Genomic DNA, 110,436 nt, shown 5'->3' on the forward strand with positions numbered 1-110,436 from the left:
CACCCTTGGTTACTTGGGGTGCTTTTCCAAGTAACTCGCCGAAGGCGAAACAGTCTGCCCCCAGGCAGACGCCCTTGATCTTAAAAACAAAAAACCCCGCCGAAGCGGGGTTTTCTCAACACGGTCTCAGCTGTTAAGCCTGAACAACCGGAATATTAGCGTTCGCTGCAGCCTCACGGAACTCCGCGATCTGATCGAAGCTCAAGTAGCGATAAACATCGGCAGCCATGCTGTCGATCTTGCCCGCGTACTCCATATACTCCTCGACCGTCGGCAGACGACCCAGAATCGACGCCACAGACGCCAACTCAGCCGACGCCAGATACACGTTCGCCCCATCACCCAGACGGTTCGGGAAGTTACGGGTCGACGTCGACACCACCGTCGAATTCGGCTCTACACGTGCCTGGTTACCCATGCACAGCGAGCAGCCCGGCATTTCCATGCGCGCGCCAGCCTTGCCGTAGATCCCGTAGTAGCCTTCCTCGGTCAATTGATGAGCGTCCATCTTGGTCGGCGGCGACAGCCACAGACGCGTTGGAAGCTGACCCTTGACCTGGTCCAGCAACTTGCCCGCCGCGCGGAAGTGGCCGATGTTGGTCATGCACGAACCGATGAACACTTCGTCGATCTTCTCGCCAGCAACGCTGGACAGCAGACGCGCGTCGTCCGGATCGTTTGGCGCGCAGAGCACAGGCTCTTTGATGTCGGCCAGATCGATCTCGATGATTTCTTCGTATTCGGCATCAGCGTCCGCAACCATGAGCTCCGGATTGGCCACCCAGGCTTCCATCGCCTGAGCACGACGCTCCAGCGTGCGCGGATCGCCGTAACCCTGTTCGATCATCCAGCGCAGCAGCGTGATGTTCGAGTTCAGGTATTCGGTGATCGACTCTTTCGACAGCTTGATCGTGCAACCTGCGGCAGAACGCTCGGCCGAGGCATCGGACAGCTCGAATGCCTGCTCGATGCTCAGGTTGTCCAGGCCTTCGATTTCCAGGATGCGGCCCGAGAATGCGTTTTTCTTGCCTTTCTTCTCGACGGTCAGCAAACCGTTCTGGATCGCGAAGTAAGGGATCGCATGCACCAGGTCACGCAGGGTGATGCCCGGTTGCATCTCGCCCTTGAAGCGGACCAGGATCGACTCCGGCATGTCCAGCGGCATGACGCCGGTGGCCGCGGCAAACGCCACCAGACCCGAACCGGCCGGGAACGAGATGCCCATCGGGAAGCGGGTGTGCGAGTCACCGCCGGTACCGACGGTGTCCGGCAGCAGCATGCGGTTCAGCCAGCTGTGGATGATGCCATCGCCCGGACGCAGGGAAACGCCGCCGCGGGTCATGATGAAGTCAGGCAGCGTGTGGTGCGTGGTCACGTCGATCGGCTTCGGATACGCCGCGGTGTGGCAGAACGACTGCATGACCAGATCGGTCGAGAAGCCCAGACACGCCAGGTCTTTCAGTTCATCACGGGTCATGGGACCTGTGGTGTCCTGAGAACCGACGGTGGTCATCTTCGGTTCGCAGTAGGTGCCAGGACGCACACCTTTGCCTTCCGGCAGACCGCATGCCTTGCCCACCATTTTCTGCGCCAGGGTGAAACCTTTGCCGGTGTCGACAGGGGCTTCAGGCAGCTTGAACAGGTCGGTCGGACCCAGGCCCAGCTCGGCGCGCGCCTTGTCGGTCAGGCCACGGCCGATGATCAGCGGGATACGACCGCCAGCACGGACTTCGTCGAGCAGCACCGGGGTCTTCAGTTCGAAGGTGGTGATGACTTCTTCGCTGTCATGCTTGCAGACTTTGCCCGCGTACGGGTAGACGTCGATCACGTCGCCCATGTTGATGTTCGAGACATCGAATTCGATTGGCAGAGCGCCGGCATCTTCCATGGTGTTGTAGAAGATCGGGGCAATCTTGGTGCCGAAGCAGAAACCGCCAGCGCGCTTGTTCGGGACGTTCGGGACGTCGTCGCCGAAGAACCACAGCACCGAGTTGGTCGCCGACTTTCGCGAAGAACCGGTGCCGACCACGTCGCCAACGTAGGCGATAGGGAAGCCCTGACCGCGCATTTCTTCGATCTGCTTCATCGGGCCGATGGAGCCTTGAACGTCAGGCACGATCCCTTCACGGGCCATTTTCAACATGGCGAGGGCGTGCAGCGGGATGTCCGGACGCGACCAGGCATCAGGTGCAGGCGACAGATCGTCGGTGTTGGTTTCGCCGGTGACCTTGAAGACGCGCAGGCTGATCTTCTCGGCCAGGGTCGGACGCTTCTGGAACCACTCGCCGTCAGCCCAGGACTGCATCACGCCCTTGGCGTGTGCGTTGCCGTTCTTCGCTTTTTCAGCGACGTCGTGGAAGGCGTCGAACATCAGCAGTGTGTGCTTCAGTTGCTGTGCGGCGACCGGTGCCAGCTCGGCATCGTCGAGCAGGTCAACCATGGTCACGATGTTGTAGCCGCCCTGCATGGTGCCGAGCAGTTCGACGGCGCGCTTCTTGTCCAGCAGAGGGGATTGAACTTCGCCCTTGGCCAGGGCAGAGAGGAAACCGGCTTTGACGTAGGCAGCTTCGTCAACGCCCGGTGGAACGCGATTGGTGATCAGGTCAAGCAGGAAAGCTTCTTCGCCAGCCGGTGGGTTTTTCAGCAGCTCGACCAGGCCTGCAGTTTGTTCGGCGTTAAGCGGCTGGGGCACGATACCCTGGGCGGCACGCTCTTCGATGTGTTTACGGTAGGCTTCAAGCACAGTATTACCCTCATCAGTGGTCCCAAATGGGTGTCCGGGACGCTCATCCAGAGAAGGTCCGCATCGGCGCTCTCGAACTTTTTAAAGTTTCTTGGCAGGAAGCTGACGATCTCCAACAGAAGCTGTTTTCAAAGTTTTACGCCTGCATGATCGGTCGAGGAGGGGACGCAAGCGAACTCGCGTCGGACCGGACTGCGGGGCGGGCTTTGTGCGACAAGTGGCTGGCCGACTCATCGTAAAAAGCCCTGACTGTGCTCGTGACGCTTTGAAAACAGCTTCCAACGGACATTGGCGCCTTAAAAGGCCCGGTGATTCTACGGTAAAAAACCGCTGAAGGTAAGTTAGCCCCTACAGGTTGAAGGGTGTACCTCGTTAGACAAAGGGCTAACATGCCGGCTTGTTTCGTTCGCCGCCGTGTTGTTCCGTCATGCCCAATCAAATCATCAAAACGCCCTGCGTGGGCCTGTGCTCCACTGTCTACGGCGACCTCGTGTGCCGCGGATGCAAGCGCTTCCACCACGAAGTGATCCACTGGAACGGCTACGACGAAGACGCGAAGCGCGCTGTCTGGCTGCGCCTGGAACAGCTGCTGGTGCAAGTGATGGCCGGGAAAGTCGAGGTGTTCGACCCGGCCAGGTTGCGGGCGCAACTGGAGCAACGCAAAATCCGTTTCGTCCCGCATCAGTCGGAATATTGCTGGGCGTACCAGTTGATTGCCCGGGGCGCGCGGGTGATCAACCAGCTGGACGCCTATGGCATGGTGCTGCTGCCGGAGTTTCGCGACTGGTCGCTGCCTGAACTGCGCGATGCCATTGATCGGGAATTCTTCCTGCTGTCCGAAGCGCATTACGAGCGCTACATCGCGCCCGGCTTCCTCAAGGATGCAATGGGTGCGGTCTGACAGTGGCGTGACCCTTACCCGCTGGCAGTAAATCCTGGGCTTTTCATCTGCGCAGGCTGGCTCTGTCCGTCAGGCTCCGTATAATGCTGCGCCTTGCCCAGCCAGCCATCCGTGAACCCATGCAGATTTATCCAGAGATCGACGCCTTCCTGCTTTGCCCCACGCCCGACAGTTGGGTTCAGGCCGCTTTGCAGAATCTGGATATCCTGCTGATCGATCACGCCAACAATGAAAAGAAGGCCGCCGGTGCGGCGTTTCAGTTCATGTTCCAGTACAACGACAAGTTCGACCTGCTGGCCAAGATGTCCCGGCTGGCGCGCGAAGAGCTGCGTCACTTCGAGCAAGTGATCGGCATCATCAAGAAGCGCAACATCCCGATGGCCAACATCAGTTCGGCGCGCTATGCCGGGTCGCTGCGCAAACTCGTTCGCACCCACAACCCCTATCGCCTGACCGACGCGCTGGTCGTCGGCGCCATCGTTGAAGCGCGTTCCTGCGAACGCTTCGCAGCACTGGTGCCGCATCTGGACGAAGACCTGTCGAAGTTCTACGCCAGCCTGCTCAAGTCCGAAGCCCGGCATTTTCAGGATTACCTGAAGCTTGCCTACACCTACGGCAACGAAGCAGACGTCGACGCCAAGATCGAAGAAATCCGCCTGGCCGAGCGCGAGCTGATCCTTAGCCCGGACGAAGATTTCCGCTTCCACAGCGGTGTGCCGGCGCTCTAAGCCCACTGTAGAAACCTACCCATTCAGCAGGCGAACCACGTTCGTCTGAATTCGCGCGCCTTAAAATTTGTTTCATTGTGTGTTTGCTGCCTAGGCAGTAAGATCCGCCCCATTCACTGCCTAAGCAGATAATGGGTGGCTATCAATGGCACATTTCACTCCTGAAAACTTTCACGACAGTCTGTTGGGCATGCTGCTGGGCCGGACTGAGCAGCTGAAAAACCGCATCCTCGACCGACATCTCGAGCCCCACGGCGTCACCGCGCAGCAGTTCAAAGTGCTGGTGATGATCGCGCGTTTCTGCGCCGAGACCCCGGCTGACATCTGCCGCATGTTGAACCTCGACAGCGGTTCGATGACCCGCATGCTCGATCGTCTTGAGCAGAAAAACCTGCTGTCCCGCGCGCGCTCGGAATCCGATCGGCGTCAGGTGCAACTGGTGCTCACCGATGAAGGCAAGGCGCTCTCCGATCTGCTCCCGGAAATCGGGGCCCACGCGATGAACGAGATGGTCGGCGTGCTGGAAGACAGCGAGCTGCTGGCACTGGAAAAAATTCTGACGAAAATTCTGGTTGCCTCGGGCGACCCCATCACGATTGCCCGGATCGCCGAACGATGAGCACTCACATTCAGCGGGGCTCGACCCTGCGCACGTCCTTGAGCGTGATAGTCGTGGCACTGATGCTGGCCGGTTGCGCCAGTTCCAAAGGCCTGAAAGCCGAAGCCGTCGGCATCGATGCCAACAGCCTGCAGACCGCCCAGAGCCTCAACGGCATCACTCTGTCACCGGCGGCCTGGCCGAAGCGCGACTGGTGGACCAGCCTGGGCGATCCACAGCTCAACAGCTTGATCACTGAAGCGCTGCGCGACAGCCCGGACATGCAGATCGCCGCGGCCCGTACCCATCAGGCCAGTGCCCAGGCCTATGCCGCCGACGCCGAACGCATGCCGACCGTCGATGCCGATGCCGGCGTCAGCCGTTCCCGTCTGGCCCGCGACCAGGACCCGACCGGGGCAGGCGGGCGCTACAGCACTTTGCGCAGCCTGAGCGCCGGCTTCAATTACAACTTCGATCTGTGGGGCGGCCAGCGCGCTGCCTGGGAAGCGGCACTGGGCCAGGCCCGTGCCAGCGAAGTCGATCAGCAAGCGGCGCAACTGACCCTGGCGGCCGACGTCGCCCGCGCCTACAGCGACCTGGGCCAGGCCTACATCGTCCGCGACCTGGCGGCCGAAGACCTCAAGCGCACGAGTCAACTGCTGGACCTGGGCGCGCGGCGTTTCAAGTCGGGCATCGACAGCGAGTACCAGTACGAGCAGACCCAGAGCCTTGAAGCCAACTCCCGCGAATCGCTTGCGGACGCGGACAAGAGCCTGCGCAGCGCCAAAATCCAGCTGGCCGTGCTGATGGGCAAAGGCCCGGACCGCGGCGAACAGTTGAGCCGGCCGGCCGTGCTGCAACCTGCCGTCGTGGCCCTGCCTTCGGTTGTGCCCGCTGAGTTGCTGGGCCGTCGCCCCGATCTGGTGGCGGCGCGGTGGCGGGTTGAAGCGGCGAGCAAAAACATCGACGTCAGCAAGACCAACTTCTACCCGAACCTCAACCTGAGTGCGTCGGCGGGAGTTGAGTCGCTGTTGGGCGACGCGATGTTCGGCTCGGCCAGTCGCTTTTTCAACGTCGCGCCGACGGTGTCGCTGCCGATCTTCGACGGTGGCCGTCGCCGTGCCGACCTTGATGCGCGGGACGCCGACTACGACCTCGCCGCGGCGCAGTACAACAAGACGCTGGTCCGGGCGCTGGGGGATGTCAGCGATGGCATTGGCCAGTTGCGCGACATCCGCCGCCAGATCGAGGCGCGCCAGCAGGCGACCGACGTGATTCAGAAATCCTACGACACCGTCGTTCAGCGCTACTCATCCGGCATCGGCAATTACCTGGACGTGCTGAGCGTCGAGCAACAACTGCTGCAATCGCAACGCCAACAGGCTGATCTCAACGCGGAACGAATCGATCTTTCGATCCAGTTGATGCAGGCCCTCGGGGGAGGCTTCGAAGACAGCAAACCCGGCGAAAACGCCGCCCCGGTCGTCCCGTCAACTGCTTCGCTGACTCATTAAGGTAATCGTCATGGCCACTGCCACTACCGACAACAACCCTGCAAACGAACAAAAGGACGCCAACGCATCGGCGCCCGACAACAGCGCTGACAAAGGCGGCGACAAAGGCGCCGAGCAGACCAAACCGGCCAAGAACCCGCGCAAGCGCAAGCTGCTGTTCCTTGGCCTACTGCTGGTCGTGGTGCTCGGTGCGGTGGGTGTCTGGGCCTGGTACGAAATGTACGGCCGCTGGAGCGAGAGCACCGACGATGCCTACGTCAACGGCAACGTCGTGGAGATCACCCCGCAAGTCACCGGCACCGTGGTGAGCATCGGCGCCGACGACGGCGATCTGGTCCGCGAAGGTCAGGTGCTGGTGCAGTTCGACCCGAATGACGCCGAAGTGGCGCTGCAAAGTGCCGAAGCCAATCTGGCAAAAGTAGTGCGTCAGGTGCGCGGTCTGTACAGCAACGTCGACGGCATGAAAGCGCAACTGGCGGCCCAGCGCGCCGAAGTGCAGAGAGCCCAGGACAACTACAACCGTCGTCGCAGTCTGGCGGCGGGCGGGGCAATTTCTCAGGAAGAGCTGTCCCACGCCAAGGATGACCTGACCACCGCACAGAACGCGTTGACCAACATCCAGCAGCAACTGGCAACCAGCAGCGCGCTGGTGGATGACACCCAGGTCTCTTCGCACCCGGACGTCAAATCGGCTGCCGCGCAACTGCGTCAGGCCTACCTGAGCAACGCGCGCAGCACGCTGATCGCCCCGGTCACCGGTTACGTTGCCAAGCGCACCGTGCAACTGGGCCAGCGGGTTCAGCCGGGTACTGCGCTGATGGCCGTGATTCCCCTCGACCAGCTGTGGATCGATGCCAACTTCAAGGAAACCCAGCTCGGCCAGATGCGCATCGGCCAGCCGGTGGACATCGAAGCCGACCTGTATGGTGGCGACGTCAAGTATAGCGGCACCGTGGACAGCGTCGGCGCCGGCACCGGCAGTGCGTTTGCCTTGCTGCCTGCGCAAAACGCCACCGGTAACTGGATCAAGATCGTCCAGCGTGTGCCGGTGCGGGTTCGCATCAACGCCGATGAACTGGCCAGGCACCCGCTGCGCATCGGTCTGTCGACCACCGTTGACGTGAACCTGCATGACCAGAGCGGTCCGGTGCTGGCGCAGCAACCGCCGAAGCAGCCGCTGTTCACCACCGATGTCTACGCCAAGCAACTGGCCGATGCCGACACGATGATTGCCCGCGTGATCCACGAGAACAGCGCGCCAACCAGCGGCAAGACGGCCCAGCGCTGATTCGCCAATCCATCTGCCCCGGCCCGCTTCAGCCGGCCGGGGTGATCTTCGAGTGTCAAAGGATTCGCGATGAGTACTAACGCTCCCGCTTCTTTTACGCCGCCAAGCCTGTTGCTGACCACCATCGGCCTGTCGCTGGCGACTTTCATGCAAGTGCTCGACACGACCATCGCCAACGTGGCCTTGCCGACCATCTCCGGCAACCTCGGCGTGAGTTCGGAGCAGGGCACGTGGGTCATCACCTCGTTCGCGGTCAGTAACGCCATCGCGCTGCCGCTGACCGGCTGGCTCAGTCGACGCTTCGGTGAAGTGAAGCTGTTTCTGTGGGCCACGCTGCTCTTCGTGATGGCGTCGTTCCTTTGCGGCATATCCACGTCGATGCCCGAACTGGTGGGCTTTCGGGTCGTGCAGGGCATGGTCGCCGGACCGTTGTACCCGATGACCCAGACCCTGCTGATCGCGGTATATCCCCCGGCGAAACGGGGGATGGCGCTGGCACTGCTGGCGATGGTCACCGTTGTGGCGCCGATCGCCGGCCCGATTCTCGGCGGCTGGATCACCGACAGTTATAGCTGGCCGTGGATCTTCTTCATCAACGTGCCGATCGGTCTGTTCGCGGCGTTCGTGGTGCGTCAGCAAATGGCCACACGTCCGGTCAGCACCAGTCGCCAGCCCATGGATTATGTGGGCTTGATCACGTTGATCATTGGTGTGGGTGCGCTGCAGATCGTGCTCGACAAAGGCAATGACCTGGACTGGTTCGAGTCGAACTTCATCATCATTGGCTCGGTGATTTCAGCCATTGGCCTGGTGGCGTTCGTGATCTGGGAAATGACCGATGACCATCCGGTCGTCAATCTTCGGCTGTTTGCGTTCCGCAACTTTCGCTTTGGGACGATCTGCCTGGTGGGCGGTTATGCGGGGTTTTTCGGTATCAACCTGATTCTGCCGCAATGGCTGCAAACGCAGATGGGCTATACGGCCACCTATGCCGGGCTGGCAGTAGCACCGCTCGGGGTGCTGCCGGTGTTGATGTCGCCCTTTGTCGGTCGCTACGCGCATAAGTTCGACTTGCGTCTGTTGGCCGGTCTGGCGTTTCTGGCGATCGGCCTGAGCTGCTTCATGCGTGCGGATTTCACCAGTCAGGTGGATTTCACCCACATCGCTCTGGTGCAGTTGTTCATGGGGGCAGGGGTGGCGCTGTTCTTCATGCCGACCTTGAGCATTCTGCTGTCGGACCTGCCGCCGTCGCAGATTGCCGACGGCTCGGGGCTGGCGACGTTCCTGCGTAACCTTGGCGGCAGCTTCGCGGCGTCATTGACCACCTGGATCTGGATCCGCCGCGCCAATCAGCATCATGCGTATCTGAGCGAAAACGTGAACGCTTACGAGCCGACAACTCGGCATGCGCTGGAGACCTTGGGCGGGGCGAGCAATCAGGCCTACGCGCAGCTTGATTCGATGGTCACCAGTCAGGCCTACATGATGTCGACGGTGGACTATTTCTACATGATGGGCTGGATCTTCCTGTCGCTGATCCTGATCATCTGGCTGGCCAAGCCACCGTTTACCGCGAAGGCTGCGCCCGGGGGAGGGCATTGATCACAGCTATCGGGCGCAGACTGTAGGAGCGTGGCTTGTCCCGCGATCGGCCGGGAACCGGTCGTAAAACTGCGAATGCGGTGTATCAGGTGCATCGCGTTTTACCGGTTCACTGCCGCTGCGCGCCAGATCGCGGGACAAGCCACGCTCCTACAGGTCTAGTGCCCGGCAACGAGGCTGCGTTTAGGGCCGCAGGTCGCCCTGCTCATTCGCCAAACCCGGCTCTGGCTCAAACGCAAACGACTCCAGATGAAAGCCCGATTCATCGATCTGCAGCAACCACCCCTCGCGGTCCCAATCCCCCAGCACAATGCGCTGCGCCGTGGCCTCACCCAGTTGCACGTCGTGAACCGCAGGCCGGTGGGTGTGGCCGTGAATCAGCGTCTTCACGCCAGACTCGGTCATCACCCGCGGCACTTCGTGCGGCGTCACATCGACAATGTCGTTGGCCTTCATTCGTGTCTGCGCACGGCTTTCGCTGCGCAGCTTGCGCGCCAGCTTGTGCCGGGTGCTCAACGGTAGATGACGAAGCACCCACAGCGTCAGCGGATGGCGCAGGTAACGGCGCATACGCATGTAGGCTTCGTCCCGGGTGCACAGGCTGTCGCCGTGCATCAACAGCACCGGCTCTCCGTTGAAATGTACGACGCTTGGGTCCTTGAGCAGCGTGCAGCCCGCCGCTTTGCAGAACGCCTTGCCGATCATGAAGTCGCGGTTGCCGTGCATCAGGAACACCCGGGTGCCGCTGTCGCTTAACGCGCGCAGCGCCTGGCAGATCGAGCGCTGAAAGGGCGACATGGCGTCATCGCCGATCCAGGCCTCGAAAAAATCCCCAAGGATGTACAGCGACTCAGCGTTGCGCGCGCGGCCGTTCAGCAGGCCGAGAAACGCCTGGGTAATGTCCGGGCGTCCTTCTTCCAAGTGCAAATCGGAGATCAGCAATATCACTCAACGATCTCGGCTTTCTCGATGATCACGTCGTCAGCCGGCACGTCTTGATGACCCGCCTTGGACGTGGTGGCGACGCCTTTGATCTTGTCGACCACCTCAGTGCCTTCGACCACCTCGGCGAACACGGCGTAACCCCAGCCCTGTACGGTCTTGGCGCTGTGGTTGAGGAAGTCGTTGTCGGCGACGTTGATGAAGAATTGCGCCGAGGCTGAATGGGGCTCCATGGTGCGGGCCATGGACACCGAATACTTCTTGTTCGGCAGACCGTTGTCGGCTTCGTTCTGGATGCTCGGGCGCTTGTCTTTCTTCTCTTTCATGCCCGGTTCGAAGCCGCCGCCCTGGATCATGAAATTACCGATCACGCGGTGAAACACGGTGTTTTCGTAGTGGCCGGCTTTGACGTATTCGATGAAGTTGGCGACGGTCAGCGGCGCCTTTTCTGCGTTCAGTTGCAGAACGATTTCACCGTGGTTGGTGGTCAGCTTTACTTTCGACATGGTCAGCTCGCTCTTTGAAGTCGTGGTGAGAGGCAGTGATCGCGGCAGTCGGCCATCGCGATGCGAAGCCAGTACCGCTGATGCACACCAGGCGCGCAGTTTACAGAGGGTAGCCGCTGCTCGGGTAGTTGCGATTGCGCCGGCGGTTCTCGCTGAGCGCAGGCCCATCTCGGCAGTTTTGTCACAGCGCGCTGTCAGGGGCTTGACAGCTTCGGCTATGATAGGCGCTTTGATTTAACCGGCCTTCCTGGCCGCGACCCGTACAAGGATCCTATGAGCAAGCCCACTCAAGATGCCGCTGCGAATTCCAAGGCAGGCCCTGCAATTCCAACCAACTTCCTGCGCCCGATCGTGCAGGCTGACCTGGACTCGGGCAAGCACACCCAGATCGTGACCCGCTTCCCGCCGGAGCCCAACGGCTACCTGCACATCGGTCATGCCAAGTCGATCTGCGTCAACTTCGGTCTGGCTCAGGAATTCGGTGGCGTTACGCATCTGCGCTTTGACGACACCAACCCGGCGAAGGAAGACCAGGAATACATCGACGCCATTGAAAGCGACGTCAAATGGCTGGGCTTCGAGTGGTCCGGCGAAGTGCGTTATGCCTCGCAGTACTTCGACCAGCTGTACGCCTGGGCGGTCCATCTCATCGAAACGGGCAAGGCCTACGTCGATGACCTGACCCCCGAACAAGCTCGCGAATACCGCGGCACCCTGACCGAGCCGGGCAAGAACAGCCCGTTCCGCGATCGCAGCGTCGAGGAAAACCTTGACCTGTTCGGCCGCATGAAAGCCGGCGAGTTCGAAGACGGCGCCCGCGTCCTGCGTGCCAAGATCGACATGGCTTCGCCGAACATGAACCTGCGCGATCCGATCCTCTACCGCATTCGTCACGCGCACCACCATCAGACCGGTGACAAGTGGTGCATCTACCCGATCTACGATTTCACCCACGGCCAGTCTGACGCCATCGAAGGCATCACCCATTCGATCTGCACCCTCGAATTCGAGAGCCATCGCCCGCTCTACGAGTGGTTCCTCGACAATCTGCCGGTGCCGTGCAAGCCGCGTCAGTACGAGTTCTCGCGCCTGAACCTGAACTACACCATCACCAGCAAGCGCAAGCTCAAACAACTGGTCGATGAAAAGCACGTGCAAGGCTGGGACGATCCGCGCATGTCGACGCTGTCAGGCTTCCGCCGCCGCGGTTACACCCCGGTGTCGATCCGCAATTTCTGCGAAATGATCGGCACCAACCGCTCCGACGGCGTGGTCGATTTCGGCATGCTGGAATTCAGCATCCGTCAGGATCTGGACCACAACGCTCCGCGCGCCATGTGCGTGCTGCGTCCGTTGAAAGTCGTGATCACCAATTACCCGGAAGGCCAGGTCGACCACCTCGAACTGCCGCGCCATCCGCAGAAGGAAGAACTCGGCGTGCGCAAGCTGCCATTCTCCCGCGAGATCTACATCGACCGTGACGACTTCATGGAAGAGCCGCCGAAGGGCTACAAGCGCCTGGAACCGAACGGCGAAGTGCGCCTGCGTGGCAGCTACGTGATTCGCGCCGACGAAGCGATCAAGGACGCCGACGGCAACATCGTCGAGCTGCGCTGCTCCTACGACCCGGAAACCCTGGGCAAGAACCCTGAAGGCCGCAAGGTCAAAGGCGTTGTGCACTGGGTGCCGGCAGCGGAAAGCATCGAGTGCGAAGTGCGTCTGTACGACCGTCTGTTCCTGTCGGCAAACCCTGAGAAAGCAGAAGAGGGCAAGACCTTCCTGGACAACATCAACCCAGGCTCCTTGCAGGTCCTGACCGGTTGTCGCGCTGAACCGTCGCTGGCTGACGCTCAGCCGGAAGACCGTTTCCAGTTCGAACGCGAAGGCTATTTCAGCGCGGATCTGAAGGACTCGAAACCCGGTCATCCGGTCTTTAACCGGACTGTGACGCTCCGCGATTCGTGGAGCTAAGGTAGGCAACGTGCTTTCTATCTACAACACGCTCAGCAAGAGCAAAGAAGTCTTCAAGCCGCTGGATGGCAACAAGGTGCGCATGTACGTCTGCGGGATGACCGTGTACGACTACTGCCACCTGGGCCACGGCCGCAGCATGGTGGCGTTCGACGTCGTCACCCGCTGGCTGCGTTTCAGCGGCTACGACCTGACCTACGTGCGCAACATCACCGACATCGACGACAAGATCATCAACCGCGCCCGTGAAAACGGCGAGGCGTTCGATGCCCTGACCGCGCGCATGATTGACGCGATGCACGAGGACGAAGCGCGCCTGAACATCCTCAAGCCGGACATGGAACCACGCGCGACCGATTACATCGGCGGCATGCACGACATGATCCAGCGCCTGATCGACAAGGGCTATGCCTACGCACCGGGCAATGGCGACGTGTACTACCGCGTTGGCAAATTCCTGGGCTACGGCAAGCTGTCGCGCAAGAAGATCGAAGACCTGCGCATCGGCGCTCGCATCGAAGTCGACGAAGCCAAGGACGACCCGCTGGATTTCGTGCTGTGGAAAGGCGTCAAGCCGGGCGAGCCTAGCTGGGAATCGCCGTGGGGTGCAGGACGTCCGGGCTGGCACATCGAGTGCTCGGTGATGTCCACCTGCTGCCTGGGTGAGACCTTCGACATCCATGGCGGCGGCAGCGATCTGGAATTCCCGCACCACGAAAACGAGATTGCCCAGAGCGAAGCCGCGACCGGCAAGACCTACGCAAACGCCTGGTTGCACTGCGGCATGATCCGCATCAATGGCGAGAAAATGTCCAAGTCCTTGAACAACTTTTTCACCATCCGCGACGTGCTGGATAAATACCACCCGGAAGTGGTGCGTTACCTGCTGGTGTCGAGCCACTACCGCAGCGCGATCAACTATTCCGAAGACAGCCTGAAAGAATCGAAAGGCGCGCTGGAGCGGTTCTACCACGCGCTCAAAGGCCTGCCGGTCGCCGAGCCTGCGGGGGGCGAGGCGTACGTCGAGCGTTTTTCGACTGCCATGAACGACGACTTCGGGACCCCGGAAGCGTGCGCCGTGCTGTTCGAGATGGTTCGCGAGATCAACCGCCTGCGCGACAGCGATGTCAACGCAGCGGCAGGCTTGGCGGCACGTTTGAAGGAGCTGGCCAGCGTGTTGGGCGTGTTGCAGCTGGAAGCCGATGACTTCCTGCGCGCCGGCGCCGAAGGGCGGGTGGATGCTGCCGAAGTCGAAGCCTTGATCGCCGCACGCCTGCAGGCACGCGCCGACAAGAATTGGGCTGAGTCCGACCGCATCCGCGATCAGCTCACCGCCATGGGCGTGGTGCTGGAAGACAGCAAAGGCAGCACCACCTGGCGTTTGGCGGATTGATCGGCAACCCTCGGTAAACGCCTATCCTTGATCGTTCCTACGCTCCGCGTGGGAATGCCTCGCCGGACGCTCCGCGTCTTCGTTGACGCGGAGCGTCTTGGGCGGGGTTACCACGCGGAGCGTGGGAACGATCAGCGTCCCGAAGGTCGTTTGGCAAATTGTTGATTTCTACTGGCCTGCTGCCGTTCGCGCTTGGGCGCCTCAAGCCAGCACTGCGAGCGACGTGTACTTAGCAACCATCGCGTCTGACGTAATTAGCTTCATCGGTTCAGTGATGGCGGCAGCAACGATTAGCCTATCGAATGGGTCGCGATGATGGTGTTCCAGATCTTTGACTGCGATTGCATGTTCAACGCTGACAGGGAGCTCGATAAAGCCGCTGTCTCGGCAGTATTCGCGAATCTCCTCAAGATCAGCCGTTAGTTTCCCCAAGCCAATCTTTATCGACATCTCCCAAAACGTGGCGGCGCTGATGTAAACCTCAGTAGCGGTTTCGATCAGTTTTTTTGCTTTGGGAGAAAGCTTCGGGTCGTCAGTCAGAGCCCACAGAAGAATATGAGTATCCAGCAGTATCCTCATGGGCGACTGCCTTCGAAATCATCCAGCACAGAGTCAGAAAGCGGCGCATCGAAGTCGTCCGGTAGTTGAAGAATACCTTTCATAGCACCGATGCGTTTACCGGTGGGCCGCCCGATCGGGACGAGGCGCGCCATTGCGCGACCATGTTTGGCGATCGTGATAGTCTGGCCCGCCGCAGCGTCATCTACCAGTTTTGACAGATTGTCCTTGGCCTCACCGAGAGGGACGATAATCATGACGTATGCTCGCATTCGGAAATATTGGCCAAATATAGCCATATAATTCTTCTTGCCCAAGCCACCGTTACAATTCTGTGCTGATTGCGGTGCCCCCCCCGCGTGGGAATACCTCGTCTGACGCTCCGCGTCTAATTTGGCGCGGAGCGTCATCGGCGGGTTGCCACGCGGAGCGTGGGAACCATCTAAGCCTTCAAAACCCCTGTTCCCTCAGCCGCTTGTACAGCGTGTTCCGGCTCACCCCCAGGCGTTTCGCCAACTGCGAGATATTCCCGCCGGCCGCCTGCAACAACTCACTCAGCTCTTCCGGCGTGTCCAGCGCTGCCTTGCGGTTGAACACTGTCTCGGGTTCGACGCGCTCGCAGCCCATCGCCAGGTCGGCAAAAAAGTCTTCCGGCAGATGCTCCGTGGAAATGGGTTGATCATCTGCCAGCGCCAACGCCACCTGAATCACGTTGCTCAACTGCCGCAGGTTGCCCGGCCACGGGTGCCGTTCGAACAACTCCATCACCTGTGGCTCAAAGCCTGCTGTCTGCTGCGGTTCGCGGTGCTGTTCCCAGATGGCACGGACCAGCGCGGGCTTGTCGCTGCGATCGCGCAACGGCGGCAACTCCAGGTTCAGGCCGCTGATGCGGTAGTACAAATCCTGACGAAACCGTCCGTTCTGCACATGTTCGCGCAATGAGCAGTGAGTGGCGGAAATCACCCGGATGTCCACCGGATACAACTCGCTGCTGCCCACTGGCTGCACGCATCGTTCCTGCAACACCCGCAGCAAACGCGCCTGAACCGGCAGCGGCATGTCGCCGATCTCGTCGAGAAACAACGTGCCTTTGTCCGCCTTGCGGATCAGCCCGATGCTGCCTTTATGGTGAGCGCCGGTGAACGCGCCTTTTTCATAGCCAAACAATTCGGCCTCGACCAGCTCCGACGGGATGGCCGCGCAGTTCACGGCAATCATGGGCTGATCGGCGCGGGAGCTGGCGCGGTGCAGGGCCTTGACGAACACTTCCTTGCCCACACCCGTCTCGCCAAGAATCAACAGCGGGACGTTCTTCTCCAGCAATCGCTGACCCTGACGCGCGGCTTTCTCGACCCGCTCGTCCCCCATGCCGGGCTCAATGACACCGACCGCGAGTGGGCGGGACAGCATCGGCACCTGCACCTGCACCTGCACCTGCACCTGCACAGGCACCGTTCTGAGCTTGAGCACCGGTGCTTTCGGCCGCTTCAGCACGCAATGGAAACGGTTGTGGCCCGACGCCTGGAGCGGGAAGGGCTGGCCTTCCATTTGGTCAAGCAGATCGGTGATGGGTGCCTTGAACAGGTTTTCGATGTTGGCGTTGAGCAGGCTGACGCCCAGCAGGGTGTCGGCGCGGCGGTTGGCGCAGAGCACACGGCCGCTTTCATCGAACACCAGCAGGCCGGCCCACTGGCTGTCGAGGTTGTTCAGGCCGGTGTTGAACACCAGTTGAAAATGGCTGTGCTGGAACTGGTCGAGGATCAGCCGGTTTTCGATGGTCTGGCTCATCATCTTGACCATCCCAAGGGTGTGGGAAGGCGGCAGGAAGCTGTCGCTGGACACATCGAGCACCGCGATCATCCGCCGCGACGCATCGAAAATCGGCGCCGCCGACCCGGTCATGAAACGGTTGGCCTTGAGAAAGTGTTCATCGTGTTCAATGTGAACAGCCTGTTCACAGGCCAGCGCAGTGCCGATGGCATTGGTGCCGGCGCTTTGCTCCAGCCAGCTGGCGCCGGCGACGAAACCCGGCTGTTGATCCGGCTCGACGAAGCGCTTGTTGCCCCAGGAATTGAGCACCTGGCCCTGCTGATCGGCGAGCAGGATCAGGCAATTGGAATTGCTCAGGATGTTCTCGTAGAAGGGCAGCACCTGCTGATGGGTAGTCTGCACCAGGGAATGATGGCGCTCGAGCAGCTGCGAAACCTGCTGATCGGGCAGGCGACCGAAGGACGGGCGTGACTGGTGGTCGAGGCCGAACTCGCGGCAACGGGCCCAGGAGTCCTGAATGATCATGTCGTGGCTGGGGGATGCGCCTGCTGTGGCCATGAAATGGCTCCGTCCGAGTACTTTTATTTGTTGTTGTCGAGATGCCGCTAGGCAGAGCATCCCTGCTCGAAAACGTCCACCCATTGTTGTTCAGTATTGTTCAAAGTCAATGTTCATTTTGTTCAGGTGTTCAGCCTTTCCTGTTCATTTATGTTCATCAACGAATGCCAATCTGTGCGGCAAATTGTCGCAACCGCTCTAGTCCGCGTATCTCGGCCGGAAAGCTCTTACGCTGGCCGGTTGGCACGATTGTCGCTATCCAACAATCGGTCAGCACAATCGGTCAACGGATGTCACGACCTGCCATACGGCATACACGCAACACCCCGAACAAAACAAATAAAAAGGGCACGCCATGTCTCTCACGCTTGAGCACGTCAGCCGCGCCGTCGACGGTCAGATCTGGATCGACGATGCTTCGCTGAGCTTTGAACCCGGCTCATTCAACGTATTGCTGGGGCGCACCTTATCAGGCAAAACCAGCCTGATGCGCTTGATGGCCGGTCTGGATAAGCCAGACAGCGGCCGGATACTGATGAATGGCAAAGATGTCACCCAGGTCGCTGTGCGTCATCGCAACGTCTCGATGGTTTATCAGCAGTTCATCAACTATCCGAGCATGACCGTCTACGACAACATCGCCTCGCCGCTGCGCCAGGCCAAGATGTCGAAAGACGAAATCGACCGACGCGTCCGCGAAACCGCGAAGATGCTGCGCATCGAGAAATTCCTCAGCCGTCACCCCCTCGAATTGTCCGGCGGTCAGCAGCAGCGCACGGCCATGGCGCGAGCGCTGGTCAAAGACGCCGAGCTGATTCTGTTCGATGAGCCGTTGGTCAACCTCGACTACAAGCTCCGCGAAGAGCTGCGTCAGGAAATGCGCCAGCTGTTCGAAACGCGCAACACCATCGCCATTTACGCCACCACCGAGCCGAACGAAGCGCTGGCGCTGGGCGGGACCACCACGATTCTGCACGAAGGCCGCGTGATCCAGAGCGGCCGCACGCCCGAGGTGTATCACCAGCCGAAAACCGTGCTGGCCGCCGAATTGTTCTCCGAGCCGCCGATCAACCTGATGCCCGGCCGTATCGAAGGCAACGAAGTCAGCTTCGCCAATTTCGTGCACTTCCCGCTGAACGTTGACCTGCGCAGCATCGGTGACGGCGAGTACCGCTTTGGTGTGCGGCCGAGCCACCTGAGCCTGGTGCCGTCCAACGACGACGATCTTGAGCTGGCGGTCACCGTCGAACTCGCCGAGATCAGCGGTTCGGAAACCTTCCTGCACGTGCGCAACGAGCATTTCTCGCTGGTGCTGCATCTGCCGGGCGTCCACGAGTACGACGTGGACACGCCGATTCGCGTGTACATCCCGACTCACAAACTGTTCGTATTCGATCAGCAGGGCGGCCTGATTCAGGCGCCGGGCCTGCGCATGGCGAGGGTTGCCTGATGGCCGAGATCCGCTTGCAAAAACTCGCGCACAGCTACAGCGCCAATCCGACCGGCCCTGAAGACTATGCCATCCGGGAAATGACCCACATCTGGGAGCAGGGCGGCGCGTATGCCTTGCTCGGCCCGTCCGGCTGCGGCAAATCGACCCTGCTCAATATCATCTCCGGCCTGCTCAGCCCGTCTGAAGGCAAGGTCATGTTCGACACCACGGTGGTCAACGACATGTCGCCGGAGGAGCGCAACATCGCTCAGGTTTTCCAGTTTCCGGTGGTCTACGACACCATGACGGTGTACGACAACCTCGCGTTTCCGCTGCGCAATCAGGGCATGCCGGAAGCGAAAGTGAAGATCAAGGTGCAGGAAATCGCCGACGTGCTGGATCTGCAGCCGTTGTTGAGCAAGAAAGCCAAAGGCCTCACCGCTGACGAAAAACAGAAAGTCTCCATGGGCCGCGGACTGGTCCGCGATGACGTGTCGGCGATTCTGTTCGACGAACCGCTGACCGTGATCGACCCGCACCTGAAGTGGAAACTGCGCCGCAAGCTCAAGCAGATTCACGAGCAGTTCAACATCACCATGGTTTACGTCACCCACGATCAGTTGGAGGCCTCCACCTTCGCCGACAAGATCGCGGTGATGTACGGCGGCCAGATCGTGCAGTTCGGCACCCCGCGTGAACTGTTTGAAAAGCCGCACCACACCTTCGTCGGCTACTTCATCGGCAGCCCCGGCATGAACCTCATCGAGGTCAAGCCTGAAGCCGGCGGCGTGGGCTTTGGCGGCATTCACCTGCCGTTGCCCGATGCCCTGCAGCAGCGCCTTGCATCGACTCAGTGGAGCACGCTGAAAGTCGGGATTCGCCCCGAGTTCGTACACGTCTGGGACAGCCCCAACGACGACGCCATGCAGGCCGAGGTGACCTACGTCGAGGACTTGGGGACCTACAAGATCATCACCGTCAACCTGGCCGGCCAGTCGCTGAAAGTGCGCCTGCAGGAAGACAAGCCGGTGCCCCAGGGCCAGGCCTGGATCAGTTTCCCGGCGCAATGGCTGATGCTCTACGCCGATGAATTTCTGCTGGAGGCCGCCACGAACACACTGCCGGCCAGCGAGGTGTCCCATGACTAAAGTGCAAAACAACAAGGCCTGGTGGCTGGTGCTGCCGGTGTTCCTGCTGGTGGCGTTCAGCGCCATCATTCCGATGATGACCGTGGTCAACTATTCGGTGCAGGACATCTTCGACCAGTCCAGCCGCTACTTCGTCGGCGCCGACTGGTTCCGGCAAGTGCTGCAGGACCCGCGTCTGCATGACTCGCTGCTGCGCCAGTTCATTTACTCCGCCTGTGTGCTGCTGATCGAAATCCCACTGGGCATCGGCATCGCCCTGACCATGCCGACCAAGGGTCGCTGGTCGTCGCTGTGCCTGATTGTCATGACCATCCCGCTGCTGATCCCCTTCAACGTGGTCGGCACCATCTGGCAGATCTTCGGCCGTGGCGACATCGGCTTGCTGGGCTGGGTCCTCAACGACGTGCTGGGCATCAGCTACAACTACGCGGCCAATGCGTCGGATGCCTGGGTGACCGTGCTGGTCATCGACGTCTGGCACTGGACCTCACTGGTGGCGTTGCTGTGCTATTCGGGGCTGCGCGCCATTCCGGACGTGTACTACCAGGCGGCACGAATCGATCGGGCGTCCAACTGGGCCGTGTTCCGACACATCCAGCTGCCGAAGATGAAAAGCGTGCTGCTCATCGCCGTGATGCTGCGCTTCATGGACAGCTTCATGATCTACACCGAGCCGTTCGTGCTTACCGGTGGCGGTCCGGGCAACTCCACGACCTTCCTCAGCCAGACCCTGACGACCATGGCCCTCGGCCAGTTCGACCTGGGCCCTGCGGCGGCATTCTCGCTGGTGTATTTCCTGATCATTCTGTTGGTGTCGTGGGTGTTCTACACCGCCATGACCCACAGCGAAAAGAACTGAGGAGCGCCCATGAACAAGCGCGAGAAAGTGTCGTTCAAAAAGCTCATACCGCTGTGGATCTACCTGCTGTTTCTGCTGGTGCCGATCTACTGGCTGGTCAACATGTCGTTCAAGACCAACACCGAAATCCTCGGCGGTCTGACCCTGTTCCCACAGGACTTCACGCTGGCGAACTACAAGGTGATCTTCACCGACGAAAGCTGGTACAGCGGCTACATCAACTCGCTGTACTACGTCAGCCTGAATATGGTGATATCGCTGAGCGTCGCATTGCCTGCGGCCTACGCGTTTTCACGCTATCGTTTCCTCGGCGACAAACACCTGTTCTTCTGGCTCCTGACCAACCGGATGGCGCCACCGGCGGTTTTCCTGCTGCCATTCTTCCAGCTGTACTCGTCCATCGGCCTGTTCGACACGCACATTGCGGTAGCGTTGGCGCATTGTTTGTTCAACGTGCCGCTGGCGGTGTGGATTCTGGAAGGGTTCATGTCCGGGGTTCCCAAGGAGATTGACGAAACGGCTTACATCGATGGCTACAGCTTTCCCAAGTTCTTCGGCAAGATTTTCATCCCGCTGATCGGCTCGGGCATCGGTGTCACGGCGTTCTTCTGCTTCATGTTCTCCTGGGTCGAATTGTTGCTGGCGCGCACGCTCACCTCGGTCAATGCCAAGCCGATCGCGGCGGTCATGACCCGTACCGTTTCAGCGTCGGGGATCGATTGGGGGGTGCTGGCAGCGGCGGGGGTGTTGACCATTCTGCCGGGCATGCTGGTGATCTGGTTCGTTCGTAATCACGTGGTCAAGGGCTTTGCTCTTGGTCGTGTCTGAGGAGTCGAAAAATGGAGTGGATGTCCTGGACCCTGCCAACTGCTATTTTCTTTGCGTCCATCGCCGCGATTCTGGTGGCGATGACGGCCTGGGAACTGCGTTCGGCGAGTATTGAGCGTCGCGGTTTTCTGCCGATTGCCACCACGCGCGGCGATCGTCTGTTCATCGGCCTGCTCGGAAGCGCTTACCTGCATCTGCTGGTCATCGGCGCGACGAGCTGGGATATCTGGGTGGCCTCCGGGTTGTCCCTGGTCTGGCTGTTGGTGGTGATGCGTTGGGGTTGAAAGGTTTTGACGGTGCAAGCGCAGACGCGCTTGTGCCGCGAACGAATGACGAAGGTTGAAACGCGGGATCACATAAGAATCAACACAAGAGGTGTCTATGTTCAATAAGAAAAACAAGCTGCGACATAGTGTGACGGTAGCGACGATGGTAATGCTCAGTGGCTTGAGCGTGTCGGCTTGGGCCGATCAGTACGAGGATGCGGCGAAGAAATGGGCCGACAGCGAGTTCAAGCCGAGCACGCTCTCCGATGCCGAGAAGCTCAAGGAACTGGAGTGGTTCATCAAGGCCGCCGAGCCGTTCCGCGGCATGGACATCAAGGTGGTGTCCGAAACCTTGACCACCCATGAATACGAATCCAAAACCCTGGCCAAGGCGTTCACCGAAATCACCGGCATCAAGGTCACCCACGACCTGCTGCAGGAAGGCGACGTGATCGAGAAACTGCAGACCGCCATGCAGTCCAACCAGAGTATCTATGACGGCTGGGTGAACGACTCCGACCTGATCGGTACGCACTTCCGCTACGGCAAGGCGATGTCTCTGACAGACCTGATGGCCAGCCCGGAAGGGGCGAAAGTCACTTCTCCGACCCTCGACCTCAAGGACTTCATCGGCACCTCGTTCACCACGTCGCCAGAAGTCAAAGACGCGTCCGGCAAAGTCGTTACGCCGGCCAAGCTCTATCAGCTGCCTGACCAGCAGTTTGCCAACCTTTACTGGTTCCGCGCCGACTGGTTCGAGCGTCCTGACCTGAAAGAGAAATTCAAGGCCAAATACGGCTACGAGCTGGGCGTTCCGGTGAACTGGTCGGCCTATGAAGACATTGCCAAGTTCTTCAGCGAAGACGTCAAGGAACTCGACGGCAAGAAAGTCTACGGTCACATGGACTACGGCAAGAAAGACCCGTCCCTGGGCTGGCGCTTCACCGATGCCTGGTTCTCCATGGCCGGCAGCGGCGACAAAGGCTTGCCGAACGGTCTTCCGGTCGACGAGTGGGGTATCCGCGTAGAGGACTGCCACCCGGTCGGTTCGAGCATTACCCGCGGCGGCGACACCAACGGCCCGGCCGCTGTGTACGCCACTCAGAAGTACATCGACTGGCTCAAGGCCTATGCGCCGCCTGAAGCGGCAGGCATGACGTTCTCCGAGTCCGGCCCGGTGCCGTCCCAGGGTAACGTTGCTCAGCAGATCTTCTGGTACACCGCTTTCACCGCCGACATGACCAAGCCGGGTCTGCCGGTCATGAATGCCGACGGCACGCCGAAATGGCGCATGGCTCCATCGCCAAAAGGTCCTTACTGGAAAGAGGGCATGAAGCTGGGTTACCAAGACGTGGGCTCCTGGACCTTCCTCAAGTCCACCGAGGAGAAGAAACGCCTGGCCGCCTGGCTTTACGCGCAGTTCGTGACGTCGAAATCCGTCTCGCTGAAGAAAACCATCGTGGGCCTGACGCCGATTCGTGAATCGGACATCAACTCCAAAGAGATGACCGCCCTGGCGCCGAAACTCGGTGGTCTGGTCGAGTTCTATCGCAGCCCGGCCCGCGTGCAATGGTCGCCAACCGGCACCAACGTTCCGGACTATCCGAAGCTGGCACAGCTGTGGTGGAGTCATGTGGCTGAAGCCGTTACCGGCGAGAAAACCGCGCAGGCGGCCCTCGACGGTCTGGCCAAGGATCAGGATGCAATCATGACCCGCATCGAGCGCTCCAAGGTTCAGGAACCAAGCGGTTGCGCGCCGAAGATGAACCCGGAAACCTCGGCGGAAGAGTGGTACACCAAAGCCGAGAAGAGCAACGGTGCCTTCCTCGCACCGCAGCGCAAACTGGCCAACGAGAAGCCGAAGGGCGAAACCATCGCTTACTCCGACCTCTTGAAGAGCTGGGAAGCGGCCAAGAAGTAAGCTGCACGCTTCTACGTTTGGTCCATAAAAAAACGGCACCCTCGGGTGCCGTTTTCGTGTGCGCGTCTTGATGCGCCGGCTTGAATGATCAGCCGTGCAGCGTTTCTGCCGCGTACAGTGTGTTTTCCAGCAGGCAGGCGCGGGTCATAGGGCCAACGCCGCCTGGCACTGGCGTGATCCAGCCGGCACGTGGCAGGGCGGTCTCGTACACCACATCACCCACCAGCTTGCCGTCATCCTGACGGTTGATGCCGACGTCGATAACGATCGCGCCTTCCTTGATCCACTCGCCCTTGACCAGGCCGGGCTTGCCCGCCGCCACGACCACCAGATCGGCACGGCCCACGTGTCCGGCCAGGTCCTGAGTGAAGCGATGGGTCACGGTCACGGTGCAGCCCGCCAGCAGCAGCTCCATCGCCATCGGACGACCGACGATGTTGGAAGCGCCCACCACGACCGCGTCCTTGCCGTACAGGTTGACACCGGTGCTTTCCAGCAGGGTCATGATGCCCTTGGGGGTGCAGGGCCGCAGCAGTGGAATGCGCTGGGCCAGTCGCCCTACGTTGTAGGGGTGGAAGCCATCGACGTCTTTATCCGGGCGGATGCGCTCCAGGAGGCTGGAAGATTCCAGATGCTCGGGCAGCGGCAGTTGCAGCAGGATGCCGTCGATGGCCGGGTCGTCGTTGAGACGATCGATCAGATCGGTCAGTTCGGTCTGGGTGGTTTCACTGGGCAGGTCATAGGCCTGGGAGATGAAGCCGACCTCTTCGCAGTCTTTGCGTTTGTGCGAGACGTAAACCTGAGAGGCGGGGTCGCTGCCGACCAGAATCACCGCGAGGCCCGGCGTGCGCAGGCCTTGCTCGCGACGCTGGGCGACTCGTTGGGCGATCTGCTGGCGCAGGTTGGCTGCGATCGCTTTGCCGTCTATTAGTTTTGCAGTCATTACGCGTGATTAACCATCGGAAGGGGAGGGAAAAAGAGCGCGCATTCTCGCATGACCTGACCCAAGGGCAAAGACGGTTGGTCCGCTTAATAACCTAACCCCTTTAATTAACTGAATTTTTTTGAAAAAAGTGTTGACGACCTTTTGGGCCGTCTATAAGATTCGTCGCACTTGTCGGGCACAACCCCACACAGGATTAGCCGGAAGCGGCAAATCAGGTCGAAAGGTTGAATAAGTCAGGTAGAGTTAAGATCTGCTCAGCGTGATTGAAAGCTCTTAATTTGCAGTCTTACGAAGGCAAATGAAATAAGTGCCCGTAGCTCAGCTGGATAGAGCATCCGCCTTCTAAGCGGATGGTCGCAGGTTCGAGTCCTGCCGGGTGCGCCATTAGGCAGCTTTGGCACAAGTAGCATTCAAGTTGAATGCGTCGGTTACAACGCAATATGGTGGGCGTAGCTCAGTTGGTAGAGCACGGGATTGTGACTCCCGTTGTCGAGGGTTCGATCCCCTTCGTCCACCCCATATTCGAAAAGGCGCCAGATTCATAATCTGGCGCCTTTGCTTTAAGCGCTTTAAAACGCGGATGTGGTGGAATTGGTAGACACACTGGATTTAGGTTCCAGCGCCGAAAGGTGTGAGAGTTCGAGTCTCTCCGTCCGCACCAGTTACAGGTCTCGCAACACCTCGGGTGTTGAGGGATGAAAGAAGGCCGCCTTGTGCGGCTTTTTTTGTTTCAGCGTACTGCTTTTTAACGCGGTGCGAGCTTGATGGGTCCAGGACACGGGGCTCGTCCGGTGTGCTTCCAGGGACTGGATCATGTTTCGGTCGTCCTTTTGCTTCCTTTATATAGGGGCGTATCAGGTGCGTTCCAGACACCTCGCGCGGGCTGAAACATTCGTCTGCGATTCCCGGGCTGCATGCCACTTTATTTACCCTTGTTCAGTAGGGTGACTTCTTGAGTTTGACCCACTAGAATGCTTGCCCTTGATTCTGGGGTCGGAAACGGCCGGCTAACGTCTGTGCAACGAGGAATATCCATGCAAGTTTCTGTTGAAAACACTTCCGCTCTCGAGCGCCGCATGACCATTGGCGTGCCCGCTGAGCGCATCGAGACTGAAGTCAACAAGCGTCTGCAGCAGACCGCACGTAAAGCCAAGATCCCGGGCTTCCGCCCAGGCAAAGTGCCTATGAGCGTGATCCGCCAGCGTTACGAAGACGGTGCTCGTCAAGACGCACTGGGCGACCTGATCCAGGCGACCTTCTACGAAGCCGTCGTCGAGCAAAAGCTGAACCCGGCTGGCGCACCTTCCGTCGAGCCGAAAACCTTCGAAAAGGGCAAGGACCTCGAATACATCGCTACTTTCGAAGTGTTCCCTGAATTCACCGTTGCCGGTTTCGACTCCATTTCCGTCGAGCGTCTGTCGGCTGACGTCGCTGATTCCGATCTGGACAACATGCTGGAAATCCTGCGCAAGCAGAATGTCAGCTTCGAAGTAGCCGACCGCGCTGCGCAAAACGAAGACCAGCTGAACATCGACTTCGTTGGCAAGATCGACGGTGAAGCGTTCGCTGGCGGTTCGGCCACCGGTACTCAGCTGGTGCTGGGTTCGGGTCGCATGATCCCGGGTTTCGAAGACGGTCTGGTTGGCGCTAAAGCCGGCGAAGAGCGCGTTCTGAACCTGACCTTCCCAGAGGATTATCAGAATCTGGAGCTGGCTGGCAAAACCGCCGAGTTCACCGTCACTGTCAACACTGTGTCGGCACCGACCCTGCCTGAGCTGAACGAAACGTTCTTCAAGCAGTTCGGCATCAAGGAAACCAACATCGAAGGCTTCCGCACCGAAGTTCGCAAGAACATGGAGCGCGAGCTGCGTCAGGCCATCAAGTCCAAGGTCAAGAATCAGGTAATGGACGGTCTGCTGGCCGCCAACCCGATCGAAGTGCCTAAAGCGCTGCTGGAAAACGAAGTGAACCGCCTGCGCGTCCAGGCTGTTCAGCAGTTCGGCGGCAACATCAAGCCTGACCAACTGCCGGCAGAGCTGTTCGAAGAGCAGGCCAAGCGCCGCGTTGAACTGGGTCTGATCGTGGCTGAAGTCGTCAAGCAGTTCGACCTCAAGCCTGACGACACCCGCGTTCGCGAGCTGATTCAGGAAATGGCTTCCGCTTACCAGGAGCCAGAGCAGGTTGTGGCCTGGTACTACAAGAACGAACAGCAAATGAACGAAGTTCGTTCGGTTGTGCTGGAAGAACAAGTTGTGGATACTGTTTTGCAGAAAGCGAGCGTGACCGATAAAGCGGTCTCGTACGAAGAGGCAGTCAAGCCGGTTGAAGCTCCACAAGCCGACTGATTTCCTTCTCTCGTTCGAAAACACCATAAGCCAGCCTTCGCGCTGGCTTATGCGTATTCAAGACATGACTATTTGGGAGTGAATGCGAGACATGTCCCGCAATTCTTATATTCAGCAGAACTCTGACATCCAGGCCGCTGGCGGCCTGGTCCCGATGGTTATCGAGCAGTCCGCCCGTGGCGAGCGCGCCTATGACATCTACTCCCGCCTGCTCAAGGAACGCGTCATCTTCCTGGTCGGTCCGGTTGAAGACTACATGGCCAACCTCATCTCGGCGCAGCTGCTGTTCCTTGAAGCGGAAAACCCGGACAAGGACATCCATCTTTACATCAACTCCCCAGGCGGTTCGGTGACTGCGGGCATGGCGATCTACGACACCATGCAGTTCATCAAGCCTGACGTTTCCACGACCGTCATGGGCCAGGCCTGCAGCATGGGCGCTTTCCTGTTGGCCGGTGGCGCCAAGGGCAAGCGTTTCGCACTGCCGAACTCCCGGGTCATGATTCACCAGCCGTTGGGCGGTTTTCAGGGCCAGGCGTCGGACATCGACATCCACGCACGGGAAATCCTGTTCATCCGTCAACGTCTGAACGAACTGCTGGCACATCACACCGGCCAGTCGCTCGAAACGATCGAACGCGACACCAACCGCGACAATTTCATGAGCGCAGAACGCGCTGCCGAATACGGTCTGGTGGACTCGGTCATCGATCGGCGTCAAATGACCAAATGACTGCGTGAAGGGCAATGATCCCGGGCGGTCGGTACTTCCGTGCCGCCTGCGGACTTGAAAAATCGAGCAATTGCCTTCATCTTGTGTTGCAAGCCTACCGGATTGGATCGATCGAATGACTGACACCCGCAACGGCGAGGACAACGGCAAACTGCTTTATTGCTCCTTCTGCGGCAAAAGCCAGCATGAAGTGCGCAAGTTGATTGCCGGCCCCTCGGTATTTGTTTGTGACGAGTGCGTCGACCTGTGCAACGACATCATCCGCGAGGAGGTGCAGGAAGCACAGGCCGAAAGCAGCGCGCATAAATTGCCATCGCCTAAAGAAATCAGCGGCATCCTTGACCAGTACGTCATTGGTCAGGAGCGTGCCAAAAAGGTTCTCGCAGTAGCGGTGTACAACCACTACAAGCGACTGAACCAGCGCGACAAGAAAAACGACGACGTTGAACTGGGCAAGAGCAACATCCTGCTGATCGGCCCGACGGGCTCCGGCAAGACCCTGCTGGCGGAAACGCTGGCTCGTTTGCTCAACGTTCCTTTTACCATCGCCGACGCCACCACCCTGACCGAAGCTGGTTATGTGGGTGAGGACGTCGAGAACATCATTCAGAAGCTGTTGCAGAAGTGCGATTACGATGTCGAGAAGGCCCAGATGGGTATCGTCTACATCGACGAGATCGACAAGATTTCGCGCAAGTCCGACAACCCTTCCATCACCCGTGATGTGTCGGGCGAGGGCGTGCAGCAGGCCTTGCTGAAGCTGATTGAAGGCACCGTGGCTTCCGTTCCGCCTCAAGGTGGTCGCAAGCACCCACAACAGGAATTCCTGCAGGTGGACACGCGCAATATCCTCTTCATCTGCGGCGGTGCGTTCTCTGGCCTGGAAAAGGTCATCCAGAATCGCTCCACCAAAGGCGGCATCGGCTTCAACGCCGAAGTGCGCAGCAAGGAAGAGGGCAAGAAGGTCGGCGAATCCCTGCGTGAAGTCGAGCCTGACGATCTGGTCAAGTTCGGTCTGATCCCGGAGTTCGTGGGTCGTCTGCCTGTACTGGCGACGCTGGACGAACTGGACGAAGCTGCGCTGATGCAGATTCTGACCGAACCGAAGAACGCGCTGACCAAGCAATACGGCAAATTGTTCGAAATGGAAGGCGTGGACCTCGAGTTCCGCCCGGATGCGTTGAAATCGGTTGCCCGTCGTGCGCTTGAGCGCAAGACCGGTGCTCGCGGTCTGCGCTCCATCCTCGAGGGCGTTCTGCTCGACACCATGTACGAGATCCCGTCGCAATCCGACGTGAGCAAGGTGGTGATCGATGAGAGCGTGATCGAGGGCACCTCCAAGCCGCTGTTGATTTATGAAAACAGCGAGCCACCTGCCAAGGCGGCACCGGACGCGTAGCCTGCTGGCAACGCACCGGGCGACTGGAAACGAAAAGGGCCCTCGGGCCCTTTTCGCGTTTCCCTCAAGTCCGGCCCGCGTTTCAGGGTCCTTTCGCTTTAACTCAAAGCGGCGCTTGTTTTTTTAAGGTTCAACCCCCATCTTGATTTTCAGCTTATTTATATCTGTCCATGGCCTGAAGGCCGCCGTAGAGGCGAAATCATGAAGACGACCATTGAACTGCCTCTCTTGCCACTGCGCGATGTTGTGGTTTACCCGCATATGGTTATCCCGCTGTTCGTGGGGCGCGAGAAGTCGATCGAGGCCCTTGAAGCGGCCATGACCGGCGACAAGCAAATCCTGCTGCTGGCGCAACGGAACCCGGCCGACGACGATCCTGGTGAAGACGCGCTGTACAACGTTGGCACCGTCGCCACCGTGTTGCAGCTGCTGAAGCTGCCGGATGGCACTGTGAAGGTTCTGGTTGAAGGCGAGCAGCGTGGCTCGGTCGAGCGCTTCATCGAGGTCGACGGCCATTGCCGCGCCGAAGTCGCGCTGATCGATGAAGTGGACGCGCCGGATCGTGAATCCGAGGTCTTCGTCCGCAGCCTGCTGGCTCAGTTCGAACAATACGTCCAACTGGGCAAAAAAGTCCCGGCGGAAGTGCTTTCCTCCCTCAACAGCATCGATGAGCCGGGTCGTCTGGTCGACACCATGGCTGCCCACATGGCGCTGAAGATCGAACAGAAGCAGGAAATCCTCGAGATCATTGACCTGTCGGCCCGTGTCGAACACGTGCTGGCGTTGCTGGATGCCGAAATTGACTTGCTGCAGGTCGAGAAGCGCATCCGCGGTCGCGTGAAAAAACAGATGGAGCGCAGTCAGCGCGAGTACTACCTGAATGAGCAGATGAAGGCCATTCAGAAGGAGCTCGGCGACAGCGAAGAGGGCCACAACGAAATCGAAGAGCTGAAAAAGCGCATCGATGCCGCCGGTCTGCCCAAAGACGCGATGACCAAGGCCACCGCAGAGCTGAACAAGCTCAAGCAGATGTCGCCGATGTCTGCTGAGGCTACTGTTGTTCGTTCCTACATCGACTGGCTCGTTCAGGTGCCGTGGAAGGCTCAGAGCAAGGTCCGTCTGGACCTCGCCCGCGCCGAGGACATTCTCGACGCCGACCACTACGGCCTGGACGAAGTCAAAGAGCGGATCCTCGAATACCTCGCCGTGCAAAAGCGCGTGAAGAAGATTCGTGGCCCGGTGTTGTGCCTGGTCGGGCCTCCTGGCGTGGGTAAAACCTCGCTGGCCGAGTCGATCGCCCACGCCACCAACCGCAAGTTCGTCCGTATGGCGCTGGGCGGCGTGCGCGATGAAGCTGAAATTCGTGGCCACCGTCGCACCTACATCGGTTCCATGCCTGGTCGTCTGATCCAGAAAATGACCAAGGTTGGTGTGCGCAACCCGTTGTTCCTGCTCGATGAAATCGACAAGATGGGCAGTGACATGCGCGGTGACCCGGCGTCGGCATTGCTGGAAGTGCTCGACCCCGAGCAGAACCACAACTTCAACGACCATTACCTGGAAGTCGACTACGACCTGTCCGACGTAATGTTCCTGTGCACCGCCAACTCGATGAACATTCCACCGGCGCTTCTTGACCGTATGGAAGTGATTCGTCTGCCCGGTTACACCGAAGACGAGAAGATCAACATCGCCACCAAGTACCTCTCGCCCAAGCAGATCGCTGCCAACGGCTTGAAGAAAGGCGAGGTCGAGTTCGAGGTCGAGGCGATTCGCGACATCATCCGTTACTACACCCGTGAAGCGGGCGTACGTAGCCTCGAGCGTCAGATCGCCAAGGTGTGCCGTAAAGCGGTCAAGGAACACGCCCACGAGAAGCGTTTCTCCGTGACCGTGACCGCGGACATGCTCGAGAACTTCCTGGGTGTGCGCAAATTCCGTTATGGCCTCGCCGAGCAGCAGGATCAGGTCGGTCAGGTGACCGGTCTGGCGTGGACGCAGGTGGGTGGCGAGCTGCTGACCATCGAAGCGGCGGTCGTTCCGGGCAAGGGTCAACTGATCAAGACCGGTTCGCTGGGCGATGTGATGGTCGAGTCGATCACTGCCGCGCTGACCGTTGTGCGCAGCCGTGCGAAGAGCCTGGGCATCCCTCTGGACTTCCACGAGAAGCGCGACACGCACATCCATATGCCGGAAGGTGCGACGCCAAAAGACGGCCCGAGCGCAGGCGTAGGCATGTGCACGGCGCTGGTGTCCGCCCTGACCGGGATTCCGGTTCGCGCCGACGTGGCCATGACGGGTGAAATCACCCTCCGTGGACAGGTGCTGGCAATCGGCGGTCTCAAGGAGAAATTGCTGGCTGCTCACCGTGGTGGCATCAAGACAGTGATCATCCCCGAGGAGAACGTTCGCGATCTGAAGGAGATCCCTGACAACATCAAGGCCGACCTGCAGATCAAACCGGTTAAATGGATTGACGAGGTCTTGCAAATTGCGCTGCAATACGCGCCAGAGCCCTTGCCGGACGTGGCTCCCGAGATGGTTGCCAAGGATGAAAAGCGCGAGTCTGACGCCAAGGAGAGGATCAGCACGCATTAGTCTGGGAGGCCTTCCTTGACAGGTTTTTGGAGCCCTTGCTATAAAGCGGCTCTTCAAGCCTGTTCAGGCCGCTCAGTGTTCGTTTGGTTACACCAAAAAAAACTTAGAAATACTCAAATACATAAGGGGACTTAGAGTGAACAAGTCGGAACTGATTGATGCCATCGCCGCATCCGCTGACATCCCGAAAGCTGCTGCCGGCCGTGCGCTGGACGCTGTAATCGAATCCGTCACTGGCGCTCTCAAGGGTGGCGACTCTGTTGTACTGGTAGGCTTCGGCACGTTCTCTGTCACTGATCGTCCTGCCCGTACCGGCCGTAACCCTCAGACCGGTAAAACCCTGGAAATTCCAGCGGCCAAGAAACCAGGTTTCAAAGCCGGTAAAGCTCTGAAAGAAGCCGTCAACTAAGTTTCTTTTTACTTTGCCCGCCCAGGACAGCGTTATCTCTGTTCAGGGCGTGAAGCGGCAAGTGCGGTTGGTCAAGCGCTGGACTGTCACTCGGGGAACGCACATCGAACCCCGTCCGCTTTGCAAGTTACGAGAAGGCGCATCCTCCGATGCGCCTTTCTTCTATCCGGATTCAACCCACGCTCCGCGTTACCGTGTGCAGCAGCCTGGTGAGTCGAGTACAACCCTCTGGGGGATACATGCTGCAGAATATCAGGGACAATTCACAGGGCTGGATTGCCAAAACCATCATCGGGGTCATCATCGCTCTGATGGCCCTGACCGGGTTCGATGCCATCTTCCGCGCAACCAGCCACTCGCAGGATGCTGCGAAGGTGAATGGCGAAGAAGTCACCCAGGCTGAACTGGGTCAAGCGGTTGAAATGCAACGCCGTCAGCTGATGCAACAGCTGGGCAAGGATTTCGATCCTGCAATGCTCAACGAAAAGATGTTGCGTGACTCGGCCCTCAAGGGCTTGATCGACCGCAAGCTGCTGTTGCAGGGCGCCGCTGATTCCAAGTTCGGTTTCTCCGAAGCTGCGCTGGACCAGCAGATGCTGCTGACCCCTGAATTTCAGGTCGACGGTAAATTCAGTGCTGATCGCTTCGATCAGGTCATTCGCCAGCTCGGCTATTCCCGTCTGCAGTTCCGCCAGATCCTGGGCCAGGAAATGCTGATAGGCCAGATTCGTGCCGGTATTGGCGGCAGTGCATTCGTCACTGACGCCCAAGTCGACGCATTCGCCCGTCTGGAAAAACAGACCCGGGATTTCGCGACGCTGACCCTGCCGGCCGATCCGTCGAGCGTGAAAGTCACCGACGACGAGATCAAGGCGCACTACGATCAGCACGCCAAAGAGTTTCTGAGTCCTGAGCAAGTGGTCCTCGACTACATCGAACTGAAGAAGTCCTCCTTCTTCGACAAAGTGTCGGTGAAGGACGAAGACCTGCAGGCGGCGTATCAGAAAGAGATCGCCAACCTGGCCGAGCAGCGCCGTGCGGCCCACATCCTGATCGAAGTCAACGACAAGACCACAGACGCTCAGGCGAAAGCCAAGATTGAGGAAATCCAGCAGCGTGTGGCCAAGGGCGAAGATTTCGCTGCGCTGGCCAAGGAGTTCTCCCAGGATCCGGGCTCGTCGACCAAGGGCGGTGACTTGGGCTACGCCGGCAAGGGGGTCTATGACCCGGCCTTCGAAGACGCGCTGTACGCGCTGAACAAGGATCAGGTGTCCGCACCTGTTCGCAGTCAATTCGGCTGGCACTTGATCAAGCTGCTGGGCGTTGAAGCACCGTCGGTGCCGACGTTCGCCAGCCTGAAAGAGAAGCTGACCCACGACCTGAAGTCTCAGCAGGTCGAGCAGAAGTTTGTCGATGCGAGCAAGAAACTGGAAGACGCGGCGTTCGAAGCGTCTGATCTGTCGCAGCCTGCTCAGGATCTGGGACTGAAAGTGCAGACCACTGCGCCGTTCGGTCGCGAGGGTGGCGAAGGCGTTGCAGCCAACCGTGCGGTGATTCAGGCGGCTTTCAGCCCGGAAGTGATGGAAGAGGGTTCCAACAGTTCCGCGCTGGAGCTGGATCCCGAGACCGTGGTGGTGGTGCATGTCAAAGAGCACCGTCAGCCTGAGCAGTTGCCGTTGGAAGCGGTATCGGCGCCGATTCGTGCGCAACTGGCGAAGGAACATGCCAGCGATGCGGTGAAGACCAAGGGCGAGGCGCTGCTGGGAGGCCTGCGTGACGGTAAGGTGCCGTATGCGGCGACTAAGCAGGAAGGTCAGAGCTGGAAGGTCGTGGAAGCGGCCTCACGCAGCCAGGAGGGTGTCGATCCTCAGGTGCTGCAGGCTGTATTCCGTATGCCGAAGCCGGAAGGCAAGGACAAGCCGGTTTATGGCAGCCTGACGGCGGCGGATGGCAGCTTTGTGATTGTGCGTCTGAATGGCGTGAATCAGGCGGCGCCGGCGTCGGATGAGGAGAAGAGCCAGTACCGTCGTTTCCTGTCGTCCCGTGAGGGTCAGCAGGATTTCGCGGCCTACCGTAAGCAGTTGGAAGCAGCGGCGAAGATCGAGAAGTATTGATCGACGCATAACGCTGTTAACAGAAAGCCCCGACTCGCGAGAGTTGGGGCTTTTTTGTGGCCGGTGTTCGGAGCACGCGGTCCGGGTGGTGAAAGGGGACTGATTTGTTTACAACGCTTCACCGTAACGGTGAAAGGGGACTGATTTATTTACAACGCTTCACCGTAAATTAAATTGTCCCCGGGTCTGCGGCGCGGCTGACTGTACCAAGATCAAGAGCGTCTGCCTCACGGCAGACATTTCGCCTTCGGCGAGTTACTTGGAAAAGCACCCCAAGTAACCAAGGGTGCCTGCTCCTGGTTAGGCCCTTCCTTCGTCAGGGTTCCTTCACTCCGGTCTCGCTCCGTGGGCCCGCGCCGAACGGACATCCATGTCCTGACGGCGCTCTCGCCGCATCCATGCGGCTCGGCCCACTCCGCGAGACCTGCGTTCAGCCTGCACCCAAGTCGCGATTGGCGGTGATTGAGCTTTGTGTGTATGAAGATCAAAAGCAGAGCTAAAGCAGATCAACAGCTTCCCGGCTAAAGCCGGTCCTACAGTCGGCGCCAGTCCCACTGGATGCATGCGATTTCTTGGTAGGACCGGCTTTAGCCGGGAAGCTTTTGCTGTTGATCTTGATCTTATACGCGGTAGCCCGGACACCCCGGAACCCGACGAAGTCGGGCCAAACCGGGAGCAGGCACTTTTTGTGAAAGGGTGTGAAAGGGGACTGATTTATTTACAACGTGTGAAAGGGGACTGATTTATTTACAACGCTTCACCGTAAATTAATCTGTCCCCGGGTCTGCGGCGCGGCTGACTGTACCAAGATCAAGAGCGTCTGCCTCACGGCAGACATTTCGCCTTCGGCGAGTTACTTGGAAAAGCACCCCAAGTAACCAAGGGTGCCTGCTCCTGGTTTGGCCCCTCCTTCGTCAGGGTTCCTTCACTCCGGTCTCGCTCCGTGGGCCCGCCGCCATCCGCCATCTATGGCGGGGGGCGGCTCTCGCCGCATCCATGCGGCTCGGCCCACTGCGCGAAACCTGCGTTCAGCCTGCACCCAAGTCGCGTTCTGCGGTGTCTGAGCTTTCTGTGTTCAAAGATCAAAAGCAGGTCAACAGCTTCCCGGCTGAAGCCGGTCCTACTGTGGGTCCGCGGTGCTTTAAGTGGGACCGGCTTTAGCCGGGAAGCTGTTGCTGTTGATCTAGATCTTGATCTTCAAGCACATAACGCCCAGACGACACCTATCGCGACTTGGGTGCAGGCCGAACGCAGACGACGCGCAGTGGGCCGAGCGGCGTCGGAGTGAGGGAATTCCGACGTAGGAGGAACCTAGCCAGGAGCAAGCACCCTTGGTTACTTGGGGATGGTGCGACTTTCGACTTTTCCAAGTAACTCGCCGAAGGCGAAACAGTTCTGCCTCTGGCAGAACCCTGTCAGCGCCACCCGCGGCCTGGAATTATCACGCTACTCCAGGGCCGATCTCACCAAAGAAACCCAAGGCGAAAAAAAACGGCAGATCATCCAGCCACAGGGCCGTCTGATCCACCGCTTTCGCCAGCTAGCCGGCGCTTACAGGTCGTGCGCCAGGCTTCAGAGCGTCATCACTCTGAAAAGGGGCAAGCAACCCTCAACCTTCCAGATCACCCATCGCCGTGGTATTGAAACCACCGTCGACGTACATGATCTCGCCACTGACACCGGACGCCAGGTCAGAGCACAAGAAAGCGCCAGCGTTACCCACTTCTTCAATGGTCACGTTGCGACGCAATGGAGTCTGCGCCTCGTTGGCCGCCAGCATCTTGCGGAAGTTGGAGATACCCGAAGCGGCGAGTGTACGAATCGGACCAGCCGATACCGCGTTGACGCGGGTACCGTCCGGGCCGAGGCTGCGGGCCAGGTAACGGACGCCGGCTTCAAGGCTGGCCTTGGCCATGCCCATCACGTTGTAGTTCGGCATGGTGCGCTCGGCACCCAGGTACGACAGGGTCAGCAGGCTGCCGTTGCGGCCCTTCATCAGGTCGCGGCCGGCTTTGGCCAGGGCCACGAAGCTGTAGGCGCTGATGTCGTGAGCGATACGGAAACCTTCACGTGTAGTGGCTTGGGTGAAGTCACCGTCCAGCTGGTCGCCCGGCGCGAAGCCAACGGAGTGCACGATGCAGTCCAGGCCGTCCCACTTTTTGCTCAGTTCTTCGAAGACCTTGGCGATTTCTTCGTCGCTGGCGACGTCGCAAGGGAAGCACAGGTCGGCGTTCGAACCCCAACCCTCGGCGAATTCCTCGACGCGCTTCTTGAGTTTTTCGTTCTGATAGGTGAAAGCAAGCTCAGCGCCTTCACGGTGCATGGCGGCAGCGATACCGGATGCGATGGACAATTTGCTGGCGACACCGACGATCAGGACGCGCTTACCGGCGAGAAAACCCATTGTTTTGTTCCTCTTCAGGTTAATCGACAGCTGCCGGCGCCAAGAAGGCGGCCTCCAGCAGCTGCTGTGTATAAGGATGTTGCGGTGCGGCGAAGATGTCTTCTGCCACACCCTGTTCGACCACTTGGCCTTGCTTGACCACCATCAGTTGGTGGCTTAACGCCTTGACCACCGCCAAGTCATGGCTGATGAACAAATACGTCAGGTTGTACTTGGTTTGCAGGGAGCGTAACAGCTCCACCACTTGACGCTGAACGGTGCGGTCGAGGGCCGATGTCGGCTCGTCCAGCAAAATCAGCGCCGGTTTTAACACTAATGCCCGGGCAATGGCGATCCTTTGCCGCTGTCCCCCTGAAAACTCGTGGGGGTAGCGGTGCCGGGTGGCCGGATCCAGGCCCACTTCCTTGAGCGCTTCAACCACCGCGGCTTCCTGTTCCACCGGGGTTCCCATCTTATGAATCCGCAGGCCTTCGCCGACGATATCGCACACCGACATGCGCGGGCTGAGGCTGCCGAACGGGTCCTGAAACACCACCTGCATCTGCCGCCGCAGCGGTCTGACCTGATGCTGATTCATCCCGCTAAGCGATTGCCCGTGAAAGCGTATCTCGCCTTCGCTGCGAATCAACCGTAGGATCGCCAGGCCCAGCGTCGATTTGCCCGAGCCGCTCTCGCCGACAATCCCCAGCGTCTGGCCCTTGGGCAGACTGAAATGGATGCCGTCGACCGCCTTGACGTGATCCACCGTGCGCTTGAACACGCCTTTCTTGATCGGAAACCAGACCCTCAGGTCTTCAACTTCCAGCATCGGCGCGCCCGGCGGGTTGTTCGCCGGCCCGCCTTTGGGCTCGGCGCTGAGCAGTTCACGGGTGTACGGATGCTGCGGCGCGCGAAACAGCTCTTCGCACGATGCCTGTTCGACGATGCAACCGCGCTGCATGACACATACTCGGTTGGCAATTTGCCTGACGACGTTCAAATCATGGCTGATCAGCAGCAAGGCCATGCCCAGCCGGGCCTGCAATTCCTTGAGCAGCTCGAGGATTTTCAGCTGCACCGTGACGTCCAGCGCAGTGGTCGGCTCATCGGCGATCAACAATTCGGGCTCGTTGGCCAGGGCCATCGCAATCATCACCCGCTGGCGCTGGCCGCCGGACAGTTCATGGGGCAGGGCTTTCAAGCGCTTGGCCGGTTCCGGAATGCCCACCAGATCGAGCAGCTCCAGCGTCCGTCGCGTCGCGGCTTTGCCGGTCAGGCCCTTGTGCAGGCCGAGCACTTCGTTGATCTGCTTTTCGATGGACTGCAGCGGGTTCAGCGACGTCATCGGCTCCTGGAAGATCATCGCGATGCGGTTGCCGCGAATACCGCGCAGGCGCTTCTCACTGACTGTCAGCAGGTCATCACCGGCGTAGCGAATCGTCCCGGTCGGATGACGCGCGAGCGGGTAGGGCAGCAGCCGCAGGATCGAGTGTGCGGTGACTGACTTGCCCGATCCGCTTTCTCCGACCAGCGCCAGGGTTTCGCCCTTGCGGATGTCGAAGCTGATGCCCTCGACCACCCGCTGCACGTTGGTGCCGTTCACGAATTCGACGGAGAGGTCGCGGATTTCGACCAGATTGTCCTGATTCATCTCATTTCCTCGGGTCGAATGCGTCGCGGGCGGATTCGCCGATGAACACCAGCAGGCTCAGCATGATCGCCAGCACGGCAAAGGCGCTGATGCCCAGCCACGGCGCCTGCAGGTTGGATTTGCCTTGCGCCACCAGTTCGCCCAGCGAAGGCGAACCGGCGGGCAGGCCGAAGCCGAGGAAATCCAGCGCGGTCAGCGTGCCGATCGCGCCGGTGAGGATGAACGGCATGAAGGTCATGGTTGAGACCATCGCGTTGGGCAGGATGTGGCGGAACATGATCGCGCCGTTTTCCATGCCCAGCGCCCGGGCTGCGCGAACGTATTCCAGGTTGCGGCCACGCAGAAACTCGGCGCGCACCACATCCACCAGGCTCATCCACGAGAACAGCAGCATGATGCCCAGCAGCCACCAGAAGTTGGGCTGCACGAAGCTGGCGAGGATGATCAACAGGTACAGCACCGGCAGCCCGGACCAGATTTCCAGAAAGCGCTGGCCGATCAGATCGACCCAGCCGCCGTAGAAACCCTGCAGCGCCCCGGCGATCACGCCGATGATGGAGCTCAGGATCGTCAGCGTCATGGCGAACAGCACCGACACCCGGAAGCCGTAGATCACCCGCGCCAGCACGTCGCGGCCCTGATCGTCGGTGCCCAGCAGGTTCTCTCGCGACGGTGGGGCAGGGGCCGGGACTTTCAGGTCGTAGTTGATGCTCTGGTAACTGAACGGAATCGGCGCCCACAGCGTCCAGCCGTCTTTGGCCGCCAGCAGCTCCTTGATGTACGGGCTCTTGTAGTTGGCCTCCAGCGGGAATTCGCCGCCGAAGGTGGTTTCCGGGTATCGCTTGAACACCGGGAAGTACCACTCGCCGTCGTAGCGCACGGCCAGGGGTTTGTCGTTGGCGATGAGCTCGGCGCCCAGGCTGGCGCCGAACAGGATCAGAAACAGCCACAACGACCACCAGCCACGCTTGTTGGCCTTGAAGCGTTCGAAACGGCGTCGATTGAGGGGGGACAACGTCATATCAATGATCCCTGCGGTCGAAGTCGATGCGTGGGTCGACCAGCGTGTAGGTCAGGTCGCCAATCAGTTTCACCACCAGCCCCAGCAGGGTGAAGATGAACAGCGTGCCGAACACCACCGGGTAATCACGGTTGATCGCGGCTTCGAAGCTCATCAGGCCAAGGCCGTCGAGGGAGAAGATCACTTCCACCAGCAGGGAGCCGGTGAAGAAGATGCCAATGAACGCCGACGGGAAACCGGCGATCACCAGCAGCATGGCGTTACGGAACACGTGGCCGTAGAGCACCCGGCGCTGGGTCAGGCCCTTGGCCTTGGCCGTGATCACGTACTGCTTGCCGATCTCGTCGAGAAAGCTGTTTTTCGTCAGCAGGGTCATGGTGGCGAAGTGGCCGATGACCAGCGCGGTGATCGGCAGCACCAGGTGCCAGAAGTAATCGCCCACTTTGCCCAGCCAGCTCATCTCATCGAAGTTGCTCGACGTCAGCCCGCGCAACGGGAACCAGTCGAAGTAACTGCCGCCGGCGAACACCACGATCAGCAGGATGGCAAACAGGAACGCCGGAATGGCGTAGCCGACGATGATCGCCGAGCTGGTCCACACGTCGAAATGGCTGCCATGGCGCGTGGCTTTGGCGATCCCCAGGGGGATCGACACCAGGTACATGATCAGCGTGCTCCACAGCCCGAGGGAGATCGACACCGGCATCTTCTCGACGATCAGGTCGATGACCTTGGCGTCGCGGAAGAAACTGTCACCGAAATCCAGATGGGCGTAGTTCTTGACCATGATCCACAAGCGTTCCGGCGCCGATTTGTCGAAGCCGTACATGTGCTCGATTTCCTTGATCAGGCTCGGGTCCAGACCCTGCGCGCCGCGATAGGTCGAGCCGGCCACCGAGACTTCCGCGCCGCCGCCGGCGATGCGGCTGGTGGCGCCTTCGAAGCCTTCGAGCTTGGCGATCATCTGCTCCACCGGACCGCCCGGCGCGGCCTGGATGATGACGAAGTTGATCAGCAGAATGCCGAACAGGGTCGGAATGATCAGCAGCAGACGCCGCAGAATGTAGGCCAGCATGTTATCGCTCCGTGCCTTTGGCTGACTCGGCGTCGGCCGGCATCTGATCTGGCGCGGCCTGCACGGGAATCGCCGGCGTCGCGTCGGGTTTGACCCACCAGGTCACGGTGCCGATGTCGTAGAGCGGGGTTTTGCCCGGGTGGCCCAGGTGATCCCAGTACGCCACGCGCCAGGTCTTGATGTGCCAGTTCGGGATCACGTAGTACCCCCACAGCAGCGCGCGGTCGAGGGCGCGGGTGTGGTCGATCAGGCTCTGGCGCGAGTCGGCGTTGATCAAGCCGTTGACCAGCGTGTCGACCGCCGGGTCCTTGAGGCCGATCACGTTGTAGCTCCCCGGCTTGTCGGCGGCGGAGGAATCCCAGTATTCGCGCTGCTCGTTACCCGGCGAGCTCGACTGCGGGAAACTGCCGACGATCATGTCGTAGTCCCGTGAACGGCGGCGGGTGATGTACTGGGAGACATCGACCCGGCGGATTTCCAGATCAATGCCGATGTCGGCCAGGTTGCGCTTGTACGGCAGCAGCACGCGCTCGAATTCGGTCTGGGCGAGCAGAAACTCGATGGTGACCGGCTTGTTTTCGGTGTCGACCATCTTGTCGCCGACGATCTTCCAGCCGGCGTCCTTGAGCAGCTGGAACGCCTTGCGCTGTTGCTCGCGGATGATGCCGCTGCCATCGGTGACCGGCAGCTTGAATGCCTCGGTGAACACCGATTCCGGCAGCTTGCCGCGCAGGGGCTCGAGGATCTTCAGCTCGGCAGGCGTCGGCAGGCCTTCGGCGCCCATGTCGGAATTGTCGAAATAGCTTTTGGTGCGGGTGTAGCTGCCGAAGAACAGCTGCTTATTGGTCCACTCGAAGTCGAGCAACAGGCTGAGGGCCTGACGCACGCGCACGTCCTGGAACATCGGCTTGCGCAGATTGAAGATAAAGCCCTGCATGCCCTGGGGATTGCCGTTGGGGATTTCCTCCTTGATCAGGCGACCCTCTCTCACAGCCGGAACGTCATAGGCCGTCGCCCAGTTCTTCGCCGCCATCTCCTGCCAGAAGTCGAAAGCACCGGCTTTTAAAGCTTCGAGGGCCACCGTGTTGTCGCGGTAGTAGTCGGTGGACAGCCGATCAAAGTTGTAGAAGCCCTTGTTGATTGGCAGGTCCTTGCCCCAGTAATCCTTGACCCGCTCGTAGCGAACCGAGCGTCCGGCTTTGACTTCGACCACCTTGTACGGCCCGCTGCCCAGCGGGATTTCCAGGTTGCCCTTGCTGAAGTCGCGGGTGGCCCACCAGTGCTTGGGCAGCACTGGCAGCTGGCCGAGGATCAGCGGCAGTTCGCGGTTGTCGTTGTGCTTGAACTTGAACAGCACTGTGGTCGGGTTTTCGGCGACGGCCTGATCAACGTCCGCATAGTAACTGCGGTACAGCGGCGAGCCGTCCTTGATCAGGGTTTCGAAGCTGAACACCACGTCTTCGGCGCGGACCGGGTGGCCGTCATTGAATTTCGCTTCGGGCCGCAGGTAGAAACGCACCCAGCTGTTGTCCGGGGCTTTTTCGATCTTGCCGGCGATCAGGCCATATTCGGTGAAAGGCTCGTCCAGGCCCTGGCGGGCAAGGGTGTCGTAGATCAGGCCGATGTCGTCGGCAGGCACGCCTTTGCTGATGAACGGGTTGAGGCTGTCGAAGCCGCCAAACCCGGCGCTGCGCAGAATCCCGCCCTTGGGCGCGTCCGGGTTCACGTAATCGAAATGCTTGAAGTCCGCCGGGTATTTCGGCGCTTCGTTGTACAGGGTGATGGCGTGTTGCGGAGCCGCCTGGGTTGCACAGGTTACGCCCAGCAGCAGCGGGGCCAGCACGAACGGGCTCAGAAACAGGCCGCCGGCGCGGGTCAGGGAGCGCAGGGCAGTCATTGGGTTTTCTCCGAAGGCTTGAGCCACCACGCACGCAGGCCCAGGGTATAGGGCGGGGTGGTGACCATGGCGAACCGGTTGCGGTACGCCAGACGGTGATTATTGAGGTACCAGTTGGGGATCATGTAGTGCTGCCACAGCAACACGCGATCCAGTGCACGGGTCGCCGCCACCTGATCATCCCGGGTCTTCGCCGCCAACAGCTGGTTGAGCAGGTTGTCGACCACCGGGTTGGCGACGCCGGCGTAGTTTTTGCTGCCTTTGATGGTGGCCTGGCTGGAATGGAAGTACTGCCATTGCTCGAGCCCCGGGCTGAGGGTCTGGTTCAGGGTCATCAGAATCATGTCGAAATCGAACTGGTCCAGCCGCTGTTTGTACTGAGCGCGGTCAACGGTGCGCAGGTGCGCGTCGACGCCAATCCGCGTGAGGTCTTCGATGTAGGGCTGCAGGATTCGCTCCAGGTTGGGATTGACCAGAAGTATTTCGAGACGCAACGGCTGCCCTGCGCTGTTGGTCAAACCGCGCTCGGTGAATGTCCAGCCCGCGTCGGCCAGCAGCCCCAGCGCCTTGCGAATGGAATCCCGGGGCACGCCGCCGCCGTCGGTTTTCGACACCGCGAAGGGCTGGGTGAACAGCCTGGCCGGCAACTGCTCGCGGTAGGGGGCGAGCATGAGGAACTCACGACCGGCGGGCAGTCCGCTGGAGGTGAATTCGCTGTTGGGGTAGTAGCTGGTCGAGCGCATATAGGCGTCATTGAACAGCGTGCGGTTGGTCCACTCGAAGTTGAACATCACCCCCAGGGCTTCGCGCACACGGATGTCGGCGAACGCGCCGCGACGGGTGTTCATGAACAGCCCTTGGGTCTGCGTGGGGATCTGGTGCGGGATCTGCGCCTTGATCACCTTGCCCTCGGTCACCGCCGGGAAGTCATAACCGGTGAGCCAGTTCTTCGCCTGATGCTCGATGTAGATGTCGAACTCGCCCGCCTTGAACGCTTCGAACGCTACGTCGGCGTCGCGGTAGAACTCCACTTCGACGCGGTTGAAGTTGTACTTGCCGCGGTTGACCGGCAGGTCCTTGCCCCAATAGTCCTTCACCCGCTCGAACACCAGGCTGCGCCCCGGCCGCACCTGGGTGATGCGGTAGGGGCCGCTGCCCAACGGGGCCTCGAAGGAGGTGGCCTTGAAGTCGCGGTTCTTCCAGTAATGCTGCGGCAGAACCGGCAGTTCGCCGAGGCGCAGAATCAGTAATGGGTTGCCGGAGCGCTTGAACACGAAACGAATGCGGTGGCGGTTGAGGATGTCCACACGCTGCACTTCCTGCAACGCCGTGCGGTACTGCGGGTGACCGTCCTTCAGTAACGTTCTATAGGAAAACGCCACGTCGTAGGCGGTAATCGGCTTGCCGTCGTGAAAGCGCGCTTCGGGGCGCAGGTTGAACACCACCCAGCTGCGGTCGTCGCTGTACTCGACGGTTTTGGCGATCAGGCCGTAACTGGAGGTGGGTTCATCGCCGGAGGGGTCGTACTGTCCCGTGCCGACCATCAGTGGTTCGTTCAGCTCGCTGACGCCGTACTGGCCGAAGTTGGCCGTCGAAATCGGGCTGCTGCCCTTGAAGGTGTACGGGTTGAGGGTGTCGAACGTGCCGTTGGCCATGATTCGCAGGGTGCCAGCCTTCGGCGCCTCAGGATTGACCCAGTCGAAATGCGTGAAGCTGGCAGGGTACTTGAGGACGCCGAATTGTGCGTAACCATGGCTTTCGCTGATGGTCGCGGCGGCTGTCGTGCTCAAGACCAGGCTGAAAGTCAGCAGCAGGTGACGTATCAAGTCGGCGGTCGATCCAGGCAGCGGTCGGTCACAGTAACAGCTTGTATCGGCTGGAAAAAGGGCAGGGCGGAGGTGTCAGGCTGACGCAACATCTGTAGGAGCGTGGCTTGTCCCGCGATCTGCCGGGGACCGGCAGTAAATCCTGAGAGTGCGGTATGCCTGGCAGATCGTGAACAGAGGTTTTACGACGACTTTGTCGCCGATCGCGGGACAAGCCACGCTCCTACAAAGAGCATCGGCGTTGCCTGCGACTCATCAGTGCGGCAGGTACACCGTCAGTGTCTGCCCTGGCTTGAGGGCCTGGCCGCTGCGCGGATTCCAGCGCTTGAGGTGCTGCATTTCGACGTTGAAGCGCTTGGCGACGAGGTACATCGAATCGCCTTTCTGGATCTTGTACTGCATCGACTTCTTGCCGGCGTCTTCACCCCTGGCGCTGTTGTCAGCCTTGGCCACGGCGCGTGAGCTGGCTTTCGCCGGTTTGCTGTTGTCCTGCATGACCAGCGTCTGGCCGACCTTGAGGTTCTGGCCGGACAGCTTGTTCCAGTGCTGTAAATCCTTGACGTCGACCTTGTTGATGCGCGCGATCTGCACCAGGTTGTCGCCCTTCTTCACCCTGTAGCTGCGGGTGCGCGCCGGCTTTTCGTCCACCTCGGCGACTTCTTCGAACACCGGCATCGCGTACTGCATGCCGGGCTGCACCGGAATCGTCAGCGCCTGGCCGCGTTTCACCTGATTGCCGGACAACTTGTTGATGTCCTTGAGGGTGCTGGTCGACACCTTGTAGCGGCTGGCGATGCTGGCCAGGCTGTCGCCCGGACGCACGCGATATTGCTGCCAGTCGACCAGTTCTTCAGGCTTCATGTTCGACAGGTTGGCGGTCAGCAACTGGGATTTCGACGTCGGCACCAGCAGGTGCTGAGGGCCGTCGATGGTCAGACGCTTCTTGAACGCGGGGTTGAGCTGCACCAGCTCGTCCTCGTCGATGTTCGCCATGGCGGCGACTTTCGACAGGTCCATGCGCTGATTCAACTCGACGACCTGGAAGTACGGCTTGTTGTCGATCGGGTTGAGGTTGACGCCATAGGCGTCGGGCGACATCACCACCTGGGACAGCGCCAGCAATTTAGGCACGTAATCGCGGGTTTCCTGCGGCAGCGGCAGGTTCCAGTAATCGGTGGGCAGGTTGAGCTTTTCGTTGCGTTCGATGGCGCGGCTGACCGTGCCTTCGCCGGCGTTATAGGCCGCCAGTGCCAGCAGCCAGTCACCGTTGAACATGTCGTGCAGCTTGGTCAGGTAGTCCAGCGCTGCGGTAGTGGACGCGGTGATGTCGCGGCGGCCGTCGTAGAAATTGGTTTGACGCAGGTTGAAGTAGCGGCCGGTGGACGGAATGAACTGCCAGATCCCCGCCGCATCGCTGCGCGACAAGGCCATCGGGTTGTACGCGCTCTCGATCACCGGCAGCAACGCCAGTTCGAGGGGCATGTTGCGCTCCTCCAGCCGCTCGACGATGTAGTGCATGTACAGGCTGCCGCGGTTACCGGCCGTCTCGAGGAACGACGGGTTGTTGGCGTACCAGAGGCGTTGCTGATCGATGCGTGGGTTGAGGTCGTTGCCGTCTTGCAGCTGAAAACCCTGACGCATGCGCTCCCACACATCATGGGGCGGGGCGAGGGGCACGGGTTTGCGTGCGATGTAAACAGGTTTTGGTTTGGTGCTGGCGACGGGATGGGCGGCGCTGGCGCCGTTCCCGGATTCGAGGCCGCCGGTGCTCTGGCAGCCTGCCAATGTCGCGCTCGCGACCACTGCGATTGCCTGGGCCAACCGAGTCAATGTGTCGGAATTAAAGGTTTTGCGTATAGATGACGACATTGGCTGGGGGATAGTTCCAGGCGAAAATGTCGGGCGATTCTAGAAAGTGACTGGTGAACGGTCAACCTTTCAGAATTTCCGTGCTGATTCGCAGCCTGTTTAGAACTTATCTTTCCATGCCCGCAACACGGCAAAGACCTCTGTGGCCGTCGCGTTATGGGTTCCGCTCCGTTCGTCTGCTTTTTGTTTCACGGAGATGACGGCGGCTCGCAGAAACGGATTGGTCTTGCGCTCCAGTGCCAGCGTCGACGGCACACTGATACGATTTTGTGCACGCCATTGCGTCACTTCTTCAAAACGCTGCAGCACGTCGGCGTTGTCCGGTTCAACCGCCACGGCGAAGCGCAAATTGCTCAAGGTGTACTCGTGGGCGCAGTAGACGAGGGTGCTGTCGGGCAGCTCGGCGAGTCGGCTCAGGGAATGATGCATCTGCTGCGGGGTGCCTTCGAACAAGCGGCCGCAACCGGCGGCGAACAGTGTGTCGCCGCAGAACAGCAGTGGCTGTTGTGCGTCGGCATGGTAAAAGGCGATGTGGCCCAGGGTGTGGCCGGGGACCGCATGGACGCTGAATGTCAGGCCGAGTACGGTGAGCTGATCGTTGTCGGACAGGGCCACGTCCCGCGCCGGAATCTTCTCATTGGCCGGGCCGTAGACCTTGGCGTCGGTGAGTGTTTTCAGTTGCGCGACGCCGCCGGTGTGGTCGGCGTGGTGATGGGTGATGAGAATGTCGGTCAGGCGCCAGTCCGGGTTGCGCTCAAGCCAGGCGATGACGGGGGCGGCATCACCCGGGTCAACCACGGCGCAGCGTTTGACGGCATTGTCTTGTAACAACCAGATGTAGTTATCGCTGAAAGCGGGCAGGGCATCGACCTGTATCATGGCGCGGTTCGCTTGGCTGGAAACATAGAGAAGCATCTTAGGGTCTGAACAGACTCGAGGCGAGTCTCTATCGCAATGACCCTCTCATGGAGACCGGAAATGACCGATGAAGCGTTCGCCCAGGCCGATCCCGAGTGGCTTGAGCTGATCAGCGCCGCCCGCGACTGGCTGTCCGGGCCCCTGGGGCAGTTGTTGCTGGAAGAAGAAAGCCGTGTGCTGGAGCAAGAGCTCGAGCGTTTTTTTGGCGGTTATCTGGTGCATTACGGCCCGTCGGCGCAAACCCCGCCGGCGGCGAAGCAAGTGCAGCGCAACGTGCGACTGGGCGCGCCGTTGCCGGGCGTCGAGATTGTCTGCGAAGAGCAGGCCTGGCCTTTGAGCGAGCACGCCGCGGATGTGGTGGTCATGCAGCACGGTCTGGATTTCTGTCTGTCGCCCCACGGCCTGTTGCGCGAAGCCGCCAGCAGCGTGCGTCCCGGCGGGCATCTGGTGATCGTCGGGATCAACCCCTGGAGCACCTGGGGCATCCGCCATTTCTTCGCCAATGATGCCCTGCGCAGGGCGCGCTGCATCTCGCCATCGCGGGTCGGCGACTGGCTTAACCTGCTGGGCTTCGCGCTGGAGAAACGCCGCTTCGGGTGCTATCGTCCGCCGCTCGCTTCGCCCAAGTGGCAGGCTCGTCTGGCCGGGCTCGAACGTCTCGGCGATGGCTGGCAAAGTCCCGGCGGCGGCTTCTATCTATTGATCGCGCGCAAGATGAGTGTAGGGCTGCGGCCCGTGCGCATGCCGCGCCGCGAGCCCATGGGCAAACTGCTGCCTCTGCCGATGGCCAAGGTCAATCGGCGCACGCCCGAGCCTTGATTCACCGGCTGACGCCACGCTTTCTCAATTTCTGGAAACATCGTAATGAGCGATACCGTAGAACTCTTCACCGATGGCGCCTGCAAGGGCAACCCCGGCCCTGGCGGCTGGGGTGCGTTGCTGGTGTGCAAAGGCGTTGAAAAAGAACTCTGGGGCGGTGAAGCCAACACCACCAATAACCGTATGGAGCTGCTCGGCGCCATTCGCGGTCTCGAAGAACTGAAGCGGCCGTGTGAAGTGATCCTGGTGACCGACTCGCAGTACGTGATGAAAGGCATCACCGAGTGGATGGTCAACTGGAAGAAGCGCGGCTGGAAGACGGCAGCGAAGGAGCCGGTAAAAAACGCCGATCTGTGGAAGCAGCTGGACGAGCAGGTCGGCCGGCACAATGTGAGCTGGAAGTGGGTGCGCGGCCACATTGGCCATCCGGGTAACGAGCGCGCTGACCAGTTGGCGAACCGCGGCGTGGATGAAGTGCGCGGTATCAAGCACGGCTAGGTAGCATCGAGCGCTATTGCCTGCTCTCGGCTGGGCCCTTCCTTCGTCAGGATTCCTTCACTCCGGTCTCGCTCCGTGGGCCTGCGTTCAGCCTGGACCCAAGTCGCGTTTGGCGGTGACTGATCCTTTGGCGTATGAAGATCAAAAGCAAATCAAAAGCTTCCCGGCTGAAGCCGGTCCCACTGACCCACCGCGTACCCACTGTAGGACTGGCTTTAGCCGGGAAGAGGCCAGCATGACCGACATCAATGTCGTGGCAAACAATCCTTGTGTGCGGTCTGGCAAGGTTGCGCACATCGCAAAACCGCCATGCTAATATCCGCGCCTGAAGCTGAGGCGGTAGGCAATGACTGTACAAAACATCATCACTGAACGAAGGGTTGTCCTCGATACCGAGACCACCGGTATGCCCGTCACCGACGGCCACCGGGTCATCGAAATCGGCTGCGTCGAGCTGATTGGCCGGCGTCTGACCGGGCGGCATTTCCACGTTTACCTGCAACCGGACCGGGAGAGTGACGAGGGCGCCATTGGCGTTCACGGCATCACCGACCAGTTCCTGATCGGTAAACCGCGTTTCGCTGAAGTCGCCGACGAGTTCTTCGAGTTCGTCAAAGGCGCGCAGCTGATCATCCACAACGCGGCGTTCGACGTCGGCTTTCTGAACAACGAATTCGCCCTGATCGGCCAGCACGATCGCGCCAATCTCAGCAGTTACTGCACGATCCTCGACACCCTGGCCATGGCCCGCGAGCGTCATCCGGGCCAGCGCAACAGCCTTGATGCGCTGTGCAAACGCTACGACGTCGACAACTCCGGCCGTGAGCTTCACGGCGCATTGCTCGACTCCGAGATTCTCGCGGAAGTCTATCTGGCGATGACCGGTGGCCAGACGACCCTGTCGCTGGCCGGCAACAACGACGGAGAGGGCGGTGCCGATCGCCCATCGGAGATCCGCCGCATCGCCAACCGCACGCCGGGACGCATCATCGTCGCCAGCGAGGCCGAACTGGCGGAGCACGAAGCGCGGCTTGCCGTGATTGCCAAATCCGCCGGTGCCCCGGCCCTGTGGACCCAGTTGCTCGAAGCGCAGGCTCAGGCCCGGGCGGAAGCCTGAAGGCGGCAGCGGCCTTCATAGAAGGTGATGTCGATCCCGGTAATCGGGCAGGAGGCCCATGGTGAACACGTCCAGCCCGACTTTCAGCATTCGTGTCGCTGACGAATGCTTCGAGGATTACATCCTCAACAGCGAGTTCACCTTCACCGTCACCGGCTATGCCCGGGTGCAGATCGGCGAGCCCGTGGCGCAGTGGCACGTCGATGCCGTCGAGCCTTACCTGAAAAATTACGGCATCGATTCCGAAGAGTTCTGCAATTATCGGGACGCCGCCGACGGCACGGTGCTGGTGGCCTGGCTCGATGAGCAGCCGGTCGGGCATGTGGTGGTCAGCGAGCACTGGAACGGTTTCGCTCACATCGACGAACTGGCGGTCGATACCGGGGCGCGACGCAATGGCGTGGCACAAAAGCTGCTGGACGTGGCGCAGTTCTGGAGCCGCAAGCGCGGGCTGCCGGGCATCACCCTGGAAACCCAGAACAACAATCTGGAGGCGTGCCGGTTATATGAGCGCTACGGGTTTGTGGTCGGCGGGGTCGATCATCTGCGGTATCGCGCGATAGAACCGTTGACGCAGGAGGCGGCGATTTTCTGGTATTTGTTGTTCGACGCGCCGGGCGTCGATTGAAGCGGCAAGCCCCTCTGACCTGACTCGTGGCCGCAGGATGTGAGCGGCCTGAGTAGAAAGAGGCGGGCTTGCAGCGGTGTTTCAATGCTCTCGTATGAGCTTGACCTTGCCCTGAATCAACTCGAATTCCTCTCCGCCCAGGTGTTTGACGCGGTCGCCAATGGCCAGGCGATAAGTGGAAACGGGCTCCTTTCCATCAGCCTCGTCAGGCTGTGATTCACGGAATTCATGCACCGAGTAAACGCGTCCCTCCGCATCCCTCGCATGAAATTGCCCAACTAGAACTGAAGCCATTTGCTTTGTAACCTCTGGAAATAACTGCTCGTTTTCGCTCGCATCCTAACACCGCGAGTGAATAAACCGTGTCCGCTTGTAAGGTAATTCCCAAATTTGTCCGGGGACCTTATTCGCCTAAGGCAGTCAGACCGCCGTTTCCGGGGGGAGTTTTCGGCGATCCGAAAAATAGTCGCGACCGACGGTAGCACGGCCCGCCCAAAGCAGGGGCCGATAACCCACGGGCCAGCATCGAACGCTTCGATGATTAGCAACGGAAAAACAACACAGAATTGCACTCATGTTTCATCTATAACTGTTGTCTCCTCCCACAGCAGAAGGTCCGTTTCATGAGCCAGGTTCATTCGATTGCAGTCATCGTCGGCAGCTTGAGGAAAGACTCCATCAACCGCAAAGTGGCCCACGCACTGGCTGAGCTGGCGCCGTCCAGCCTGAAGCTGAGCATCGTCGAAATCGGCGACCTGCCGTTGTACAACGAAGACATCGACGCGGATTCGCCGCCTGCCGCTTACACCGCCTTCCGTCAGGCCCTGCAGGGCGCAGACGGGTTTCTGTTCGTCACCCCCGAATACAACCGTTCAGTGCCGGGCGCGCTGAAAAACGCCATCGACGTTGGCTCGCGGCCCTACGGCAAAAGCGCATGGGGCAGCGCCAAACCGGCGGCCGTGGTCAGTGCGTCGCCCGGGGCGATCGGTGGTTTTGGCGCCAACCAGCATTTGCGCCAGTGCTTCGTGTTCCTCGACGTGCTGTGCATGCAGCAACCGGAAGCCTACCTGGGCAACGCCGGCACCTTCTTTGACGAACACGGCAAGCTGAGCGAGAAAACCCGCCCGTTCCTGCAGAACATCATCGATGCATTCGCCGGCCACGTTGCGCGCACCTTGAAAGCCTGATCATCTGTACCGTCTTTCGGTGAAAGGGCCTGCGCGCAACGCCGCGTGCCGGCCCCTCGCACCCACCGCGCAAGATCGTCGCGCCTTCGTCAGTCAATCCTGAATTTCCTTGCCCGTGTATAGCGTTATGTACCGCAATCGCGGTGGACTTCTTCCCTACGCTCCCAGCTTTTCCTGCCCATGCCCGGCCAATGCCGGCCGTGGGCGCTTGTGCTCAAGGAGTTGTCATGTCCACCGTTACCACCACGTACTTCAACAGCGCGTCATTGCGACGGCGCTTCCTCGAAGAACTCGACCGCGCCGTCACTGCCGATCTTCTCGTGTCATCCGAACAGACTTGGCTGAAACGCGCAGCAGGCGCGCCGGCAACCGATGATGCCGATCCGGTCCGAGTGGATCGGCTGCTGCTCAATGACGGCCTGCCCAACTCGCTGGAGCTCAGCGCGGCGTTGATGTTCAGCCATGGCCAGACCGCCGATCCGCGTGTGTTTCTGTTTACCCTGGCGTCCGGTGTTGAAGCTTTCGAGGATCGCGCACAGCTTTTGGCGACGCTGCTCAGGCGATTTGCCAACGATGATCCATTGGCCTCGTTCGAATACGAAAAAATCGACGGCGATGCTTTCCAGGCGCAAATGGAAGCCATCGTTGAGTACCAGGCCCATTCAGTCAGGCAGTTCACCGACCAGTTGAAGCTGATCCCGGACCTGATCGGCGCGGTCAATTCGTCCCTGGCCCTGCAGCTGCGCCGGCTGTTGCCGGATCAGCAGATGGATCCGGCGACGCACCTCATGCGCCTGGTGCAGCCGGCTTCCAGTGCCGAAGAAGAACTCGTGTTCAGGACCCAGACGCTGGTTCAAACGGCGTATGAAGCCGTGTGCCGTGCCGAGCTGGACCAGGGCGTGACGATGCAGTACCTGGATGCGCAGGGGCGAGTGGCGAGCGACAGCGATGCGGCGTTGTTCGCTCAGGCCATACGCGAGACGATTCCTGCGGTGCCTGCTCGATTCGCCCAATTGCTAAGCGACTATTGGGGGCAGCGACACGCGGCCGGTTCGTGCCGTGACATGGCCATGCAAATTTACGCCACGAGCCTGTGCCATGAGCTCTACCGTTATGGCCACGAGGCGAATCTCACTCGGCAGGAGCAAGCGTTGTTGCGGCCGTTGCTCGTGGCCGGGCCGCGCTTCACCGCATCAGACGCCGAGTTCCACTGCAGTCGTCTCGCGCTGCATGTGCCGGGCGGCCCTGCAAAGCCACTGGCCGGCACCCTGGTCTTCGATATCAGCCCGGCAGCGTTGCCGTTGCTGTGGTTTACGCCGGAGCACGGCCTGCGCCGATTCGCCAATCTGACGGCGCTGAGTGCCTTTTGCTCAACCCCGGAAGGACGCGAGATGCTCCGCCCGACACTGGCGCTGGCCGATCAGCCCCTGTTGCTGCGCGAAGGCGCCCTGTCCCTTTCGATGCAACGCATCAGCGGGCCCCTGCTGGGCGAACGGATTGACTCCATCCTTGCGCTGCAGGCGCGCAATCTGCAGTTCGTCACGGGGTTGTCGACCGAGTCGGAAATGATCTCGGCGATGTACGACGATGCGCTGGACGTGCGCCAACTGATCGACCCTCGTCAACTGCACTTCAGCGCCGGACGCTGGCGCCGGGAGCAGCCGATGGACTTCGCTGCCGTCTGGTGCAGCAGCGCCAACGATGACTTGGTGGTGGCTGTCACGGAGCCAGAGAGCATTGGCAGTCAACTGTCAGCGTCCTACCCTTCCCAGCCGACCCAACTGCAACCAACGCCGCCTTCCTGGCTGGAGCGAACCCAAGTGTTCGATGCCAATGCGGCGCATCTGCGCGAGCTGGACAACGTCCTTGCCGGCTACGCCGAGCAGGCGCTGCAACGATATCTGTGCGTGGCGTCGGCCCGGGGATTGCGCGCGAGCGAGGTGCGGGTGCGCTGGCTGGAGTCGCTGCCGCTGGGCTCCTCCAATGTGGAACCAGACTCCGTCGCCATCAGTGAGACCTTGAGTGCCACGTCGATGGATCTGGTGGCGCTGTTGCTGGAGCGCGTCAGCGGACACCGTTGCGATCCGCTCGAATCGTCGGCGCAGGTGCTGCTCACCGCCCAGGCCGCGGGGGCACACCTGGATATCGAGCTCATCCGCTTCATGCTCAAGCGGGTGGCGGCGGATTTCATCGAACGTTATCTCGACCACTTCAGGCGCTTGCGCACGGGCCTTGCGCGTCTGGGCGACAGGCAGCTGCAACCGGTTGCCATGGCGCTGGTCCTCAGGGAAGACACGTTGCGGCTCGATCTGGCACTGCGCCAGCGAATGGAGCAGGTGACAAGCGCGTCGGCGAGCATGGTCATGCAAGTGCTGAACGCGCCGGTCCGCGCGCAGAGGACCGAGCCGGGGGCGCCGACCACTGAAGTGTTTGCGGTGTCGCTGGTCTACGGCCCACAGCCGGGGGCCACCCTCAGTGACTCAATGGCCCTCTGGCAACCCTTGGCCCTCGATGCGGGCGTGATGTTCTGGAGCAGCCAGCTGGGCTGGGAGTATTTCGTCTCCAAGCAGGCATTGAGCGACAAAATAGGCAGTCGCTTGCGTGGCGCTCATAGTGAGCGTTGGCTGGCGCTTTTGGGGGAACGCGACCGTGTGCTGCTGCGCAGCCACCTGCAAGCACACCCTGCGGGTCCGATTCGCATTCATTTCAGTCATCGCGCCGGCCACGCGATCGAGGCGTTGCAGCAAAGCGTGTTTGACCGACAGTCACAGAACCTCCAGCAGATGTGCGCCCGCGCCCGGCGTTGTCGCTTTGAAGCCGGGCTGTTCACGCGCCTTGCCCGGGCCACCGAGCTGGACACGCAATTGATCGAGATGCTCGATGCGCTGTCGGTGCGGATCGACAACACGCTGTTTCAAGAGCTGCTGCCGGACTGGCTGAAGGCGGCATCGCCCAACGACCTTCGAGCGTATAACGCGATATGGCGTCGTTTCTTTCTGGCCAGCGACGGCGAGGAAGACTTTCTCTTCGACATCCCGACGCTCTCGGATTACGCACGCGACCGGCTGCTCGAACAGATGCGCAAGGATTTTCCCGAGCATGTCCTGCACCCCGACGAGATTACCGTCACCCAGCGCCGCTACGTTGCGGCGCCCACCGGCGTTGGCCAGATCCCGTCAGGGATTCCGGCCGCCACCCTCGTGCACAGTGAGACGCTGACCGATTACGCGATCAATCGCTTTTCCGACATCCCGGACGGTGTATTAAGCATCAATGACGCCGACGACCCAGAGGCAGCCCGCCTGATCACGCCCGATTACCTGCGCAGCACGGTGCGAAAGCTGGACGTCGGCACAGGATTCAGGACGCTGCTGCGTCAGACGTTGAACCCCGCGGATGCCAAATGGGTGAGGCGCAACAAGCTGTTTATCGACCAGCTGCCACCGATGATGCAGGCGGTGGCGATGCAGCAGAAGCTTGAAGGACAGCTGAGCGCCGAAGCCTACGCGTTCATCTCGCGTGTGGTTGAGATGCCTGACGGGATCGCCCGTGAACCGGTCAACGGGGTGCGCGTCATTATCAGTGCGTTGCGGCTGGTCGCCGACGCAGGCATGACGCCCGACATCCTCAAGGGCATTTATCTGATCTGCGCCGAGGCGGGCGCCAGCGGTCCGGTTATCCTGCACGCCGTGTTCCACCGCGATTTTGTCTTCCGCGAGTACACCAGCCTCTCGGCGCTGGAGGCCGATATCCGCAGCGATGCGAGCCTGCAAGCGTTGTTGTTGCAGCGAGTGGACCCGGAAGTTCGCAAGCGGTATGAACACGGCGGCTTCATTGAGCCTCACCTGCCGTTCTTTGCGCAGGGGTTCGGGGATGTGCCGACACACACACCGGGTCCGGTCACGGTGTCACTGGCTGAGGAAAACGGCAACTCGCTGCAGTTCATGTTCACCGACACCATGAGCCTGCTGGTGGACATCGGTGAGTCCGACACGGTCACGAATCAGGAGGCTGATCACGCGTCGCGCCAGTTTCTGGCGTCCCTTGGCCTTGAGCAGGCACTGAGTGTCATGCCCGGCAAGCTTGGCACGATGATCGCGCTGTGGCAGAGCCATACGTTGTTTCGTGCGTCAGCTGCGTCGGCCTCCGGGCGTCATTGGGGGGAAGCCCTCTCCGAATTTTCTGCCGCCCTGGGCGTCATGATGACGGCCCGGGACCAGGCTGAAAAAGACGAGTTGATCAGCGCCGATCTGGTGGAGGGCGAGGAGGTGCCTGCGCCGGTGTTCTTCTGGGGAGGCGCCACGCTCACGGGCGAGCAGCTGACCCGTCTGCATGCGCTGGAGGCCCGGAACGTCTCGCTCAAGGACTTGCGCCGGGACGACCTGCTGAGTCTGTTCATGAACACGGAAAACGGCAGGGCGTATGCGGCTGTTTCCGGGCGGGTCTATGAAGTGCGCCGTCAGGCCGAAAGTGGCCGCTGGATGATTATCGGCCCCGACCGATCGCCCGGCCCGTGCCTGAAGCTGGACGACAGGCAGCGCTGGCAGCTGGATATCGAGTCCGGTCTGAAGGGCGGCGGCGGGGCCATGACCAAGCTGCGGACCCACGCTGCCGATGTCAGTGCTGACGACGTGCTGCTTATCGAGGCCAGCGGCATGGCCGACATACGCACCTTCTATCGGGAGCGCGCCCAGCGTATCGGTGAAGCCCATCTGCAGGCCAAAAGGTACCTCGAAAATGCGCTGGATAACCTCAACGTGCATGCCCCCGGCACGCCGCTGGACCCGAGGGTTACGCAGATCATTGGCGACTTTTTCGGGGTCAGTGAGCCCGGACAAGAGCTGCTGGTCGACACCGAACGCGCGGTCAAGGCGCTGTTTGATGAAGTGATGGATGCGTCGCTGTCACCCTATTCTTCGCCACGGTTTGTGGTGGGCACCAACCGCCCGGGGCGGGAGGGCACCATGGGCTTCGTCATTAAACGAGACCCGAAAAAGCGCGTGTTTCTGACCGACCGGTATTTTGATGCGCCGCCGTTTCCACTGAAGCCTGAGGCGGCGAACGAAGGGTTCGATTGCCCGGCCCATTACCGCGCGGCCACCTTGATCCATGAACTCTCGCATCTGGTGCTCGATACCCACGACATCGCCTACCTGGAAAGCACGTCGCCGTATCCGGACCTGCTGCAGGAAAACAATGCCTACAACATCAAGTTGAAGGGAGACATTGAGCGCATGCAGTCGTCCGGGTTGTCGCATCTGAGCATCAAACGGGAGCTTTTTCTGCAATTGACGGACGGGGAGTGGCGCGATTTCGATGAGGAGGAGAGTTTCGAATACGACGCGATCCTGAAGCTCACCAAGTGCAAGACCCTGGACGATGCCCGTGATGTGTTTATGAGCGATGCCCAGAAACGCAGCCGGGTTATTCTGGCCAACGCCGATTCGGTGACCCTGTTGGTGCTGCGGCTGGGGCGCCGCAGCTTTGTCGTGCCGAGCCCTTCGCCGGGCGGCCGCTGAGTGACAGACGCCGAGCCTTCAGGCTCGGCGTCTGCTCCTTGATGGGCAGGCGCCGGTATTGGCGAGCCGGCACGTCCCTTACAGCGAGTAGTGGCGCAGCTCGCGGGCGATCAAAAGGCGCTGGATTTCGCTGGAGCCTTCGTAGATCTGGGTGATCCGCGCGTCTCGGTAGTATCGTTCCACCGGGTAATCTTCCAGATAGCCGTAGCCGCCGTGAATCTGCACCGCCTTGGAACAGACCCATTCGGCCATTTCCGAGGCGAACAGCTTGGCCTGGGACGCTTCCGACAGACAGGGTTTGCCCGCCGTTCTCAAGCGCGCGGCGTGCAGGACCAGCAGCCGTGAGGCGTTGATGCGGGTGTGCATGTCGGCCAGCAGATTGGCGACGCTCTGGTGCTCGATGATCGGCTTGTCGAACTGCACCCGCTCACGGGCGTAGCCCAGTGCCGCCTCGAATGCCGCACGGGCGATGCCCAGGGCCTGGGCGGCAATGCCGATGCGTCCGCCTTCCAGGTTTGAAAGGGCAATGGACAGTCCCTTGCCGCGTTCACCCAAGAGGTTTTCCGCCGGAATCCGGCAATCGCTCAGGGTCACGGCGCAGGTGTCGGATGCACGGATACCCATCTTGTGTTCCATGCGGTCGACGCGGTAGCCGGGGTTGTCGGTGGGCACCAGAAACGCTGACAGGCCGCGCTTGCCCAGCTCCGGGTCGGTCACCGCGAAGACGATCGCCAGCTGTGCGCGCTTGCCGTTGCTGACGAACTGCTTGGCGCCGTTGAGCACCCACTCGCCGTCTTTCAATTCGGCACGGGTGCGCAGGTTGTGGGCTTCGGAGCCGGCCTGGGGTTCGGTCAGGCAGAAGCAGCCGATGGCCTGGCCGCTGGCGAGTTTTTCCAGCCATTGTTGTTTCTGGGCGCCGCTGCCGTAATTGAGCACCGGCCCGCAGCCCACCGAGCTGTGCACGCTCATGAGCGTACCGGTGGCGCCGTCGGCGGCAGAGATTTCTTCGACGGCCAGCGCATAGGCGACGTAGTCGATATAGCTGCCGCCCCATTCCTCGGGGACGATCATGCCGAGCAGGCCCAATTCGCCCATCTTTGCGACGAGCGCGTCGTCGATCCAGCCGGCCTTTTCCCAGGCCTGGGCATGGGGCGCGATTTCATTGCGCGCGAAGTCCCGCGCCATGTCGCGGATCATCACTTGTTCTTCGGTCAGTTCAAGATCTTGCATAGGTCACGCCTCATGACCGCTGAAGAAGCTTGCCACGTGCTCGGCATTCAAGGCCTGCACGCAGGAGGGGCTCCATTGCGGTTTCTTGTCTTTGTCGACGATCAAGGCGCGCACGCCTTCGATCAGGTCACCGCGTTCAAACCACTGGCGGTCCAGATGCAGCTCCAGGGCGAAGCAACGCTCAAGCGGCATATGCCGGCCGCGGCGCAGCAGCTCCAGAGTGACCGCCATCGCCAGGGGTGAACGGGTCTGCATCAGGTTGGCAGTGTCGACGGCCCAGGCATGGGTGTCGTGGACGGTCACCTCCAGCAGTTGTTCGATGATGCTCGGGATGTCCGGCAGCGCGAAGAAATGATCGATGGCCGGCCGCAGCTTTGCCAGCGGCGGCGCAGGCAAGTGCTGCACGCCGAGTTTCGCCAGCGCGCCCTGTACATCCTTGAGCGGGGTCAGGCTCCACTTCAGGTTATCCAGCTGCAGATCGAGGTCTTCAAGGCGCTGGCTGTTGAGGTACCAGTTCGCCAGCCCGCAATACAGCGCATCGGCGGCCTGGATCTGCACGCCGGTGACGCCGAGGTAAATCCCCAGCTCGCCCGGTATCCGGGGCAGAAAGTAGCTGCCGCCTACGTCAGGGAAATAACCGATCGCCACTTCCGGCATTGCCAGACGGCTGCGTTCGGTGACCACGCGCAGGTCCGCCCCCTGGGCCAGGCCCATGCCACCGCCCAGCACGAAGCCGTCCATCAGGGCAATCACGGGTTTGCGGTAATGATGAAGGGTGAGGTCCAGCGCGTATTCTTCGACGAAGAAGTCCAGGTGCTCGTTTCGACCGGTTTTGAAGCTGTCGTACAGCGAGCGGATGTCGCCGCCGGCGCAGAACGCCTTTTCGCCTGATCCGCGCAGGACCACGGCGTAAACGTTGTCATCCTTCGCCCAGGCGTCCAGCTGAAACTGCAGCTGCCGCACCATGTGCAGGTCGATGGCGTTCAAGCCCTGGGGGCGGTTGAGGGTGATGTGACCGATATGGTTGCGTACGTCGGACAGAACGCTCTCGCAGGCTGATTGCTCGCCCGCGTATTCGGCAGGTAGTACCTGAGCCGTCATCGCTGAATCCCTGTTGATTTTTGTTGTACTCAATTCCCGGCTGAACAGCCGGGATCCGTGAGGGTGCTGATGGATGCTACCAGCGCCATTTTGCAAATGACAATGAAGATTCCTGCGGGGCCGGGCGCATGACCCCAGTCACGCCTGCAGGCTGAACAGCGCCATTTCCGGCGCCTCGCTGATCCAGCATTCGCTGACGGTCCACCCTGCACGGGCGGCCAGTTCGGTGAACGATTCAACCGTAAACTTGTGGGAGTTCTCGGTGTGCAGTCGTTCCCCGGCGGCGAAGCGGAAGGTGTGCCCGGCGACGGTGACGCTTTGCTGCTTGCGGCTGACCAGGTGCATTTCCATGCAGGCCTGGTCGGCGTTCCACACCGCCAGATGATCGAAGGCGGACACATCGAAGTCGGCGTTCAGCTCGCGATTGATGCGGGTCAGCAGGTTCTTGTTGAACTGCGCGGTCACGCCCTCGGCGTCATCGTAAGCCGCTACCAGTGTCTGCTCATCCTTGACCATATCGACACCGACGATGAAATGCGCGTTTTCCCCCAGCACCTCATGGGCGCTGTGGAGGAAATCCACGGCCTGCTCGTGGCTGAAGTTGCCGATGGTGGAGCCCGGGAAGAAGCCCACGCGGGTGTGGCCGTCGGCTTCTTCAGGCAGGGTGAGCACCCGGGTAAAGTCATCGACTTGCGGGGCAACGATCAGCGCAGGGTAGCGCTGGCGCAGTGACCGCGCGGCCTTGTTGAGCGCCGTTGCGCTGATGTCGATCGGCACGTAAACGGCGATGTGCGGCGCGGCATCGAGCACCAGGCGCGTCTTCTCGCTGGCGCCGCTACCGAACTCCACCAGCGCTGCGCCGGAGGGAATGGTCGCGGCAATCTGCGCGGCGATGCCTTTCAGCAGCCCGGTTTCGGCGCGGGTCGGGTAATACTCGGGGGTTTCGCAGATGGCTTCGAACAGGTCGGAACCCGCTGCGTCGTAGAAATACTTGGGCGACAGGGTTTTCACCGCGGCGCCAAGACCGGCCACCACGTCCCGGGCGAATTCGCTGTCGTTCGGGTCCACGACGCCGGGCTGACGGCTGTCACGGGCCAGACGCAGGCCGGAGACCATCCAGCGCTTGTCGGCATGGAAAAAGTTGCGGTACGTCAGGCGGCAATGATCGGGCGACGTGACGCTGGCGCCGCCGCGCAGGACCATCTGATTGACCATGAATTTGCCGTTGTACTCACCGACCGCGCCCACTGAGGGCTTGAAGCCTGGGTAGGCGCTGTAGGCGCTTTGCGTCCACTGCCAGGCGACGTCGTCCATTTGCTCGAGCAAGCCGGCGCGGGCGGCGGCTTCCCATTCCGCTTCGGTGGGCAGGCGCGCGTCGGCCCAGAGGGCGAATGCGGCGGCTTCGTAATAACTGATGTGGGTCACCGGCGCAGACGGGTCGATCGACTCAAGGCCGCGCAGGCTCATGCGCTTCCAGCCGTTCTCGTCGTGCTGCCAGTACATGGGCGAGTTCCAGCCGTTTTCCTGCACCAGGCTCCAGCCCTCGGACAGCCACAGGGCGGCAGTGTGGTAGCCGCCGTCGGCAATAAAACTCAGCCACTCGCCGTTGGTCACCAGCCGGTCGCTGATCTCAAAGGACTGCAAATACGTGGTGTGGCGCGGGCCTTCGTTGTCGAAAGAAAAACCGTCGCCGTCGTGGCCGATCTCGGTCAGGCCGGCGCTCAGCGGCTTGAAGTGACCGCGACGCCCCGATGGGTCTTTCGGCCAGCGCGGGCTGTAGGCGGGTTTCAGGGACGACAGGCTGAACAGATGAAGAATGTCCATCAGCAGCAGTTCCTGATGCTGCTCCTCGTGGGCAAGACCCAGCTCAATCAGGCTGGCCATCTCGTCGCTGAGCGGCGTCATCAACAGCGTCGTCATGTTTTCGTCGACGTGCCTGCGGTAGGCCAGCACCTGATCGACGCTTGGCCGTGTCATCAACCCGCGTTGGGGGCGGGGATGACGCGGGCCGACCGCTTCGTAATAGGAATTGAACAGGTAACCGAATGTCGGATCGAAGGCTTCGTAACCCGGCAGGTTCGGCGCCAGCAGAAAGGTTTCGAAGAACCACGTGGTGTGCGCCATGTGCCACTTGGCCGGGCTGGCGTCGGGCATCGACTGCACCACCATGTCCTCGGCGCTCAGTGGCTCGACCAGAAATTCGGTACGTTCCCGCACACTTTGAAAGCGCTGGCACAGGGTGTGGGTAGCGGATGTTTCACGAAGCTGGCGTAGTTGGCGCGTCATCAGGTGCTCTCCGGCGTTGCCGATGCCCGGTGGACCCGGTGGAGTGATTCCACGCAGCCAGGCGGTACGGCGATTCAGGGTTTGAGGCTCGTGTGGCCCGGAATGTTCAACCGAAATATCCAAACGAAGGATGGCCACTGCCCACGCGTAGGTTGATGCCTTGAGTCATCAGCGTTTGCATGGATTTAACGGCACGCACCGAGTGTAGTCACAGCGTGGGTTGATTCGCGCAGTCGGTGACCGATGGCCAATGAGCGGCCAGTCTGCGTTACCCTGCCGGCCATTCAGCGCAGTTGCGCTGCCCAAGACGTACGTCTTGTGGGCAAAACCTGAACCTGCGCGGCAACTGGCAGTCAGCACAACAGCACGTTTGTCCGAGAGGGCAGGGCGTTGCAGGGCAGGAGTCAGGTTAAAAGTGAATCACGTCAGATGAATGAACCGGTTTTTGGGGACGCGCATGAATGATCTATCCAGTCTGCTGGGGGCGCTTGATGAAGCGCAGACCGGGCAGCAGGAAGTGGTGATCGCCACGGTGGTCAAGGTCGAAGGCTCGGCTTACCGGCGCCCCGGCGCGCGGATGATTATTGCGCCGATGGGCGAAGCCACCGGCACCGTCAGCGGCGGATGCCTGGAAAGCGACGTCAGCAAGAAGGCCTGGTGGCTGACCGCCAACGGCAAGCCGTCCATGCGCACGTACAGCACCGGCGAGGATGACGATGAGCTCGAAGATGCCGAACTCAGCTTCGGCCTGGGCTGCAACGGCACGGTGCACATCCTCTTCGAACGGATAGATCCGCAGGCGGCGAGCCTGGTGGTCGACGTGCTGCGTGAGGTCAAGGCCAGCGGTACTGGCGCTGCGCTGGCGACAGTGATCGGTACGCAAAGCGAACGCCACACGGCACTGGGCGAGCGGGTGGCCATCCGTGCATCCGGGCAGATTCAGAGTGAAATGCGCGAACGCTGGCTGGCGACGGCCGTGGCCGAGGACCTGAAAAGGGTGCTCGACGCCCGCCGTTCAGCCACACGTACTTACGACAGCGCCGACGGCGCCGTCGAAGTGCTCCTCGAATACATCGCTGCGCCCCGCCGGCTGGTGGTCTTCGGTGCCGGGCACGACGCGATGCCGCTGGTCAGCATGGCGCGGCTGCAGGGCTGGCACATCACGGTGATCGATGCGCGCTCGCACTTCGCCCGGCCCCAGCGTTTCCCGGACGCCGAACAGGTGCTGTCGGCGCCGCTGCAGCCGATGCCTGAATTGCACGCAATGGTCGCCGATGCCGCCGTGGTGGTGATGACCCATAGCCTGACCCAGGACCGTCACTGGCTGGGGCAGGTCCTTGAGTCGACGCCGCGCTATATCGGCCAGCTCGGGCCGCGCAGCCGCACCGAGCGTTTGCTCGACGAGCTGCCGGATCAGCTCCGCGACGCCGCGGCACAAGCCAGCCTCCATTACCCGGTTGGCCTTGATCTGGGCGGCGACGCGCCGCACAGCGTGGCGTTGTCGATTCTTTCGGAGATCAATGCGGTGTTCAACGGCCGCAGCGGCGGGATGCTCAAACACAGGCAAGCGAGCATTCACGCAGTGGATGTCACACTGGAGCAGGCGCGCGAACTGAGAATGATCAGCTAGCTTTGACGGGGGCAGCGCTGATAGAGCGCGTCCCATCGCGCTTCAGTGGTATTGCATGGCATTCATCAGGTTCGCTCAATGAACGACAAGTACAGACCCCACGACTGGGCCCCCCACGAGCGACCGACGTTGCCGGGGTCGCCGTCGACGCCCTTGCACGCGACGCCGAAACGCTGGGCCTATGCCATCGTTGGCGTCATCGTGGCGCTGACCGGCGGACTCGGCAATGCGCTGGTGGTCGCCAACCTCCAGTACCTGCAGGGCTCGCTCGGCGCTACCCAGGCCGAAATCGCCTGGCTGCCCGCCGCGTATGTCATGACCAACGTGTCGATGAACCTGCTGCTGGTGAAGTTTCGCCAGCAGTTTGGTTTGCGGGCGTTCACTGAAGTGTTCCTGGTGCTGTACGCCCTGGTGACCTTTGCTCACCTGTTCGTCAACGACATCGAATCAGCGGTTGCCGTTCGAGCGGCCCACGGCATGGTCGGCGCGGCGCTGAGTTCGCTGGGCCTGTATTACATGATCCAGGCCTTCCCGCAGAAGTGGCGGATGAAAGCGCTGGTGCTGGGACTCGGCACGGCGCAGCTGGCGACGCCGCTGGCGCGACTGGTTTCCGAAGACCTGCTGCAGATTGCCGAGTGGCGCGGGCTTTACCTGTTCGAACTGGGCATGTGCCTGCTGTCCCTTGGCTGCGTGCTTATTCTCAAACTGCCACCCGGTGATCGCTTCAAAGCCTTCGAAAAACTCGACTTCCTGACCTTCGCCTTGCTGGCATCAGGCTTTGCGGCATTGTGCGCGGCGTTGTCCCTGGGGCGGATCGAATGGTGGCTTGAAGAGCCGTGGATCGGCATCGCCCTGGCGTCGTCCATCGTGCTGATCCTCGCCGGACTGTGCATCGAGCACAACCGCACCCGCCCGCTGTTGATTACCCGCTGGCTGGGCAGTGGCCGGATGATCCGCTTCGCCTTCGGCGTGCTGCTGACGCGCATCGTGCTGTCGGAGCAATCCACCGGCGCGGTCGGTTTTCTTCAGGGCCTGAATCAGGGCACCGAGCAGTTGCACACGCTGTACCTGTTCATGCTGCTGGGCAGCGTTGCGGGCCTTGCGGTCAGCGCGCTGACGATCAATCCCCAGCACCTGTTCAAGCCGCTGATCATTTCCCTGGCGTTGATGGCGATCGGCTCGAGCATGGACAGCTTCTCGACCAGCCTCACCCGCGAGCCGCAGATGTATTTCAGCCAGTTTTTGCTGGCGTTCGGCGGCACCTTCTTTCTGGGGCCGACGCTGGTGATGGGCATCAGCGGGGTGATCAGCAACCCGCGCAACATGGTCAGTTTTTCGGTGATGTTCGGGATTACCCAGAACGTCGGCAGCTTGATCGGCTCGGCGTTGCTGGGCACCTTTCAGGTGTGGCGCGAGAAATTCCATTCGGCGCATATCGTCGAGCACGTCACGCTGATCGATGCCCAGGTGCAGTCGCGCCTGCAAAGCGCGAGCGGGGCGTATATTTCCGCCATCGCCGACCCGGCCGCGCGCACCAGCCTGGGCATTCGCTCGCTGGCGACCGCCGCCACCCGCGAAGCCAATACCCTGGCGTACAACGATGTGTTCATGCTGATCGCTGTCATCGCCGTGCTGACCATGATCTGGATCACCAGCCGCGCCACCTGGCTGTGGATCACCACCGAGCCGGTCGCACCCTTTACTCCGGCGACCCCTGCGGCATCTCCTCTCACACCTTCTGGCGCTCAACCTTCATGACAGAACCCGGTAAACCTTCTGGCAACGCTTCCAACAGTTCTGCGGGCGGCTCGGCTCAGTCTCAGGCAACCTCCGCAGCACCTGCACCGGCGGTCATGCCGGCCACCACGCAACCGCGTTCGGCGCGCATACGCCTGGTGTCGTCGATTCTGTTCGGCGGCATTGCGCTGGCGGGTGTGCTGGTGGTGCTCTACGCGTGGCAGTTGCCGCCGTTCAGCAGCCCGATTGAAAGCACCGAGAACGCGCTGATTCGCGGGCAGACCACGCTTATCGGTCCGCAGCTGAGTGGCTACGTCTACGAAGTGCCGGTGCAGGATTTCCAGTGGGTGAAGAAGGGCGACCTGCTGGTGCGCATCGACGACCGGATTTACCAGCAGCATCTCGATCAGGGCATTGCGCAGTTGGGCGTCCAGAAGGCCGCACTGGCCAATAATCTGCAGCAACGGCGCAGCGCCGAGGCCACCATCGCCCAGCGTCAGGCGGCCGTTGCGAATGCTCAAGCGCAGAGTGAAAAAGCCGCTGCCGACCTTCGCCGCGGTCAGGCACTGGTGACCGATGGTTCGGTGTCCAAGAGCGAATTCGACGTGACCCGCGCCGCGGATGCGCAGGCGAAAGCGGCACTGGCCGAAGCCAAGGCAGCGCTGGAGATTTCCCGTCAGGACCTGCAGACGGTGATCGTCAATCGCGGCTCGCTGGAGGCCTCGGTGAAGAACGCCGAGGCCGCCATCGAGCTGGCGCGGATTGATCTGACCAACACGCGCATTACCGCGCCTCGGGACGGTCAGCTGGGGCAGATCGGGGTGCGCCTCGGTGCGTACGTCAATTCCGGCGCGCAGTTGATGGCCCTGGTGCCGCGTCCGCGCTGGATCATCGCCAACATGAAAGAGACCCAGATGGCCAACGTGCGCCTGGGCCAGCCGGTGAGCTTCACCGTCGATGCTCTGGAAAACCTGAAGATGCGCGGTCGGGTGCAGCGCATCTCGCCGGCGGCGGGGTCCGAGTTCAGCCTGCTGCCGGCGGACAACGCCACCGGCAACTTCGTCAAGATCGCCCAGCGCATCCCGGTGCGCATCACCATCGACGACGACCAGCACGACGTGGACCGGCTGCGCCCCGGGATGTCGGTGGTGGTCAGCATCGACACCAGCCAGGACGGCGTCGTACCGCCGGATCCGGTGGATGGGCGGGTGGATTCAGTCGATCCTCGCTGATCCGCAGCAGGTTGACGCAAGCGGCGCCGTCGAATGAACGGTCCGGCCTACACCATGCGCTTGACGGTGTTGTCCTTGCGCACGAAGTGGTGCCAGATCGCCGCAATCACGTGCAGGCCTATGACGTAGTAGAAAATCGTGCCCAGCAAGACGTGGTAATGCTCCAGCGTTTCGGCGGTGTCCTTGGACAGGTCGAACGGCGCGGGAATGCTCAGGGATGTCAAGGGGATCGGCAGTGCGCCGCGCTCCAGCAGCACCGTGAACAGACCCAGCAGCGGTTGCGCGAACAGGAACGCATACAGCGCGTAATGGGACAGCGTGGCGGCCAGACGCAATACGCCTTCCAGGGGCGGAGTAATCCCCGGCGGCGTGTGGCGGTGACGCTCGGCGATGCGGAAAAACGCCATGACCAGCACCACGATGCCGACCCAGAAATGCGTTTGCACAACGAAAGTCCGCGCGTCACTGCCACGGGCCAGCTGGGTGCGGCTCAGGATCAGCGCATACGCCAGCACAATCAGGATCGCCATCACCCAGTGAAACCAGCGGGCTTTGTAGCTGTAGCGTTCGGTAGCGGAAGGTTTGCTCACGGTCAGGTCTCTTGGTCTGTTTTTTTGAGTGGCGCAGTGCGGTGACCGCCCCTGCGCTTTCTTAACCCAATGGCTGACGGTCGTCGAGGAGAACGTGCAAGGCGCGCTGCAAGAAAGCCGTCGCTTGTTCCTAGGAGAAACGTGTTGACGACACATGCGCTTACATCTTGGCCACTCATTAATATAAGTAGTATGACTAATTAATTCAGCAATCCCTGGGTGTAACTTTTATTGTGAATCATGACGCATCAATACAATTTTGCACTGGATCTTGTATTGAACATTCATTTTCATTCGTTTGAGTTACTTCGAAAAAGGGAAGAAATTCTGATAGAGATTCATGTTCATATCAGCGATAACAAAGCGTGTTTCTTATTCGAATTTGGCATTAGAATCCCGGCCAATTGCATTTGACAGGTTATGGGAATGGATCCATCTTAGAGCCTCGAAGGCTCAGTTTCCTGACTATCAGCTTGAAATAGCTGGCATTTTGCCCGTGTACAGCCGGGGCCTCGATTTTCGTGAATTTATCGAACCGGGAAGGGCACCCTCATGGATGTTTCGGGCTTCGTTCAGCGATTAAAAACATATAATTCCGATTCGGAAGTATGGTTCGATTCTTCACCCCTTATATATAAGCAGTGCCAAAGGCGGTTATTACAGACCTACCCGGATATGCAGTCGTCGGTTATTGCGCTGTTGCCTGAAACACTGGGTTCATCGGCCGCGGGTGTCAGCGGAGCCACTACAAATCCTGCGTTGATGGGGCAGGCGTTGGTGACCCATTCAGCCCACTACCGATCATTCCTGCATACCTTGCCGGCGTCCATGCCTGCGGACATTCGCCTGCGATCGCTTTATGACCAACTGATCATCGACAGCGCGCAGCTGTTACTACCTCTGTTCCTGCAATCCTGGCATCGAACGGGCTGGCTGTCCGCGCAGATCGAGGGCGGGCACTGGATGAATCAGGACGCGCTGGTGGCCCGCGGGCTCGAACTGGCGGCGCTGGCGCCGAACATCATGATCAAGATCCCGGGCAGCGCTCAGGGCTATCGCGCCATCGAGCAACTGGTCGCCCGGGGCTGCTCGATCAATAACACCTTCTGTTTTAGCGTCTCTCAGCTGGATGCCTGCCTCAAGGCCATTCACGCCGGGCGCCAGCGGGCGCTTGCCAACGGTGTGAACACGGAGCGGACGCGTTACGTGGTGAGCTTCATGATCGGCCGGCTGGGTGCGGAACCGGAATTCGAGCGGCAGGCGCGGGGCCGTCGCCTCCACCTTGGCCAGACGGATAAGCGCTGGGCCGAACTTGCGGTGTACCAGGCGATGCAGGCGCTGATGCGACGGTGCGAGACACCGGCGCAACTGTTGCTGTGCAGTATCAAGGTCGACACCGATGCGCGTGGGCGTGAACATTGCTGGCACCTGCAGCGCACCGGCGCCGACACCACGCTGTACACGTTGACGCCTGAACTCATCGAATTCCTCATACGCCGTCAGCAGGCCGTGCGCAGCATCGCACCGGCGACGGAATGGGTGCAGATTCCCGGCAAAGTGCTGGACCGCCTTCTGGCCATTCCGTATTTCAACCAGGCGTACTTTGAGGGCGGCCTGACCTCGGACGAATACGCCCGTTATCCGGCGTTCCTGACTGCGGGCAATGACGCACGCCTGGGCGTGCAGCGTCTGCAGGGCTTCATCGCCGACACGCTTGATCCGCCCGTTTCCACGCCGCCCGTCGCGCGTCACAAAACGACCATGGAGGGCCGCGCATGAACCGCATGATCGGCCTCTGGGCCCATCCCCGCTCGCGGTCGACGATCCTCGAAAGGGTGTTCATCGAGCGCGGTGACTTCGAGGTTTTTCACGAGCCGTTTTCGCACATGGCCTTCGACGAACAGTCCGCCATTCCCCATGGGGACCTCAACTGCGGCATGCCCCGTGACTATGACGCGATCAAAGCCCTGTTGCGCGACGCCCGCCAGCGCGCTCACGTTTTCCATAAGGATATGGCCTACCACTGCCTCACGCCGCTGAAGGCCGACGCCGAGTTTCTCGCAGAGCAACAGAACGTCTTCATCGTTCGCGACCCGGCCCGGGCGATTGTTTCCCACCACGCCATCTTCCCGCAGATGCCGGCGCACGCCATCGGCCATCAAGCGCTGTACGAAGTCTTCTGCGAGGTCAGGCGGCTGACCGGCAAAACCCCTTGTGTGATCAACGCCGAGAACCTGGCCAGCCATCCGGAAACCACCCTGCGCAGGCTTTGTGACCACCTGCAGCTGGATTTCCTGCCCGAAGCATTGAGCTGGAATGCGAGGTGCCCCGAGCAATGGAAAGCCTGGCGCAGCTGGCACAAGGACGCCGAGAACAGCACCACGATCATGCCGGATAGCGCCGATTTCGACCCGCGACCGCTGCACGATAATCCCCATCTGATGGCGTATGACCAGCTGCATCGACCTTTCTACGAACGCATGAATCAGTTCACCGAGCAGGGACAGCCATGAAAAAGATCGTGATCACCGGCGCCGCCAACGGCATTGGCAAGGCCACCACCCTGGCCTGCGTCAAGGCGGGCTACTACGTCATCGCAGCGGACAGCGACAGGCTGGGCCTGCAGTCGCTTCAGGCAAGCCTGCCCCTGCACCGACTGGAAACCCACCTGGCTGACTTCTCCCAGGCGCACGTCTATCAGTCGTTTATCGGCAACCTGTACGACCTTCACAATCACCGGGCGCTGTATGCCCTGGTCAACAACGCGGGGATCTATCACGGCAAAGGTGTGTACGACTACACCGACGCGGAAGTGGATGAGATCTGGGCCGTCAACCTCAAATCCCTGGGGTATCTGTCCAAGGACTTCGCACGGCGGGAGTCGGCGGCCGACTACTCGCGCAGCATCGTCAACATCACGTCGGTGGCAGGGGAGGTCGGCAGCATGGATGCGTGGTACGGCGTGACCAAGGCTGGCGTGATCGGCCTTACCAAGGCGAACGCCTGGAATTTCGGCCCCCGGATCAGGGTAAACGCTGTGTCCCCGGGGCTGATTCGCGACACCTCGATCCATGACCGTATTCCCGAGCACCGACGCCGTGAGTACGAGCGCCAGGAAATCCTCAAGGAGCCCATTCAGCCGGACGGCGTGGCCGACGTCATTCTGTTTCTGCTGTCGGAACAGAGCCGTCACCTGACCGGAAAAGTCATCGCAGTGGATAACGGCGCCTACCCGCGCTAGCGATCGAAAACACCGTCGTCCCTCACGTATTTCAGGGAGAACACCATGCATCGCAAAAAACTGCTCATCGTTGGCGGCGGCAACCTGTGCCTGCAAGTCCTGCAGATCCTGGGCCCGCGCAACCCGTTCGAATTCCACGTCGCCAGTCGAGACCTCGGAAAGGCCACGCGGATGTGCAACCTGATCCGACTGGCCGCGCTTCAACAGAACGTCAACATTCAGATTGAAAGCCATCAGATGGACCTGCGCGAAGCCTGCATCAGCCGCAACGCCGAAACGCTGCTCAAGATTCGCCCGGACATCATCCTCAACTGTGCCTCGCTGCAATCCTGGCGGGTGATCACGCAGTTGCCGGCCGAGCGTTTTGCTGCCCTTGATCAGGCGCAGCTCGGGCCCTGGCTGCCGATGCACCTGGCGCCGGCCTACGCACTGATGCGAGCCGTCAAACAGTCCTGCCCGAAAAGTCTGGTGGTCAACGCGGCGTTCCCGGATGCGGTCAACCCGATCCTCTACAAGGTCGGCATGGCGCCCGACGTCGGCATCGGCAACATCGCCAACCTGATCCCGGCCACCCGCAGCGCCATTGCGCATTTGTCCGGCTGCCTGCCAACTCAGGTCTGCGCCAAGCTGGTCGGGCATCACTATTTCAGCCATTGCGTGCCTCGCCATGGCCTGCCGCCGCAACGCATGGAGCCTATCTTCAACCTGACGTACTGGATCGACGGTGAAGAGCGCACCGGCGAGCACGCGCCCGAGGCTATTTTGGATTGCGTCGCCCGTCAATTCAGCCGGCTGGGCGGCGTCGACGGCCAGTACCTCACCGCCATGTCGGCGGTGACGGTGCTGGAAAACCTGCACGCCGAGCATGAGGTGCGGGTGCATGGGCCCGGGCCTCAGGGGTTGCCCGGCGGTTATCCGGTCAAGGTTGGCATGGGCAAAGTCCTGCTCGACCTGCCATACGGCGTGACCCGGGAAGAGGCGATCAGGGTGAATGAGGCGGGGCAGCGGCTCGACGGCATCACGCTGATTCGTGCCGACGGCTCGGCGGTGTTTGGCGAGGTGCAGAGGCAGATCATGCAGCGCGAGCTCAACTTCGCCATGGCCGAGATGCGCGTGTGTGACGCTGCGGCGTGGGCGGAAGAGCTGGGCAGCAAATACCTGGCGTACGCAGAAGGCACTCCCCACACCAACAGCCACCACACAGGAGTCGCCGCCCATGGCGCCGGTCATCGCGCTTCTGCCTGCTGACCGATCGGCAATCGCCGATCACGACTACACCCGCCAGTACGTGGCGGACTTCGTCGAGCGCTGGGACGAACTCATCGACTGGGAAAAGCGCGCAGCCGGCGAGGGTTCTTTTTTCTTCGACCTGCTGCGCCAGGCCGGCGCCTGGCGTGTGCTGGATGCCGCCACCGGCAGCGGCTTTCATGGGGCGCAGTTGCACAAGGCCGGCTTTGACGTCACCGCGTGTGACGGCAGCGCGACCATGGTGGATCGCGCCCGGCGCAACTTCGATCGGCTGGGCGTCGATGTACCGGTCCACCGTTGCGAGTGGCAAGCGCTGGACGCTCGCGTACTGGGCAGGTTCGACGCGGTGCTGTGCCTCGGCAGTTCGCTTTGCCACCTGTTCGACCGCGACGCGCGCATCGCGGTGTTGAAGCGGTTTCGGCAGATGCTCAAACCCGGCGGAATGCTGCTGATCGATCAGCGCAATTTCGAAGCGATTCTCGCCGGTCGCTTCACGTCTTCAGGGCGCTATTACTACTGCGGCAACTCCGCCAGCATCACCCTCGGCGAACTCGACGAGGCGGTGTGCGAGTTCGTGTATCGCTTTGCCGACGGTGCACAGTATCGGCTGCGGGTGTGCCCGATACGCCCGCGACACCTGCAGGAAGAGTTGCGAGAGGCCGGGTTCCGTACCGTGTCTGCCTACGGCGATTTCAAGCCGATCTACGACGTCATGGACGTGGATTTCGTCATTCACAAAGCACACATCTGATGCTGATCCACGCAGGAGTTTGGTCATGAGCACGCGCCATCCTGGGCTGACGCAGCACCACAACCTGGTGCCGTACCCGTTCAGCGAGATCACTCCGGCCCCGTCCGCCGTCCGACCGAGGGTCATCTGGTTGACCGGGCTCTCGGCGGCGGGGAAGTCCACCATCGTCGACAGCCTCAACCCGGTGCTGCAGGCGCGCGGGTTAACCACCTGCATTCTGGACGGGGATTCGGTGCGCACCGGCTTGTGCCGCGATCTGAGTTTTTCTGCGGAGGACCGAGAGGAAAATGTGCGGCGGGTGGCGGAAGTGGCCGCGTTGATGGTTGATGCGGGGCTGACGGTGATGGTCGCGTTGATCTCGCCCAGCCGCGCGGCCAGGAAGCTGGCCCGCTCGATCGTTGACGGTGCGCGGTTTGTGGAAGTGTTTGTCGACGTGCCGCTGGCGGTGGCTGAAGCCCGGGACCCGAAGGGGTTGTACCGGCGCGCGCGGGCAGGGGGCATTCCGGGGTTTACCGGGGTGGATTCAGCGTATGAACCGCCGGTGTTTCCGGAGCTGCATATTCGCAGTGATGAAGTGGATGTGGGGCGGGCGGTGAAGATGATTGATGACTGGTTGTTGGCGCGGGGGTAGGGCGCTGTGTATCGGCTGTGCACGCTTTCACCGTGCGTGATGGGCCGCAAAATGGCTCATTGCAGCACCACGGTACGGAAACTGCATAGCGCCCCCTACCGCCAATCCGATGACAGCCCAATGAAGCATTTCTCCTTTATGTCGACCAGGTTAACCGCCTCGGCGCTCAGCAAAGCGCTGATCAGCTTCATTGCCCTGGTTTGTCTATCGTTGATTCTGGCGACAGCCTGGCAGATGAACCAGTCCAAGCGTGAGCGCATCGCCACCGCGCAAATTGCGGTCTCCAACATCGTCCTTGCCGCTGAGCAGCAAGCCCAGGACACCCTGAGACAGGCTGACAACACGCTGCGCGATCTCGTTGAGCGTGTTGAACATGACGGCATCGCAGGTGAGCAGCAAACACGATTAACCAAGCTGATGGCTCAAGCCGTGGTGAACGTGGAAGGGATTCAAGGGCTCTTCATCTACGATGCCCAGGGCAATTGGGTCGCCAACTCCTTCTCCAAAGGCGTCAAGGCTAAAACCAACGACGACCGCGCCTACTTCGTCTATCACCGTGATAACGCTGATGAATCCATCCACATCGGCTCCATTGTGGAGAGCCGGAATACGGGGGACATGGTCATCCCGATCAGTCGGCGTATCACTGCGGCTGACGGCAGTTTCGCAGGTGTTGCCCTGGCAACGGTTCCCGTGGCTTATTTTCAGAAGTTTTTTGAGCGCATGGACGTCGACGACAAGGGCGTCATCTTCCTGGCCCTGAACAATGGCGACTTGCTGGCCCGGCGGCCTACATTAACCGCATTGATGACCACCAACGTGGCCAAGGGCGATATCTTCACGCGCTATCTACCCTATAGCGATAGCGGCACCGCCGTTATCACCTCTGTGGTGGATGGCATCGAGAGGATCTACGCCTATCGGCGCGTGTCCGGATTACCCATCGTCGCCGCGGCTGGCGTCTCTTGCGAATACGTGCTCGCGCCCTGGTGGGCCTATGCGCAACGATCCATCATCCTGACCGGCATGATTATCCTGGCCCTGGTTCTGCTCGGCATCTTGTTGTACCGACAAATCAAGCAGGTGATGACTGCTGAAGGTGAACTGAACATTGCCCGCAACGAGCTGGAGATCATCGCTCAGACCGACAGCTTGACGCATCTGCCCAATCGACGTTGCTTCGACGCTGCCCTGCACCGGGAGTGGGGACGGGCAAGCCGTAATCACTCAACGATCGCCATTATTTTGTTGGATATTGACTGGTTCAAACAATACAACGACAACTACGGCCATCTCCAGGGTGACGACTGCCTGAAGCAGGTCGCGGGGCTGATCGCCAACAGTGTCAAGCGGGCAGGGGATGTCGCGGCACGTTACGGCGGTGAAGAGTTTGTCATGCTGCTGCCCGAAACGGACCTGGCGGGTGCGTTGAGTGTGGCCGAAAAGGTCAAGTCATCCATCGCGGACAACTGCATGGAGCACTCAGCCAGCCCGCTGGGCAAACTCACGATCAGCTCGGGCGTGGTGGTGATCGACGCACCCGAGAAAGAGGGCTATACAGCCGCGCTTGAAGAAGCCGATCGACTCCTTTACTTCGCTAAAACCAAGGGTCGCAACCGTGTCGAGGGACGATTGATTCAGGGGGCGCGCGCGGATAATCACCTTGCCGAGGGGTTACCCGCAACGCTGGTTATTTAAGCGCAGTCCATGGCTGCATCGCTTCACACGATAAGTGCTGCAGGCAGCGATAAAGAAGAAAACGCATCGACGATCCTTTCAAATAACAGCCTTTGATGAGCGGAAATCAGCGCACTCAGAGATGTTTTTTGACTTCTTTATCCACATGCTTATCCGCTTTATGACGTTCCTCGTCGTCATGTTTAACGCCTTTATCCACTTCGCTGGCGTCGTGCTTGACGCCTTTGTCGGCTTCCTTGGCATCGTGTTCTACGCCCTTGTCCAACTCCCGATTGTCGTGACGGATACCTTTTGCCACGTCGTCTTCGGCGAGGGCCAAAGGAACAACGGACGCAGTCATCAGTACAGTGATGAGCGCAGACGAAACGAGCTTGTGCATGGTAATACTCCTAAGCGAACGTCGAGGTCCTCATGACCCCATCGCTTTTCAGCGTAGACAAAGTTCCGCAACATGGAAGTCGTTTGGCGATGTCACGCCCACGCGCACAAGGGGGAACACGTGCTGGTGACCGGAATCCTCTGGATAGCTTTTTTCATCATTAACTTCAACGTGGTGATGATGATCCCGCTGCTGCCTTTTATTCAGCGTGATCTGCACCTTTCTTCCAGTGAGTCAGGGTGGATATTGGCCGCTTTTCCGGTCGTGGCGCTGATCAGCAATCTCGCCCTTGGTCCGCTGATTGATCGCTTTGGCAGAAAGCTGTTTATCACGGTGGGAGGGGCTGCTTGCTGCTGCACGCTGCTGATCACCGCCGCATCCTACAGCGCTTCGATGATCGTGCTGAGTCGGGCGGCGACAGGGCTGTTCATGCCGATGATTGGCGCATCGATTTTCGCCGCCCTGGCGGACTATGTCCCCGAGCCCAAACGCACCAGGGCAGCCGGGTATGTCACCACCGCCGCGCCCATTGCCTTTTTGTGCTCGCTGTCGATGGGCGTTGTCGTCGGAGGGCTGCTGTCGTGGCAAGTCACGGTCATTGGCCTCGCGCTTGTCTGCGCCGCCCTTGCCGGACTGGCGCTTACCTTTCCCACACCGCCTTCAGCTTCGTTGTCCTCCTCCAGAATAAGCCGAGCCATGTACAAGGAGCGCTTGACGTCGCTGTCGGCCAGTCCCGGCACCCGCCCGCTAATGGCGGCGTACTTTTGCTGGTCGATTGGCGTGTACGTTTTTCTGGGGCTGTATCCGAGCTGGCTGGTGCAGCACGGCCTGTCCTCATTCGGCGTCGATACCGTCGGCTCGGTCATCTTCATTGGCGAGGTCGGCGGACTGTTCGGCGCGATGCTTTCCGCCAGGCTTGCCAGTCGGTTCAACAATCCGTTGCGCCTGTGCGCCGTCGCCTCGATGGCGATCGCGGTGGTGATTCAGGTGATCCCATGGGGCGAGGGCTCGCCGTTTACGCAAGGCGCCGCCTACATGGCTTTCGCGTTCGGCCGAGACCTGATGCTGGCGTTGATCCTGGGCGATGCCATGGGGCTGGTTGAAGCGTCGCGCAGGGGAAGTCTTAACTCATCGCTCAACGCGGTCTACCAAACGGGCGGCACGCTGGGGGGATTGTTGAGTGCCTGGCTCTATGGCTTGAGCACCGGGTACTTTGCGAATGTCGTGGGCGCTTCGCTGGCGTTCGTGGCGTCTGCGGTTTTGCTGCACGGTATCTCGGGGGCGAGGATTCGTTCCTGAGGTCGCCACGGGAGTGTGTACTGCCATTTGTAGTCGGTGAGCCTGAAGCGGGCGCCTGACGCCCGCCCGCAGTGCTTGCATTGCCCCCACGACTACGAGGCGTTAAAAAAAGAGCGAAAGCGCGTGGTTGCATTGCTCTGTGCGCGGAACCGATCGGCCCTCCAGCGCCACACAAGGGCAACCCACTCACCACGCGAACCTCACAGCGATCGCCCCGTGACAACATCCAACACGCCTGCACCTGTGCAAGCGGCCAAGAGTGGGCTTGGGGCACTGCCAACCGACCTTTCAGTTTGGAGAAAAAACGTGAAATTACCCGGAATCGGCGCCTCGTCGCCCAAGACGCCTGACATTACCCCCCATGCCTCCAAGCCGGACGCCAAACCGACGCCCGACGCGGGCAAACCGACGAATAGCCCCAATGACTCCGGTAACGGCGGCAGCCGCGCCACCGGTAACTTCAGCAACGTGGCCCAAGGTACCGGGGCTCTGGCCAGCGGCGGCGCGGCCATCTATCGGGCTGACCAAAGCACGCAGAATTCCCAATACGCCGCTCAGTCCCCCACAGGCGCGGTCAACTATGGCGGCCCTGCCGGGAGTGGCGCGCCGGCCGCTTTGCAAAACCAGTCTCTGGCTGAGCAAAGCCCGGGGCTGAGCAACAACGGTGAGGCCTCGAAGCCGTCTTCTCCCTTGATGCAGCTGCTTGATAAGTTAATCGGGGCGCTGTTGCAGCCGTTCGGTGGCGGGGCGAGTGCGCATTCCGCCGGCGATTCTGCCCGCACCCAGACCAAGGACGCCCCTGTGGCGGAGAAAGGCGATGACAAGAACGGACTGGCATCGGCCGCTGGCGAAGTGGGCAAAGCGCTGTGGATGGTCCCCGGCTTGAGTAACGTCATGACGGGGATCGGTGAGTCTGATGGCAGCGCTGGCGGGATGATCAAAGGCGGGGTTGAAGGCGGGGTGCACACCGCCAAAGGCGCGGCCGAAGGCCTGATCGGCGGTGGCGGCAACCCGGCAGCCATGGCGGCTGGCGCCTATGCCGGCGCCTTGTCAGAAACCAAAGCGGCACCCGAAGAGGTGCGCAACGTCGCGGGCATGCTCTAAACGATTCCTGCCGCATGTTTCTTTTGGGGGGCATGCCTGGCAGGGCCTGAATCAGGGTACTGAGGATCATCTCCGACAACAGAAACCTTGTAAAAACTGGTCTTTGAGATACGCCACCAGAGCAGTGACAGCCCTGGGAATTTGTGGCGAGTAAGGTCGAACCAGATTGATCTCGTCCGAGAACGCCCCCTTGAGTTGCCAGTGCTCAAGTAGTTGAACCAGAGAACCTTCCCCCCAACGCTGCCTGAGCGCTGATGTTGTTGCCGAGCGAGAGCGACAGGTGCAGTCAACCTGAGAAGCCCACGCACAGCGCCTGCAGAGTCCCTGACGTCTAAAAAACGTTTGGCGATACGCACGTAGGCGTCGCGCACCTCTGCGACCAGTGCGCTGCCTGCATCGTCCCCATCAATAGCAGTGTCTGTGTGGCGGAAGTCCTCGACCCTGCTTATCCCGTCAAAAAGTACCGCTCCGTGCTCGAAAAGGGCAGAGGCGTAGGGTGGACTAAAGCGAATCCATCTCCGCGCGCGTGATGCTGCACGTTTGATGGCAAATAACAGCCGGATTCAAGCTGCGAAGAAAGCTGTCGATAAGAGTGATGTCGGAATGATATCGACCAGATTGTTCACGAAAAAAACTAAAAGCCGGAGCGAAGGATGCTCCACTGTCGAAGTGCACACATATGTTTAGCAAACTCAGTATCACCCAAAAGCTCTATCTCAGTTTCGCCGCGATCGTGGTGATTCTGGGCATTCTTGTCTTCAGTGCCTATCGTGGTTTTGGTCAGGTCGACAGCGCAATTAACAGCAACGTCCACACGTATCGTGTGTTAAATCAGTCCCAGATGGCCCTTGAACAGTTGATCAATATCGAGACCGGCATGCGCGGCTTCGTGATTACTGGCAAGGACAACTTTCTTGAGCCGCAGATTGCCGGTGAAGCCAAGTTTTCCGAGGCGTTGGCAACGCTCAAATCATTGACGATTGATAACGCCGAACAACAGAAACGACTGGCTTCATTGGCGCAGTTACAAACACGCTGGCTGGACGAAGATGTTCATTCGATCATTGCTCAGCGTCGTCAATTGGCACAAAGCGGCAACTCCGATGATTCGGTTGATCAGCGCATCGACAGTGGCGCGGACAAAGCCAAAATGGATGGCATGCGCGGGATCATTTCAGATATCTCGCAGACGGAAGAAGCCCTGCTGGCACGGCGCACTCAAGAGATGAACGACGCCAAGGATCGCGCGATCACGATCCTGATGGCCGGTGGGCTGATTGCCGCCGTTCTGGCAATCATTCTGGCTTACGCCTTGGGCCGCACGGTACGTGCCCGCCTGCAGGTGGCTATCGACGCGGCAACCGCAGTCGCCGAGGGCAGACTGGACACGGTAATCGATACCAGTACCAGCGATGAACTGCCTAAGGCGTTTGCTCGTATGCAAGCTCGCTTGCGAGAAATGATCCAGCAGATCAATCAAGCTGCCAGCCAGTTGATCGAGTCCGTGCAGAACATCTCAGGGGCGTCGCAGCAGCTTTCCGGCGCGGTGAGCGAACAATCCAATGCAGCATCAGCGATGGCGGCCACGGTTGAAGAGCTGACGGTCAGTATCAATCATGTTTCCAATAACGCGGGGGAGGCCGGTGGACTTGCCAGTCGCTCTGGTCAGCAATCGTTGGATGGATCGGCCGTTATCCAGAACACCCTTACCAGCATGAATGGTATCGCCAAGACCGTGCAGCATGCGTCGACCAAGGTGTCGGAGCTGGGCCAACACTCCGAGCAGATTTCCACCATCGTCAGTGTTATTCAGGGCATCGCAGATCAAACCAATCTGCTTGCCCTCAATGCGGCCATTGAGGCGGCGCGGGCGGGGGAGCAGGGTCGCGGCTTTGCAGTCGTGGCCGACGAGGTGCGGTTGCTGGCGCAGAACACCGGTAAATCCACCAAGGAAATTGCCGGGATGATCGACAAGATCCAGCTCGGCGTCCGCGATACCGTGGAGAGCATGCGCAGCGGCGTGATGGAAGTTAGCCAGGGCGTTGAGATGGCGGAGTCGGCAGGCAAGGCGATTACCGAAATCAGTGAAAGCTCTGGCCAGGTGCTCGTGGTCGTCGAACAGATATCGCTGGCATTGCGTGAGCAAACAGCGGCCAGTCAGGACGTCGCCCGTAACGTCGAGCGATCTGCACAGATGTCCGAGCAGAATAATCTGTCCGTGCAAGACCTTTTGCGCAGCAGCCATGATCTGAATCAGCTGGCGATAGGGCTCAAGCAGGAAGTGGGTCGGTTCCGTCTGTAGGGCTGTCAGAAATGATGTGTTCTTGAAGATGAGTGCGGAAGGCTTGCCGGTATGCCGGGCAGAAGAACACTGCCCTGGCGTCCCCCGTGAGCTTCCCGGTTGGTCTGTTGGCGGGCTAAGCAGTCGCGCGGAATCCGGCCGAGGTCCGGCTGGGTGCGCAAACCGATCTTTGCCATGCCGGTTCGAGGTGACTTTTTTCACCCTTAAATACTCACCTTGAACAGGCCGTCCCAGCGAAGACGCTGGGTGCTGCATGAGCGCTAACCCGTGATGGCCTCATATATTTCTCTTTCGATACATAACAGGCTTGCAACTGGATATGTATTGTCCGACACTCTCGCTATCGGCTTCGACAATATACAGGCGCCATTGCGGTGACTATCGAAGGTGCATTGGATTAAGTATTTCTATATAGCCTGGGTCGCGACAACGGTATATAAGAAAAGGTCCAAGTCGGCAGACGGGCGGCATGTATTAATCCCGGCACCCCCGGAAACACTGGGGCAAACGCCCATTAAGTTGCTCAAGAAGTTTCCACCCCCAACGAAATAAAAACCCCTAATCGACTGTTCATAACTTCAGAAGTTTCACACTGAATAATTAAACATTCTTTTTGCCCATCTGTGTTTGCAGTCATCCCTATTAGTGTTAATAATCCCGACTGCTCCGGGAAGCAAGGCAATGCGCCATCTCACAAGAAGTGAATATCAAGTCTGAATTCTGATTAAGTCCCCGGCCCAATAAACTCAATTCTCAGTTCGTTCAAGACGCAATGACGCCTTGAGCAGCGAGTAGGCGCGGAACATCCGTGTGAGGAGGGCATCATCGCTCGTAGTCATTCCGGGATTAAAATCCTGTCGATTTTCGGTACACGTCCGGAAGCCATCAAGATGGCCCCGCTGGTAAAGGCACTGGCTGCAGAGCCGGGTATTCACTCGCAGATCTGCATCACCGGCCAACACCAGAGCATGCTCAAGCAGGTGCTGGAGCTGTTCGATCTGAAAGCTGATTTCACGCTCGATGTGATGACGCCGCATCAGACCCTCAACTCGCTGACAGCCGCGCTGTACGGAGCCATTGATCCGGTGCTGGAAATCACCCGGCCGGACCGTGTGCTGGTGCATGGCGACACCACGTCCGCCATGGTCGCGTCGATGTGCGCCTTCCATCGCCGGATCCCTGTGGGGCATGTCGAAGCCGGTCTTCGCACGGGTGACATCTACAGCCCATGGCCTGAAGAGATGAACCGCCGCTGCATCGATCTGAGTGCCGACATGCTGTTCGCCCCGACCGATGAATCGCGCCGCAATCTGCTGGGCGAGCGCTTGCAAGGGCGTTCCTACGTGACCGGTAACACGGTCATCGATGCCCTGCAGTTGACGGCTCAACGCATTGATCAGAACGCTGAACTGCGTACCCGGCTGGATCAGCAATTCTCCTTCCTGCGCAACGACCGCAAAGTGCTGCTGGTGACCGGCCATCGTCGGGAAAACTTCGGTGACGGCTTCCTGGATATTTGCAAAGCCTTGCGTCAACTGGCCCAGCGCAGTGATATCCAGATCGTCTACCCGGTGCACTTGAACCCGAACGTCTTGGGCCCGGTGACCGAGCATTTAGGCGGACTGGCCAATGTGCATCTGATCGAGCCGCTGGATTACCTCGCGTTCGTGCGTCTGATGCAGCGCGCCCACGTGATCCTTACCGATTCCGGCGGCGTGCAGGAAGAGGCGCCAAGCCTGGGCAAACCGGTACTGGTCATGCGCGATGTGACCGAACGGCCTGAAGCTGTTGCGGCGGGCACCGTGCGGCTGGTCGGCACTTCTCCGGACTCGATCATCAGCGGCGTCAACGCGCTGTTTGACGACGACCTGCTGTGGCGCCGCGCGTCCCAGGCGGCCAACCCGTACGGTGACGGCAAGGCCAGTTCGCGCATCGTTGATGCCTTGATGGGCCGCCCGGTCAACGACTTCGTGGTCGGCCAGTTGCACGTGCCCAGATACCTCGAGTACGGGCACAGCGCCCCGGCACGGGACGACAACCGCCCGTCGTCCACGTACCAGTAACAAACGCCCGACCCCTCTATTAGCTTGAGATCTGCCTGAATGAAGTCTTCCGTTGCCACCCAAACGGGCGCACTTAGCGCCCTTGTCTGTGGCGTGAGCCTGCTCGCGCTCATGCCCAACTTTGCCCTGGCGGCGGACAGCCCGCTCACCGAGGCGATCAACCGACTCAATGCCGATACGCTGCAACACCGGGAGATTCGCCTGAGAGATCTGGGCATCGACGCCCCCATCGTGCTCGGCTCCACGGATTCGCGCCGCGAACTGTACCTGCCGGTTCCGGCGGGTGTGCCGTTGTCCGATGCGTCGCTGAACTTCGATGCCAGCTACCTGAATGGGGAGGGCGGTCGCAACACCCTGCTGCTGTCCCTGGATGGCTATCCGGTACGGGCCGAAGGCCTCAGCGAAGCGCAAGGCAATGCCAGCTCCACGCTCGGCGTGGACAAGGCCGCTCGCAACAGCGGTTCGTTACGCCTGGGCGTGGCCTGGTCGTCGATCGTTTCTCGCGTGCTGTGTGAAGACGAACGCGCGATTGGCAACGTGTTGCGCATCGAACCCGACACCCGCCTCAATTACAGCTACGACGCCAACCTGTTGCAGGACGTCGGCGCTGCCTGGACCGCATTGCCGGCCAAGCCGGGCATCATGGTCGCGCCGGGCAGCCTGGCAGTCGGCACGTACGACGCCGCCTGGCGCCTGGGCGTTGCGCTGGAACGGATCGGCAAACATGCGCGCATCCTGTCTTTCCCTGCCGTGCAGGACAGCGTTGACCTGAGCGCACTGCGCATTCCGGCCGAACTGCAGAGCATTCCGGCCTTCGCCAGCCTCAACGGCAAGGGCCCGCATGCCCTGGCCAACCCGGCGGAAATCGGTGCATTGCTGATGCTCGGCCAGACCCCTGACGTGCAGGCCGACCTGGCGATCAACGACCCGCAATTGCTCAAGGCGATCAACGAATCCCTGGACGCCTTGCAAAGCCAGATTCAAGGTGTGGACGCCACAGCTGCCAGCGCGTTCACGCAATGGCGCGAGCGTCACGTGAACGCCGGTTTGGCCGCCAAGGGCACGGATAACGTCCGTCTGGCATTGCTCGGCACCCGTCCGGTGCTGATGATCGCCCCTGAATCGACCGGCAAGGCCATGGCCCTGTTCAGCAGCGCCTGGAACAAACTGGCCCGCAGTCGCACGCTGACCGTCAGCGAAGCGCAGATGCCATTGAGTGCCGACGGCCGTGTGGCCCTGACCAATCTGGGCGGCAACCCCGGCACCATCGACGTGCTCGCCAAGTCCGACTGGAGCGCCTCCTTCCCGCTGGGCAGCGTGGCCTACGACGGTCGCCTGCCAGTCAAGGCCGTGATGGATGTGTCCGCCGCCCCTGGCGCTTCGGACACCGCTCCTGTGGCGTCACTGTTCCTCAACGATTACCTGATCGGCGCGCAACAGTTGCTTGCCAACGGTGAGAAACAGCGCATCGAAGCGCGTATCCCGAGCTACGCCCTGGGTTCCAAGAACGTCCTGCGTGTCTCGTTCCAGCGTCAGCCCGTCAGTGATCGCTGCCTGGAAACGCCGCAAGCGTTCCCGGTTTCCGTATTGCCGACCAGCCACATCGTGCTCGACAAAATTTCACTGGATGACGGTTTCTCCGGCATGGCCGCCCGTTACGCCACTAACACGCAGATCCTCGTGCCCCAGGCTTACCTGGATCACCCGGCCAGCAGCTTGCCGCAGGTGATCTCGGTGGCTGACGGTGCGGGCGTTTCGCCGCTGCGCGCTGAACTCAAAGTCAGCAGCGATCCTAAAGCCACGGTCACGCCGGACAAAGACTTCCTGGCCTTCGAGCTGCCGCTCAAGGACAGCAAGGAATCGGTTCGCGTCGATGACCAGGGTCGCCTGCGCATCAACCACCAGGATCAGCCGCTGCTGGACCTGTCGCCGCTCAACCACCTGGCGTCATTGCAGGCCGTGGATGCCGGTGGCCAGCACGGTCTGGTCTATCGCGTCCTGGGCAGCGATGCCCCGGTATTCGCCAAGCCCGTGCTGTTGACCCGCGGCGACGTGTCAATCCTGGGCGACAACGGTGTCGTGAACACCTTCGACAGCAAGGATCCGAGCGGTAGCCAGTTCATCGACAAAGAGGAGCCCAAGGGTCTGGACGCCTGGCGCACGCCTTCGCTGTTGTGGCTGATTCCCGGCGGCATCCTGTTGGTGCTTATCCTGATGTTGGCTGGCCGTAGCGCCCGTCGCAATCGCCAGTAACGGAACCCTTCGATGACGTCGCTTTATTGGCCCTACTGGCTGGCTCATTACTACAGCTTCCTGGAAGTCGCGACCATTGTGGTCGCGGTGCTGATCCTGATTTCCAGCCTGGACGATCTGTTCATTGACTTGTGGTACTGGTCTCGCCGCCTGTTTCGCAAGTTCACCGTGGACCGCAAATACCGGCCACTGACCGCCCAGCAATTGCTGGACCGGGATGAGCAGCCACTGGCGATCATGGTTCCGGCCTGGCTGGAATACGACGTCATCGCGCCGATGATCGAGAACATGGTGTCGACCCTGGACTACCAGAACTACGTGGTCTTCGTCGGCACTTACATCAACGACCAGCGCACCATCGATGAGGTGGAGCGCATGCGTCGGCGTTACAAGCAATTGCACCGTGTGGAAGTCCCCCATGCCGGGCCGACCTGCAAGGCTGACTGCCTGAACTGGGTGATTCAGGCGATTTTCCTGCATGAACAAACCCACGGCATGACGTTCGCCGGTGTCGTGCTGCACGACAGCGAAGACGTGCTGCATCCGCTGGAACTGCGCCTGTTCAACTACCTGTTGCCACGCAAGGACATGATCCAGCTGCCGGTCGTTTCCCTGGAACGCAACTGGTACGAATGGGTGGCCGGTACGTACATGGACGAGTTTGCCGAATGGCATGGCAAGGACCTGGTGGTCCGCGAAAGCATGACCGATACCGTGCCCTCGGCCGGCGTCGGTACCTGCTTCTCGCACCGGGCCCTGAGAGTGCTGGCCGGGGAAACCCAGAACCAGCCGTTCAACACCGACAGCCTCACCGAGGACTACGACGTTGGCGCACGCCTGGCCAAGGTCGGCATGAACGCCATCTTCGTGCGCTTCCCGGTGGAATTCCGCGTGCTGCGCAAATCGTGGTTCCGCAAACCCTACGAATCAACCCTGAAGATGCCGCTGTGCGTACGCGAATTCTTTCCGGACACCTTCCGCACGGCGTTCCGCCAGAAAGCGCGCTGGACCCTGGGCATCGGCCTGCAAGGCTGGGAGCAGATGGGCTGGAACGGCTCGCTGGCCAACCGTTACCTGCTGTTTCGCGATCGCAAGGGCGTGGTCACAGCGTTTGTCAGCATCCTGGCCTACGTGATCCTGGTGCAACTGGTGGCGCTGATTATCCTGCGCCAGAGCGGGCTGTGGAACGTGAGCTTCCCGACGCCGTTCGAATCCAACGGCTGGATCAAGTACCTGCTGATTGCCAACGGCCTGGCCCTGGGCTGGCGCATCCTGCACCGCTGCTACTTCACCACGGTGCTGTACGGCTGGCAGCACGGTTTGCTGTCGCTCCCGCGCATGGTGGTGGGCAACTTCGTCAACTTCATGGCCGCCTCCCGGGCGTGGCGCATGTTTCTGGTGGGCAAGGTGCTCAACCGCAAGCTGGTCTGGGACAAGACCATGCACGACTTCCCGTCCACCGACCTGGTCGCTGCCGCACCGCGCAAGCTGGGCAGCGTGTTGTTGTCCTGGCAGGCCATCAACGACAGCAATCTGCAAACCGCACTGGACGAACAACAAACCCGCCACATGCCACTGGGCCGCATTTTGCTCAGCCACGGCTGGCTGGATGACGAAACCCTGGCGGAAGCCATCGCGTTTCAGAACGATCTGCCGCGGGTGTTCGATGTGGCCCACAAAGCCAATCCATCGCTGCTGGCCGACGAGTTCGCCCTGCGCTGGCGTGTTGTGCCACTGGGGACCAACGAGGAGGGCCGTGGGCAGATCGCCGTCGCCAGCCCGCTGTCTGCTGAAGGCCTGCAACAGATCAGCGATGAGCTGGGCAGCGAGCCGGTGCAGCTGATTGCCCGTGAAAGCGAGATCGTCGCGCAACTGCGAAACGTCTATGCGCTCGACGGCCAACCGGTGCCCAACGCCCGCGCACCGATGCTGGGCGACCTGTTGATCGAAATGGGGCTGCTGGATCGCGACGTGTTCAACCGCACCATGCTCAATTACCGCCCGCAGCACCACGGGCGCATCGGCGACTATCTCGTCGACAGCGGCGTGCTGCCTCGGACCACCATCGAACAGGCCGTGGCCCGTCAGCACAGTCATTACCCAACGGAGCTCCCGGCATGAACCGCCCTTTCCTGACGCTCATGGCCACGGGGCTGACCCTTTTGCCTGCGCTGGTGCATGGCGAAATTCTGCCGCTGCCGTTGACCGGTCCCGCGTATCAGGCGGCCAATGAGGCCTACAGCGCCTACGATCGGAAGGACTACGACCTGGCCATCGCCAAGGCCCGCGAAGCCTTGCGTCAGCGCGCCGATGTCACCCGTCTGAACCGGCTGATCGTGCAGGCGCAACGAGACAAGGAACAGCGCGACAACCCCAAGCGCTACCCGCAGTCGCCTTCGCGCCCGGCCCCCGGTTTCAGCGCGGCGGCCCAAGCGTTCAAGGCCTACGATCGCGAAAACTTCGGCGTCGCCGCGCAGGCCGCTCGCAAAGCGATCGCCCAGGCACCCAGGCGCATGGATTACCGCCTGCTGCTGATCGAGTCCCTGCAACGCCAACAGCATCTGGAGGAAGCCGATCAGGCCACCACCGAAGCCCTGCGGGTGTTCCCGGATGACGACACCTTGCTGATGCGTCGCGAAGCGATTCGCCGTCAGCTCGCCGCGCCACTGGCCATCGCCGGTTATCGCGCGCTGGAACAAGGCAACCTGCCGCTGGCCGTGGATCAAGCCCGCAAGGCCGTGGCCTGGGCACCGGAAATCGGCGCTCACCAGCAGTTGCTGATCAGCGCGCTGATCGCCAACAAGGATTACCGCGCCGCCGAACTGGCCGCCACCGGCGCGCTGGCCCAGGACGATGGCGAAACCGCGCCATGGATTCTGCGCAGCTATGCCCTGGATCGTCAGGGCAAGACACAGGCGGCACAGGCCGACCTGAACCGGGCCTTGTCCATTGAAGGCTTGCTGGACTCTGAGGTGCGCGAGATTCGCTTTTTCGCCGCCGACCTGGCGCTGGCCAACAACGAGCCGCAACAGGCCCTGGATCAATTGCAAAAACTGCCCGCTGACACGGGCGGTGAAGTCGCCCGCCGTCGCGCCGCCGCCCAGGTTGCGTTGCGCCAGAAGGACAATGGCCTGAAAACCGCGACGCGTTTTCCGGCCCCGGCCCTTAACTGCCAGGAAAGCGCATTCGGCCTGATCTGCGATATCTGGCCGGGCAACCAGCGCGATGGCGGCACGGACACGGCCGTGCAGGCTTACGCTGCGCTGGCCCGCAAGGACGCCGCTTCGGCGGCGGCCCTGGCCACCGAAGCCATTCGCCGGGCGCCGCAGAATCCGGCATATCGCAGCCTCTTGGTCAGCGCCCTGACCGAGCAGAAGCGCCTGCCCGAAGCCATATCTGCGGCCAGCGATGGCCTGCAAGCCAATGGCGACGACGCCCGTCTGCTGGCCCAGCGCGGTCGGTTGAAGCAGCAGACCGGTGACGATGCCGGTGCCCGCAAGGACTTGACCCAGGCCCTGGCCCTGGGCAGCCTGCCCACGTATGAAGAAGCCAGTCTCTATGCTGCGCTGGGTCAACGTCGTACGGCGCGGGAACGCCTTCAGGTCGCCCGCGACGCTGGCGAACTGGATGGCATGAGCGATCTGCAAGTGGCTTACCTGTCGGTACAGGCCGGCGACGATGACAGCGCCCATGAGTCATTCCGCAAGGCTGACGCTGCCACGCCTCTCGCGCCGACAGCGACTCAGGACGCGGCCTACAACGCGATGCGGGTCAGTGACGACGAACACGCTGTCGGCTATTTCAAGCGGGTTATCGACGCCAAAAATAGCGGCGAACTGGACATGACCGACCAGCAGCTGTTCGACACCCGTCGCGCCGTGGCCGATGTGTCGCGCACCTGGGGCCTGACCAGCACCACCAGTTATCGCGGCAACAGTTCCACCAGTGGCCTGAGCTCGGCGCCCAGCACTGGCAGCAATAATGGCAACAGCGGCAGTGGCAGTAGCAGCAACGACAGCCTGCAGAACAGCACCGAACTGTCGTGGCGCCCGCTGGGTTACCGCAACGCCCGTTTCGTCGAACTGTATGGCCGGGTCACCGACACGCTGTGGAGCAAAAACAGCGATTCGGACACCGGCCTGGATGCACTGCAAGGCGCTTTGGGCGTGCGGGTCAAGCCGTTCACCTCGTTGAACGTCATGGCGGCCGTGGAACGCACCTTTCCCCTGGGTTCTTCCGACGTCGACGGCGACTGGCTGTTGCGCCTGGGTTACGGCTCCAGCATCGGCACCGATTTGCGGGTTGATGTCCCCAGTTGGTGGACGTCGCAGTTGTTCGCCGAAACCGGTCATTACGTCAACGACTCGCGCAATTACATCAACAGCGAATGGCAGGGTGGTCGCAGCTACGCCATTGGCGGCGCCGGCTCGCGCTGGGTGACGTTCCCCCACGTGGTGGCCGCGTTCGACTACGACTCCAAAATGGATAGCGAAACCCGCTCCGACGGCAGCACCGACTACTCTTCCGGCCATGCGGCTGGCGTCGGCGTGGGTAACAACGTGCGCTACTGGTTCCGCGAAGACGCGTACAACGCGCCGCGCTCCTATGTGGATTTTTCGCTGCAATACCGAGTGAAAGTGTCTGGCGATGACCGCGCCAAAGGTGTTTTCGCTCGTCTGACTTACTCTTATTGAGGACGGATATGCACCCTCGTATGTATTGGCTGATGTCCCTCGGACTGAGCCTGGGCATGGCGTCGACAGCGGCTCAGGCTGCTTCGGAAATCGCTCAACTCTATGCGCCGAAACTGCCGGAAGGCTCTTCCTGGGTGCGGGTGGTCAATCCCGCCGACGGCGCCGTGCAAGTGAGCGTGGATCGCAAGCCCGGCGTTGCCCTGTCTGCGCAGTCGGTGGTGGCCAGTCCTTTCCAGGTGGTGGACTCGCGGCAACCGCTGCGCATCACGATCAACGAACGTGAGCTCAAGGGCCTGAACGTCCCGAAAAACGCCTTTGTCACGGTGATTCTGGGCAGCGATCCTGCAGCGGCCCCCCGGCTGGTGATCGACCCGCAGCCGCGCGGCAAAGACTTGCGTGCCGAACTCAACGTCTACAACCTCAGCGCCGGCTGTGAGAAAGCCGATATCAAGCTGGCCAACGGCTCCAGCGTATTTAGCCAGCTGCCGCTCAATGGCCAGGCGCAGCGCACTATCAATCCGGTGCAGGCGACGCTGATTGCCAGCTGCGATCAAAGCGCCAGCCTGCCGCTCAAGCTTGAGCCATTCAAGGCCGGTGACCGTTACAGCCTGTTCCTGGTCGGCTCACGCCAGACCCCCCGCCTGATTGGCCTCGTTGACCAGACTGCCCCATGACCTCTTTAGTAAAACCTCGCCATATCCTGCGTCGCCCTCCGGTATCCGGCCTGGTTGCCGGTGTGCTGCTGAGTCTGTCCGGCGCCGCTGCCCAAGCCGATTCCGCAGTGATCACCGGGCAGGGCGGCTGGTTATTTCCTGCGTGGGAAAGCCTGAACACCGTCGATAACGCTGGCATTGCCCGGGACATCGCCCTGATCAAAGACGTCCAACACCAACTTGAGCGCGAGAAAATCGCGCTCGTGGTGCTGGTGGTGCCGATGAAAGCGCCGTTCTACGCCCAGCGCCTGCCTGCCGAACACCCTCTGAGCCCGGCCGTGGTGCAGCGCTACGACCGTGTGCAAGGCGAACTGACGAAGGCTGGCCTGACGACGTTGAACATCAAGCCGATACTCCAAGCCACGGAGCAGGGCAAGCAGACGGCGTTTTACCGCGCCGATTACCACTGGACCGCGTGGAGCGCTGAAAACACGGCCGATGCCACTGCGAAACTGATCACCGGACGCTATCGCCTGCAGGGTGAACCCGGCGGCGGTGCAGTGCTGGGGGAGTGGTTCGAGAAGCGTGCCTTCGGCGATCTGGCCAGCAACTTCCTGCCGTCGATCAAGCGCAAAGCCATCGGCCGAGACATTTACACCGTGCGCCATCAGGTCGAGAAAGACCTGCTGATCGACGACGCCCCGGCCCCTGTTCAGGTCATCGGCAACAGCTTCGTGCAGCCTTACCTCGGCTATACCCAGAAGCTGTCCAACGCCCTGGACCGCCCGGTCACGTTGACCTGGAACCCCGGCGACGTCGGCCCCTGGGCGACACTGCTGCAATACCTCGAATCACCGGACTTTGCTCAGCACAAGCCGCAGGTGATCGTGTGGCAATTCAACGAGGGCCAGTTCCACCTCGGCCCCGATGCAGCCGCCCAGTGGAATGCCAAGGGAGTGACGTCGTTGGGCCAGTGGCGCCAGCGCATCAACAAGGCCCTGCCTTGAAGATTCTCCCGGGGCGCCTCGGGCGTGCGACTCTAGCTGTCCTGCTGCTCGCAGCGACACTGGTCACAGGCACCGCCATGTTTTACGTCACCACGCAAAAACGGCTGGACCCTGGCATCGTTGGCATCGTCTGGCAGCCCGATAACAAAACAGTGGGCATCAAGGGGCAATGGGACCAGCTCGGAGCCAAAGAATTGTTGGTGCAATGGACCGTGGTGGACGATCAGGCGTTTGTGCCTGGCACCGGTCTGCCCAGCGTGCCGGTCCTGCCCGATTGGGCACGTATCGCCAAAGAGCCCTGGGCTCAGGATGTGATTATCGGCCTGGCGGGATACTTCAGCGAAAACCGCTCCCGGGACAACATTGAGCAACTGGCGGCCGTCTCGGAGCGCATCGCTAAACTGCCGACGCCGCTGCACGTCACCGGCTACTACTTCCCGGCCGAAGTCGACCCCAGCTGGACCCGTGCCAAGGAGCTGCCTGCGCTGCTGGCCAAGCTTCCGCGTCCGTTGTGGATCAGCGTCTATGACGGCGCCAACATCGGCCCGGCCGCCACAGCAGACTGGCTCAAGCAATGGCTGCCAGACGACATCGGCGTGTTCTTTCAGGACGGCGTCGGGGTCTACGCCCGTACTGCACCGGTAGCCCGCACCTACGCCGACACCCTGCGTGAACGCTTGGGCAAGGACCGCGTGCGCATCATCGTCGAAGCCTTCCGCCCCAACTACGGCGGCGGTTTCCGCTCCGCAACGGCCGCCGAACTCAAACCGCAGCTCGCCGCCTATGACGGCTACCCGCTGTACCTGTTCGATGGCCCGCATTACGTGACGCCGGCGTTGGTGAAAGCGTTGGCGAAGTAATTATTCACGTCCCGTTTCGCGCGTGGGAGAAATCACCAGACGATGGGGGTGTCGTCCCAGGCCCAAAAGGTCCCGCTGTCGGCCGGCCCATGTGCGCCCACCACCTCAAGAATACGGTCCGCCGAGAACGCCGGTTCGAACAACTGGCCCTCAGGCACGTTCCCCTGGAATGGCCGGGACAGCTCGGTGTCAGTGGTGCCTGGGTGTATGGCCAGGACAGTCGAGGCAGGGTTCAACCGTTTCAGTTCGATGCTGGCCGTGTGCAGCAACTGGTTGAGCGCCGCTTTGCTGGCTCTGTAGCTGTACCAGCCTCCCAATCGGTTATCGCCAATTGAACCAACCCTCGCCGAGAGCGCCGCGAAGGTAGAAGGTTGTTTGCGCAATAAAGGGAGGAGGTGTTTAAGCAGCAGGATCGGCGCGAACGTGTTGGTCCCAAAGCTGGCTTGCAGGCTCGCAAGCGTCAACTGGGCCAGACCCTTTTCTGGTTTTGCGCCGTCCTGATGAAGAATGCCCAGCGCGCTGATAACCAGGTGCAGATGGTCGCGTCCGGCAAGCGTCTCGCTCACGAGCGCTTCGAGGGATTGCTCATTGCGCGCGTCGCAGTCGACTCGTTTCAGGCGCTGGCCATAGCGTTCTGCAAGCGCTGCCAGTTCTGAGGAGGTGCTGGCGTTTCGCGACACTCCCCATACCTGCGTCACATCATCGCGAGCCAGCAACGCCGCGCACAGTGCCAGGCCAATACCTCGGCTGGCGCCGCATATCAGCACATGAGCTTCGCTGTTCAGTTCAGGTATCAAACGCATAAGGCACCTTGAGGGGCGTGGCTGAAGTGTTTTTATGACCCTGAGTCAGGTTTTGACGTTCAGGTTTCGTGGCGTTCGGTTATGGACTAGCCTCTTCGCCAACCGTGATCATGGCACAGGACATTGGCTCATTCTCATGGGCGCTCTACACGCCTTACCCTGGAGATAAAATCATTTATGGAAAATAAACTGGCCTCCAAGACAGCCGTCGTTACCGGCGCGGCTCAAGGCATCGGTGCCGCCATTGCAAAACTCTTCGTGCAAGAAGGTTGCTTCGTTTACGTCACGGATATCAACGAAGCGCGTGGTCGTGCGGTTGTAAGCGCGTTGGGGGGGCGCGCCTGTTTTCTGCGTCTGGATGTGCGGCGTGAAGAAGATTGGCAACGATTGGCCGGGCAGATTTCAAATGACGGCCGCCGTTGGGATGTTCTCGTGAATAACGCGGGCATCACCGGATTCGAGGATGGCGCTGTGCGGCATGACCCGGAACATGCACGGCTGGAAGATTGGCGTTCGGTGCATCAAACCAATCTCGACGGGGTATTCCTCGGATGCAAATACGCCATTCGCTCCATGCGCCCGTCAGGCGCCGGTTCCATCGTCAACATCTCCTCTCGCTCCGGTCTGGTGGGTATTCCAGGTGCCGCCGCGTATGCGTCGTCCAAAGCTGCCGTTCGCAATCACACTAAAACGGTGGCGCTTTACTGCGCCGAACAAGGGCTGAAGGTTAGATGCAACTCGATACACCCGGCGGCCATTCTGACCCCCATGTGGGAACCCATGTTAGGCAGCGATGCCGGTCGCGAAGCGCGAATGGCTGCGCTGGTTCGAGACACGCCGCTCAGGCGATTCGGAATGCCTGAAGAGGTGGCCGCTCTGGCCTTGTTGCTCGCGTCGGATGAAGCCACGTACATCACGGGCAGTGAGTTCAACGTTGATGGTGGGCTGTTGGCCGGAACGGCTGCGACTCCCGCAATCGTAGGTGACAGCGAAACCTAGGCATTAATGTCGCGGGGGCGGGAGACGGTTCTGCCCGATAACGGGCCATCGCTGGCAGCAGCCTTTGACCCCTCGGCAGTACAAAAATGTAGTACATGGCGGGGAACCGATCTGCGTGCTGGTACCACACACAGCTACGAACATGCCTTGCCTACTTGTAACGCCCTTGGTAGCAGCTTTCCACGTGCCAGGGCGCTTTAGAAGAAGGCGCTGACGGATTGGTGATTTCATGCTCACAGACCCCAACCTGCGTTTTTCTACGCCGTCTCGCTCGCCCCGGGCCCGCAATGCGCCCGCCGACACGACGCTAAACGGCCTCCCGCCAATGGGGGACGACACCCGCTCCTGGCTGACCGAAGTGGCCCGCGCACTGGGCCTGTCGCCCCAGTCAGCCGCCACTTTCACACGCTACGGCATGCTGACGCTGTCACCCTTGAACGTGGTGATGGTCCGCCAGCAAGAGGAACCGCCCAGATGGTCCCTGCTGGGGTTCATTCAGTCGCCGACCGGGATCAGCCCTTTGCTTTGGCGCGAGGCCCTGCTGCGCGCCAACTGCGTGAGCATGGCCCTGGACACCTGCGTGTGGGCCCAGGATGCAAGCGGCGCCACGCTGCTGGTCAAGCAATTGCCCTTCTACCACCATAACGACAGCCAGGCGCTGATCAAGGCCCTCGAGCAGATGCAAGCGCTGGGGGCCAGCCTGCTGGTCACGCTGATAGCCGCCGCCAACGCCGGCGAGAATCCTCCCGAACAGCCCTCGGCGGATATGGCACCGGCCAACTCGCAATTGGCGCAGCTGGGCGAGAAGGTCGACGCCATCGCTCAGCAGCAGATCAACGACCAGTGGCACCGACCTTTGCTTGAGCGGGCCTTCACTGCTCTTCAAGTGCCGCTGCCAGGCCAGGCGTTCGGTAGCGTGGGCTCGCTTAAGGTGAATGATCGCTACATCGACATCATCGCCGACCCCGACCAACGCCACCTGTTGCTCAGCACGCCGGTGGCGGTTGCCCTGAACGGCAATGAGCAACGCGGCGCGGCGTTGCAGAGCAATCTGTACTTGATGACCGGCGCCCAATGTGGCGTCGCCCTGGCACCGGCTGGCGCCAGTCTGCAAGCGCGCTGGGACAGTACTGGGCTCGATGGCGACGACCTGGCGAGCTGGCTGGTGCATTTCGTGACCCTGGCCGTTGGCATTGACAGTAATCAGCGGCCTGGGGCTACCTCCGGCAGGCGTTTGAACGGGAGCAATATCTGATGGTTGGCGGCATTGGCAATAACCACGTTACGGCCCCTCTACTGCCCAGCACGCAGCCGTCTGCAGGCAACGCAGGCAATGCGGGCAATGCGGGGCATCAACCACCTACTCTGCAGGACCGCTTGCGCAACGCTGGTCACTCGGCATTGGCGACGGGTGGCATGCTCATTGACGATACGCGGAACAGCCTGCCCTCGGGCCGCACCATGGGCGCCATGGCGGGGCACGCGTTGCAACAGGCGGTGACTTGCGGGGCCACGACCTTCGCCCGCGAAGAAGTGTTCATGCATGCCTACAATGCCATGCTGCCAATACTTCAGGACCAGGGTGCCCCGGCATTGATGGCCGCCCAAGTGGCGGTGTCGGGCACCAAGATCGCGGCGAACCTCTATCGTCATTCACGCCTGGACCACCCGGATCCGGAAGCGGGGGTGAGGGGCCACTTTGGGCTCAGCCCCGAGCAGTGGCAGAGCAAGACGCCGACTGAAAAAGCCGCGCTCACAGCCGAACATAAGAGCGACTCGCGCAATGTGACGCGCAACGAGATCGTGGCCGACGCCGCTTTTCTGGTGATGTCCGCGCTGAGCCACAGCCATGGCGATGGCGCCCTGGCTGCCCGGGTGCTGGCGACCCAGATGCGCAATCTGACCTACGCCGCCAGCCGCGAAACCTTGCAGGCGACCGTCTCCACGACCACCAGCAGCAACGGCACGAGCACCCATGGTGTCAATTCCGATCATATGAACGCCAATGCCTGGACGTACTCAGCGATGACCCTGGCCATGGGTTACCTGCAAGATGCGGTGATCGGCCATGCCTTGCCCGCCGGGCAATCGGCGGCGGGCCCAACGGTTAATGATGAGCATGGCAAACCACTGACCGGCGCGGCGCTCAACAGCGCGATCAACACGGTGGCGGGCATACGCGCCTTGGCTAACACCGCGATCGAGACAGTGGATGCCTACCGGGGCAAGCACGCCAGCCTTGCTGAAGTGGGCGATACGCAAAAGCTTCAGACCGATGCAAGCAAATTGTTACCGCTCAAGGACTATGAGCGTTTGCTTGACCATTCTCCTGCGCGCTTGAGCTGGAACAATATTTCAGGGGCCCTGCCCCTGGCGCTGGACACTCTGACCAAGGGCAAGGTCTCGCCCGCTGTGTCTCAGTTCTTTAATAACGCTGGCGCCGCTGCCATGTTTGGTTTGACCTACGAAACGGTCAACAAGACCTACAATGCCCATGCCACCAACCGGGCTGCCCGCGCCGCATTGAACACCGGTAGCCCCCAGACTACCGGCGGCCAGGCGGGTGTTACCGCCACGGTAGCACCGGCGCAAGTGCAGCCAACTCCAACTGCACCGGCGCAAGTGCAGCCAACTCCAACTGCACCGGCGCAAGCGCAGCCAGCTCCAGTCGCGCCGGCGCAAGCGCAGCCGGCTCCAACTGCACCGGCGCAAGCGCAGCCAGCTCCAGTCGCGCCGGCGCAAGCGCAGCCAACTCCAATTGCACCGGCGCAAGTGCAGCCGGCTCCAACTGCACCGGCGCAAGCGCAGCCAGCTCCAGTAGCACCGGCGCAAGCGCAGCCAACTCCAATTGCGCCGGCGCCTGTCGCCCAGCCGGTTCCAGCCCAACCTGCCCAGGCCCCGCAACCAGCCGTCCAGGCCAGCACACTTGCCCCGGCAACACCGGCGAGCCGAACTGCACCCAAACCAGCGCAAGTGCCGACCTCCGCCTTGGCCCAAGCCTCTATGAGGTCTCAAGCCCGTTTTGCTAATGTGGGCGTAGGCCAATCGTCCGCGGGCCCTGCCCGTTCGCCGGCCGCCGTGGCTGCCGGTGCCGCTGCCATTGCTCGTGCCGCCGCTGCCGCTCGACCCGCGCCCATGCCCACATCGACGCCGACCGCCGCTCAAGCCGCCGCTGCCTTAGCCACACCTGTCGAGCCAAGCGATGCGGCAGCGCCTGCACCTGAGAGCATAAATATGGACTTGGCAGACAGCTCGAGCGGGAAGCCGTAATCGGCAGGGGGATGTCAGCGTGCGGTGAAGGTACCTACCCGATCCGCCGCCTCCATCATCAGCAAGATCAAGCTGGCCAAGACCGGGCAGGGCGGGGCCTCGGGGATCTGGGGCCCAATCCAAACACCGATTACCGGCAAGATGATCGATACCATCACCCGCAGACCCCGGGTTATTTTGCCCGCCCGTTAGTTGCGATGGCCGGCCCGGAAGAGGCCCCGATTTACCTCCGACGCGTGCTGCGACGGGATATCGTTTCGAAGATGGTTCATGATTCCCCAGAGTGTGTTTTTTGTTCTGCAACGCTTATGTCGCAGCCATCGCGTGTGTTGGGGCGCCTGCTGAAACTACAAGTGCTTATAGGTCGCGGATCGAAAGGTCAGTACATGCAACCGCCGACATTTGGCTGCCACCTTGAGCGGCTGCAATTGGCCGGTAGCGGACCCTCAGACCCACTCATGCTCAGTCAGCCGTAAGAATTCTGACAGTGCTTCTTCAAATTGCCCTCGATGGAATGACGCTCGCGGATTCATCTCATTCCAGGCAACCGCAGTGATTACGCCGGCAACGGTGTTGACCGCTCGACCAAAGCGTTCCCAGATGACGGTGTCACGGCATATCACTTGCTCAACCACTGCTACCGTGCAGCTCAAGTCCAGGTCATCCGCACAGACCAATAGCGGCACGATTGTCGAGCAGTCTTCCGTGGCAGGTTCAAGAATCTGCCATGCATAGCGCGAGTGATCTTCATCAGTCAACCAGCCTTGCGCAGGGACGAGGCCCTCAGTGGTGTCGACGCCCGCGCCGTCATAGATTACGCCTTTGATCCAGCTTCCAAGCGGGATGGAGTCAACCGTTAGCACCGGGTGCGCGGCTCTTGCGTATTTCGAACGGTACATGGTTGCGCTAATGCTGTTCATGCTGGGCCCAAGCTTTGAATTTCTATGGTGTGGGTATCAGCCTATCAAAAGCTGCGGGCCTGAACCCCGATACCTTAATGAATAGAGGAATTTCGCACTGGCCGCTACCGACCCAAAGCTGCCATCCGCTTCTGACTATAGGCTTAATGCACCCACGTCATTCACCAGCGTGCGCCAGCTATTTTTTGCCTCCTGCTCCGAGGTGAATACTTGCACTTTGGGAGGCCAGAACGCCCCCTCGATTACGATGCATTCCAGGGTAGAGTCCTGAAACGTAAAGACATAGTGGATAGCACCTTTCATGAACCGCTGTTTATCGTGTCGAGGATGAATGGCGTTCCTCTGCTCAAGCTCTGCTAACCAAGGCGAATTATCTATTCGATGAATTTGGTAATGCTTTAGGCCAAGTCCAATGAGCGGATGGCCGCCCAAAGCTTCGTCGTTTGGCGAACCGAACTGGATTTTCATTACTAGCGGAAAATGAACCACAGCTATTTCTTCCCCACTGGTGTAATACCGTAAACATAGCTGCGTATCCGTGGCGAACACTACTGGTTCAGGCGACGTACTGGGCTGTGGCCAACAGTCGAGCAGCACTGCGGTCGCTAATGGCATGCGGGAACCTGATGAATGAATGGGGTATAAACAGAGTGCGAGAGCCACTCGTTATCGTCAAACCTTTCTGAAGAAGGGCAAGTTATTTACCGGAATCCCGCCTGGATGATTTTGCTTCGGCGACTGGCTGTTCGAGCCTGGGCCGGTTCAACAACCAATCGCCCGTTCCGGCCTCCAAGATCTCGGCGCTCTGCCATGCCGCATGGACGCTGACGCCGTCCATCGCAGCTCAGACATGCTACCTTCACCCGACATCGATCACTGCTTCCTCTAGGGAGAATGTCCCGTGCTGATTGCCCACCTTTCCGATCTGCATATCAGGCCGCAAGGCATGCTTTATCAGGGGCTGGTTGATTCGAACACGATGTGCGAGCAGGCCATTGCACACCTGAACAGGCTCGTGCCGCGACCCGATGTCGTGATCATCACCGGCGACCTGGTGGATGAGGGGCTACCGCAAGAGTACGCAATGGCGCGTACATTGCTGGCCGGGATCGAGCCGCCGTTGCTGATGATTCCTGGCAATCATGATGACCGAAACTTAATGCGTAGTACCTTTTCCCAGCCGTATCTCTCTTCAACGGCAGGCCCGTGGCACTTCGTCGCCGATGACCTCGGGCCGGTACGGATCATTGGCGTGGATGTGACCGTACCGCATGAACACCACGGCGACATGACCGAGGCGGCTGGGGCCTGGCTCGATGCGGCACTGGCCCAGGAGCCGGCGCGTCCGACTCTGATCATGCTGCACCAGCCACCGTTCCTCAGTGGCATTCCCTATATCGACACGTATGCCTGCCGGAACTCGGAGCGACTGCGCGAGGTGGTGCAGCGCTATCCGGCGATCGAACGTGTGGTGTGCGGACACATTCACCGCTCGATGCAATTACGTTTTGGCGGCACAGTCCTGTGCACTGCCCCCAGCACAACGACAGCCATCGGGTTGGCCCTGGATCCAGAGGCAGAAGAGGCGTCGTATGTGGAGCCGCCGGCGTTACTCCTGCATCACTGGAAGGTGGATACGGGTCTGATTACCCACTGGGTGCCAATCGGGACATTCCGCGGGCCACTGCCGTTTGCATGACTGCAGGAGTGGGGCGGGAACTGAAGAGGGCTGCTGCCGAGCGGCGCTGCGGCATGCATTCAGTCCCGACACTCGTATCTGATGGCAGGGCCGATTTCAGAAAAACGACAGTCCCGCAAAAGCGCTCGGTCAACCAACGGCTGCCAACCTGAAAGCGCCAACCCACCCTCCACAAAAAAACCAAAATCCTGCCCAATTGTGTGATCCCGCCCCTCCAGCATTCGTCATGAACCCTAACCCCTGCTGCCGTCAGGGGATCACCGCCAGGACCCTCCATGCAAACGCTGTTGAACGAGATTCTCGACGAAGTGCGTCCCTTGATCGGCCAGGGCAAGGTGGCTGATTACATTCCCGCGCTGGCCGACGTGCCGGCGCAGCAATTGGGCATTGCCGTTTATGGCAACGATGGCACCTATTATTGCGCGGGCGATGCCCTGGAGCCGTTCTCGGTGCAGAGCATTTCCAAGGTGTTCAGCCTGGTTCAGGCGATCGGTCATTCTGGCGAAGCCATTTGGGAGCGCCTGGGCCATGAGCCGTCGGGTCAGCCGTTCAACTCGCTGGTGCAGCTTGAGTTCGAGCGCGGACGCCCGCGTAACCCTTTTATCAATGCCGGGGCTTTGGTGATCTGCGACATCAACCAGTCGCGGTTCGCTGCGCCGACCTTGTCCATGCGCGATTTCGTACGGCGGCTGTCGGGCAATCCCCAGGTGTTGATCGATGCCCGCGTGGCGGATTCCGAATATCAATTCCGCGCACGCAACGCCGCCATGGCCTACCTGATGCAGTCATTCGGCAATTTCCATAACGAAGTCGAAACCGTGCTGCGCAGTTATTTCAGCTGCTGCGCGTTGAAGATGAGCTGCCTGGATCTCGCCCGGGCGTTCTGCTTTCTGGCGAACAACGGGTTCTGCAAACACAGCGGTGAGCAGATCCTCACGCCGCGCCAGACCCAACAAGTGAACTCGATCATGGCCACCAGCGGGCTGTATGACGAAGCCGGCAATTTCGCCTACCGCGTGGGATTGCCGGGCAAGAGCGGAGTAGGGGGCGGAATCGTCGCGATCGTGCCCGGCCAATTCACCGTGTGCGTGTGGTCGCCGGAACTGAATGCTGCCGGGAATTCACTCGCCGGCATGGCGGCGTTGGAGTTGCTGAGTTCGCGGATTGGCTGGTCTGTTTTCTGACAGGGGTCGTGGTTGTTTGACGTTCGGTGGATCGTTGAAAAAGTTTGACCGGCGGGCGCGTTGGTCGCTTTTCCGAGAAAGCCGAATCGAGCCGTGTCGAGGGCGAAGGGTTACCCGATACAATGCCGCTTTGGCCCTGTCCAGTTCGAACCAGTCTGCGGGATGTTGATGCCGTGGCGATGTCGGGAGATCCGTGTGACTACTGTTCCAGTCGACCCCAGCGGCGATGAGCGCCTGTCTCATGTGCTGAATGCCAGTGAACGGCTCGTCATGGCAGGATCCGTGGACGAGGTCGTCGCCGTGCTGCGAGACGTGGCGCGTGCCACGCTCGGCGCGGATGGCATTGCGGTGGTGATTCAGGACGAAGGACGGTGTTCTTACATAGCCGAAGATGCGGTCTCTGCGCTGTGGCAGGGCCAGACCTTTCCGGCTGACCACTGTGTTTCCGGGTGGGTCATGCACCGCGGCGAGACGGTTGCGATCCGTGACGTCCGGCTCGATCCACGCATCTCGCAAGACATCTACGCGCCGACCTTTGTGCGTAGCCTTGTTATGGCACCCATCGGTCGGCCTGTGCCGGTCGCGGCGCTGGGCGCCTATTGGTCGCAGGTCCGCAGTCACGATGACGACACGGTCAAACGCCTGGAAAGTCTGGCGCGGCTGGCAACCATCGCCATCGAGAATGCGCGCCTGACCCAGGCCCGCAATCGCGCGGCAGCACTCGGGGCCGCCCAGAACCGTATCCTTGAACTGGCTGTTGAAGAAACACCGCTGAACGCCGCGCTGGACGCGATCGTCCGCGAGGTGGAGGCGCTGTCGCCATCCTGTTTTCTGGGCAGCATCCTGCTCCTGAACGAGGAGGGCAGCCAGCTGCAGCATTGCGCCGGGCCCAGCCTTCCCCTTGCATTTATCGAGGCTGCCGCACACATCACTGTCGGCGCAGGTTCAGGCTCCAGCACAACCGCGACGGTTCCGAACTCGCGGACGGCGGTGCCCGACATCGTGGACGACCCTCACTGGGCCGAATTCAGGGCGCTTGCCGTCGGACACGGGTTACACGTTTGTGGGGCGATTCCGATCCGTTCGGCGCAGGGCGCCATGCTCGGCACTTTTGTCATGTATCACACCGAGCGGCGCGAGCCCTTGACGGCGGATATCGAGATCGGCGATTTCGTGGTCAAAACGGTGGGACTGGTCGTGCACCGTGCGCGCGCTGAGGCCGCCATTCGCAGCAGCGAGGTGCGCTACCGCCAGATAGTCGAAGGCGCCGAGGACTTCGCGATCATCACCTTCGATGGGCGGGGGGCCGTCACCGGTTGGAACATCGGCGCCCAGCGCATCGTCGGTTACTGCGCCGATGAAGTCATGGGCCGCGACGGTGATCTCTTCTACACCGATTCGGACCAGATCGAACGGGTCTTTCAAGCCGAGCTCGAACTCTCCATGGAGCAGGGGCGCGCCGTCAACGAACGTTGGCACGTCGATAAACACGGCGCGCGCTTCTGGGGCTCGGGTTTGATGATGCCGCTGGCAACGGATCAGGGCGGCTTCGTGAAAATCTTCCGCGACCGCACGGCCGAGCATCAGGCGGAAGCGGCGCTGCAAGAGAGCGCGGCGCGTCTGAGCTTTTTTGATGAGCTCGACAACCGCCTTTTCAACATCCGCCGGGCCGAAGACGCGATGCTCGCGGCGACCGAGTTGCTCGGGCGCAGGCTCAACGTGTCGCGCTGCGCCTACGCAGATGTCGACATCGACCATGACCGCTTCTGGATTCGCAGCGACTATAATGCGGCTGGCATTCAGAGCTCGGTCGGCGCCTACAGCCTCGATCTTTTCGGCCCGCGGACGGCGGCTGACATGCGCGAAGGCCGAACCCTGATCGTGCGCGACGCCGTTGCAGAACTCGGTCCCGGCGAAGGCCTGGAGACCTTCCGCGGGATTGGCATCGACGCGATCATCTGCTGCCCGCTGGTCAAGAATGGCCGGCTGACGGCCATGATGGCGGTTCATCAAGATCAGCCTCGCGACTGGTTGCCCGCTGAAGTCCTGCTGGTCAGGGAAGTGGTCGAGCGCTGCTGGGCGCATGTCGAGCGTGTGGGCGCCGAGATGCGGATGCGCGAGAGCGAAGAGCGCCTGCGCCTTGCCGTCGAACACGCCGATATCGGTTTCTGGGACGTGGACATCGTCCACGACGCGTTGATCTGGCCGCCCAGAACCAAAGCAATGTTCGGCATCCCGGCTGATGTGCGGGTCACGATTCAAGACTTTTATGACGGCTTGCATCCGGAGGACCGGGACGCGACGATCGAAGCATTCACGGCGGCCAGCGACCCCGAACGCCGCGCGCTGTATGACGTCGACTACCGCACCGTCGGCAGAGACGATGGTGTGATTCGCTGGGTGGCCGCCAAGGGGCGGGGCGTGTTCGACTCCGCCGGCCGTTGCTTGCGCGTCACCGGCACGGTGGTTGAAGTCACGGCCCGCAAGGATGCCGAGGAGGGGCTGCGCGAACTCAATGCCACGCTGGAAGTGCGGATTGCCAAAGCCATCGCCGAGCGCGAAGAAGTCCAGGAGGCGTTGCGCCAGAGTCAGAAGATGGAGGCCATGGGTCAGCTGACCGGCGGCGTCGCCCATGACTTCAACAACCTGCTCACCCCGATCGTCGGCACCCTCGACATGCTCCAGCGCAAAGGCGTAGGCGGCGAACGTGAGCAGCGGTTGATCTCCGGCGCCGTGCAATCGGCCGATCGCGCCAGGACACTCGTGCAGCGGTTGCTGGCTTTTGCGCGCCGTCAGCCGCTGCAGCCGGTGTCGGTCGACGTGGCGAAACTGGTGAACGGCATGGGCGATCTCGTCGCCAGCACCACCGGGCCGCAAATCCGGGTCGTCGTCGATGCCCCGCCTGATCTGCCCGCCGCCATCGCAGACCCCAATCAGCTTGAGATGGCGCTTCTGAATCTTTCCGTGAACGCGCGGGACGCCATGCTCGAAGGCGGCACGATGAGGATCTCGGCGAGTGCCGAATGGGTGTGCACCGGCCACCGTTCCAGGCTGCCGACCGGCGACTACCTCTGTCTGTCCGTTGCGGACACCGGCATTGGCATGGATGCGTCCACGCTCGCCCGGGCGGTGGAACCGTTTTTTTCCACCAAGGGCGTCGGTAAAGGCACGGGGCTTGGGTTGTCGATGGTGCATGGCCTGGCGTCCCAGCTCAACGGCGCGCTGACGATTCAGAGCTCGCCGGGGCTTGGGACGAACGTGGAGCTGTGGCTGCCGCGCAGCAGACCGTGCCGGCGGCGGCGTTGCGTATCGACGAGGCCCCGGACCGACGCTCCCTGCGCGGGATCGCGCTGCTGGTCGACGATGAAGACCTGGTGCGCGCCAGTACAGCGTACATGCTGGCCGATCTGGGTTATCGCGTGATCGAAGCCTCGTCCGGCGAAGAAGCCTTGCAGTTGTTGGGCACCGGGCAGCCTGTCGATCTGATCGTCACCGACCACCTCATGCCGGGCATCAGTGGCACCGACCTGGCCAGACGCGTCCGAAACGCCCGGCCCGGGACGGCGATCCTGCTGGTCTCGGGGTATGCCGAACATGAAGGGCTCGACCCGGATTTGCCGCGCCTGACCAAACCGTTCCGCAAAAGCGAACTGGCGGCGAGTCTTGCTCAGTTGGGAGGGACGGCCTGAGGCAGCCAGGTGGCCCGGGTACTTACCAGGCGCGGTAGAGGATCAGGGGACGAAGCTCAATGCCGCGACATAACCGCGTTATGAACAGGTAATGCGGCGTGTTCGGGATGTTGATGCAAGAAATACCCGATCGCTTGGGCCTCGCGGTCCACAACGCAGATGTTCACGCTGGGGCGGGGGACTGTGCACTGACCCAGGGCCAGAAATCCGCAGTCCATCACGCCGTAAACTGCAGCCGGCCGTGCGACCTCCGAGCAGTCGTAGACCATCTCGCCGAGGTAGTTGATCTGCCCTTTGGCAACGCTGAAACGCAGAGATTTGTAGTAGGGTCCCATTACGCCGCGGCGGTTACCCAGGCGGCTTACCTCATAGTCACCGGCGGGTAGCCACGCCGAGTAATCATCCTTGGGGCCCCACCCGAAGATCTTGTCACTTTTGATATCACGAAACTCCAGATACGTTCCGTATGGACCACCCTCAATCAGCGTGCCAACAACCAGACCGGCGTTTTGCGCATTGTAAACGGGCGAATTCAACGCCATGTCCTCAGGCAATGATGAACACCCCATCAGTGATGCGGTCAGGCCAAGTGCGAGTATGTGCTGCGAGCCAAGCATTCAGGCAGTTCTCCAGGGTGGCAGTTAAACGTTTCGAACCAGCTATTACCGGCGCGCTGGACGGCGACGACAGCCTTCATTAGCATGATGGCCTTTCGCCTATCTGTACATCAAGGACGATCAGTCAATATGTTCAGTTTTTCCCCACAGCGCCTGCGTGGCGGTGTAACCATTGCCGCACTCTTACTGGGCGGGTGCAGTTTCAACGGATCCTATCCGGATGCCAGTGAATCTGATTCTGCAAAGCTGCGCTTCATCAGCAGTAACGAAAACTCGACCCTCGATCTGTTCGACGAAGAGCATTGCGGCGGCCAGACCACCGGAATCCTGAACAATCTGTTCACCGCCAATACCCGGCGCAGGGCGGATATGAGCATTGCTGCTCCCGATGACGCCAAGGCTTATCTGGAAGTCCGCTTGCGGCCAGACCACGAACTGTTCGCTCGAGCCAATACCTTGGGCAGCGCCAGCGTGTGCACAGTGGGGTTCAACTTCACGCCGCAAAGCAGCGGCGAGTACGAAGCAAACTTTCGCCACACAGGTAACACTTGCCAGGTCTCCCTTAGCCGACTGCGCCAGATTGATGGCAAGGTCATACGCTCGCCAATTGCGCTGACCTACAAAGGTCTGCCCGCCTGCGCCGGCCGCAGTCCGATCTTCCCCAAGTCTGTCGAAGCACCGCCGCAATCTCCGGAGCGTGCGGCCCTGATCGCGCGAATCGTTGATGCAAGTGTTATCCCCAAGATGAAGTCTGATAACGACGACGCCTCTTCGTCTAGAGACGCGTTGATCGGCACAGCGATGGACGAACGCAAGCAACGGCTTGTCTTCAAGCTGCCCGATGTGTACTGGACTGAATATCACCAGAACCTTGAACAGTTCGCCAAAGATGAAATGGCTATCAAGGCGCGTGCATTAGAGCTCTACAAGGATTACTACACTCGCAGTCTAGGCGTGCTCGAGACCCCTCAAATTGTCGAATTGTCGCCAGACGGGCCAACAGCCGACCGCAGCAAGGCGATGTCTACCAACAACGCCATGCTGGAGTACTACTACCGAACCTATCGAGAACTGGAAAAGGAAACATTGAGCGCGCATCAGGCGCGCATGGCGGATCTGGATCAGCGTTTTGATGTGTGCAAGCGGTTCACGGGTTGCTGGCAAAATTAATCGGGCCTGCCGGAAGTACGTTCTGCGATTGACCAGTTTGACGAAAGTCGGCCTATTGAATCGTTTCACTTCAGCACTTCCGGCACCGATACGACATCGCCGACAACCGTCCGAAACTTCAGCACCCCCTCACTTCTCTGCCATCATTCCCTCATCGCTTCAAACTGAGGGCAGGCAATGTCTATCGGACAGCTGAAGATCAACGCCATCCGTCTCGTCGGCGGGGCTGCGGTGCTGGATTACCTCAATACCTGTGACGGCCGTCGGCCGGGCACGGGGTTGCGGGAGGTCGTCGACAAGCTGGGCAATCTGGAGGACATCGTCCACTGGTTTCACCACGCCGGGCTGATCGACGATCAGGAGCATCAGCACTTCGTCGCGCTGGTACAGGATTCGTTCTGGCACACGATGACGGCATTTGGACAGTTAATCGATTTCCGCGAAGCGTTGTATCGGTTGCTGCTGCCCATGGCGCTGGACCACGGGCCTGGCACGTCCAGCCTGGATGCGTTGAATCAGGCACTGGTGGACACCGCTGGCCAGCGTTTACTGGTGCTGACGCCTGCGGGCGTGATCTGGCGCTGGCGTGTGGGCGATGATCTTGGCTCGATGACGGCCGGTTTCATCGGTCGTCTCGCGGTGCAGGCAGCAGCGCTGCTGACCACCAGTGATCTGACGCGTCTCAAGGCCTGCGCCACGCCGGATTGCGACTGGCTGTTTCTCGATACGTCGAAAAACGGCCGCCGTCGCTGGTGCCAGATGAATATTTGCGGCGCCCGGGAAAAGATCAAAAGGGCCACGGCCGAGTCATGAGCACTGGCGTGGGTGCAGCCTGCGGCAATCTGCGCCCTAACACCGGCAAAAAGCCAGGGAACCTGCCACGTTCTCAAGCTTCTTATCTCTAGTTCACAAGCGTCGGGGCAGGTGCCGCGGCGGGACATGAGAGAGCACAGGCATGGGCGACATTCGTATCGGCATTTCAGGCTGGCGTTACACGCCGTGGCGCGGGGATTTCTATCCAGTCGGCCTGACGCAGAAAAACGAGTTGAAATTCGCCTCCAGAGCCGTGAATAGCATCGAAATCAATGGCTCGTTCTATTCGCTGCAGTCTCCCGACCTGTACGCACGCTGGTACGACGAGGCGCCGAAAGGCTTCGTCTTCAGCGTCAAGGGCCCGCGCTATATCACCCATGTCCGCCGCCTCAAAGAGATCGACGAGCCCGTCGCCAATTTCTTCGCCTCCGGTATTTTCCAGCTCAAGGAAAAGCTGGGCCCGATCCTCTGGCAGTTTGCGCCCAATTTCACATTCGACCCCGAGCGCTTCGAACATTTTCTGAAACTGCTGCCCCACGACGGTAAAGCCGCCAAGGCCTGTGCCAGCAAGTGCGCCGAGCGGTTGCAGCAGCCGGGTTATCTGGACATTCCGCCCCGCCTGAAGCTGCGGCACGCCGTTGAAATCCGCCATGAAAGCTTTAAGGTGCCGGCCTTTGTCGCGCTGCTGCGCAAGTACAAGGTCGCGCTGGTGGTCGCGGACACCGCCGGCAAGTGGCCCCACGTCGAAGACCTCGCCACCGACTTCGTCTACGTGCGACTGCATGGCGACAAGGAACTCTATGCCAGCGGCTATTCCGACGAGGCGATCAACCACTGGGGCGACCGCATCGACGCGTGGCAGCGGGGCGCGCAGCCCATGGATGCTCAACTGATCGTGGACAAAGCGCCCCGGGCGCGGAAATCCCGCGACGTCTATTGCTACTTCGATAACGACATCAAGGTCCGCGCGCCCTACGACGCGCGCCGGTTGCTTGAGCGTTTCAATCTCACTGAAAACCTGGAAGTTGCGCCAGGCGATTTGCATGGAGCCACGTTGTGACCAGTGCCCTGATCCCCGAAGAATTCCACGGCCGACGACAAAGCGCGTCGACGTCGGTCACGCTTAATGTGCTGACCATGAACATGCACATGGGCTTCGGTTTCCTCAATAAACGCTTCATCCTGCCCGAGCTGCGCGACGCGGTGCGTACGGTGTCCGCCGATATCGTGTTCCTGCAGGAAGTCCACGGCGAGCATCAGGACCACGCGCAGAACGTGAAAAACTGGCCGACCACGTCGCAGTACGAATTCCTCGCCGACAGCATGTGGAAGGATTTCGCCTACGGCCGCAATGCCGTGTACCCCCATGGTCACCACGGTAATGCACTGCTGTCCAAGTACCCGATTATTCGCCACGAAAACCTCGACATTTCCATCCACGGCACCGAAGAGCGCGGCCTGCTCCACTGCGTGCTGGACGTGCCGCATTTCGGCGAGCTGCATGCGGTGTGCGTGCACCTGGGCCTGAAAGAGGTTCATCGCCAGCAGCAGCTGAAATTGCTCGCTGATCTGGTGGGTCGGTTGCCGTCCGATGCGCCAGTGATTGTGGCGGGGGATTTTAACGATTGGCGGCAGAAGGCCGATGGCGTGTTGAATCCTGCCGGGCTGCGCGAGGTCTTTGTTGAATCATTTGGGGCGCCGGCGAAGAGTTTTCCAGCGCGCTTTCCGTTGTTGCGCCTGGACCGTATTTACGTGCGCAACGCGCACATCCGGTCGCCCAGGGTGATGTCCAATCGTCCCTGGTCGCACCTTTCCGATCATGCGCCGTTGGCGGTGGAGGTAACGCTATGAGGGGTATGAGAGCGATGGGCGCCATGTGTGGCCTTTGGCGGGACGGCAACTCGGTGGAGTTGTTGATCAATGGCGAAGACTTTTTCGCCCGGGTGTTCGACGCCATTCGTGCGGCGCGCGAAGAGGTGCTGATCGAGACCTTCATCATCTTCGAAGACCGCGTCGGCGAGGGTTTGCAGCAGGCCGTGATCGAAGCGGCCAGCCGTGGCGTTCGCGTGATTATCACGGTGGACGACTACGGCACCAGCGACCTGAGCACGGCGTTTGTCAGCAAGATGATCGAGGCCGGCGTGCAGATTCAGCTGTTCGACCCGCGCCCCAAGCTTATGGGCATGCGCACCAACCTGTTCCGGCGCCTGCACCGCAAAGTGGTGGTGATCGACGGCGAAACGTCGTTCATGGGCGGGATCAACTACAGCGTCGACCACATGGCCGACACCGGCATCACCGCCAAGCAGGACTACGCGGTTCTGGTGCGCGGGCCGATCGTCGCCGACATTTATCGCTCGACGCTGGGCATGCTCGGCCCCGCGGTGCGCAAGACTTTCACGCCGCTCAAGCCGGTGACGCGTCAGGCCGGCAGCGCGCGCATGCTTCTCGCCGAACGCGACAACCGTAATCACACCACCGACATCGAAGAGCAATACCTGCTGGCGATGCGCAACGCGACTCAGCGCATCACCATCGCCAACGCCTACTTCTTCCCCAGCTACCGGTTCCTGCGTGAACTGCGCAATGCGGCCCGACGCGGGGTGAAAGTCACGCTGATCCTCCAGGGCCAGCCGGACATGCCATTTGTGCGAGTGTGCTCGCGTCTGACCTACACCTGGCTGCTGCGCGAAGGGGTGATCATCCACGAATACAAACAGCGGGCGCTGCACGGCAAGGTCGCGTTGATCGACCACGAGTGGTCAACGGTGGGCTCGAGCAACCTCGACCCGCTGAGCCTCGCGCTGAACCTGGAAGCCAACCTGTTCATCCGCGACCATGCCTTGAACCAGCGCTTGCACGAACACCTGCGAGACCTCGCCGTGGCCCACAGCAAACAGGTCAACCTCAAGGGCCTGGCGAAAGGGCAGTGGTGGCGTGCACCGATGATCTTCCTCAGCTTCCACTTCCTTCGGCACTTCCCGGCCATTGCCGGCCTGTTCCCGGTGCACGGTCCACGCCTGAAACCCCTGCGCGCGCCTGAAACCCTGCCGGAAGCCGCCGCGCTCAAAAACGAGCTGCCGGCCGATCAGGAGAAATCCCTATGACCGGTGTCTCCCAAGCTTCCACCCACGAGCAGAAACCGGCCGACGCGGACAAGAATCGTCCGTGGCTGACGTGGGCCAAGCGCGCCTTCACGCTGTTCTTCTTCATCGCGGTGCCGGTGCTGCTGTTCACCCTGATGAAGAACCTCGACTGGAACGAGGTGATGCACGCGCTGGAGTCCTACAAGCTCAGCACCCTGGCGCTGGGCTTCCTTATCGCGGCAGGCAGTTACCTGACGTATTGCTGCTTCGACGTCCTGGCCCGGCGCTACACCGAACACAAATTGGCGGTCAAGCAGATCATCCCCGTGACCTTCGTTTGCTACGCCTTCAACCTCAACCTGAGTTCCTGGGTTGGCGGCATTGCGCTTCGCTATCGCCTGTATTCGCGCCTGGGGCTGGACGTGCCGACTATCACCCGCATCCTCAGCCTGAGCCTGATCACCAACTGGCTGGGCTACATGCTCCTGGCCGGTTTCGTGTTCGCCGGGGACTTCGTCGACTTGCCCGAAGGCTGGAAGATTGGCGACACCACGCTGCAACTGATCGGCTTTGTCTTGCTGGCCGTCTGCCTGGCGTATTTTTTGGCCTGCCGCTTCTCGAAAAAGCGCACCTGGACCGTCCGCAAGCAACAGCTTGTTCTGCCCTCGCTGAACCAGGCACTGCGCCAAGCCCTGCTGGGCGCGCTGAACTGGGGGCTGATGGCGCTGCTGATCTACGTGCTGCTGCCGGAAAAAGCCTTCTACCCGGCGGTGCTCGGGATCCTGCTCATCAGCAGCATCGCCGGCGTCATCGCCCACATCCCTGCGGGACTTGGCGTGCTTGAAACGGTGTTCATCACACTGATGCAACACCAATTCAGCAAAGGCCAACTGCTGGCCGCGCTGATTGGCTATCGCGTGATCTACTTCCTCATCCCGCTGATGATTGCGCTGGTGGTGTATGTGGTTTTGGAGAAACGGGCCAAGGCCATGCGCAGCAAGAACGAAGGGCAGTTATAGGAGAGGAGATCGACTATCTGGGGCAGGTCGGGGACAGATTGCAGGTCGGGGACAGATTAATTTACGGTGAAGCGTTGTAAATAAATCAGTCCCCTCAAACATCGATCTGGAAAGGTCGGGGACAGATTGCAGGTTGGGGACAGATTAATTTACGGTGAAGCGTTGTAAATAAATCAGTCCCCTCAAACATCGATCTGGAAAGGTCGGGGACAGATTGCAGGTTGGGGACAGATTAATTTACGGTGAAGCGTTGTAAATAAATCAGTCCCCTCAAACATCGATCTGGAAAGGTCGGGGACAGATTGCAGGTCGGGGACAGATTAATTTACGGTGAAGCGTTGTAAATAAATCAGTCCCCCTCAAACATCGAGTCCCCCTCAAACATCGGCTCTGACTGTAGGACCGGCTTCAGCCGGGAAGCTTTTGATCTGCTTTTGACCTTCGTATACAAAAAGCTCAAACACCGCCAATCGCGACTTGGGTGCAGGCCGAACGCAGACGACGCGGAGTGGGCCGAGCCGCATGGATGCGGCGAGAGCGCCGTCAGGACATGGATGTCCGTTCGGCGCGGGCCCACGGAGCGTCGTCGGAGTGAGGGTACCCTGACGAAGGAAGGGCCCAATCAGGAGCAAGCACCCTTGGTTACTTGGGGTGCTTTTCCAAGTAACTCGCCGAAGGCGAAACAGTCTGCCCCCAGGCA

The 110,436-nt window shown here is 60.7% G+C and carries 84 protein-coding genes and 3 tRNA genes; 62 read left to right on the plus strand and 25 right to left on the minus strand.

Features of this window, described 5'->3' with window-relative positions; translation table 11 throughout:
• Positions 1 to 133: 133 nt before the first annotated feature.
• The gene (gene acnB / locus BBI10_RS02395) at positions 134 to 2,743 is read right to left on the minus strand and encodes a bifunctional aconitate hydratase 2/2-methylisocitrate dehydratase (RefSeq protein ID WP_065986415.1); all 2,610 of its coding nucleotides are present in this window, start codon (positions 2,741 to 2,743) and stop codon (positions 134 to 136) included.
• A gap of 427 nt (positions 2,744 to 3,170) precedes the next feature.
• Here acnB and BBI10_RS02405 point away from each other — a divergent pair, with 427 nt between their 5' ends.
• The 6 genes from BBI10_RS02405 to BBI10_RS02430 all read left to right on the plus strand — a co-directional run bounded on the left by BBI10_RS02405 (position 3,171) and on the right by BBI10_RS02430 (position 9,374).
• A complete protein-coding gene (locus BBI10_RS02405; protein ID WP_065986417.1) occupies positions 3,171 to 3,644 on the plus strand; it encodes a DUF1289 domain-containing protein in 474 nt (157 codons plus the stop codon).
• A gap of 119 nt (positions 3,645 to 3,763) precedes the next feature.
• Positions 3,764 to 4,372, plus strand: coding sequence for a tRNA-(ms[2]io[6]A)-hydroxylase (locus BBI10_RS02410; protein WP_065986544.1), 609 nt, complete (start codon positions 3,764 to 3,766; stop codon positions 4,370 to 4,372).
• Between the two features lie 145 nt (positions 4,373 to 4,517).
• Positions 4,518 to 4,991, plus strand: coding sequence for a MarR family winged helix-turn-helix transcriptional regulator (locus BBI10_RS02415; RefSeq protein ID WP_065986418.1), 474 nt, complete (start codon positions 4,518 to 4,520; stop codon positions 4,989 to 4,991).
• Positions 4,988 to 6,484: an efflux transporter outer membrane subunit gene (locus BBI10_RS02420; protein WP_065986419.1), complete on the plus strand. Its 1,497-nt coding sequence runs from the start codon at positions 4,988 to 4,990 to the stop codon at positions 6,482 to 6,484. The genes BBI10_RS02415 and BBI10_RS02420 overlap by 4 nt, the downstream gene beginning before the upstream one ends.
• A gap of 10 nt (positions 6,485 to 6,494) precedes the next feature.
• Positions 6,495 to 7,772, plus strand: a complete 1,278-nt coding sequence (locus BBI10_RS02425) for an HlyD family efflux transporter periplasmic adaptor subunit (RefSeq protein ID WP_065986420.1) — start codon at positions 6,495 to 6,497, stop codon at positions 7,770 to 7,772.
• Positions 7,773 to 7,841: 69 nt separating this feature from the next.
• A complete protein-coding gene (locus tag BBI10_RS02430) occupies positions 7,842 to 9,374 on the plus strand; it encodes a DHA2 family efflux MFS transporter permease subunit (RefSeq protein WP_065986421.1) in 1,533 nt (510 codons plus the stop codon).
• A 183-nt stretch (positions 9,375 to 9,557) separates the two neighbouring features.
• Here the strand turns inward: BBI10_RS02430 and BBI10_RS02435 are convergent, their stop codons facing one another.
• Both BBI10_RS02435 and BBI10_RS02440 read right to left on the minus strand, forming a co-directional pair.
• Positions 9,558 to 10,322: a UDP-2,3-diacylglucosamine diphosphatase gene (locus tag BBI10_RS02435; RefSeq protein ID WP_065986422.1), complete on the minus strand. Its 765-nt coding sequence runs from the start codon at positions 10,320 to 10,322 to the stop codon at positions 9,558 to 9,560.
• Positions 10,319 to 10,822 (minus strand): peptidylprolyl isomerase, encoded by a 504-nt coding sequence (locus BBI10_RS02440; RefSeq protein WP_065986423.1) that lies wholly within the window; start codon positions 10,820 to 10,822, stop codon positions 10,319 to 10,321. Before BBI10_RS02440 ends, BBI10_RS02435 begins: the two co-directional genes overlap by 4 nt.
• Positions 10,823 to 11,095: 273 nt before the next feature.
• Here BBI10_RS02440 and BBI10_RS02445 point away from each other — a divergent pair, with 273 nt between their 5' ends.
• Both BBI10_RS02445 and cysS read left to right on the plus strand, forming a co-directional pair.
• The gene (locus tag BBI10_RS02445; RefSeq protein ID WP_065986424.1) at positions 11,096 to 12,793 is read left to right on the plus strand and encodes a glutamine--tRNA ligase/YqeY domain fusion protein; all 1,698 of its coding nucleotides are present in this window, start codon (positions 11,096 to 11,098) and stop codon (positions 12,791 to 12,793) included.
• Between the two features lie 10 nt (positions 12,794 to 12,803).
• Positions 12,804 to 14,186 carry a cysteine--tRNA ligase gene (gene cysS / locus BBI10_RS02450; protein WP_065986425.1) on the plus strand — a complete coding sequence of 461 codons (1,383 nt, stop codon included), beginning with the start codon at positions 12,804 to 12,806 and terminating at the stop codon, positions 14,184 to 14,186.
• Between the two features lie 201 nt (positions 14,187 to 14,387).
• Here cysS and BBI10_RS02455 read toward each other — a convergent pair whose 3' ends face one another.
• From BBI10_RS02455 to BBI10_RS02465, 3 genes are all read right to left on the minus strand, one after another.
• Positions 14,388 to 14,765: a type II toxin-antitoxin system VapC family toxin gene (locus BBI10_RS02455; RefSeq protein WP_065986426.1), complete on the minus strand. Its 378-nt coding sequence runs from the start codon at positions 14,763 to 14,765 to the stop codon at positions 14,388 to 14,390.
• Complete coding sequence (locus tag BBI10_RS02460; protein WP_065986546.1) at positions 14,762 to 15,001, minus strand: type II toxin-antitoxin system Phd/YefM family antitoxin; 240 nt, start codon at positions 14,999 to 15,001, stop codon at positions 14,762 to 14,764. The genes BBI10_RS02455 and BBI10_RS02460 overlap by 4 nt, the downstream gene beginning before the upstream one ends.
• Before the next feature lie 193 nt (positions 15,002 to 15,194).
• Positions 15,195 to 17,072 (minus strand): sigma-54-dependent Fis family transcriptional regulator, encoded by a 1,878-nt coding sequence (locus tag BBI10_RS02465; protein ID WP_065986428.1) that lies wholly within the window; start codon positions 17,070 to 17,072, stop codon positions 15,195 to 15,197.
• Positions 17,073 to 17,427: 355 nt separating this feature from the next.
• Here BBI10_RS02465 and BBI10_RS02470 point away from each other — a divergent pair, with 355 nt between their 5' ends.
• From BBI10_RS02470 to BBI10_RS02495, 6 genes are all read left to right on the plus strand, one after another.
• A complete protein-coding gene (locus BBI10_RS02470; protein ID WP_065986430.1) occupies positions 17,428 to 18,522 on the plus strand; it encodes an ABC transporter ATP-binding protein in 1,095 nt (364 codons plus the stop codon).
• Positions 18,522 to 19,652, plus strand: coding sequence for an ABC transporter ATP-binding protein (locus BBI10_RS02475; RefSeq protein ID WP_065986432.1), 1,131 nt, complete (start codon positions 18,522 to 18,524; stop codon positions 19,650 to 19,652). The genes BBI10_RS02470 and BBI10_RS02475 overlap by 1 nt, the downstream gene beginning before the upstream one ends.
• Positions 19,645 to 20,511, plus strand: a complete 867-nt coding sequence (locus tag BBI10_RS02480; RefSeq protein ID WP_065986434.1) for a carbohydrate ABC transporter permease — start codon at positions 19,645 to 19,647, stop codon at positions 20,509 to 20,511. Before BBI10_RS02475 ends, BBI10_RS02480 begins: the two co-directional genes overlap by 8 nt.
• A gap of 27 nt (positions 20,512 to 20,538) precedes the next feature.
• On the plus strand, positions 20,539 to 21,339 hold the full coding sequence (locus BBI10_RS02485; RefSeq protein WP_065986548.1) for a carbohydrate ABC transporter permease: 801 nt from the start codon (positions 20,539 to 20,541) through the stop codon (positions 21,337 to 21,339).
• 11 nt (positions 21,340 to 21,350) lie between these two features.
• Positions 21,351 to 21,623 carry a DUF2160 domain-containing protein gene (locus tag BBI10_RS02490; RefSeq protein WP_065986436.1) on the plus strand — a complete coding sequence of 91 codons (273 nt, stop codon included), beginning with the start codon at positions 21,351 to 21,353 and terminating at the stop codon, positions 21,621 to 21,623.
• A 97-nt stretch (positions 21,624 to 21,720) separates the two neighbouring features.
• Complete coding sequence (locus BBI10_RS02495; RefSeq protein WP_065986437.1) at positions 21,721 to 23,526, plus strand: ABC transporter substrate-binding protein; 1,806 nt, start codon at positions 21,721 to 21,723, stop codon at positions 23,524 to 23,526.
• A gap of 88 nt (positions 23,527 to 23,614) precedes the next feature.
• Here the strand turns inward: BBI10_RS02495 and folD are convergent, their stop codons facing one another.
• Positions 23,615 to 24,469: a bifunctional methylenetetrahydrofolate dehydrogenase/methenyltetrahydrofolate cyclohydrolase FolD gene (folD, locus tag BBI10_RS02500; RefSeq protein WP_065986438.1), complete on the minus strand. Its 855-nt coding sequence runs from the start codon at positions 24,467 to 24,469 to the stop codon at positions 23,615 to 23,617.
• Positions 24,470 to 24,779: 310 nt separating this feature from the next.
• Here folD and BBI10_RS02505 point away from each other — a divergent pair.
• The 9 genes from BBI10_RS02505 to BBI10_RS02545 all read left to right on the plus strand — a co-directional run bounded on the left by BBI10_RS02505 (position 24,780) and on the right by BBI10_RS02545 (position 34,070).
• Positions 24,780 to 24,856 (plus strand) — tRNA-Arg (locus BBI10_RS02505).
• 59 nt (positions 24,857 to 24,915) lie between these two features.
• A tRNA-His gene (locus BBI10_RS02510) sits at positions 24,916 to 24,991 on the plus strand.
• 57 nt (positions 24,992 to 25,048) lie between these two features.
• A tRNA-Leu gene (locus tag BBI10_RS02515) sits at positions 25,049 to 25,133 on the plus strand.
• Between the two features lie 373 nt (positions 25,134 to 25,506).
• Positions 25,507 to 26,817, plus strand: a complete 1,311-nt coding sequence (tig, locus tag BBI10_RS02520) for a trigger factor (protein ID WP_065986439.1) — start codon at positions 25,507 to 25,509, stop codon at positions 26,815 to 26,817.
• Positions 26,818 to 26,908: 91 nt separating this feature from the next.
• A complete protein-coding gene (clpP, locus tag BBI10_RS02525; protein WP_065986441.1) occupies positions 26,909 to 27,550 on the plus strand; it encodes an ATP-dependent Clp endopeptidase proteolytic subunit ClpP in 642 nt (213 codons plus the stop codon).
• A gap of 115 nt (positions 27,551 to 27,665) precedes the next feature.
• Positions 27,666 to 28,949, plus strand: a complete 1,284-nt coding sequence (gene clpX, locus BBI10_RS02530; protein WP_037013640.1) for an ATP-dependent Clp protease ATP-binding subunit ClpX — start codon at positions 27,666 to 27,668, stop codon at positions 28,947 to 28,949.
• A 201-nt stretch (positions 28,950 to 29,150) separates the two neighbouring features.
• Complete coding sequence (lon, locus tag BBI10_RS02535; protein WP_065986444.1) at positions 29,151 to 31,547, plus strand: endopeptidase La; 2,397 nt, start codon at positions 29,151 to 29,153, stop codon at positions 31,545 to 31,547.
• A gap of 136 nt (positions 31,548 to 31,683) precedes the next feature.
• Positions 31,684 to 31,956 carry an HU family DNA-binding protein gene (locus BBI10_RS02540; RefSeq protein WP_065986445.1) on the plus strand — a complete coding sequence of 91 codons (273 nt, stop codon included), beginning with the start codon at positions 31,684 to 31,686 and terminating at the stop codon, positions 31,954 to 31,956.
• Between the two features lie 239 nt (positions 31,957 to 32,195).
• Positions 32,196 to 34,070: a SurA N-terminal domain-containing protein gene (locus tag BBI10_RS02545; RefSeq protein ID WP_065986446.1), complete on the plus strand. Its 1,875-nt coding sequence runs from the start codon at positions 32,196 to 32,198 to the stop codon at positions 34,068 to 34,070.
• 1,609 nt (positions 34,071 to 35,679) lie between these two features.
• On the opposite strand, the gene fabI is transcribed toward BBI10_RS02545, so the two are convergent.
• The 8 genes from fabI to gloB form a co-directional block, all read right to left on the minus strand.
• Entirely contained in the window at positions 35,680 to 36,474 is a 795-nt protein-coding gene (gene fabI, locus BBI10_RS02550; RefSeq protein WP_065986448.1) for an enoyl-ACP reductase FabI, read from the minus strand.
• 19 nt (positions 36,475 to 36,493) lie between these two features.
• Entirely contained in the window at positions 36,494 to 38,104 is a 1,611-nt protein-coding gene (locus BBI10_RS02555) for an ABC transporter ATP-binding protein (protein ID WP_065986449.1), read from the minus strand.
• Position 38,105: 1 nt separating this feature from the next.
• Complete coding sequence (locus tag BBI10_RS02560; protein ID WP_065986451.1) at positions 38,106 to 39,125, minus strand: ABC transporter permease; 1,020 nt, start codon at positions 39,123 to 39,125, stop codon at positions 38,106 to 38,108.
• Position 39,126: 1 nt separating this feature from the next.
• Complete coding sequence (locus tag BBI10_RS02565; protein ID WP_065986453.1) at positions 39,127 to 40,200, minus strand: microcin C ABC transporter permease YejB; 1,074 nt, start codon at positions 40,198 to 40,200, stop codon at positions 39,127 to 39,129.
• 1 nt (position 40,201) lies between these two features.
• A complete protein-coding gene (locus BBI10_RS02570; RefSeq protein ID WP_065986455.1) occupies positions 40,202 to 42,097 on the minus strand; it encodes an extracellular solute-binding protein in 1,896 nt (631 codons plus the stop codon).
• A complete protein-coding gene (locus BBI10_RS02575) occupies positions 42,094 to 43,923 on the minus strand; it encodes an extracellular solute-binding protein (protein ID WP_065986456.1) in 1,830 nt (609 codons plus the stop codon). Before BBI10_RS02575 ends, BBI10_RS02570 begins: the two co-directional genes overlap by 4 nt.
• Positions 43,924 to 44,178: 255 nt before the next feature.
• Complete coding sequence (locus BBI10_RS02580) at positions 44,179 to 45,792, minus strand: lytic transglycosylase (protein WP_065986458.1); 1,614 nt, start codon at positions 45,790 to 45,792, stop codon at positions 44,179 to 44,181.
• Positions 45,793 to 45,891: 99 nt separating this feature from the next.
• Positions 45,892 to 46,671, minus strand: coding sequence for a hydroxyacylglutathione hydrolase (gene gloB / locus BBI10_RS02585; protein WP_065986549.1), 780 nt, complete (start codon positions 46,669 to 46,671; stop codon positions 45,892 to 45,894).
• A 99-nt stretch (positions 46,672 to 46,770) separates the two neighbouring features.
• Here gloB and BBI10_RS02590 point away from each other — a divergent pair, with 99 nt between their 5' ends.
• The 4 genes from BBI10_RS02590 (at position 46,771) to BBI10_RS02605 (ending at position 49,772) form a co-directional block, all read left to right on the plus strand.
• Positions 46,771 to 47,529: a class I SAM-dependent methyltransferase gene (locus BBI10_RS02590; RefSeq protein WP_065986459.1), complete on the plus strand. Its 759-nt coding sequence runs from the start codon at positions 46,771 to 46,773 to the stop codon at positions 47,527 to 47,529.
• A gap of 45 nt (positions 47,530 to 47,574) precedes the next feature.
• The gene (gene rnhA, locus BBI10_RS02595; protein WP_065986461.1) at positions 47,575 to 48,027 is read left to right on the plus strand and encodes a ribonuclease HI; all 453 of its coding nucleotides are present in this window, start codon (positions 47,575 to 47,577) and stop codon (positions 48,025 to 48,027) included.
• Between the two features lie 364 nt (positions 48,028 to 48,391).
• Positions 48,392 to 49,144: a DNA polymerase III subunit epsilon gene (gene dnaQ / locus BBI10_RS02600; protein WP_141695099.1), complete on the plus strand. Its 753-nt coding sequence runs from the start codon at positions 48,392 to 48,394 to the stop codon at positions 49,142 to 49,144.
• A gap of 61 nt (positions 49,145 to 49,205) precedes the next feature.
• Positions 49,206 to 49,772: a GNAT family N-acetyltransferase gene (locus tag BBI10_RS02605; protein ID WP_141695096.1), complete on the plus strand. Its 567-nt coding sequence runs from the start codon at positions 49,206 to 49,208 to the stop codon at positions 49,770 to 49,772.
• 81 nt (positions 49,773 to 49,853) lie between these two features.
• On the opposite strand, the gene BBI10_RS26385 is transcribed toward BBI10_RS02605, so the two are convergent.
• Positions 49,854 to 50,066 carry a hypothetical protein gene (locus tag BBI10_RS26385; RefSeq protein ID WP_083232993.1) on the minus strand — a complete coding sequence of 71 codons (213 nt, stop codon included), beginning with the start codon at positions 50,064 to 50,066 and terminating at the stop codon, positions 49,854 to 49,856.
• A 329-nt stretch (positions 50,067 to 50,395) separates the two neighbouring features.
• Between BBI10_RS26385 and BBI10_RS02610 the strand changes: the two genes are divergently transcribed.
• Together BBI10_RS02610 and BBI10_RS02615 are read left to right on the plus strand one after the other, a co-directional pair.
• Entirely contained in the window at positions 50,396 to 50,959 is a 564-nt protein-coding gene (locus BBI10_RS02610; protein ID WP_065986466.1) for an NADPH-dependent FMN reductase, read from the plus strand.
• A gap of 227 nt (positions 50,960 to 51,186) precedes the next feature.
• On the plus strand, positions 51,187 to 56,478 hold the full coding sequence (locus BBI10_RS02615; protein ID WP_065986470.1) for a dermonecrotic toxin domain-containing protein: 5,292 nt from the start codon (positions 51,187 to 51,189) through the stop codon (positions 56,476 to 56,478).
• A gap of 78 nt (positions 56,479 to 56,556) precedes the next feature.
• Here the strand turns inward: BBI10_RS02615 and BBI10_RS02620 are convergent, their stop codons facing one another.
• The 3 genes from BBI10_RS02620 to egtB form a co-directional block, all read right to left on the minus strand.
• Positions 56,557 to 57,708: an acyl-CoA dehydrogenase family protein gene (locus BBI10_RS02620; RefSeq protein WP_065986472.1), complete on the minus strand. Its 1,152-nt coding sequence runs from the start codon at positions 57,706 to 57,708 to the stop codon at positions 56,557 to 56,559.
• 3 nt (positions 57,709 to 57,711) lie between these two features.
• Complete coding sequence (locus BBI10_RS02625) at positions 57,712 to 58,809, minus strand: enoyl-CoA hydratase/isomerase family protein (protein WP_065986474.1); 1,098 nt, start codon at positions 58,807 to 58,809, stop codon at positions 57,712 to 57,714.
• A gap of 138 nt (positions 58,810 to 58,947) precedes the next feature.
• A complete protein-coding gene (egtB, locus tag BBI10_RS02630; protein WP_065986476.1) occupies positions 58,948 to 61,095 on the minus strand; it encodes an ergothioneine biosynthesis protein EgtB in 2,148 nt (715 codons plus the stop codon).
• A 457-nt stretch (positions 61,096 to 61,552) separates the two neighbouring features.
• Between egtB and BBI10_RS02635 the strand changes: the two genes are divergently transcribed.
• The 3 genes from BBI10_RS02635 to BBI10_RS02645 all read left to right on the plus strand — a co-directional run bounded on the left by BBI10_RS02635 (position 61,553) and on the right by BBI10_RS02645 (position 65,694).
• The gene (locus BBI10_RS02635) at positions 61,553 to 62,725 is read left to right on the plus strand and encodes an XdhC family protein (RefSeq protein WP_065986552.1); all 1,173 of its coding nucleotides are present in this window, start codon (positions 61,553 to 61,555) and stop codon (positions 62,723 to 62,725) included.
• Between the two features lie 78 nt (positions 62,726 to 62,803).
• Complete coding sequence (locus tag BBI10_RS02640) at positions 62,804 to 64,483, plus strand: MFS transporter (RefSeq protein WP_065986478.1); 1,680 nt, start codon at positions 62,804 to 62,806, stop codon at positions 64,481 to 64,483.
• Positions 64,480 to 65,694: an HlyD family secretion protein gene (locus BBI10_RS02645; RefSeq protein WP_065986481.1), complete on the plus strand. Its 1,215-nt coding sequence runs from the start codon at positions 64,480 to 64,482 to the stop codon at positions 65,692 to 65,694. The genes BBI10_RS02640 and BBI10_RS02645 overlap by 4 nt, the downstream gene beginning before the upstream one ends.
• Positions 65,695 to 65,741: 47 nt before the next feature.
• Here the strand turns inward: BBI10_RS02645 and BBI10_RS02650 are convergent, their stop codons facing one another.
• Positions 65,742 to 66,284: a cytochrome b gene (locus BBI10_RS02650; protein WP_167355767.1), complete on the minus strand. Its 543-nt coding sequence runs from the start codon at positions 66,282 to 66,284 to the stop codon at positions 65,742 to 65,744.
• A 675-nt stretch (positions 66,285 to 66,959) separates the two neighbouring features.
• On the opposite strand from BBI10_RS02650, the gene BBI10_RS02655 reads away from it, so the two are divergent.
• The 7 genes from BBI10_RS02655 (at position 66,960) to BBI10_RS02685 (ending at position 73,853) form a co-directional block, all read left to right on the plus strand.
• Entirely contained in the window at positions 66,960 to 68,063 is a 1,104-nt protein-coding gene (locus BBI10_RS02655; protein WP_167355768.1) for a transaldolase family protein, read from the plus strand.
• Positions 68,060 to 68,797 carry a hypothetical protein gene (locus BBI10_RS02660; protein WP_065986485.1) on the plus strand — a complete coding sequence of 246 codons (738 nt, stop codon included), beginning with the start codon at positions 68,060 to 68,062 and terminating at the stop codon, positions 68,795 to 68,797. The genes BBI10_RS02655 and BBI10_RS02660 overlap by 4 nt, the downstream gene beginning before the upstream one ends.
• Positions 68,794 to 69,525, plus strand: a complete 732-nt coding sequence (locus BBI10_RS02665) for an SDR family NAD(P)-dependent oxidoreductase (protein WP_065986486.1) — start codon at positions 68,794 to 68,796, stop codon at positions 69,523 to 69,525. The genes BBI10_RS02660 and BBI10_RS02665 overlap by 4 nt, the downstream gene beginning before the upstream one ends.
• A gap of 45 nt (positions 69,526 to 69,570) precedes the next feature.
• Positions 69,571 to 70,773: a hypothetical protein gene (locus tag BBI10_RS02670; protein WP_065986487.1), complete on the plus strand. Its 1,203-nt coding sequence runs from the start codon at positions 69,571 to 69,573 to the stop codon at positions 70,771 to 70,773.
• Complete coding sequence (locus BBI10_RS02675) at positions 70,742 to 71,524, plus strand: class I SAM-dependent methyltransferase (protein ID WP_065986489.1); 783 nt, start codon at positions 70,742 to 70,744, stop codon at positions 71,522 to 71,524. Before BBI10_RS02670 ends, BBI10_RS02675 begins: the two co-directional genes overlap by 32 nt.
• 25 nt (positions 71,525 to 71,549) lie before the next feature.
• On the plus strand, positions 71,550 to 72,155 hold the full coding sequence (gene cysC / locus BBI10_RS02680) for an adenylyl-sulfate kinase (protein WP_065986491.1): 606 nt from the start codon (positions 71,550 to 71,552) through the stop codon (positions 72,153 to 72,155).
• A gap of 120 nt (positions 72,156 to 72,275) precedes the next feature.
• Positions 72,276 to 73,853, plus strand: coding sequence for a sensor domain-containing diguanylate cyclase (locus BBI10_RS02685; protein ID WP_065986493.1), 1,578 nt, complete (start codon positions 72,276 to 72,278; stop codon positions 73,851 to 73,853).
• A 115-nt stretch (positions 73,854 to 73,968) separates the two neighbouring features.
• Here the strand turns inward: BBI10_RS02685 and BBI10_RS02690 are convergent, their stop codons facing one another.
• Positions 73,969 to 74,232, minus strand: a complete 264-nt coding sequence (locus tag BBI10_RS02690; RefSeq protein ID WP_065986495.1) for a hypothetical protein — start codon at positions 74,230 to 74,232, stop codon at positions 73,969 to 73,971.
• Positions 74,233 to 74,352: 120 nt separating this feature from the next.
• Between BBI10_RS02690 and BBI10_RS02695 the strand changes: the two genes are divergently transcribed.
• The 10 genes from BBI10_RS02695 (at position 74,353) to BBI10_RS02740 (ending at position 90,467) form a co-directional block, all read left to right on the plus strand.
• A complete protein-coding gene (locus tag BBI10_RS02695; RefSeq protein WP_065986496.1) occupies positions 74,353 to 75,531 on the plus strand; it encodes an MFS transporter in 1,179 nt (392 codons plus the stop codon).
• Between the two features lie 306 nt (positions 75,532 to 75,837).
• Complete coding sequence (locus BBI10_RS02700) at positions 75,838 to 76,635, plus strand: hypothetical protein (protein ID WP_065986498.1); 798 nt, start codon at positions 75,838 to 75,840, stop codon at positions 76,633 to 76,635.
• Positions 76,636 to 77,314: 679 nt separating this feature from the next.
• Positions 77,315 to 78,937 (plus strand): methyl-accepting chemotaxis protein, encoded by a 1,623-nt coding sequence (locus BBI10_RS02705; protein ID WP_065986500.1) that lies wholly within the window; start codon positions 77,315 to 77,317, stop codon positions 78,935 to 78,937.
• 890 nt (positions 78,938 to 79,827) lie between these two features.
• Positions 79,828 to 81,000 carry a non-hydrolyzing UDP-N-acetylglucosamine 2-epimerase gene (wecB, locus tag BBI10_RS02710; RefSeq protein ID WP_065986502.1) on the plus strand — a complete coding sequence of 391 codons (1,173 nt, stop codon included), beginning with the start codon at positions 79,828 to 79,830 and terminating at the stop codon, positions 80,998 to 81,000.
• 39 nt (positions 81,001 to 81,039) lie between these two features.
• Complete coding sequence (locus tag BBI10_RS02715) at positions 81,040 to 83,253, plus strand: hypothetical protein (protein ID WP_065986504.1); 2,214 nt, start codon at positions 81,040 to 81,042, stop codon at positions 83,251 to 83,253.
• 12 nt (positions 83,254 to 83,265) lie between these two features.
• A complete protein-coding gene (locus tag BBI10_RS02720; RefSeq protein ID WP_065986506.1) occupies positions 83,266 to 85,374 on the plus strand; it encodes a glycosyl transferase family protein in 2,109 nt (702 codons plus the stop codon).
• Complete coding sequence (locus BBI10_RS02725; RefSeq protein WP_065986508.1) at positions 85,371 to 87,947, plus strand: NfrA family protein; 2,577 nt, start codon at positions 85,371 to 85,373, stop codon at positions 87,945 to 87,947. Before BBI10_RS02720 ends, BBI10_RS02725 begins: the two co-directional genes overlap by 4 nt.
• A gap of 8 nt (positions 87,948 to 87,955) precedes the next feature.
• The gene (locus BBI10_RS02730) at positions 87,956 to 88,621 is read left to right on the plus strand and encodes an alginate O-acetyltransferase AlgF (protein WP_141695097.1); all 666 of its coding nucleotides are present in this window, start codon (positions 87,956 to 87,958) and stop codon (positions 88,619 to 88,621) included.
• Positions 88,618 to 89,607 (plus strand): alginate O-acetyltransferase AlgX-related protein, encoded by a 990-nt coding sequence (locus BBI10_RS02735; protein WP_065986510.1) that lies wholly within the window; start codon positions 88,618 to 88,620, stop codon positions 89,605 to 89,607. The genes BBI10_RS02730 and BBI10_RS02735 overlap by 4 nt, the downstream gene beginning before the upstream one ends.
• The gene (locus BBI10_RS02740; protein ID WP_065986511.1) at positions 89,604 to 90,467 is read left to right on the plus strand and encodes a hypothetical protein; all 864 of its coding nucleotides are present in this window, start codon (positions 89,604 to 89,606) and stop codon (positions 90,465 to 90,467) included. The genes BBI10_RS02735 and BBI10_RS02740 overlap by 4 nt, the downstream gene beginning before the upstream one ends.
• 32 nt (positions 90,468 to 90,499) lie before the next feature.
• On the opposite strand, the gene BBI10_RS02745 is transcribed toward BBI10_RS02740, so the two are convergent.
• Positions 90,500 to 91,270, minus strand: a complete 771-nt coding sequence (locus BBI10_RS02745) for an SDR family NAD(P)-dependent oxidoreductase (RefSeq protein WP_065986512.1) — start codon at positions 91,268 to 91,270, stop codon at positions 90,500 to 90,502.
• A gap of 177 nt (positions 91,271 to 91,447) precedes the next feature.
• Between BBI10_RS02745 and BBI10_RS02750 the strand changes: the two genes are divergently transcribed.
• The 3 genes from BBI10_RS02750 (at position 91,448) to BBI10_RS02760 (ending at position 95,539) form a co-directional block, all read left to right on the plus strand.
• Positions 91,448 to 92,269, plus strand: a complete 822-nt coding sequence (locus BBI10_RS02750) for an SDR family oxidoreductase (RefSeq protein ID WP_065986514.1) — start codon at positions 91,448 to 91,450, stop codon at positions 92,267 to 92,269.
• A gap of 229 nt (positions 92,270 to 92,498) precedes the next feature.
• Complete coding sequence (locus BBI10_RS02755; RefSeq protein ID WP_141695098.1) at positions 92,499 to 93,524, plus strand: type III secretion system chaperone; 1,026 nt, start codon at positions 92,499 to 92,501, stop codon at positions 93,522 to 93,524.
• The gene (locus BBI10_RS02760) at positions 93,524 to 95,539 is read left to right on the plus strand and encodes a hypothetical protein (RefSeq protein WP_065986521.1); all 2,016 of its coding nucleotides are present in this window, start codon (positions 93,524 to 93,526) and stop codon (positions 95,537 to 95,539) included. The genes BBI10_RS02755 and BBI10_RS02760 overlap by 1 nt, the downstream gene beginning before the upstream one ends.
• Before the next feature lie 446 nt (positions 95,540 to 95,985).
• On the opposite strand, the gene BBI10_RS02765 is transcribed toward BBI10_RS02760, so the two are convergent.
• Positions 95,986 to 96,459, minus strand: coding sequence for a hypothetical protein (locus tag BBI10_RS02765; RefSeq protein WP_065986523.1), 474 nt, complete (start codon positions 96,457 to 96,459; stop codon positions 95,986 to 95,988).
• Between the two features lie 135 nt (positions 96,460 to 96,594).
• The gene (locus tag BBI10_RS02770; RefSeq protein ID WP_065986525.1) at positions 96,595 to 97,074 is read right to left on the minus strand and encodes a hypothetical protein; all 480 of its coding nucleotides are present in this window, start codon (positions 97,072 to 97,074) and stop codon (positions 96,595 to 96,597) included.
• Between the two features lie 286 nt (positions 97,075 to 97,360).
• On the opposite strand from BBI10_RS02770, the gene BBI10_RS02775 reads away from it, so the two are divergent.
• The 4 genes from BBI10_RS02775 to BBI10_RS27865 all read left to right on the plus strand — a co-directional run bounded on the left by BBI10_RS02775 (position 97,361) and on the right by BBI10_RS27865 (position 103,031).
• Complete coding sequence (locus BBI10_RS02775) at positions 97,361 to 98,158, plus strand: phosphodiesterase (protein WP_083232998.1); 798 nt, start codon at positions 97,361 to 97,363, stop codon at positions 98,156 to 98,158.
• Between the two features lie 275 nt (positions 98,159 to 98,433).
• Positions 98,434 to 99,342, plus strand: a complete 909-nt coding sequence (gene glsB / locus BBI10_RS02780; RefSeq protein ID WP_065986527.1) for a glutaminase B — start codon at positions 98,434 to 98,436, stop codon at positions 99,340 to 99,342.
• Between the two features lie 300 nt (positions 99,343 to 99,642).
• Entirely contained in the window at positions 99,643 to 102,765 is a 3,123-nt protein-coding gene (locus BBI10_RS27860; RefSeq protein WP_432213739.1) for a PAS domain S-box protein, read from the plus strand.
• Entirely contained in the window at positions 102,717 to 103,031 is a 315-nt protein-coding gene (locus BBI10_RS27865; RefSeq protein ID WP_244160298.1) for a response regulator, read from the plus strand. The genes BBI10_RS27860 and BBI10_RS27865 overlap by 49 nt, the downstream gene beginning before the upstream one ends.
• Before the next feature lie 56 nt (positions 103,032 to 103,087).
• On the opposite strand, the gene BBI10_RS02790 is transcribed toward BBI10_RS27865, so the two are convergent.
• Complete coding sequence (locus BBI10_RS02790) at positions 103,088 to 103,648, minus strand: hypothetical protein (RefSeq protein WP_065986530.1); 561 nt, start codon at positions 103,646 to 103,648, stop codon at positions 103,088 to 103,090.
• A gap of 129 nt (positions 103,649 to 103,777) precedes the next feature.
• On the opposite strand from BBI10_RS02790, the gene BBI10_RS27870 reads away from it, so the two are divergent.
• The 6 genes from BBI10_RS27870 (at position 103,778) to BBI10_RS02820 (ending at position 109,736) form a co-directional block, all read left to right on the plus strand.
• On the plus strand, positions 103,778 to 104,818 hold the full coding sequence (locus BBI10_RS27870) for a hypothetical protein (RefSeq protein ID WP_244160299.1): 1,041 nt from the start codon (positions 103,778 to 103,780) through the stop codon (positions 104,816 to 104,818).
• Between the two features lie 177 nt (positions 104,819 to 104,995).
• Entirely contained in the window at positions 104,996 to 105,631 is a 636-nt protein-coding gene (locus BBI10_RS02800; protein ID WP_065986532.1) for a CGNR zinc finger domain-containing protein, read from the plus strand.
• Positions 105,632 to 105,773: 142 nt separating this feature from the next.
• Positions 105,774 to 106,691: a DUF72 domain-containing protein gene (locus BBI10_RS02805; protein ID WP_065986535.1), complete on the plus strand. Its 918-nt coding sequence runs from the start codon at positions 105,774 to 105,776 to the stop codon at positions 106,689 to 106,691.
• Entirely contained in the window at positions 106,688 to 107,482 is a 795-nt protein-coding gene (locus tag BBI10_RS02810; RefSeq protein ID WP_065986537.1) for an endonuclease/exonuclease/phosphatase family protein, read from the plus strand. Before BBI10_RS02805 ends, BBI10_RS02810 begins: the two co-directional genes overlap by 4 nt.
• Positions 107,483 to 107,487: 5 nt before the next feature.
• Positions 107,488 to 108,738, plus strand: coding sequence for a cardiolipin synthase ClsB (gene clsB, locus BBI10_RS02815; RefSeq protein ID WP_410934687.1), 1,251 nt, complete (start codon positions 107,488 to 107,490; stop codon positions 108,736 to 108,738).
• Positions 108,735 to 109,736 (plus strand): lysylphosphatidylglycerol synthase domain-containing protein, encoded by a 1,002-nt coding sequence (locus BBI10_RS02820; RefSeq protein ID WP_065986542.1) that lies wholly within the window; start codon positions 108,735 to 108,737, stop codon positions 109,734 to 109,736. The genes clsB and BBI10_RS02820 overlap by 4 nt, the downstream gene beginning before the upstream one ends.
• Positions 109,737 to 110,436: the final 700 nt, after the last annotated feature.

Source organism: Pseudomonas graminis, assembly GCF_001705435.1.
GTDB classification, from domain to species: Bacteria; Pseudomonadota; Gammaproteobacteria; order Pseudomonadales; family Pseudomonadaceae; genus Aquipseudomonas; species Aquipseudomonas graminis_B.

Excerpts from the sequence above, each read along its gene's own strand:
- BBI10_RS02620 (WP_065986472.1), bottom strand. The coding sequence starts at position 57,708 with ATGCAAGATCTTGAACTGACCGAAGAACAAGTGATGATCCGCGACATG.
- BBI10_RS02805 (WP_065986535.1), top strand. The coding sequence starts at position 105,774 with ATGGGCGACATTCGTATCGGCATTTCAGGCTGGCGTTACACGCCGTGG.
- BBI10_RS02670 (WP_065986487.1), top strand. The coding sequence starts at position 69,571 with ATGCATCGCAAAAAACTGCTCATCGTTGGCGGCGGCAACCTGTGCCTG.
- BBI10_RS02420 (WP_065986419.1), top strand. The coding sequence starts at position 4,988 with ATGAGCACTCACATTCAGCGGGGCTCGACCCTGCGCACGTCCTTGAGC.
- BBI10_RS02560 (WP_065986451.1), bottom strand. The coding sequence starts at position 39,125 with ATGACGTTGTCCCCCCTCAATCGACGCCGTTTCGAACGCTTCAAGGCC.
- BBI10_RS02470 (WP_065986430.1), top strand. The coding sequence starts at position 17,428 with ATGTCTCTCACGCTTGAGCACGTCAGCCGCGCCGTCGACGGTCAGATC.
- BBI10_RS02820 (WP_065986542.1), top strand. The coding sequence starts at position 108,735 with ATGACCGGTGTCTCCCAAGCTTCCACCCACGAGCAGAAACCGGCCGAC.
- BBI10_RS02760 (WP_065986521.1), top strand. The coding sequence starts at position 93,524 with ATGGTTGGCGGCATTGGCAATAACCACGTTACGGCCCCTCTACTGCCC.
- BBI10_RS02790 (WP_065986530.1), bottom strand. The coding sequence starts at position 103,648 with ATGCTTGGCTCGCAGCACATACTCGCACTTGGCCTGACCGCATCACTG.
- BBI10_RS02415 (WP_065986418.1), top strand. The coding sequence starts at position 4,518 with ATGGCACATTTCACTCCTGAAAACTTTCACGACAGTCTGTTGGGCATG.
- BBI10_RS02660 (WP_065986485.1), top strand. The coding sequence starts at position 68,060 with ATGAACCGCATGATCGGCCTCTGGGCCCATCCCCGCTCGCGGTCGACG.
- BBI10_RS02645 (WP_065986481.1), top strand. The coding sequence starts at position 64,480 with ATGACAGAACCCGGTAAACCTTCTGGCAACGCTTCCAACAGTTCTGCG.
- BBI10_RS02495 (WP_065986437.1), top strand. The coding sequence starts at position 21,721 with ATGTTCAATAAGAAAAACAAGCTGCGACATAGTGTGACGGTAGCGACG.
- BBI10_RS02755 (WP_141695098.1), top strand. The coding sequence starts at position 92,499 with ATGCTCACAGACCCCAACCTGCGTTTTTCTACGCCGTCTCGCTCGCCC.
- BBI10_RS02405 (WP_065986417.1), top strand. The coding sequence starts at position 3,171 with ATGCCCAATCAAATCATCAAAACGCCCTGCGTGGGCCTGTGCTCCACT.
- BBI10_RS02555 (WP_065986449.1), bottom strand. The coding sequence starts at position 38,104 with ATGAATCAGGACAATCTGGTCGAAATCCGCGACCTCTCCGTCGAATTC.
- egtB (WP_065986476.1), bottom strand. The coding sequence starts at position 61,095 with ATGACGCGCCAACTACGCCAGCTTCGTGAAACATCCGCTACCCACACC.
- BBI10_RS02635 (WP_065986552.1), top strand. The coding sequence starts at position 61,553 with ATGAATGATCTATCCAGTCTGCTGGGGGCGCTTGATGAAGCGCAGACC.
- BBI10_RS02465 (WP_065986428.1), bottom strand. The coding sequence starts at position 17,072 with ATGGCCACAGCAGGCGCATCCCCCAGCCACGACATGATCATTCAGGAC.
- BBI10_RS02640 (WP_065986478.1), top strand. The coding sequence starts at position 62,804 with ATGAACGACAAGTACAGACCCCACGACTGGGCCCCCCACGAGCGACCG.
- BBI10_RS02610 (WP_065986466.1), top strand. The coding sequence starts at position 50,396 with ATGAGCCAGGTTCATTCGATTGCAGTCATCGTCGGCAGCTTGAGGAAA.
- BBI10_RS02475 (WP_065986432.1), top strand. The coding sequence starts at position 18,522 with ATGGCCGAGATCCGCTTGCAAAAACTCGCGCACAGCTACAGCGCCAAT.
- clpX (WP_037013640.1), top strand. The coding sequence starts at position 27,666 with ATGACTGACACCCGCAACGGCGAGGACAACGGCAAACTGCTTTATTGC.
- BBI10_RS02800 (WP_065986532.1), top strand. The coding sequence starts at position 104,996 with ATGTCTATCGGACAGCTGAAGATCAACGCCATCCGTCTCGTCGGCGGG.
- BBI10_RS02745 (WP_065986512.1), bottom strand. The coding sequence starts at position 91,270 with ATGCGTTTGATACCTGAACTGAACAGCGAAGCTCATGTGCTGATATGC.
- BBI10_RS02715 (WP_065986504.1), top strand. The coding sequence starts at position 81,040 with ATGAAGTCTTCCGTTGCCACCCAAACGGGCGCACTTAGCGCCCTTGTC.
- cysC (WP_065986491.1), top strand. The coding sequence starts at position 71,550 with ATGAGCACGCGCCATCCTGGGCTGACGCAGCACCACAACCTGGTGCCG.
- rnhA (WP_065986461.1), top strand. The coding sequence starts at position 47,575 with ATGAGCGATACCGTAGAACTCTTCACCGATGGCGCCTGCAAGGGCAAC.
- BBI10_RS02480 (WP_065986434.1), top strand. The coding sequence starts at position 19,645 with ATGACTAAAGTGCAAAACAACAAGGCCTGGTGGCTGGTGCTGCCGGTG.
- BBI10_RS02625 (WP_065986474.1), bottom strand. The coding sequence starts at position 58,809 with ATGACGGCTCAGGTACTACCTGCCGAATACGCGGGCGAGCAATCAGCC.
- BBI10_RS02725 (WP_065986508.1), top strand. The coding sequence starts at position 85,371 with ATGAACCGCCCTTTCCTGACGCTCATGGCCACGGGGCTGACCCTTTTG.
- BBI10_RS02565 (WP_065986453.1), bottom strand. The coding sequence starts at position 40,200 with ATGCTGGCCTACATTCTGCGGCGTCTGCTGCTGATCATTCCGACCCTG.
- BBI10_RS02750 (WP_065986514.1), top strand. The coding sequence starts at position 91,448 with ATGGAAAATAAACTGGCCTCCAAGACAGCCGTCGTTACCGGCGCGGCT.
- lon (WP_065986444.1), top strand. The coding sequence starts at position 29,151 with ATGAAGACGACCATTGAACTGCCTCTCTTGCCACTGCGCGATGTTGTG.
- BBI10_RS02665 (WP_065986486.1), top strand. The coding sequence starts at position 68,794 with ATGAAAAAGATCGTGATCACCGGCGCCGCCAACGGCATTGGCAAGGCC.
- BBI10_RS02440 (WP_065986423.1), bottom strand. The coding sequence starts at position 10,822 with ATGTCGAAAGTAAAGCTGACCACCAACCACGGTGAAATCGTTCTGCAA.
- BBI10_RS02770 (WP_065986525.1), bottom strand. The coding sequence starts at position 97,074 with ATGCCATTAGCGACCGCAGTGCTGCTCGACTGTTGGCCACAGCCCAGT.
- BBI10_RS02730 (WP_141695097.1), top strand. The coding sequence starts at position 87,956 with ATGCACCCTCGTATGTATTGGCTGATGTCCCTCGGACTGAGCCTGGGC.
- BBI10_RS02765 (WP_065986523.1), bottom strand. The coding sequence starts at position 96,459 with ATGAACAGCATTAGCGCAACCATGTACCGTTCGAAATACGCAAGAGCC.
- BBI10_RS02590 (WP_065986459.1), top strand. The coding sequence starts at position 46,771 with ATGACCGATGAAGCGTTCGCCCAGGCCGATCCCGAGTGGCTTGAGCTG.
- BBI10_RS02675 (WP_065986489.1), top strand. The coding sequence starts at position 70,742 with ATGGCGCCGGTCATCGCGCTTCTGCCTGCTGACCGATCGGCAATCGCC.
- BBI10_RS02455 (WP_065986426.1), bottom strand. The coding sequence starts at position 14,765 with ATGAGGATACTGCTGGATACTCATATTCTTCTGTGGGCTCTGACTGAC.
- gloB (WP_065986549.1), bottom strand. The coding sequence starts at position 46,671 with ATGATACAGGTCGATGCCCTGCCCGCTTTCAGCGATAACTACATCTGG.
- clpP (WP_065986441.1), top strand. The coding sequence starts at position 26,909 with ATGTCCCGCAATTCTTATATTCAGCAGAACTCTGACATCCAGGCCGCT.
- BBI10_RS02410 (WP_065986544.1), top strand. The coding sequence starts at position 3,764 with ATGCAGATTTATCCAGAGATCGACGCCTTCCTGCTTTGCCCCACGCCC.
- BBI10_RS02615 (WP_065986470.1), top strand. The coding sequence starts at position 51,187 with ATGTCCACCGTTACCACCACGTACTTCAACAGCGCGTCATTGCGACGG.
- glsB (WP_065986527.1), top strand. The coding sequence starts at position 98,434 with ATGCAAACGCTGTTGAACGAGATTCTCGACGAAGTGCGTCCCTTGATC.
- BBI10_RS26385 (WP_083232993.1), bottom strand. The coding sequence starts at position 50,066 with ATGGCTTCAGTTCTAGTTGGGCAATTTCATGCGAGGGATGCGGAGGGA.
- folD (WP_065986438.1), bottom strand. The coding sequence starts at position 24,469 with ATGACTGCAAAACTAATAGACGGCAAAGCGATCGCAGCCAACCTGCGC.
- BBI10_RS02655 (WP_167355768.1), top strand. The coding sequence starts at position 66,960 with ATGCAGTCGTCGGTTATTGCGCTGTTGCCTGAAACACTGGGTTCATCG.
- BBI10_RS02460 (WP_065986546.1), bottom strand. The coding sequence starts at position 15,001 with ATGATTATCGTCCCTCTCGGTGAGGCCAAGGACAATCTGTCAAAACTG.
- BBI10_RS02705 (WP_065986500.1), top strand. The coding sequence starts at position 77,315 with ATGTTTAGCAAACTCAGTATCACCCAAAAGCTCTATCTCAGTTTCGCC.
- BBI10_RS02425 (WP_065986420.1), top strand. The coding sequence starts at position 6,495 with ATGGCCACTGCCACTACCGACAACAACCCTGCAAACGAACAAAAGGAC.
- BBI10_RS02445 (WP_065986424.1), top strand. The coding sequence starts at position 11,096 with ATGAGCAAGCCCACTCAAGATGCCGCTGCGAATTCCAAGGCAGGCCCT.
- clsB (WP_410934687.1), top strand. The coding sequence starts at position 107,488 with ATGAGAGCGATGGGCGCCATGTGTGGCCTTTGGCGGGACGGCAACTCG.
- BBI10_RS02430 (WP_065986421.1), top strand. The coding sequence starts at position 7,842 with ATGAGTACTAACGCTCCCGCTTCTTTTACGCCGCCAAGCCTGTTGCTG.
- BBI10_RS02720 (WP_065986506.1), top strand. The coding sequence starts at position 83,266 with ATGACGTCGCTTTATTGGCCCTACTGGCTGGCTCATTACTACAGCTTC.
- BBI10_RS27870 (WP_244160299.1), top strand. The coding sequence starts at position 103,778 with ATGTTCAGTTTTTCCCCACAGCGCCTGCGTGGCGGTGTAACCATTGCC.
- BBI10_RS02580 (WP_065986458.1), bottom strand. The coding sequence starts at position 45,792 with ATGTCGTCATCTATACGCAAAACCTTTAATTCCGACACATTGACTCGG.
- tig (WP_065986439.1), top strand. The coding sequence starts at position 25,507 with ATGCAAGTTTCTGTTGAAAACACTTCCGCTCTCGAGCGCCGCATGACC.
- BBI10_RS02690 (WP_065986495.1), bottom strand. The coding sequence starts at position 74,232 with ATGCACAAGCTCGTTTCGTCTGCGCTCATCACTGTACTGATGACTGCG.
- fabI (WP_065986448.1), bottom strand. The coding sequence starts at position 36,474 with ATGGGTTTTCTCGCCGGTAAGCGCGTCCTGATCGTCGGTGTCGCCAGC.
- BBI10_RS02490 (WP_065986436.1), top strand. The coding sequence starts at position 21,351 with ATGGAGTGGATGTCCTGGACCCTGCCAACTGCTATTTTCTTTGCGTCC.
- wecB (WP_065986502.1), top strand. The coding sequence starts at position 79,828 with ATGGCCCCGCTGGTAAAGGCACTGGCTGCAGAGCCGGGTATTCACTCG.
- BBI10_RS02545 (WP_065986446.1), top strand. The coding sequence starts at position 32,196 with ATGCTGCAGAATATCAGGGACAATTCACAGGGCTGGATTGCCAAAACC.
- BBI10_RS02570 (WP_065986455.1), bottom strand. The coding sequence starts at position 42,097 with ATGACTGCCCTGCGCTCCCTGACCCGCGCCGGCGGCCTGTTTCTGAGC.
- BBI10_RS02685 (WP_065986493.1), top strand. The coding sequence starts at position 72,276 with ATGAAGCATTTCTCCTTTATGTCGACCAGGTTAACCGCCTCGGCGCTC.
- BBI10_RS02735 (WP_065986510.1), top strand. The coding sequence starts at position 88,618 with ATGACCTCTTTAGTAAAACCTCGCCATATCCTGCGTCGCCCTCCGGTA.